At 40.9% G+C, this 115343-nt stretch carries 107 protein-coding genes and 1 other annotated feature (2 of these 108 running past the window's edge); of the genes, 86 read left to right on the top strand and 21 right to left on the bottom strand.

Features of this window, described 5'->3' with window-relative positions; genetic code table 11:
* The 6 genes from NST65_RS16605 to NST65_RS16580 all read left to right on the top strand — a co-directional run.
* Positions 1-276 carry the end of a response regulator gene (locus tag NST65_RS16605; protein ID WP_041115557.1) on the top strand. Its footprint begins 1143 nt before the window's first position, so only the last 276 of its 1419 coding nucleotides appear in the window; its start codon lies beyond the left edge, outside the window; its stop codon occupies positions 274-276.
* 103 nt (positions 277-379) lie between these two features.
* Positions 380-1645 (top strand): ABC transporter substrate-binding protein, encoded by a 1266-nt coding sequence (locus NST65_RS16600; protein ID WP_065214845.1) that lies wholly within the window; start codon positions 380-382, stop codon positions 1643-1645.
* Between the two features lie 56 nt (positions 1646-1701).
* Positions 1702-2673 (top strand): sugar ABC transporter permease, encoded by a 972-nt coding sequence (locus NST65_RS16595; protein WP_065214844.1) that lies wholly within the window; start codon positions 1702-1704, stop codon positions 2671-2673.
* On the top strand, positions 2670-3491 hold the full coding sequence (locus tag NST65_RS16590; RefSeq protein ID WP_065214843.1) for a carbohydrate ABC transporter permease: 822 nt from the start codon (positions 2670-2672) through the stop codon (positions 3489-3491). Before NST65_RS16595 ends, NST65_RS16590 begins: the two co-directional genes overlap by 4 nt.
* Before the next feature lie 147 nt (positions 3492-3638).
* Complete coding sequence (gene manA / locus NST65_RS16585) at positions 3639-4589, top strand: mannose-6-phosphate isomerase, class I (RefSeq protein ID WP_024426280.1); 951 nt, start codon at positions 3639-3641, stop codon at positions 4587-4589.
* Between the two features lie 124 nt (positions 4590-4713).
* On the top strand, positions 4714-7344 hold the full coding sequence (locus NST65_RS16580) for an N-acetylglucosaminidase (RefSeq protein WP_111926836.1): 2631 nt from the start codon (positions 4714-4716) through the stop codon (positions 7342-7344).
* Between the two features lie 17 nt (positions 7345-7361).
* Here NST65_RS16580 and NST65_RS16575 read toward each other — a convergent pair whose 3' ends face one another.
* Entirely contained in the window at positions 7362-8552 is a 1191-nt protein-coding gene (locus NST65_RS16575) for a CDP-glycerol glycerophosphotransferase family protein (protein ID WP_081338885.1), read from the bottom strand.
* Between the two features lie 11 nt (positions 8553-8563).
* Entirely contained in the window at positions 8564-9334 is a 771-nt protein-coding gene (locus NST65_RS16570) for a WecB/TagA/CpsF family glycosyltransferase (RefSeq protein WP_111926834.1), read from the bottom strand.
* Between the two features lie 365 nt (positions 9335-9699).
* Between NST65_RS16570 and tagD the strand changes: the two genes are divergently transcribed.
* The 3 genes from tagD to NST65_RS16555 all read left to right on the top strand — a co-directional run bounded on the left by tagD (position 9700) and on the right by NST65_RS16555 (position 13976).
* Complete coding sequence (gene tagD / locus NST65_RS16565; protein ID WP_034281137.1) at positions 9700-10089, top strand: glycerol-3-phosphate cytidylyltransferase; 390 nt, start codon at positions 9700-9702, stop codon at positions 10087-10089.
* Between the two features lie 95 nt (positions 10090-10184).
* Positions 10185-11651 (top strand): alpha-glucosyltransferase N-terminal domain-containing protein, encoded by a 1467-nt coding sequence (locus NST65_RS16560; protein ID WP_111926832.1) that lies wholly within the window; start codon positions 10185-10187, stop codon positions 11649-11651.
* A gap of 48 nt (positions 11652-11699) precedes the next feature.
* A complete protein-coding gene (locus NST65_RS16555; RefSeq protein ID WP_111926830.1) occupies positions 11700-13976 on the top strand; it encodes a CDP-glycerol glycerophosphotransferase family protein in 2277 nt (758 codons plus the stop codon).
* 109 nt (positions 13977-14085) lie between these two features.
* On the opposite strand, the gene NST65_RS16550 is transcribed toward NST65_RS16555, so the two are convergent.
* The gene (locus NST65_RS16550) at positions 14086-16623 is read right to left on the bottom strand and encodes a glycosyltransferase (RefSeq protein WP_034281132.1); all 2538 of its coding nucleotides are present in this window, start codon (positions 16621-16623) and stop codon (positions 14086-14088) included.
* A 292-nt stretch (positions 16624-16915) separates the two neighbouring features.
* On the opposite strand from NST65_RS16550, the gene NST65_RS16545 reads away from it, so the two are divergent.
* Together NST65_RS16545 and tagH are read left to right on the top strand one after the other, a co-directional pair.
* Entirely contained in the window at positions 16916-17743 is an 828-nt protein-coding gene (locus tag NST65_RS16545; protein ID WP_034281130.1) for an ABC transporter permease, read from the top strand.
* A 19-nt stretch (positions 17744-17762) separates the two neighbouring features.
* Positions 17763-19364 (top strand): teichoic acids export ABC transporter ATP-binding subunit TagH, encoded by a 1602-nt coding sequence (tagH, locus tag NST65_RS16540; protein WP_111926828.1) that lies wholly within the window; start codon positions 17763-17765, stop codon positions 19362-19364.
* Positions 19365-19391: 27 nt separating this feature from the next.
* Here the strand turns inward: tagH and galU are convergent, their stop codons facing one another.
* The gene (gene galU / locus NST65_RS16535; RefSeq protein WP_008343198.1) at positions 19392-20273 is read right to left on the bottom strand and encodes a UTP--glucose-1-phosphate uridylyltransferase GalU; all 882 of its coding nucleotides are present in this window, start codon (positions 20271-20273) and stop codon (positions 19392-19394) included.
* Between the two features lie 269 nt (positions 20274-20542).
* On the opposite strand from galU, the gene wecB reads away from it, so the two are divergent.
* A complete protein-coding gene (wecB, locus tag NST65_RS16530) occupies positions 20543-21682 on the top strand; it encodes a UDP-N-acetylglucosamine 2-epimerase (non-hydrolyzing) (protein ID WP_024423642.1) in 1140 nt (379 codons plus the stop codon).
* 33 nt (positions 21683-21715) lie between these two features.
* Here the strand turns inward: wecB and NST65_RS16525 are convergent, their stop codons facing one another.
* Positions 21716-22636, bottom strand: coding sequence for a LytR family transcriptional regulator (locus NST65_RS16525; RefSeq protein ID WP_070326081.1), 921 nt, complete (start codon positions 22634-22636; stop codon positions 21716-21718).
* A 182-nt stretch (positions 22637-22818) separates the two neighbouring features.
* On the opposite strand from NST65_RS16525, the gene NST65_RS16520 reads away from it, so the two are divergent.
* The 15 genes from NST65_RS16520 (at position 22819) to NST65_RS16450 (ending at position 40443) form a co-directional block, all read left to right on the top strand.
* Entirely contained in the window at positions 22819-23142 is a 324-nt protein-coding gene (locus tag NST65_RS16520; RefSeq protein WP_024423640.1) for a hypothetical protein, read from the top strand.
* 24 nt (positions 23143-23166) lie between these two features.
* On the top strand, positions 23167-25275 hold the full coding sequence (locus tag NST65_RS16515; protein ID WP_034281125.1) for a SpoIID/LytB domain-containing protein: 2109 nt from the start codon (positions 23167-23169) through the stop codon (positions 25273-25275).
* A gap of 23 nt (positions 25276-25298) precedes the next feature.
* Positions 25299-26789 carry an N-acetylmuramoyl-L-alanine amidase gene (locus tag NST65_RS16510; RefSeq protein ID WP_111926826.1) on the top strand — a complete coding sequence of 497 codons (1491 nt, stop codon included), beginning with the start codon at positions 25299-25301 and terminating at the stop codon, positions 26787-26789.
* Positions 26790-26916: 127 nt separating this feature from the next.
* Positions 26917-28413 (top strand): cell wall-binding repeat-containing protein, encoded by a 1497-nt coding sequence (locus tag NST65_RS16505; protein WP_111926824.1) that lies wholly within the window; start codon positions 26917-26919, stop codon positions 28411-28413.
* A gap of 128 nt (positions 28414-28541) precedes the next feature.
* Positions 28542-29135, top strand: a complete 594-nt coding sequence (locus NST65_RS16500) for a hypothetical protein (RefSeq protein WP_342489109.1) — start codon at positions 28542-28544, stop codon at positions 29133-29135.
* Between the two features lie 199 nt (positions 29136-29334).
* Positions 29335-29994, top strand: a complete 660-nt coding sequence (locus tag NST65_RS16495; RefSeq protein WP_024423636.1) for an exopolysaccharide biosynthesis polyprenyl glycosylphosphotransferase — start codon at positions 29335-29337, stop codon at positions 29992-29994.
* Between the two features lie 18 nt (positions 29995-30012).
* Positions 30013-31464, top strand: coding sequence for an MOP flippase family protein (locus NST65_RS16490; RefSeq protein WP_340890764.1), 1452 nt, complete (start codon positions 30013-30015; stop codon positions 31462-31464).
* A complete protein-coding gene (locus NST65_RS16485) occupies positions 31461-32645 on the top strand; it encodes a glycosyltransferase (RefSeq protein ID WP_061110146.1) in 1185 nt (394 codons plus the stop codon). The genes NST65_RS16490 and NST65_RS16485 overlap by 4 nt, the downstream gene beginning before the upstream one ends.
* 79 nt (positions 32646-32724) lie before the next feature.
* A complete protein-coding gene (locus NST65_RS16480) occupies positions 32725-34062 on the top strand; it encodes a UDP-glucose/GDP-mannose dehydrogenase family protein (RefSeq protein WP_034281112.1) in 1338 nt (445 codons plus the stop codon).
* A 14-nt stretch (positions 34063-34076) separates the two neighbouring features.
* Positions 34077-35006: an NAD-dependent epimerase/dehydratase family protein gene (locus NST65_RS16475; protein WP_070326078.1), complete on the top strand. Its 930-nt coding sequence runs from the start codon at positions 34077-34079 to the stop codon at positions 35004-35006.
* A gap of 39 nt (positions 35007-35045) precedes the next feature.
* A complete protein-coding gene (locus tag NST65_RS16470; protein ID WP_342489108.1) occupies positions 35046-36506 on the top strand; it encodes an O-antigen ligase family protein in 1461 nt (486 codons plus the stop codon).
* 61 nt (positions 36507-36567) lie between these two features.
* Entirely contained in the window at positions 36568-37245 is a 678-nt protein-coding gene (locus tag NST65_RS16465) for a hypothetical protein (protein WP_041115570.1), read from the top strand.
* 24 nt (positions 37246-37269) lie between these two features.
* Positions 37270-38025 (top strand): glycosyltransferase family 2 protein, encoded by a 756-nt coding sequence (locus NST65_RS16460; RefSeq protein ID WP_041115571.1) that lies wholly within the window; start codon positions 37270-37272, stop codon positions 38023-38025.
* A gap of 19 nt (positions 38026-38044) precedes the next feature.
* Positions 38045-39241, top strand: a complete 1197-nt coding sequence (locus NST65_RS16455; protein ID WP_034281445.1) for a glycosyltransferase — start codon at positions 38045-38047, stop codon at positions 39239-39241.
* A gap of 134 nt (positions 39242-39375) precedes the next feature.
* The gene (locus NST65_RS16450) at positions 39376-40443 is read left to right on the top strand and encodes an MraY family glycosyltransferase (protein WP_024423627.1); all 1068 of its coding nucleotides are present in this window, start codon (positions 39376-39378) and stop codon (positions 40441-40443) included.
* A gap of 35 nt (positions 40444-40478) precedes the next feature.
* Here NST65_RS16450 and NST65_RS16445 read toward each other — a convergent pair whose 3' ends face one another.
* Both NST65_RS16445 and NST65_RS16440 read right to left on the bottom strand, forming a co-directional pair.
* The gene (locus NST65_RS16445; protein WP_111926812.1) at positions 40479-41570 is read right to left on the bottom strand and encodes an LCP family protein; all 1092 of its coding nucleotides are present in this window, start codon (positions 41568-41570) and stop codon (positions 40479-40481) included.
* Positions 41567-42223, bottom strand: coding sequence for a YigZ family protein (locus NST65_RS16440; protein ID WP_111926810.1), 657 nt, complete (start codon positions 42221-42223; stop codon positions 41567-41569). The genes NST65_RS16445 and NST65_RS16440 overlap by 4 nt, the downstream gene beginning before the upstream one ends.
* Positions 42224-42443: 220 nt before the next feature.
* On the opposite strand from NST65_RS16440, the gene NST65_RS16435 reads away from it, so the two are divergent.
* The 24 genes from NST65_RS16435 (at position 42444) to NST65_RS16320 (ending at position 64543) form a co-directional block, all read left to right on the top strand.
* The gene (locus NST65_RS16435) at positions 42444-43619 is read left to right on the top strand and encodes a sensor histidine kinase (protein WP_003213166.1); all 1176 of its coding nucleotides are present in this window, start codon (positions 42444-42446) and stop codon (positions 43617-43619) included.
* A gap of 64 nt (positions 43620-43683) precedes the next feature.
* Positions 43684-44373: a two-component system response regulator DegU gene (gene degU, locus NST65_RS16430; protein ID WP_008348273.1), complete on the top strand. Its 690-nt coding sequence runs from the start codon at positions 43684-43686 to the stop codon at positions 44371-44373.
* Positions 44374-44588: 215 nt separating this feature from the next.
* Positions 44589-45431 (top strand): DegV family protein, encoded by an 843-nt coding sequence (locus NST65_RS16425; RefSeq protein WP_024423625.1) that lies wholly within the window; start codon positions 44589-44591, stop codon positions 45429-45431.
* A gap of 117 nt (positions 45432-45548) precedes the next feature.
* On the top strand, positions 45549-46949 hold the full coding sequence (locus tag NST65_RS16420; RefSeq protein WP_309300290.1) for a DEAD/DEAH box helicase: 1401 nt from the start codon (positions 45549-45551) through the stop codon (positions 46947-46949).
* A 48-nt stretch (positions 46950-46997) separates the two neighbouring features.
* Positions 46998-47291 carry a competence protein ComFB gene (locus NST65_RS16415; RefSeq protein WP_024423623.1) on the top strand — a complete coding sequence of 98 codons (294 nt, stop codon included), beginning with the start codon at positions 46998-47000 and terminating at the stop codon, positions 47289-47291.
* 26 nt (positions 47292-47317) lie between these two features.
* Positions 47318-47974 (top strand): ComF family protein, encoded by a 657-nt coding sequence (locus NST65_RS16410; protein WP_258521759.1) that lies wholly within the window; start codon positions 47318-47320, stop codon positions 47972-47974.
* A 56-nt stretch (positions 47975-48030) separates the two neighbouring features.
* On the top strand, positions 48031-48450 hold the full coding sequence (locus tag NST65_RS16405; protein ID WP_034281098.1) for a TIGR03826 family flagellar region protein: 420 nt from the start codon (positions 48031-48033) through the stop codon (positions 48448-48450).
* A 79-nt stretch (positions 48451-48529) separates the two neighbouring features.
* A complete protein-coding gene (gene flgM, locus NST65_RS16400; RefSeq protein WP_024423620.1) occupies positions 48530-48793 on the top strand; it encodes a flagellar biosynthesis anti-sigma factor FlgM in 264 nt (87 codons plus the stop codon).
* Positions 48794-48811: 18 nt separating this feature from the next.
* Positions 48812-49294: a flagellar protein FlgN gene (locus NST65_RS16395; protein WP_024423619.1), complete on the top strand. Its 483-nt coding sequence runs from the start codon at positions 48812-48814 to the stop codon at positions 49292-49294.
* Positions 49295-49309: 15 nt separating this feature from the next.
* A complete protein-coding gene (gene flgK, locus NST65_RS16390) occupies positions 49310-50830 on the top strand; it encodes a flagellar hook-associated protein FlgK (RefSeq protein WP_024423618.1) in 1521 nt (506 codons plus the stop codon).
* A gap of 9 nt (positions 50831-50839) precedes the next feature.
* On the top strand, positions 50840-51748 hold the full coding sequence (flgL, locus tag NST65_RS16385; protein ID WP_081124903.1) for a flagellar hook-associated protein FlgL: 909 nt from the start codon (positions 50840-50842) through the stop codon (positions 51746-51748).
* Positions 51749-51794: 46 nt separating this feature from the next.
* Positions 51795-52373, top strand: coding sequence for a DUF6470 family protein (locus NST65_RS16380; RefSeq protein ID WP_081124902.1), 579 nt, complete (start codon positions 51795-51797; stop codon positions 52371-52373).
* A gap of 28 nt (positions 52374-52401) precedes the next feature.
* The gene (fliW, locus tag NST65_RS16375; RefSeq protein ID WP_024423615.1) at positions 52402-52836 is read left to right on the top strand and encodes a flagellar assembly protein FliW; all 435 of its coding nucleotides are present in this window, start codon (positions 52402-52404) and stop codon (positions 52834-52836) included.
* Positions 52830-53054, top strand: coding sequence for a carbon storage regulator CsrA (gene csrA / locus NST65_RS16370; RefSeq protein WP_008360181.1), 225 nt, complete (start codon positions 52830-52832; stop codon positions 53052-53054). Before fliW ends, csrA begins: the two co-directional genes overlap by 7 nt.
* Positions 53055-53215: 161 nt before the next feature.
* On the top strand, positions 53216-53557 hold the full coding sequence (gene flaG, locus NST65_RS16365) for a flagellar protein FlaG (RefSeq protein WP_034281093.1): 342 nt from the start codon (positions 53216-53218) through the stop codon (positions 53555-53557).
* Positions 53558-53577: 20 nt separating this feature from the next.
* Positions 53578-55107 carry a flagellar hook-associated protein 2 gene (locus tag NST65_RS16360; protein WP_111926808.1) on the top strand — a complete coding sequence of 510 codons (1530 nt, stop codon included), beginning with the start codon at positions 53578-53580 and terminating at the stop codon, positions 55105-55107.
* 17 nt (positions 55108-55124) lie between these two features.
* Complete coding sequence (gene fliS, locus NST65_RS16355; RefSeq protein ID WP_024423612.1) at positions 55125-55529, top strand: flagellar export chaperone FliS; 405 nt, start codon at positions 55125-55127, stop codon at positions 55527-55529.
* Positions 55526-55867 carry a flagella biosynthesis regulatory protein FliT gene (gene fliT / locus NST65_RS16350; RefSeq protein ID WP_041115575.1) on the top strand — a complete coding sequence of 114 codons (342 nt, stop codon included), beginning with the start codon at positions 55526-55528 and terminating at the stop codon, positions 55865-55867. Before fliS ends, fliT begins: the two co-directional genes overlap by 4 nt.
* A 13-nt stretch (positions 55868-55880) precedes the next feature.
* Complete coding sequence (locus tag NST65_RS16345; protein ID WP_041115576.1) at positions 55881-56261, top strand: hypothetical protein; 381 nt, start codon at positions 55881-55883, stop codon at positions 56259-56261.
* A 33-nt stretch (positions 56262-56294) separates the two neighbouring features.
* Positions 56295-57980, top strand: coding sequence for a methyl-accepting chemotaxis protein (locus NST65_RS16340; protein ID WP_046313069.1), 1686 nt, complete (start codon positions 56295-56297; stop codon positions 57978-57980).
* 188 nt (positions 57981-58168) lie between these two features.
* Positions 58169-58732, top strand: a complete 564-nt coding sequence (raiA, locus tag NST65_RS16335) for a ribosome-associated translation inhibitor RaiA (protein ID WP_024423608.1) — start codon at positions 58169-58171, stop codon at positions 58730-58732.
* A 198-nt stretch (positions 58733-58930) separates the two neighbouring features.
* Positions 58931-61456: a preprotein translocase subunit SecA gene (secA, locus tag NST65_RS16330; RefSeq protein WP_024423607.1), complete on the top strand. Its 2526-nt coding sequence runs from the start codon at positions 58931-58933 to the stop codon at positions 61454-61456.
* 67 nt (positions 61457-61523) lie between these two features.
* Positions 61524-62625 (top strand): peptide chain release factor 2 gene (gene prfB, locus NST65_RS16325; protein ID WP_111926806.1). Its coding sequence is split into 2 segments (ribosomal slippage): positions 61524-61595 and positions 61597-62625, totalling 1101 coding nucleotides; the frame shifts between segments, so codons are not numbered across the junction.
* Positions 62626-62749: 124 nt separating this feature from the next.
* Complete coding sequence (locus tag NST65_RS16320) at positions 62750-64543, top strand: M3 family oligoendopeptidase (RefSeq protein ID WP_111926804.1); 1794 nt, start codon at positions 62750-62752, stop codon at positions 64541-64543.
* 17 nt (positions 64544-64560) lie between these two features.
* On the opposite strand, the gene NST65_RS16315 is transcribed toward NST65_RS16320, so the two are convergent.
* Positions 64561-65295, bottom strand: coding sequence for an alpha/beta fold hydrolase (locus NST65_RS16315; protein WP_111926802.1), 735 nt, complete (start codon positions 65293-65295; stop codon positions 64561-64563).
* Positions 65296-65484: 189 nt separating this feature from the next.
* Here NST65_RS16315 and NST65_RS16310 point away from each other — a divergent pair, with 189 nt between their 5' ends.
* From NST65_RS16310 to NST65_RS16290, 5 genes are all read left to right on the top strand, one after another.
* On the top strand, positions 65485-66333 hold the full coding sequence (locus NST65_RS16310; RefSeq protein ID WP_041115580.1) for a YitT family protein: 849 nt from the start codon (positions 65485-65487) through the stop codon (positions 66331-66333).
* Between the two features lie 48 nt (positions 66334-66381).
* Positions 66382-66711 (top strand): cytochrome c551, encoded by a 330-nt coding sequence (cccB, locus tag NST65_RS16305; protein WP_024423602.1) that lies wholly within the window; start codon positions 66382-66384, stop codon positions 66709-66711.
* A 383-nt stretch (positions 66712-67094) separates the two neighbouring features.
* The gene (gene ftsE / locus NST65_RS16300) at positions 67095-67781 is read left to right on the top strand and encodes a cell division ATP-binding protein FtsE (protein ID WP_024423601.1); all 687 of its coding nucleotides are present in this window, start codon (positions 67095-67097) and stop codon (positions 67779-67781) included.
* Complete coding sequence (gene ftsX, locus NST65_RS16295; protein ID WP_034281079.1) at positions 67774-68664, top strand: permease-like cell division protein FtsX; 891 nt, start codon at positions 67774-67776, stop codon at positions 68662-68664. Before ftsE ends, ftsX begins: the two co-directional genes overlap by 8 nt.
* Positions 68665-68774: 110 nt before the next feature.
* Positions 68775-70037, top strand: a complete 1263-nt coding sequence (locus tag NST65_RS16290; protein WP_111926800.1) for a M23 family metallopeptidase — start codon at positions 68775-68777, stop codon at positions 70035-70037.
* Positions 70038-70086: 49 nt separating this feature from the next.
* Here NST65_RS16290 and NST65_RS16285 read toward each other — a convergent pair whose 3' ends face one another.
* Positions 70087-70827 (bottom strand): sulfite exporter TauE/SafE family protein, encoded by a 741-nt coding sequence (locus NST65_RS16285; RefSeq protein ID WP_024423598.1) that lies wholly within the window; start codon positions 70825-70827, stop codon positions 70087-70089.
* Positions 70828-70980: 153 nt separating this feature from the next.
* On the opposite strand from NST65_RS16285, the gene NST65_RS16280 reads away from it, so the two are divergent.
* From NST65_RS16280 to NST65_RS16270, 3 genes are all read left to right on the top strand, one after another.
* Positions 70981-72429: a S41 family peptidase gene (locus NST65_RS16280; protein WP_039181746.1), complete on the top strand. Its 1449-nt coding sequence runs from the start codon at positions 70981-70983 to the stop codon at positions 72427-72429.
* A gap of 344 nt (positions 72430-72773) precedes the next feature.
* Positions 72774-73127 carry a swarming motility protein SwrAA gene (locus NST65_RS16275; protein ID WP_007500014.1) on the top strand — a complete coding sequence of 118 codons (354 nt, stop codon included), beginning with the start codon at positions 72774-72776 and terminating at the stop codon, positions 73125-73127.
* Positions 73128-73195: 68 nt separating this feature from the next.
* Positions 73196-74383, top strand: coding sequence for a PDZ domain-containing protein (locus tag NST65_RS16270; protein WP_024426241.1), 1188 nt, complete (start codon positions 73196-73198; stop codon positions 74381-74383).
* 9 nt (positions 74384-74392) lie between these two features.
* On the opposite strand, the gene NST65_RS16265 is transcribed toward NST65_RS16270, so the two are convergent.
* The gene (locus NST65_RS16265; protein WP_046313076.1) at positions 74393-74758 is read right to left on the bottom strand and encodes a winged helix-turn-helix transcriptional regulator; all 366 of its coding nucleotides are present in this window, start codon (positions 74756-74758) and stop codon (positions 74393-74395) included.
* 227 nt (positions 74759-74985) lie between these two features.
* On the opposite strand from NST65_RS16265, the gene NST65_RS16260 reads away from it, so the two are divergent.
* Together NST65_RS16260 and NST65_RS16255 are read left to right on the top strand one after the other, a co-directional pair.
* Positions 74986-75660, top strand: a complete 675-nt coding sequence (locus tag NST65_RS16260) for an NAD(P)H-dependent oxidoreductase (protein ID WP_034281073.1) — start codon at positions 74986-74988, stop codon at positions 75658-75660.
* 89 nt (positions 75661-75749) lie between these two features.
* Positions 75750-75975 (top strand) — a binding site (T-box leader).
* 75 nt (positions 75976-76050) lie between these two features.
* Positions 76051-77400 (top strand): amino acid permease, encoded by a 1350-nt coding sequence (locus tag NST65_RS16255; protein WP_034281072.1) that lies wholly within the window; start codon positions 76051-76053, stop codon positions 77398-77400.
* A gap of 193 nt (positions 77401-77593) precedes the next feature.
* Here NST65_RS16255 and NST65_RS16250 read toward each other — a convergent pair whose 3' ends face one another.
* The 6 genes from NST65_RS16250 to NST65_RS16225 all read right to left on the bottom strand — a co-directional run bounded on the left by NST65_RS16250 (position 77594) and on the right by NST65_RS16225 (position 85515).
* Positions 77594-79009 (bottom strand): HAMP domain-containing sensor histidine kinase, encoded by a 1416-nt coding sequence (locus NST65_RS16250; protein ID WP_034281071.1) that lies wholly within the window; start codon positions 79007-79009, stop codon positions 77594-77596.
* Positions 79006-79692, bottom strand: a complete 687-nt coding sequence (locus NST65_RS16245; RefSeq protein ID WP_034281069.1) for a response regulator transcription factor — start codon at positions 79690-79692, stop codon at positions 79006-79008. The genes NST65_RS16250 and NST65_RS16245 overlap by 4 nt, the downstream gene beginning before the upstream one ends.
* The gene (locus NST65_RS16240; protein WP_144496408.1) at positions 79689-80672 is read right to left on the bottom strand and encodes a YncE family protein; all 984 of its coding nucleotides are present in this window, start codon (positions 80670-80672) and stop codon (positions 79689-79691) included. The genes NST65_RS16245 and NST65_RS16240 overlap by 4 nt, the downstream gene beginning before the upstream one ends.
* 273 nt (positions 80673-80945) lie before the next feature.
* Complete coding sequence (locus tag NST65_RS16235) at positions 80946-82280, bottom strand: MFS transporter (RefSeq protein WP_251232417.1); 1335 nt, start codon at positions 82278-82280, stop codon at positions 80946-80948.
* A 40-nt stretch (positions 82281-82320) separates the two neighbouring features.
* Entirely contained in the window at positions 82321-82893 is a 573-nt protein-coding gene (locus tag NST65_RS16230) for a TetR/AcrR family transcriptional regulator (protein ID WP_046313085.1), read from the bottom strand.
* A 90-nt stretch (positions 82894-82983) separates the two neighbouring features.
* On the bottom strand, positions 82984-85515 hold the full coding sequence (locus tag NST65_RS16225) for a PEP/pyruvate-binding domain-containing protein (protein WP_251232418.1): 2532 nt from the start codon (positions 85513-85515) through the stop codon (positions 82984-82986).
* A gap of 281 nt (positions 85516-85796) precedes the next feature.
* On the opposite strand from NST65_RS16225, the gene NST65_RS16220 reads away from it, so the two are divergent.
* The 3 genes from NST65_RS16220 to uvrA all read left to right on the top strand — a co-directional run bounded on the left by NST65_RS16220 (position 85797) and on the right by uvrA (position 91205).
* Positions 85797-86042: a CsbA family protein gene (locus tag NST65_RS16220; RefSeq protein WP_034281059.1), complete on the top strand. Its 246-nt coding sequence runs from the start codon at positions 85797-85799 to the stop codon at positions 86040-86042.
* A gap of 293 nt (positions 86043-86335) precedes the next feature.
* The gene (uvrB, locus tag NST65_RS16215; RefSeq protein WP_024423583.1) at positions 86336-88321 is read left to right on the top strand and encodes an excinuclease ABC subunit UvrB; all 1986 of its coding nucleotides are present in this window, start codon (positions 86336-86338) and stop codon (positions 88319-88321) included.
* Between the two features lie 7 nt (positions 88322-88328).
* Positions 88329-91205: an excinuclease ABC subunit UvrA gene (gene uvrA, locus NST65_RS16210; RefSeq protein ID WP_025093988.1), complete on the top strand. Its 2877-nt coding sequence runs from the start codon at positions 88329-88331 to the stop codon at positions 91203-91205.
* Positions 91206-91235: 30 nt separating this feature from the next.
* Here uvrA and NST65_RS16205 read toward each other — a convergent pair whose 3' ends face one another.
* The gene (locus tag NST65_RS16205) at positions 91236-91466 is read right to left on the bottom strand and encodes a hypothetical protein (RefSeq protein ID WP_034281058.1); all 231 of its coding nucleotides are present in this window, start codon (positions 91464-91466) and stop codon (positions 91236-91238) included.
* Between the two features lie 197 nt (positions 91467-91663).
* Between NST65_RS16205 and NST65_RS16200 the strand changes: the two genes are divergently transcribed.
* The 5 genes from NST65_RS16200 (at position 91664) to NST65_RS16180 (ending at position 97639) form a co-directional block, all read left to right on the top strand.
* Positions 91664-91999, top strand: coding sequence for a hypothetical protein (locus tag NST65_RS16200; RefSeq protein WP_024427655.1), 336 nt, complete (start codon positions 91664-91666; stop codon positions 91997-91999).
* 11 nt (positions 92000-92010) lie between these two features.
* Positions 92011-93102, top strand: coding sequence for a DUF4097 domain-containing protein (locus NST65_RS16195; RefSeq protein ID WP_034281057.1), 1092 nt, complete (start codon positions 92011-92013; stop codon positions 93100-93102).
* Positions 93103-93108: 6 nt separating this feature from the next.
* Positions 93109-93303, top strand: a complete 195-nt coding sequence (locus tag NST65_RS16190) for a PspC domain-containing protein (RefSeq protein WP_024423578.1) — start codon at positions 93109-93111, stop codon at positions 93301-93303.
* Complete coding sequence (locus NST65_RS16185) at positions 93304-93690, top strand: phage holin family protein (protein WP_024423577.1); 387 nt, start codon at positions 93304-93306, stop codon at positions 93688-93690.
* Positions 93691-93784: 94 nt separating this feature from the next.
* Positions 93785-97639, top strand: coding sequence for a metallophosphoesterase (locus NST65_RS16180; RefSeq protein ID WP_111926794.1), 3855 nt, complete (start codon positions 93785-93787; stop codon positions 97637-97639).
* A gap of 29 nt (positions 97640-97668) precedes the next feature.
* Here NST65_RS16180 and NST65_RS16175 read toward each other — a convergent pair whose 3' ends face one another.
* From NST65_RS16175 to nagA, 3 genes are read right to left on the bottom strand one after another with little or no spacing between them, the layout of a single operon-like run.
* Positions 97669-98394: a GntR family transcriptional regulator gene (locus tag NST65_RS16175; protein ID WP_111926792.1), complete on the bottom strand. Its 726-nt coding sequence runs from the start codon at positions 98392-98394 to the stop codon at positions 97669-97671.
* A gap of 18 nt (positions 98395-98412) precedes the next feature.
* Positions 98413-99138, bottom strand: a complete 726-nt coding sequence (nagB, locus tag NST65_RS16170; RefSeq protein ID WP_034281053.1) for a glucosamine-6-phosphate deaminase — start codon at positions 99136-99138, stop codon at positions 98413-98415.
* A complete protein-coding gene (gene nagA / locus NST65_RS16165) occupies positions 99135-100328 on the bottom strand; it encodes an N-acetylglucosamine-6-phosphate deacetylase (protein ID WP_111926790.1) in 1194 nt (397 codons plus the stop codon). Before nagA ends, nagB begins: the two co-directional genes overlap by 4 nt.
* 177 nt (positions 100329-100505) lie before the next feature.
* On the opposite strand from nagA, the gene hprK reads away from it, so the two are divergent.
* The 8 genes from hprK to NST65_RS16125 all read left to right on the top strand — a co-directional run bounded on the left by hprK (position 100506) and on the right by NST65_RS16125 (position 106310).
* Complete coding sequence (gene hprK, locus NST65_RS16160) at positions 100506-101438, top strand: HPr(Ser) kinase/phosphatase (protein ID WP_024423572.1); 933 nt, start codon at positions 100506-100508, stop codon at positions 101436-101438.
* Between the two features lie 11 nt (positions 101439-101449).
* Positions 101450-102274, top strand: a complete 825-nt coding sequence (gene lgt, locus NST65_RS16155) for a prolipoprotein diacylglyceryl transferase (RefSeq protein ID WP_101676511.1) — start codon at positions 101450-101452, stop codon at positions 102272-102274.
* A gap of 19 nt (positions 102275-102293) precedes the next feature.
* Positions 102294-103238, top strand: a complete 945-nt coding sequence (locus NST65_RS16150; RefSeq protein ID WP_070326061.1) for a nucleoside recognition domain-containing protein — start codon at positions 102294-102296, stop codon at positions 103236-103238.
* Positions 103235-103885 carry a pyrophosphatase PpaX gene (gene ppaX / locus NST65_RS16145; protein WP_101676510.1) on the top strand — a complete coding sequence of 217 codons (651 nt, stop codon included), beginning with the start codon at positions 103235-103237 and terminating at the stop codon, positions 103883-103885. The genes NST65_RS16150 and ppaX overlap by 4 nt, the downstream gene beginning before the upstream one ends.
* Before the next feature lies 1 nt (position 103886).
* Positions 103887-104405 (top strand): acyltransferase, encoded by a 519-nt coding sequence (locus NST65_RS16140; RefSeq protein WP_024423568.1) that lies wholly within the window; start codon positions 103887-103889, stop codon positions 104403-104405.
* 69 nt (positions 104406-104474) lie between these two features.
* A complete protein-coding gene (locus NST65_RS16135) occupies positions 104475-104903 on the top strand; it encodes an Rrf2 family transcriptional regulator (protein WP_024423567.1) in 429 nt (142 codons plus the stop codon).
* Between the two features lie 87 nt (positions 104904-104990).
* Complete coding sequence (locus tag NST65_RS16130) at positions 104991-105632, top strand: NAD(P)-dependent oxidoreductase (protein WP_061110127.1); 642 nt, start codon at positions 104991-104993, stop codon at positions 105630-105632.
* A 45-nt stretch (positions 105633-105677) separates the two neighbouring features.
* Positions 105678-106310 carry a DsbA family protein gene (locus NST65_RS16125; protein WP_061110126.1) on the top strand — a complete coding sequence of 211 codons (633 nt, stop codon included), beginning with the start codon at positions 105678-105680 and terminating at the stop codon, positions 106308-106310.
* A gap of 41 nt (positions 106311-106351) precedes the next feature.
* Here NST65_RS16125 and NST65_RS16120 read toward each other — a convergent pair whose 3' ends face one another.
* Positions 106352-107140 (bottom strand): C39 family peptidase, encoded by a 789-nt coding sequence (locus NST65_RS16120; RefSeq protein WP_111926788.1) that lies wholly within the window; start codon positions 107138-107140, stop codon positions 106352-106354.
* 234 nt (positions 107141-107374) lie between these two features.
* Here NST65_RS16120 and NST65_RS16115 point away from each other — a divergent pair, with 234 nt between their 5' ends.
* From NST65_RS16115 to NST65_RS16075, 9 genes are all read left to right on the top strand, one after another.
* A complete protein-coding gene (locus NST65_RS16115) occupies positions 107375-108550 on the top strand; it encodes an ATP phosphoribosyltransferase regulatory subunit (protein ID WP_024423563.1) in 1176 nt (391 codons plus the stop codon).
* Positions 108543-109187, top strand: coding sequence for an ATP phosphoribosyltransferase (gene hisG, locus NST65_RS16110; protein ID WP_024423562.1), 645 nt, complete (start codon positions 108543-108545; stop codon positions 109185-109187). Before NST65_RS16115 ends, hisG begins: the two co-directional genes overlap by 8 nt.
* 2 nt (positions 109188-109189) lie before the next feature.
* Positions 109190-110470, top strand: a complete 1281-nt coding sequence (hisD, locus tag NST65_RS16105) for a histidinol dehydrogenase (protein WP_029706315.1) — start codon at positions 109190-109192, stop codon at positions 110468-110470.
* Positions 110470-111054: an imidazoleglycerol-phosphate dehydratase HisB gene (gene hisB, locus NST65_RS16100; protein ID WP_034623804.1), complete on the top strand. Its 585-nt coding sequence runs from the start codon at positions 110470-110472 to the stop codon at positions 111052-111054. Before hisD ends, hisB begins: the two co-directional genes overlap by 1 nt.
* Positions 111054-111692 carry an imidazole glycerol phosphate synthase subunit HisH gene (gene hisH, locus NST65_RS16095; RefSeq protein WP_111926786.1) on the top strand — a complete coding sequence of 213 codons (639 nt, stop codon included), beginning with the start codon at positions 111054-111056 and terminating at the stop codon, positions 111690-111692. The genes hisB and hisH overlap by 1 nt, the downstream gene beginning before the upstream one ends.
* Positions 111689-112426: a 1-(5-phosphoribosyl)-5-[(5-phosphoribosylamino)methylideneamino]imidazole-4-carboxamide isomerase gene (hisA, locus tag NST65_RS16090; RefSeq protein WP_111926784.1), complete on the top strand. Its 738-nt coding sequence runs from the start codon at positions 111689-111691 to the stop codon at positions 112424-112426. Before hisH ends, hisA begins: the two co-directional genes overlap by 4 nt.
* Positions 112423-113181 (top strand): imidazole glycerol phosphate synthase subunit HisF, encoded by a 759-nt coding sequence (gene hisF, locus NST65_RS16085; RefSeq protein WP_034281034.1) that lies wholly within the window; start codon positions 112423-112425, stop codon positions 113179-113181. Before hisA ends, hisF begins: the two co-directional genes overlap by 4 nt.
* Complete coding sequence (gene hisIE, locus NST65_RS16080) at positions 113178-113807, top strand: bifunctional phosphoribosyl-AMP cyclohydrolase/phosphoribosyl-ATP diphosphatase HisIE (protein WP_024423556.1); 630 nt, start codon at positions 113178-113180, stop codon at positions 113805-113807. The genes hisF and hisIE overlap by 4 nt, the downstream gene beginning before the upstream one ends.
* Before the next feature lie 131 nt (positions 113808-113938).
* Positions 113939-115343: the 5' portion of a tetratricopeptide repeat protein gene (locus NST65_RS16075; RefSeq protein WP_024423555.1), read on the top strand. Its footprint extends 53 nt past the window's final position; only the first 1405 of its 1458 coding nucleotides appear in the window; the start codon lies at positions 113939-113941; its stop codon lies beyond the right edge, outside the window.

The raw sequence follows: 115343 nt of genomic DNA, 5'->3' as shown, positions 1-115343 counted from the left end.
GAACAAATCACACTTGAGCAAACGGCCGCTTATGTTGATTTAAGTCCAACCTATTTCACAAAACGATTTAAAGACGAGACGGGTCTGACATTTAAAGAGTATGTGACAGCCTGCCGGCTGGATAAAATCAAAAAGCTCCTCAAAGACAGTACGCTTAGCTTAAAAGAAATTACCTTTCAGGCAGGATATACAGATCCTAATTACGTCAGCCGTGTGTTTAAGAAGATGGTCGGCTGTTCACCGAAGGAATATCGAAAACAGGCCGTAAAAAAATGAAGAATTTCATAAAAAAGTGAAGAAGTTTGCCTGAAAAAAAGCAAGGATCTGCCATTATACTTATTTTGATAACGCTTACAAAATGGGGATAGGGGGATCAATTATGAAGTTCAAATTAGGCTTTACACTGCTGGCACTCTGTATGCTTATCGTCACTGCCTGCAGCTCATCGACGAATTCAGAGGCAAAAAAAGAAGGCGGAGCGGAAAAGCTCGAAATTTTCTCTTGGTGGACAGGAGCAGGTGAGGAAGACGGGCTGAAGGCACTCATTCAATTGTTTGAAGAGGAGAATAAAGACATTCCAATTGAAAATGCAGCCGTCGCAGGTGGTGCTGGTACAAATGCAAAGGCTGTCCTGACTAGCCGGATGCAGGGAAATGATCCGCCTGCTACGTTTCAAGTGCATGGCGGGGCGGAGCTGAATGAGAGCTGGGTCGCGGCAGGCAAAATGGAGCCGCTGGATGATTTATATGAAAAAGAAGGCTGGAAAGACAAATTTCCAAAATCACTGATTGATCTTGTCAGCAAAGATGGGAAAATCTATTCCGTGCCAGTGAACATTCACAGGGGCAATGTGCTTTGGTATAACAAGAAAGTATTTGATGATGCAGGCTTAGAGCCGCCAACGACATTTGATGAATTTTTCAAAACAGCAGATGCATTAAAGAAAAAAGGAATCACACCACTTGCACTTGGAGATAAGGAGCCTTGGGCAGCGACTCATTTGTTTGAAAGTGTTTTGCTGGGTGTATTAGGTGCAGATGATTATCAAAAACTTTGGGCTGGCGATATGAAAATGGATGACGCAAAAGTGAAGGAAGCGGCAGACATCTTTGGACGTATGCTCGAATACGTCAATGACGATCACAGTTCACGTAACTGGCAGGATGCCTCACAGCTCGTGGCAAAAGGAGAAGCGGCAATGAATGTCATGGGCGACTGGGCGAAGGGGTACTTTGTGAATGATCTTGATTTGAAGGTGAATCAAGACTTTGGATACGCGGCGACTCCTGGAACGGAAGGAAGCTTTATGGTGATCACCGATACATTTGGACTGCCAAAGGGTGTGAAACAGCCAGAAAACGTGAAGAAATTCTTATCCGTTTTAGGATCTGTGGAAGGACAGGATGCGTTTAATCCGTTAAAAGGATCGATTCCAGCACGTGTGGATGCAGATGTATCAAAATATGATGAATACGGAAAATCGGCGATGAAGGCATTTAAAGAGTCAAAACTGGCGCCGTCTCTTGCTCATGGCTCAGCTGCTGAAGAAGGGTTTGTGACAAAAGCGAATCAAGCCGTCAATATCTTCGTGACACAAAAAGACAGCAGTCAGTTTGTTTCATCTTTAAAAGATGCAATGAAATAAAGACGAAGGAGGCGGCGGCTAGGCACCGCCTCTTTTTTAAAAAGGAGTGTAGTTTCATGAGCATAGACACATCGCCGATGACAAAAACACCTGTGCCCAAAGTTAAACGTATGCGGAAAAAATGGAATGGAGACCAGCTGCTGGCGCTGCTCTTTTTAGCCCCGTCAGCAGTTTTATTATTCATCTTTGTTTACGGTTTTATCGGCTGGACAGGATATGTGTCATTATCAAACTGGACCACGCTTGTTCCTGATTTCTCTTTCGCAGGTCTTCGCAATTATGTCATGCTGTTTCAAGATTTCCGCTTTCAATCAGATCTTCGAAACACGGTCTTTTTCACTTTATTTTTTATTGGGGCTGTCATTATCTCTGGTCTTGCACTTGCGATTTTACTAGATCAGAAGATCAAGGGGGAATCTCTTTTTCGGAATTTATTCTTCTTTCCGATGGCCCTTTCCTTCGTTGTCACAGGAGTCGTCTGGCAATGGATTTTAAACCCGTCAACTGGGGTAAATTTATTTTTGAAAACGCTTGGTATCCAGCCTAAGTGGTATACGGATACGAATATATTGACCGGATTTGTCTGGGGGAAAATTGAGTTTGGTGTACCTGCGGCCATGATTGCTGTTGTGATTGCAGCTGTTTGGCAAATGACAGGCTTCTCTCTGGCGATGTATTTGGCGGGTCTGCGAGGAATTCCAGAGGAAGTAAGAGAGGCTGCTAGAATGGATGGTGCAACGGAGTGGCAGATTTACTGGAAAATCATTTTCCCTCTTTTAAAACCGATTACTGCAAGTGTTGTCATCATCATGGCTCACATTTCTTTAAAGATCTTCGATTTGATTTACTCGATGACAGGGCCGGGTGCGAACTTTGTCACGGATGTTCCGGGCGTGTATATGTTTGAAATGACCTTTAGAGGAAACCATTATGCAGGCGGTGCCGCCATTGCGGTTGTCATGCTGATCTCTGTTGCGGTCTTTATCGTGCCATATCTCCTGTCGAGCCGGAAGGGGGCTTCATCATGACAGCCAGATGGTTTGTCCGTCCAGTTCTTTATGCTTTATTGATTTTGTGCAGTCTCTTTTTTCTGATGCCTGTTTATGTCATGCTCGTCACAAGCTTGAAGCCATTAGGTGAAGTCACCCTTGAGCGAATGTGGTCGCTGCCATCTACTTTTGATTTTTCAAGCTATCAAATCGCGTTTGAAAAGCTGGCGCCCAATTTAATGAATTCTCTTTATCTTGTCATTCCTGCTACTTTATTGTCAGCTGTATTAGGTGCAATGAATGGCTATGTATTATCAAAATGGCGTTTCAAAGGATCAGAAGTCGTCTTTACGCTGATGCTGTTTGGGATGTTTATTCCATATCAAAGTATTCTGATCCCGCTCATTCAATTTTTGCGTGAAGTCGGATTGTATAATTCAATTCCAGGGCTTGTGCTTGTCCATGTCGTATATGGGCTTCCGATCACAACACTCATGTTCCGAAATTTCTATGTGAGCATCCCAGATGAAATGATTGAATCGGCGAAAATGGATGGCGCAGGGTTTATCGGGATTTTCAGACATATGATTCTTCCGCTTTCGATCACAGGATTTGTTGTGGTGGCCATTTGGCAGTTCACAAATGTGTGGAATGAATTCTTATTTGCAGTCACGATGACCACTGCGGAGCATCAGCCGGTGATGGTTGCCTTGCAAAACCTATCAGGCAGTCAAATTGTGCAATGGAACGTCCAAATGGCAGGGGCGATATTGGCCGCGCTGCCGACCCTGCTCGTCTATATTCTTCTTGGAAAATACTTTGTCAAAGGGCTTCTCGCAGGCTCTGTCAAAGGGTAAAATATTTTTTGTGTTATCGTTTTCATTCGGTGTACTGAAAGGATTGACTTCTCTTTAGATAGCGTCATAATAAAAGTTGAGACTTACTAGTTTTCATCAAGCTAGGTAAGGATTATCAAAGGGTAGCAAAGGGAGGAGTCATCCTGAATGAAGCAGTCACCAATTTTTTTACTGCCTGAATTGAAGGAGAGAATATGGGGAGGTACAGCCTTAAGGGATCAATTTGGCTATGATATTCCTTCTGATCAAACGGGAGAATGCTGGGCAATTTCTGCTCATCCAAACGGGCCAAGTGTCGTGCAAGACGGTCCATATAAAGGGAAAACGCTGATCGAACTCTGGGACAATCATAGAGAATTGTTCGGGGGGATAGAAGGCGACCGCTTCCCGCTGTTAACCAAAATTTTAGATGCAAACCAAGACTTGTCCGTGCAAGTACATCCAGATGATGATTATGCGGAAAGACATGAAAATGGCGAGCTTGGAAAAACAGAGTGCTGGTATATCATTGACTGCAAAGAAGGAGCAGAAATGATCTATGGGCACAATGCAAGAACAAGAACTGAGCTTGTCACCATGATGAATAGTGGAGATTGGGAAGGTCTTTTGCGGCGGGTGAAGATTAAGCCTGGTGATTTTTATTATGTGCCAAGCGGTACCATTCATGCGCTTTGCGAAGGAACGCTTGTCCTTGAAACGCAGCAAAGCTCAGATACAACTTATCGCGTATATGATTATGAACGAAAAGATCAGGATGGCAATGAACGTGAACTTCATTTTGCGCAAGCGATTGATGTCACAACGGTTCCTCATGTAGACGGGTATGCAGATGAATCAGTTGAAACACGCCGGGGAGTGACCATTCGTACATTTGTCGAAGCAGAATATTTCTCTGTGTATAAATGGGAAATTGATCAAAAAGTAGAGCTTTCGCAGGATTATCCGTTTTTGCTATGCAGTGTGATTCATGGAGAAGGGTCTTTAGAGCATGACGGACACACATATCCACTGCCAAAGGGCGCTCATTTTATTCTGCCGGCTGAAACAGGAAGCTTCTCAATTGAAGGATCTTGTGAACTGATTGTGTCGCATATATAAGGAAAAGAGGACTTCGAGGGGGTCCTCTATTTTTCTATTGCATAAATGACTTGAAAGAGTACTTGTTTTTGTCGATAAAGAGATTAGTAGACTATTATGCAAAGTTAAGAGAGGGACAGGGAACGTGAAAAAAACCATCAAGATTATGTTACTCGCAGCTGCCTTTGGTATGACATTACACACGGGTAAAGAAGCGCAAGCAGCCTCCTATGTCGATCAATCCATTTATACGATGAACACCTCAAAAGTATTTACAACAGAAGCAGAAGTGAAAAAAGCAGTGGAAACACTGAAGAAAGACAAAAAGTGGACAGCCACTTATCAAACCTCAGGAAATACGTCGACCTATCAGCTCACTGCTTCAGGATATGATTCGCAAGCAGCAGCGAATGCAAGTGCAGCTGCATTAAAAAAAGAAGTAGGCATGAGCGGTACGGTGTCTCCAGTAGGTGACCGCCTTCCTTTACAAAAGGTCGTATCTGATCCAGTTAATGATGAAAGTCAGGCGAAAAAGCTTTCACTCGAACTAACGAAAACATCAGGGCTCAATAGCTCCTATGAAGTCATCAATCAAAGCAAACCTTCTTATCAGGTCATATCAGGAGCCATTGATTCTGAAACGAAAGTGAAAAATATTCAAACCGAGCTGCAAAAGCAGGCAGGCGTCACCAGTACATACCAAACCGAAACGAAAGCTGGCACTGTGTATCAGCTGATTTCAAGCGGTATTGTTGGACAAAGTAAGGCGAATACCATTCTGCAAGGCTTTCAAAAGGCATCCGGCTTAACAGCAGTGCTTCAAACGGTGACAGCAGGTAAGCCGTATTACATCGTCACATCCGCTGCACAAGCGAACCAGTCGAAAGCACAGACGCTTCTTACTCAACTGCAAAAGGAAGCAAAGATCAGCGGGAAGATTCAAAAGACAGGTGCTTTAAAAAATGTCTACAGCTTGGAATCAGGCTATTTTAAAGACAACAAACAAGCAGCTTCAGCTTCAGCTCAGATTAAGAAACAAACCGGTGCTGCAGGTACTGTGCAGCGCGTGGGAAAAACAAAAAATTATATCGTGAAGCTCAATCAACTGAACGATACAGCTTACGCCAAAACGGTAGCCTTTTTCAAGAAAAAGAAATGGCGCTACACGTCCAAAAAGATTTCTTCTACACAGCCATATCAAGTCGTGACGGGAAACCTTTTAGGAGATGACCAAGTCAAAAAAGCAGCGGCTTTCTTCCAAAAGAAAAAAGTATCTGCGACAACGAAAAAAACTGGCAAGGTATCAGACAGCACGTATCGACTCGTCGTCAATCAAGCAGTGGACCAAGCGAAAGTGAATAAAGGGGCCGCCTACTTAAAAACGCAGCAGCTGACAAGCAGCATAACCACAAGTAAGGGACAGGCTGTCAGCAAAACGTATAGTCTCAAGACAACACCTGTATATGAACAAAGTAAAGTGAAGCAGGCTCAAGAGATTATCAAGAAAAATGGCGTTGCCAGCAGTACAAAAACGCTGACAGAAGCGGTCAAGCAATACCGTATCACGACAGAGCCGACAGTGAATCAGACAAAACTGAATCAAGCACTCAGCTATTTGACGAAACAAAAAATGAAGGCCGCTGCACAAAAAACAGGCGCAGCCGATTATGCTCAATATCAGATCAAAACAGGTGCCATCTCAACCGCTGCACTGCGTGATCAAGGTATGGCATTTTTCAAAAAACGGAATGAAACCGCTGCGTATACAACCACAACGAAACCAGCTTACAAAATCAACATTACGCAGCAATTTACAGGATTACCAACTGTAAATGAAGCCATTGCTTTTGTGAAAAGCCAATATGGCTGGACCGCCACAGCCGTAAAAATTAAAAATGGCCCAATGGTTATGCAAACGAACTACAACCTTACTGTCAATGAGATGGTCAACAAACAAATGAAGGTGTCGCCACAGACAGATGGTGCGGCCTATGTCTATGCAGCATATGTAGACGAAGCAACATCGACAGTGAATACGGATGGCTTAAATGTCCGTTCTACACCTGATTCGAGCTCTGCAAGCAACATTGTGGCACAGCTCAATAAAGGAGCAAAAGTAAAACAGCTTGGGAAAGAAGGGAACTGGATCAGGATCAACCTCGGCTGGAGAAATGCAAGTGCAGCAGAGGTGCAAAAATATGTAGATCCAGCTAATATTGCAGAAGGCACGCAATCTTATTTTCAATTTCTGAAACTCTCTGAAGCTGCGAATCTCAATCCAGCAGAGGTCAATTCAAAGATTTTAGCAGGAAAAGGGATTCTTGCGGGTAAAGGACAGGCCTTTATTACAGCAGCAAAAACGTATCATATCAACGAAATTTATCTTATTTCTCATGCGTTGCTTGAAACGGGTAACGGAAGTTCCATTTTAGCGAATGGTACAATGTATAATGGAAAGAAAGTTTATAACATGTATGGCATTGGCGCATATGACAGCAATCCGAATTATCTTGGTGCAAAGTATGCGTATGAACAGCAATGGTTCACGCCAGAGGCTGCCATTATTGGCGGAGCAAAATTCATTGGCAACAGCTATATCAATAATGCCACATACAAGCAAGATACAATTTATAAAATGCGCTGGTCGGCTGCAGCGACTCATCAATATGCAACAGATATTGGCTGGGCTTCTAAGCAAGTCACTCGCATGTATAGTTTGTATAACCTGCTTGATGACTATACGCTGTATTACGATATCCCGGTGTATAACAAATAAAAAAACGTCCGTGCTTTCTAATGAGAAGCCGGACGTTTTTTGTGTAGGAGCAGCTGCTGTTCAATGAATGAGAGGAGCTGCTGACTTGATTGTCCCTTTGAATATTGGTTCCATTCCTCAGCAAAGGTTTTGATTCGTTCTTTATTGTTTAATGCGTTTAGGTGCAAAAGCTCCTGCAAGAGCATGTCTTGAGTGACGCAAGCCTTACCAGGAATGATGTCTTCATACCGGTCGACTAAGCCGCGTTTCTCCCGATAAGTGTCTAAGTCATAAGTGAAGAACAAGACAGGCTTTTCGAGCAGTGCATACTCAAACACAATGGACGAATAATCTGTCACCAGGACATCACAAGCACAAAGCAATGGATAGAGCGGCTGATCGGACACATCAAATATCCATTCACCGTCTGTTTCTGCTTTCGCTAAATGTTTAACCGCAGGATGAAGCTTGACGAGCAGAATGTAATCGCCATTCAGCTCAGTTTGCAGCTGCTCTTTTGAAAAAGGCAGCACAAGACCGTCCATTGCAAAGTCTCGATAGGTCGGTGCATAGAGCAGGATCTTTTTCCCTTTTGGAACATCATTCAGCTTCAAGGAAGGCTGGTGCTGTTCATAGTACACATCCGTCAGTGGTACACCAGTTGGTAAAAAGCGTTCATCTTTGACCCCAAAGGAGGTCTTGAAAATCTCACGCATGTGATCTGAGCCTGTCACGATGTAATCGAAAGACGCATAGACCCGTTTGAAGCGTTTGATATCACGTGGACTCCGGTCAGAATTTGAAGCATCTTCAAGCCCGAACTTTTTCAAAGCTCCATTGGCATGCCAAACTTGAATACAAGTTGTAGAAGGCCGTTTTCTGAGCACACTCGTCATGAGAAAGTAATTGTCCGTCACGACAACCTTGCTTTTAAACATCGTATATATACATTGAATGAGATGGAGAGGATTTTTTTCATGAAAATAGCGAAATGACAGATGAGGCCCATCCTTTTCTATCGCAGAAGCATGCTTCGTATAGAGGATAGTGAGCTTCATTGTCATGTTCGCCTGTTGTTGATAAGTATGAATGAGAGCAGCCGCATTCTCTTGGAATGAAACAAGCAGCGTTACCTGGTTTTCACGAGGTTTCACGCCGCTCATCAGCCATCCAATGAAAGAAATAAAAGCTGCGTAACATGAAATCATCATTGAGCGTATATTCATCATTTATCAGTCTCTCACAGCTGCTTCGTCTGATCCTTTACCTGCTCAGGATAGTAACGTTTTTTTCCTTTGCTTTCTTTCAATACGGCAAAAGCGTACTTAGGAATATTGAGCATTCGTTTCCATCTCCATGGATTCACAATCAATCTGTACAGCCATTCTGTATTTGTCTTAATCATCCAGCGTGGTGCACGCTTCACCGTTCCGCTAAATACATCAAAGCTTCCGCCTAAACCGATGCAAACAGCCTGCGGGAATAAATGGCGGTATTCGTAAATAAAGTTCTCTTGGTTTGGATAACCTAATGCAACGAACACCATATCAGGTTTCGAGCGCGCGATTTGCTTCGCTACGAAACGTTTATCGGCTTGATAGCCGTCACAGCTTCCAGCGAGGACCACATTTGGATATTCCGTATCAATTCGCTGTTTCACAGCCTCAAGCACTTCTTTTTTTGCACCATATAAAAAGATTCTTTTAGACTGCTTGTTTGCTAGGTCAAGCATAGACATGAAGACATCAAAGCCGGCAATTCTTGACTTAAGCGGACTTTGGGTCATGCGGGACATCAATACGACGCCTACGCCATCCGGCAGTACATAATCCGCAGATGAGACGACTTGATGGTACGCATGATCCTTCATGACGGCATAGCCTATCTCTGGATTGACAGTCGCAATCATGGCGCCTCTTCTCTGAGAAATATGATGCTGGTTCATATAGCTGATAAATCCATCTAAGTCGCCGTTTACATAAGAAAGGTTAGAGACCACTTCTGTTTGCATTGTTTAGACCTCCTTTTTAACTTGTTATCTATGAACGTTCATTGTAAATTCATTCTTCGCCTACTCATCATTTTATCACAGATGCTCCACGAAATATTAACAATAACTTTACAAACCTTTAAATTTCATGACATTTTCATCATTTCATCGGGACGATCCTTTGTGAAACATTGATTCCTCGGACTTTTCCTCCTGCGCCCAGTAAATTGGAAATAGTTTGTCTTTACATTTTCTTAACCTTTCATAGGCGTTGTGATATAATGAAATTCCGAAGAGCGAAAAATGATCGATGATAATAAGATTACGGATAACATTACTGCTTGAAGCAGACGAATAAGGATGAAAGAAAGGAGTTTATGTTTGCAATGAAGAAAGTTATTACTTACGGTACATTTGATTTATTACACTGGGGGCACATTAAGCTGCTAGAACGTGCAAAGCAGCTCGGAGATTACTTAGTGGTGGCCATCTCTACAGACGAGTTTAACTTACAAAAATCTAAAAAAGCTTATCACAGTTACGAACATAGAAAGCTGATTCTTGAAACCATTCGTTATGTTGACGAAGTCATTCCAGAAAACAGCTGGGATCAAAAAGTCCATGATGTGCAAGAGCATGATATCGATGTGTTTGTTATGGGAGATGACTGGGAAGGCAAATTCGATTTTTTAAAAGAACATTGCGAAGTCGTATACTTGAAAAGAACAGAAGGTATCTCGACAACACAAATTAAAGAAGAAATTGCTGGACTTTAATAGATCAAAAAAGTACTTCTTATCTTTTGGTAAGAAGTACTTTTTCATGTAAAATACAATGAGTAAGCAATCAATATTATGAAGGAGAGCTTCCTTTGTTTCAAAATTGGATGAAGAAAAAAGTTGAAGACACATTGGATCAATCTGAACAACATGAAACAATGGCATCAATGGACGTGCCTGATATGGACTATTACTTTATTATGGGTGATGTGCCAAAACAGGATGAGAGCTTAACAAAATCTTTAAAGACAAAAATTAAGCCTTTGGCTGATCAACATAAACGTACTGCAATTTTAACTTTAAATTACGATGCAAATGTGAAAGAACGTATTCACCGCATGGAAGAGATCTTTTCTTCTGAGATTGACATCTTGAATGTGTATGAACACTATATTCTACCGGAAAGCGGTAGTAAGAGACGTTACTCGGAATTTATTGTCGGTGAATCATCGCATTCAATCAATGAAGCAGTGATTCTGGCAGATGAATCCACGATTCAGGTGACGAGATATGAACGATCTTCTTCTCCCATTTGTTATATTGAACAATATAATGAAGAGCAGCAATTGGTGAAAAGGGAAGAATATAATTGGCAGGGCGTTTTATGCAGAGTACAAAGCTTTGTTCCCCATACAGGTGCACTATACTTAGAGGAATTGATCAATGACGATGGCAGTATTTATATGGAGTTCATCTACCATGGTGATGCAAAAAAGAATCCAGTTCGGCATATTAATTGGTATAAAAAAACAGGAATTCACACATTTACAAAGAAGACGGATATTAAACAATTATGGCTATCCAGCATTCAATCACAAAATGACCGTTTGAAACTGATGATCACAGAGGACCGTGATCAAGACCGCCACCTGTTTAAAATCGAGCAGCCTGAAACAACTTATTACGCTGCATTTGTGCATCACGCACATTATGAAGAAGATCTGCATCAAGTCAATTCTCAATATGGAGAATTATTTAAACAAATAAGAAAGCAGCAAGTGGACGCTGTCTTTTTTGGGGATACTAAACATAAAGAAGATGTCGAAAAACTATTGGGAGAACAAGCCTATTTTTATCTTGTTCCTTCTGACGAAGAGACTGTTTGGAATACGGCGATTCATCATATGCTCGAAAATCGTGAGCATAAAGATGAACTGAGAGGGATCGTTGACAGCATGAAATGGGTCTTGCGTGATCTAAGCTCTGAGCATCATGTTCTTCACCTTCAACTTGAGTTAAAAGATGAAATGAGTCATGCGGATCATGTGCAAATTGATTTCGCAGGATATGATCGAGTGAATGGAGCTGAAATCATCTCTCAAACAATCGATGAGAACCATCAAGTCAGCTTCCCAATTGGCCATTTTCAAACAAAGAAAAACATTGAAATCAACCAAACGAAATTTGTGGATTTTTACATTCGTTTTAAAACAGAAGAACTTCAAGAGGTTTTGCAGCGTCTAGAAATAGAAGATGAGCTGCTTACGAATAAACCATCATCGATCGATGGATGGTCATATCAAACGAAACAAGGCAACTATTCTTGGAAAGTAAAATAGTGATATAACACAACGGTAAGATTTCTGAACAGAGGAGATTAACGATTAATGATTGAAGAGGGAATTCATAAGAAGAGTGTCGTTGAAGGGTTAAAAAATCACCATGAGAAACTAGAAATGCTGATTCGCATCAACGATGACATGCCATTAACAGATAGAGAATTTTATTTGTTTATGAGGGAGAGAGTTTCGAAACAAGAACTTTACCTTCCGCTTGTTCATCAAGAAGAGAATCTATTCAAATTGGTATTGAATGAAGCATCGCTGCCGCTTGCGTTAGAGCAAGGCCAGACATATAACTTGTATGTCACGGACTATTTGAGCACAAACAAAGAAGAGGATGAGGACGAGCTTGAGGACTCGGCTTATGATTCTGATTCCGAAGAAGAGGAAGAAGAAGTAAAAGAAGCGGATATCAAGACAGATATTGAATCTGAAGAGAAAACGTCAAACTATAAACGCCGCTTAAAAATGGAAATAGAAAAGCCTGAGCTGACTTTTTTAGAAAATAAAGACGCCATGCTGTGTATCATTCCATACCGTACAGACAAAGGGAATGCTTCTTTGAAAATCAAGCGTGAGCTAAAGGTTGTGAAATTCAATCATATCGAGCTCAACAAAGGGTGTATGTTATCTTTATCCGGGTATGCAGGTGTACTAAGTGCAGAACATCCGTATGAGATCAAAGAAGCAAAGCTTCTATTGAAGAAAAATGGTGAAGAACCAATTGAACATCGTTTTCCGGTCAATATCACCCATATAAAAGACGAAGTGATCGAATACCGTGATGATCAACATGTACCACAGCTTTATCAATTTTTAGCAGAAGTCCCTTTAGAGGAATTGACCTATTCATTAAACAAACGCTTTGTATATCGCTTCTATCTTGAATTTATCTGTGATGTAAACGGAGCAGAGGAAACATTAACAACCACTTCTTTAGTGCTTGGAGACCGCTCGAACAAACTCAAAGGACTTGTTCAAATTCATAAACGAAACGATGTACCGATTCGATATGAAGTGTACCGAAAGAAAAAAAGACAAACGCTTGGCATCCGTATTAATGATTACACAATGAAAACACGTGCCAAGTATTACGTCAAAAGCAAGTGGAAGAAATTCAAAAAGAAGATCAGTAAAATCAAAAAAGTCCGTAACCGCCTTGTGACAAGAACGTTTAAAACGACCTTTAAACTGGCGAGTAAGCTGTCTGTGAAAAAGAAAACGGTTGTTTTTGAAAGCTTTAATGGAAAACAATTTAGTTGTAACCCGCGTGGGATTTATGAGTATATGAAAGAACATCATCCTGAATATACGCTGATCTGGAGCGTTAAAAAGGGTCATGAAGCACCGTTTAAGGAAAAAGGCATCTACTATATCAATCGTCTGTCATTGAAATGGATCTTTGCGATGGCAAGAGCTGAGTATTGGGTCGTAAACAGCCGTTTGCCGCTATGGGTTCCAAAGCCAGATCACACAACATACTTGCAGACTTGGCATGGTACGCCGTTAAAACGGCTGGCAATGGACATGGACGAGGTGCATATGCCTGGAACAAACACGAAGAAATACAAAAAGAATTTCACAAAAGAAGCATCGAATTGGGATTATCTCATTTCTCCAAATGCCTACTCGACTGAAATCTTTACACGTGCGTTCCAATTCCAAAAGACCATGATTGAGTCAGGATATCCGAGAAATGACTTTCTTCACAATCAAAACAATGAAGAAACGATGAGAGCACTGAAACAAAAAATGAACCTGCCGCTCGATAAAAAATTGATCTTATATGCACCGACATGGAGAGACGATCAATTTTATAAAAAAGGGCAGTACAAATTTGATTTAGACCTTGACCTGCATGAGATGAGAGCTGCTATCGGAGATGAGTATATTATCATTCTGCGTATGCACTATCTAGTTGCTGAAAACTTTGATTTAGGGCCTTATGAAGGCTTTGCCTATGACTTCTCTCATTACGAAGACATTAGAGACCTTTATATGATTTCAGATCTGCTCATCACAGATTACTCATCTGTGTTCTTTGATTATGCAAACCTCAAACGTCCGATGCTGTTCTATGTGCCAGACATTGAAACATATCGTGACAAGCTCAGAGGCTTCTACTTCGACTTTGAACAAGAAGCACCTGGACCACTTGTGAAAGAGACAGCAAGTGTCATTGACTGGGTGAGAGAAACAGAACAGCCAGACTTTACACTACCAGAATCATTTGCACCGTTTTATGAGAAATTCTGTTACTTAGAGAGCGGGGCGTCATCGAAGCGGGTGGTTGAAGTAGTTTTTAATTCGCAACGCTTTTGATTGTTTTCTTATAGATGGAAAAACACCTTTGGAAGGTATCAAGTTCAATACTTGACCATTATCCAAAGGTGTTTTTTAATACATATAATTTTATTCTATATATAAGTGGTTAATTAGTTTTTGTACAGACATTTTTGTAGAAGAGGTCTAGCGCCTCGCTATTATACTTTTCGTAATCAAAGGATTTTTGTTCCATACTATTCTGGATAAAATCAGACATACCATTAAATAGCGCAGTTTCATTATTATCAACTAATAATCCATATCCACCCTCTAAGACGGAATGTACTCCAGTTACATCGGTAGCTATAATTGGTTTCTTTAAAATCATTGCTTCCATGAGAACCAAGCCTTGCCCTTCATAATCTGAAGATAAGACAAAACAATCACATTCATCTAGTAAAGAAAATGGATTTTCGAGTTGTCCAACAAAAAACACGCAATGTTCTAGATGTAACTTTTTTGTGTGATCCTTTAATTCTCTTTTTAAAGGCCCTTCACCCACAATATACAATACAGCTTTTGGGTATTGCTTGTGTAATTGTGAGAAAGCAGAAATTAATTTCTTTTGCCCTTTTTCAGGAGATAATCTTCCTACAGTAATAAAGTTGATGTACTCCTTATTTGGAAGTGGAATCGCAGATAGATTAAGACCGATGGATTCGTTTTTATCATTTTGATAAGTAATTAAATATCTCTCATTATTAAATTCTATAATCTCTTTATTTTCTTTCATTTGAAGGACTTTGTTAGGCGAGATTACATTATTAACAAAAACCATTTTCTCTAAAGCATTAGGAATATAAGGGCTTAAGTTCAAGTGATTTTCTATGTTAGTCGATTCGGCAACTGAAACAATTCTATCGAAGAACTTGTACAGTGAGAAAATTACTTTTAGGTTACCACGATGTTTATATTTGTGGTTCACTTTCTTGTTATACTCTTTCATCATGTCGGCATGCAGGAAAATACTTTTGACTTTAAAATCTCCGAATGCGAAAAGAAGAGTCCAAAATTTGTTATACCCTCCAAAATCTATTCCTACATCAAACTTCGTATTACCAATAATTCTCTTTAATTCTCTCTTGTATGAGTTTACTGGAGTGTATTTTAACATTTTGTTATTGTATAAACCACGGCGGAAAATTAGATTCTGTTTATATGTTTCTTTTAATGTTCTATTAACAAAACCTGGTCTATAAATAATATGAACATTAGGATGAAGCTTTTGTATGTTCATCCATTTATCTTTATGATAATTTGAGTTATCAATGACGACAACTTCATATTTGTTGTAATCAATCTGATCAAATAAATTAGTCGCTGAAACGGTTATACCATTATTGTAGAAGCCCCCACAATAAAAAAGTAATTTTTGTTTATTGCTTTCAACCTTGATTAATTCATCTTGATTTTTCCCTTTAAATATTATGTCAATGAGTCGATTAGTAGCATTTCCGTCATCATAAGAGCAGTATTCATCTAAAAACTCTTTGTATTGACTTTCAAACTGTTTATTGAAGTTATTTAAACTGTTTAGTTGGCCTAAGCTGTCAATTAAATCAACTATATTTTCACAGATAGGTCCTGGAAGTTTTGTTATATCTAAATAAAAACCTCTTTCTGATTCATATTCACGTAAGTCAGGCATATAGAAAAAGACAGGTCTTTTTAAAGGTAGGAAATCGAAAAAGATACTTGAATAATCTGTAATCAAAATGTCTATAGCTGATAAAAGTTCATTTGTATCAATCCAGTTTGGAACACAAAGATGTTCAAGACCACTCTGTTTAAAAAATTTATAAGAAAAGTAATGAGATTTTAAAAGTACTAAGTAATCATCACCAAGCGCCTGCTGAATTTTCACCACTTCACTATGCAATGTATAGCAAGTATCCTCTTCGGCCCCTATTGTTCCTCTCCATGTTGGAGCATAAAGTACAATTTTTTTATTAAAAGGTAAGTCTAATCTTTCTTTAACACTTTCACTGTTAGTGTTTAATGTTAAATCTACTCTAGGATAACCGATATTTGCAATTTCCCCGGCAAATATCCCAAATACATCATTTGATTTTAGTAATTTTTCATACGTAAAAGTATTCGGGCTAATAAGGTAATCACAATGAAGCAAATTTCTTTGGATATTTTTATGACCAGACATTGATCTTTTATTAATATCCTTCCCTAAAGTTTTTAAAGGAGTTCCATGCCATGTATTGATATAAACTTGCTCTTCTCTTTTAATAAAGTAAAAAGGAAATGACGTATCATTAACTAAATATTTTGAAGTTGCTAAATATTTTAGATATTCGTTGCTATCAACTTTAACAAAGGAAATATTAGAAGTTTTCTGCTTTAATTCTGCAATCATTGGATCATTGAAATCATTAATGACCCAAACATGATGTAAATCTTTAAAAGTACTATCTTTCATCAAGCCTAGAAAAATTGCGTAACAATTTCCAGAAATACTTTTGCCATGATAAGCTTCATATAGAATATAATTACTTCTAACCGGATTTTTCTCTAAATAGGAGGTGTATTTACTTCTAATACGAAGTCGTGAATCTCTGGAAAACTCAATTAGTGGATTTAAAATAAATTTAATCTTTCTTGTAACGATTTTTTTGAATTGCTTGATTCTCATTAATGTTAAGCCCCTTCATGTAATATATATAATAGGAAAATGATATTTATTTTGGAAATGCAATTATCCTGATAATTATATTCTAATGACAATTATAAAGCAATGATATAATAAGGTAATTAGTAACCTAGAATAGCTGAATATACCAGTGTTTATTTTGATCAAAATTCCCTACTATTTAATATACTTATTCGATTTGAAAAGTGAAATATTTCTCAACATCTGTTACAATTATGAGCGGTGATTTTTTTAAAGAGGCAATCCCAAAAACTTATATCTAAGGAAGATTAGAATGAACGCATTGTTTACAATATTAAGAGAGCAAATCAGCTCACTTCCGCTGATTATGCGACTTGCTGTTTATGAAACAAAATCAAAATATCAGATGAATTATTTGGGTGTTTTGTGGCAGTTTTTAAATCCATTAATGCAGATGCTCGCTTACTGGTTTGTTTTTGGTATGGGCATTCGCGGAGGGCAGCCAATTGCCATTGGAGACATGGAGGTTCCATTTATCATCTGGATGCTTGCCGGTTTAATCCCTTGGTTCTTCATTAGTCCGACCATTCTTGATGGATCAAACAGTGTGTTTAAACGCATTAATATGGTATCGAAGATGAATTTTCCGATTAGTGCGCTGCCGTCTGTGGTGATTATGTCCAACTTGTTCAGCTACTTTGTTATGATGGGTGTCTATCTGATTGTGCTGATTTCCTATGGCATCTACCCTGACGCGCATTGGCTGCAATATATATACTATCTTATTTGTATGATCGCGTTTATGTTTTCGTTTAGTTTGTTTAATTCCACGATTAGTGTACTCGTGAGAGACTATCAATTTCTTTTACAATCTGTGACACGATTACTTTTCTTTTTGCTGCCGATTTTTTGGAATATCTCAGAGAAGCTCACTGGAGACAAAGCGTGGATTGGGGACATATTAAGACTGAATCCTCTTTTCTACATTATTGATGGTTTCAGAAATAGCTTATTAAAGGGAGAATGGTTCTTCCATGATGTCAAATACACACTTTATTTTTGGCTGATCACGCTTCTTCTTTTAACAGTCGGTTCATTGCTTCATATGAAATTTAGGGATAAATTTGTCGATTTTCTTTAAAAAGTAAGGAGATTATACGATGAAACTAAAGGTTTCGTTTCGAAACGTATCCAAGCAATACGTCCTATATAAAAAACAGTCGGATAAGATTAAAGGGCTGTTTTTACCTAATAAAAATGAAAAAGGTTTCTTTGCTGTTCGTGATGTGTCCTTTGATGTCTATGAAGGCGAGACAATTGGTTTTGTAGGGATTAACGGATCTGGGAAATCGACAATGTCGAACCTTCTAGCGAAAATCATTCCACCGACAAGTGGCGAAATTGATATGGACGGCCAGCCTTCGTTAATTGCCATTGCTGCCGGGCTGAACAACCAATTAAGCGGGAAAGACAACATTCGTTTAAAGTGCTTAATGATGGGGCTGACGAATAAAGAGATAGACGAGCTTTATGAAAAAATCGTAGAGTTTGCGGATATTGGTGACTTTATTGACCAGCCGGTTAAGAGCTATTCAAGCGGAATGAAATCACGCCTTGGCTTTGCCATTTCAGCGCATATCGATCCAGATATCCTGATTATTGATGAAGCACTGTCTGTTGGAGACCAAACCTTCTATCAAAAATGTGTGGACCGCATTACAGAATTCAAGGAACAAGGAAAGACGATCTTTTTTGTCAGTCACTCCATTAGCCAAATCCAAAAAATCTGTGATCGGGTGGCTTGGATGCATTATGGTGAACTTCGTATGTTTGATGATACGAAAAAGGTCGTGAAGGAATATAAGGAGTTTGTTGAGTGGTTTAACAAGCTTTCCAAGAAAGAGAAACAAAAATACCAAATGGAACATAAAGAAGGTAGAAAAGGCGTACAAAAGACAGAGAAGGTGTCTCGTTATCAAGAGAACGGAAACCGCCGCTCATTGTTAGGACCCGCATTTCAAGTGACAGTTTTAGCGGTCTTAACGCTATTGCTAGCCTTATCGATGTTTTCAGATCGCCCGCTTCGTACATTGGCGACATTTGGTGCAATCCCATCAGATAAGACAGAAGCGCCTCAGTCGAAGAACCCGCAGACCAAAGGATCGCCTGATATGAAAAAGGTGGATCAACAGGCGATTGTCACGGCTGATCCACTCAAGGTTTACAAAGACCAAGCCATGAAAAAAAAGGCCGATGTCACTTTGCCATTTGGACAAGAAGTACAGGCTGTGGCTGAAAATAAACAAACCGTTCAAATTAAAACAGCGTCAGAAACGTATTTTGTCAAACCCGATGCGCTTCAAAATGCAGAGGATTTAAAGTCATTATCCATTGGACCAGGACAGTTTAATTCCTATGTATCGCCTGCATCGGCAGGTTCGTATGAGTATTTACTTTCTTTCCTTGGAAAAGAAGAATCTGTGCTGAAACAGAGAATGCAGACGCTGAGTTCAGTGAAAAATGACCAAGGAGATACGATTGAGCGATTGACCACAGAGAAAACCGACTATGTCATTCAAAATGGTCAGGCAAACACGATTATGTTTCGCGGCATTATGCCAATCTCTCCTTCCACACTTGGGCTGACGGAACAAAATGTCTGGATGAATGAGAAACGAACAAAGTTCGCAGTGAAGGGCGAAAACAACCTGTTTGTCATTGATAATGAACAGCATACACTGACTATTTCAGTCATTAAATAAAAAAGCTGCCGATGCCGGCAGCTTTTTTTAATTCACTTCCTCTTTTTCGAGAAGCTGTTTCATAAATGGAATGAGTTTCTTTTTCAATTCTTCATCCTGAAGAGCAAACTCAAGCGTCGTTTCGATGAAGCCTTGCTTCTCGCCGACATCGTATCGTTTCCCTTCGAAATCATAGGCGAATACGCGCTGGATGTCATTTAGCTTTTGAATGGCATCTGTCAGCTGAATTTCTCCGCCTGCACCAATCTCTTGTTGATCTAGGTACATAAAAATCTCTGGTGTGAAAATGTAGCGCCCTAAGATGGCTAGGTTTGATGGTGCTGTTCCTTGCGGCGGCTTTTCAACAAAGTTTTTGACTTGGTAGCGGCGTCCTTCTTGTGTAAGAGGGTCGATGATCCCATAGCGATGTGTATCGCTGTCAGCTACTTGCTGAACACCGATGACAGATGAAAGGGTTTTTTCGTATTCATCCATCAGCTGGCGAAGCCCAGGCGTTTCGGCTTGCACAATGTCATCACCTAATAAAACAGCAAAAGGCTCATCGCCGATAAAGTTGCGTGCGCACCAAACGGCGTGTCCGAGTCCTTTAGGCTCTTTTTGACGTATGTAATGAATGTCAGCAATGTTAGAGGATTTTCTCACTTTTTCTAAAAGCTCGCTCTTTCCTTTTTCCTCAAGGTTGCGCTCTAACTCTGGTGCAAAATCAAAATGATCCTCAATGGCTCTTTTTCCTTTTCCGGTGACGATAATAATATCTTCAATTCCTGATTCAACAGCTTCTTCAATAATATATTGAATGGTTGGTTTATCAACGATTGGGAGCATTTCTTTAGGCATTGCTTTTGTTGCAGGGAGGAAACGTGTCCCAAGACCTGCAGCTGGTATTATGGCTTTACGTACTTTTTTCAATGAACTTTGCACCTTCCTTACATATAGAAAAAATGATTTGGCTTCATTTTTCATCTTTCATAAAGTGTAACTTACAAATGATAGAAATGACAAATGATTTACGATAAATGCATGATTTGATTCATTATCTATTCTAAAGAGTTTGTGTAAATTTTTATGTTGAAAAGAGTAAAGGCGATGTAAAAATTGAAAATAGAATGATTAGGATTCGTTCCTATTCTTTTGTATAATACACTTATGATAAATGAGAAGGAAAGAGGCATCGACTATTGAAAACATTACATGTAATGACTGTATTCGGGACGAGGCCTGAAGCGATTAAAATGGCACCCCTTGTCCTTGAGTTGAAAAAACATCCGCAAATCAAATCCTCAGTCACTGTGACTGCACAGCATCGGCAAATGCTTGATCAAGTGTTGAAAGCCTTTAACATTCGTCCGGATCATGATTTAAATATTATGAAAGAACGTCAGACATTATCTGAAATCACATCAAATGCACTCTTGAAACTAGATCAACTATTTCAAGAGGAAAAACCTGATATTGTCCTTGTTCATGGAGACACAACAACAACCTTTGCAGGAAGCTTGGCCGCATTCTACCACCAAATTTCAGTCGGTCACGTTGAAGCGGGTTTAAGAACACACAATAAATACTCGCCGTTCCCTGAGGAATTGAACCGACAAATGACAGGCACGATTGCCGATATTCATTTTGCTCCTACAAATGAGGCAAAGCAGAATCTTTTAATTGAAAATAAAAAAGAAGAGACGATTTGTGTGACGGGGAATACTGCAATTGATGCATTGCAAACAACGGTTACCGAGCAGTATCAACACCCTATTTTAGAGAAAATAGGCACAGATAAAATGATCTTGTTAACGGCTCATCGCAGAGAAAATCTCGGCCAGCCGATGAAAAACATGTTTAGAGCGATTAGACGTATTGTAGAAGAGTTTGAAGATGTTCAGGTTGTATATCCTGTACATTTAAATCCTGCCGTTCGTGATGCGGCTCAAACAGAATTCAGTGATCTTGATCGTGTGCACTTAATTGAGCCGCTTGAAGTCGTTGATTTCCATAACTTCGCTGCTGCCTCACACTTTATATTAACGGATTCTGGGGGTGTCCAAGAGGAGGCGCCTTCTCTAGGGAAGCCAGTATTAGTTCTGCGCGATACAACAGAACGCCCTGAAGGTGTGAAAGCTGGCACGCTGAAGCTCGCTGGTACAGATGAAGAGACCATTTACAACATGGCAAAACAGCTGTTAGTCGATCAGAAAGAGTACGACAACATGTCGAAGGCGTCTAATCCATATGGTGATGGACAAGCGTCAAAACGAATTGTCGAAGAGCTTCTCCATCGTTTTGGATTAAGTGAAGAAAAACCAGTTCCATTTCAATCATAAAAAAAGAAGACTACATTTCTGTAGTCTTCTTTTTTACTGCTCCAAACTTTCCTTCAATTCCTTCTTCACATTCGCAAGACTGTTGTCATCAAGCTGGTAGTAATAAATGTTATTGATACGTGTGCCTGATCCTTTCAGCTCGTGCTGCTCCACATGCTGTCTTGCATCACGATAATCATTCATCATCATCCACATATCGTCAAATGACATGTTTGTCTTCATATTATTTTCCACGACTTTGAACATATCGCCGAATTTCGTAATAGATGAAATGTTGGCACCTTTTGCAATGATGCCTTCAATGACCTGGCGCTGTCTTTGCTGACGTCCGAAGTCACCCTTTGGATCTTGCTTTCTCATTCTTGTGTAGGCAAGGGCTTGATCGCCATTCAGGTTAATTTCTCCTGTACCAAATGAATGGCCGTCATAGCTAAATGCAAACGTGCTATTTACTGTAATACCGCCAAGTGTATCAACAATATCCTTGAAGCTTTCCATATTGACTTTAACGAAGTAATCAACAGGTACATCAAGCAGTTCCTCTACAGTATCTGCTGCCATTTGTGTACCGCCAAATGCATAGGAGTGGTTGATTTTATCCATTGTGCCTTTTCCGACAATCTTCGTATACGTATCACGCGGGATGCTCACCATCTCGGTCGTTTTTGTTTTCGGATTTACTGTCATGTATATTAATGTATCTGCACGGCCTCGGTCATTTTTTCGTTCATCGACACCCATGACTAAAATAGAAATCGGGTCTTTCTTACTTAAATCGACATCTTTGTCACGCTTATCTGACTTCTTTAAATTTTCTTGAATGCCTGCGACGGTCGATGCTGCTGTGTTCCAAAGATGATATGCGTATCCGCCAGTTGCTAATACGAATAAGCCAATAATCGATAAAACAATCCAAAGAACCTTTTTCTTCTTTCTTTTTCTTTCAGCTCTCATAATGTCCCTCACCTTTTCTATGATTCTTCCATGATTATAGGTTTACGAATCTTGATAAACAAGTTATTTTTTTACTCTGAACCTAGATATAGACGTTGTAACAAAAAAAAGGTTTCAAAAAACCTTAAATTTACCTTAAAATAATAACTTATAAGACGATACAAAGACATGAGGTGAAAAAAATGAAGAAAATCGTCGTTTTACCGTTCTTAATACTGCTACTAGGTATCGTGCTCACAGCATGTGGAACGGCCGAGCAGTCCTCAGGAGAAAACAAGACAAGCAGTTCAACTCCTCAGGTACTGGAAGAGAAAGCTGAATTTATTGGAATGGCTGATGCACATACAGTCGAAGTGAAAAAAGTGAATACGACCCTAAGCTATGAATTTACGGATAATTTTAAAGATGTGTTAAATGAATTTAAGCCAGGAGACACAGTAGAAATCTCTTACTTTATTAATGACAGTGGTCAAAAGGAAATCCAGAAGATTGAAAAACAGAAGTAAAAAAGATGGGCGGGATGAACAAAATTGAAGAAAACAGGCGTTACACTAATCGTTCTCATGATACTGACTCTACTAGTTGCACCCTTTCAGTCTGCCATGGCAAGCTCGGCAATTTCAGTGAAATTGTCTAATTATATCGGAAACAAAACAAGTATGGATATCTCAACAACTGGGGAATACAAGCTATCAGGATCAAATGTTGCTGTGACAAAAAGATATGACGGCAAAAATAGATACGAAGTAGCCAACAGCATCGCTTCTGCTGGCTGGAAAAACCCATCAACTGTTGTCATTGTCAGTCGTGATGCATTTGATCATGCAATTTCTGTATCGCCGTTAGCATACAAACTGGGCGCACCTATTTTGTATACGAATATTGAAAAACTGACGAAAACAACAGAAAACCAGCTGAAGAAAATGAAGCCGGATAACATTCTGATTGTCGGAAATACGAAAAGCATTTCAACAGCTGCTGAGAAGTCTATTAAAAAGTATGGCAAAGTCAGACGTATTAGTGGAAAAGATAAGTTTGAAATCTCCCAAAAAATCGCAAAAGAAATGGGTAACTATAAGCAAGCTGTCGTTGTCGGCGGGAACTCATTTATGAATGGGATTGCCATTGCATCCTACGCATCGAGAAAGGGATACCCTATCCTGTTAACAAAAAAAGATTCCATTCCGTCTTATAGAATGCCAAGTAAAGTGATCATCATCGGCAGTACGAAAAGTACTGGACAAAAAGTTGAAAATCAAATCAAAAAAACCTCACAGGTGACAAGAATCAGCGGGGCCAATCGCTATGAATTATCTGTGAATATTATAAAGAAATTAAATATTAATGCAGATAAAGTTTATTTGGCAAAAGCCTCTAGCTATATTTATGCGATGCCGCTGTCGCAATTGGCTGCAAAATCTAACAGTACGGTTGTGTATGTGAAACCCGATTCTGTCACAGCGTCTTTAAAAGCACTGCTGAAGGAAAAAGGTACATATGCTTATCATCTTGCTGGCAGCACAAGTGCAATTAAAGATAGCTTGAAAAATTCATTAGCCAAACAAGTCTATCTGAAAAAAAATCAAAACTACCAATTGAATATTTCTAACGGAAAAATTTCATTAAAAGGCATAAAGACGTATAACACAGTAAGAGTTGTTCCTGAGAAATATTCAACAAAAAATGTCCTTCAAATTGCAGGAAAGCCGTATTTAGGCAGCGTAAACTTTGCAATTGAATCAGGGTATATCAGGCCGACTCTCGAAAATATTCCATTTGAAGACTATTTAAAAGGTGTAGTGCCAAATGAAATGCCTGCAAGCTGGAATGTTGAAGCGTTAAAAGCACAGGCGGTTGCCGCTAGAACGTATTCGGTGAAAAGTATTGGAAAAGTCGTCCCTGATACAACAGCCTTCCAAGTATATGGAGGATATAACTGGTACACAAATTCGACAAAAGCTGTCGATGCCACAAAAGGAAAGGTTCTGAAATACAACAATCAGCTTATTTCAGCAACCTATTACTCTAGCAATGGCGGTTATACAGAGGCGAGTGAAGAAGTATGGGGAAATGCACTGCCATACTTAGTGGCCAAAAAGGATCCAAAAGATCCAGTCAATCCATGGACACTGAAACTCTCTAAGAAACAGCTGGGCACGACATTGACTGCCAGCACAGCAGCATCTGAGTGGTCTAAAGCAAAAGAGACAAATGCAGCTGACCTTGCCGGCCTGAAATCATGGCTGCTCAAAAACAAAGAAACCGCTGCATCTGATATGAAAATCGCATCGATCTCAAGCCTGACGTTCTCAGGGAAAACAAAAGGCCAGCGTGCGAAGACGGTATCGATCAAACTGACATACCATTTGAAAAATAAAACAGGCACATATTCGGTAAACAAAAGCACAACGGCAAGTATGAAGATGACCGAGTTTCGATCAGTCATGGGCGCAACAAAGGTGAAAAGCACGTTTGCGTCAGTCAAAAACAATACAAATGACTTCACGATTTCAGGAAAAGGATATGGCCACGGCATTGGTATGAGCCAATACGGAGCCAAAGCGAGAGCGGAATCTGGAAACTCGTATTCTTCCATACTCTCGTTCTACTATCCAGGTACAAAACTAACAAACTATTAAAAGGTAAAAGGAGGACATAGAAGATGCGCTCATTGATGAAAACAGCCATCCTCAGCCTCATCGCCATTTTCGTTATCGTTCCAACAGCATTGGCAGACAATTCAGTCTCACGAATTGATGGCGGGAGCAGATATGCTGTAGCGGCAAACGTAGCGAAAAAAGGATGGGGAACTGCAAGTACAGTCGTTTTAGTAGGGAAAACTGCGTATGCAGATGCAACAGCAGGAATTCCACTTGCATACCAAAAAAATGGACCAGTTCTTTACACAAACAGTAAAAGCCTTTCGGGTGATACAAAAAAAGCCTTAACTTCATTAAAAACAAAGACGGTAATCGTTTTAGGCAGCACATCAAGTGTGTCAAACAACGTGGTCAACCAAGTGAAGAAAATGGGCATCTCCACACAGCGTATTTCAGGAAAAAACCGATATGAGCTATCTGCCAATATCGCGAAAAAAATGAAAAAGCCAGCAGGCGTCGTTGTCGTTGAGGGTTCTTTCTATGCACATGGGATTGCGATTGCACCTGTAGCAGCTCAAAAAGGATTCCCAATTCTATACACAGATAAAAAGGGACTTCGTTCTGAAATCGCTTCTGTTGCAAAAGCAAGCAATGTGAAACAAACCATTGTAGTCGGCGGAGAGAATTACGTCACAAAAGCAGCTTATAACCAATTGAAATCACCAACGCGGATCAAAGGCTCGACTCGTTATGATGTCGCGGCAAATATTGTGAAAAAGTACAATATGAGTGTCAATAATACCTATGTAGGAAGAGGATTTGGTTACGCCACTTCATCTTCTGCTGCAGGCATTGCAGCGAAGCAAAACAAAGCATTGCTTCTAACGAATGAAAAGACGCTGCCAAAAGTAACGAGAGCAACAGTGAGCAGTAAGAAAATCACCAAATTTACTGTCGTAGGCAGTACAAATACAGTGACACCAACTGTTGTGAACCAGCTGAAAAACCCGGCTGTTGGTAAAAAAGTATTCATTGATCCAGGTCATGGTGCGCATGATTCAGGAGCTGTAGGATACGGATTATATGAAAAGAATTTGAATTTAGATGTAGCAAAGCGTTTAAATACGAAATTAAACAACGCTGGTGCACTTGTGGCCATGTCAAGAACATCAGACACATTTGATAGTCTTCAAACACGAGTGAGCAAAGGTGCGTCAGCAAATGCAGATATCTTTATCAGTGTCCATGCGAACTCAAATGATAACAGTAGTGCAAATGGAACAGAAACGTATTATGACAAAACCTATGCGGCTGCAAACAGCCTGAAGCTGGCGCAAAACATCCAGCCTAAAATGGTCAGCGCACTAGGTACAAGAGACCGTGGTGTGAAAACAGCTGGCTTCTACGTCATTAAATATTCTAAGATGCCGAGCGTTCTTTTAGAAACTGGTTTTGTTTCCAGTCCAGTTGATTCAAACATCTTGAAATCTGCTACGTATAAAGATCGATTAGCGTCAGGCATTTCAAGCGGTGTGTCAGGTTATTTTAGATAAGAAAACACAAACCTGAGGGGTGCCTCAGATACTCCTCTTAGGCTGCTCGAGAACGTACTCGGCAGCCTTTTTTCAAAAGTCCATGAAGCATCCTGGGTGAAGGGTTCAAACCAAGGAGGTTGACTTCATGCGTTTTGATATCAAATGTATGTTACTGATTGCTGTTTCACTATGTTTATATACACCATCCGTTTTTGCCCAGCACGCTGTATCGAGGATAGAAGGAAGCAATCGATATGAAGTGGCTGTAAATACCGCGAAAAGGGGCTGGCAGGAAGCGCCTGCCGTTGTGCTTGTGGGCGGTGATGCTTATGCAGATGCCCTGAGTGCTGTGCCTTATGCTTACCAGCAAGGGGCCCCAGTCCTGTTAACGAATGCTGGCAGTCTTTCAGGTGCAGCAAAGACAGGGTTGCAGCAGCTGAAGACGAAGCGTGTAACGATTCTTGGCGGGACTGCAAGTATTTCTGAAAACATCGTGAAGCAGCTAAAAGCGATGAATCTATCCGTTTCCCGTATTCAAGGAAAGAACCGCTATGAATTGGCGGCAAATGTGGCTAAGCACATGAAGAGTGCTAGTGCGGCTGTCGTCGTGAATGGTTCTGCTTATGGTGATGCTGTCGCGATTGCTCCGTACGCTGCCAAACAAGGCTATCCCATTTTATTAACAGATGCGAAAGGACTGCGCGAGGAAACAGCCAATCTATTAAAAAACAAAGCAGTCAAGCGGACCATTGTGATCGGCGGAGAAGCAAGTATCAATAAAACTGCTTTTCAAAAGCTTCCCTCACCAGTCAGAATAAGCGGAGCCAATCGGTATGAGGTGGCTGCCCAAATTGCTAAAACGTATCCAATGAAGACAAGCCACACATTTATGAGTCATGGGTATGCCTATGCAGATGCAGCCGCTGCAGCAAGTATAGCAGCGAAACAGGGACAAACCCTTCTTCTTACAGACACTCAAACGGTGCCGGATGCTATCAGAAAAGTCATTGGAGCCAAACGGATGTCAGCTTTTTCTGTTGTAGGCGGAACATCAGCCGTTCAAACGAATGTCATCACGCAGTTGAAAAATGCGGTGTTAGGTGAAACGATTTTTATTGATCCAGGTCATGGTGCGCAGGATGCTGGAGCGGTAGGGAATGGGCTGCTTGAAAAGAACATCAATTTAGAAGTAGCATTAAAGCTGCGGTCAAGGCTTCACCAGGCGGGTGCCCTTATTGTCATGTCGAGAACATCTGATACATTTGACTCCTTGCAGACACGTGTCAGTAAAGGAGCGCAGGCCAGTGCTGATATATTCATCAGTATCCATGCCAACGCAAATGATAACAGCGGTGCAAATGGAACAGAGACGTATTATGATACAACATATGCGGCTGCTCATAGTGTCAAGCTGGCACAACAGGTGCAGCCCCGAATGGTCAGTGCCCTTGGAACAAAAGATCGCGGAGTGAAAACAGCAGGGTTCTACGTCATCAAATATTCTAGAATGCCGAGTATTTTGCTAGAAACCGGCTTTGTAACAAGTCCAATCGATGCGAGTATTTTAAAATCTACCGCTGCAAAGGATCGGCTGGCTTCTGGAATTGCAACGGGTGTGTCCAACTACTTTGACGTAAAATGAATCATGAATGATGTGTCAAGTTAAAAATACATTTCATTTTTGGTTATGTTTGTTATAATTGAAACATAGAAGGTGAATGGTTTACACATAAATCTTCAAACGACAGCAAACCGACAAATCATGAAGAGGTGACGATCTTGAAAAAATTAATCACAATGCCGTTTCTAGTATTGCTTCTAGGAGTATTGCTCACAGCGTGCGGCACAACAAATCAATCAAGCGATAACAAAAAGGATGACAGCAAAAAAGAAACAACTGAAGCAGCCGATCAAAACAAAGATAAGGCTGTGGACGAAAAATCAGAAGATCAATCATCAAATGAAAAAGCAGATGATCAAAGTAAAGAAACAGCTGCTCAAAAAGAAGAGCCGGCAAGTCAATCTGATGAAGAGGCAAAAGACAGCTCAAGCAAAGAAATTACAAAAGAAGAACCTGCTAAAGACCAATCAAAAGCTGACTCAAAAGGTGACTCTAAAACAAAGAAAGAATCAACGACTAGTAAGAAAAATGAAATCACCAAAGAAGGCACATATGTCGGTTTGGCTGATGGACATACAATTGCTGTCAACATTGATGGAAAAGAAGTAGCTATTCAATTCGGAAATACATTTTCTAAACAAGTGAACAGCTTAAAAGAAGAATCAAAAGTAAAAGTAACCTATACAAAAGATGCAAACGGAACACTTCGATTGAAAACGATCGAAACTGTAAAAGCAAAATAAAGAAAAGACCCGGAGACCCGCAGAATTGCGGGTCTTTTTTACGTTCAAAAGGGCATAACTTGATATAAGTGCATATTCTTAACACAGTTTTACAAGACTTAACAGCGCATTTACATTTGCTTAATGTTGCTCTGCTAAACTGACTTTCATAGAACATCTCTTTACACAACAACTACTTTGAATGGTGAGGTGCAGGTCAGTGAGTGCAGAGAAAGCGATGAATCTTTACAGAGAATATGAAGTGAGACGAAATCACTCTTTTGCCTTAACAGAACATATGGTTCGTTATTTATTTGCAAAACGTTTCATAGATTTAATGTTCTCGTTCATCGGATTGATGTTGAGTACGCCAATCATTTTGCTGTTTGCTCTTTTGATTAAGCTGGAAACACCAGGGCCAGCCTTTTATATGCAGGAAAGGGTCGGGAAAGACGGTGTTTACTTTAAATTATGGAAGCTCAGATCGATGAGAATTGACGCAGAAAGCGGAGGAGCGAAATGGGCGCAAAAAAATGACCCGCGTATCACCAAAGTGGGGGCATTCATCCGTAAAACAAGAATTGATGAACTTCCGCAATTTATCAACGTGTTAAAAGGAGAAATGAGTATCGTAGGTCCTCGTCCAGAAAGACCGATGTTTACCGCAGAATTTAATCGGACGATTCCAGGCTTCACAAAAAGATTGGCTGTAAAGCCGGGGCTGACAGGTCTTGCTCAAGTAAATGGCGGATATGAAATGAGTCCAAGTGAAAAATTAACACACGACTTACAGTATATTCAAAACTTGACATTTTCTCTCGACACGAAGATTATGGTAAAAACGTTAAAAGTCATCATGACTGGTGACGGAGCCAGATAAGTAAAGTAGGGAAGAGAAATGGCAAGTATGAAAAAACGCATGCTAGGCGGGGCAAAATGGACAAGCTTGTCCGCATTGATCATCACCATTATCCAAATCGCACAGTTCGCCTTTTTAGGGAACGTGATGTCACTCAAGGAGTTTGGACTTGTTGGCATGATCACAACTGTCACAATATTTACGCAGATTTTGCTTGATCTAGGAATTGGGGCAGCAATCATTCAAAAGGAACAAACGACAGAACGTCAATTATCTACATTATATTGGATTAACCTGCTCACAGGGATTATCTTGTTTTGTCTGCTCATTCTGCTAAGCCCAATGATAGCCGCTTTTTATAACCGGCCAGAGCTAGAAGGTCTGCTCAAGCTATTATCGATCATGTTTCTGATCGCACCGATTGGCCAGCAGTACCAGTATATGATGCAAAAAGACTTAGCCTTTAAAACATTAAGCACCATTGAAACCATTGCAACCATCATATCGCTGCTCGTTTTACTCGTTTTCGCCTTCTTCATGAATCCGATTATCGCCTATGTCATTTCTCAAGTGCTGCTGCAATCAGGAAAAGGTCTCATGTATGCAGCGGCTTATTGGAAGAAGTGGCGTCCAGCACCTGTTTTTGCATTAGGAGAGGTGAAGGAATTTTTCTCATTCGGTGCATTCCAGCTCGCATCCAGACTGGTCAACCGAGCAGGTTCGAACATCGACCTGATTTTAATCGGCCGGTTTCTTGGAGCGGAAGCGTTAGGTATTTACAGCTTGGCGTATCAAATTGTAACAATACCCGTGTTGAAGATAAATCCGATTGTGACGAGAGTGGCTTTCCCAGTTTTCGCAAAAAGTCAGCGGGATCACTCCATGCTGCGAGAGGGCTTCCTAAGTATGACGAATATGCTCGCATTGGTTAGTTTTCCATTATTAATCGGCCTTGCTGCCGTATCAGACAGTTTTATAGAAGTCGTGTTTGGAGAGAAATGGCTAGTAGCGGTCCCGGTTTTAAATATATTGTGTATTGTCGGCCTGCTGCGTGTGCTGATGAATCCAAACGGTTCAATACTTCTTGCAAAAGGGAGAGCGGACTTAGCCTTTTATTGGGATACGGGGATGCTCATCGTGTATGGCTGCGCATTATATGCAGGTGTGACTACAGGCAGTCTGCTCACAGTAGCTTGGATCTACTCAGGTGTCAGCCTGCTCAACTTTATTGTCGGCAGATGGCTCATGGCATATGTCATTCAGCTTGATATGAAGGTGTATTTAAAATCACTTGGAAAACCTGCTGTCATGACGCTGCTCATGGCTGTCTGTGCGGTAGCTTTACATCAAGGGATGAAGCTGACGACAGCAGATATTTCACTTCAATTACTACTGACTGTTTGTGTCAGTGCTGCATTGTATGGCTTGCTGCTCATCAAAATGTATCCGCAGGCTGCAGGCAAATTATTGAGAAGAGGTCGTTCGTCATGAAGGTGCTATGGCTGACAAGTGTATATCCTAGTGAAAAACATCCGAGTGAGGGCGTGTTTCATGAAACGCAAGTGCAGGAGCTGCTCAAACAAGGAATAGAAGTGACTGTCATTTGCCCAAATCCAGTGAATCCGCCGGTTTTACGGATGCTGAAGGCATCCTATCGGCAGAAAAGGGATCTGCCTGAACAGGAAGTGAGAAGCGGAGTGACGGTTTACAGACCGCCTTATCCAGCGCTCCCAGGACAGCTGAAATGGGCGCAGCCGAGTAAACGAATAGCGGCTTCCGTTCTCAGAGCAATGCAGCGTCATCAGCTGTCACCAGATTTTATCCATGCGCACTTTGCCATGCCGTCTGGCGGAGCGGCGGCTGTTATTCAGAAAGAAACGAAAATCCCTTATCTTCTGACCTTGCACGGCAGTGATGTGAACGTATATCCGAACTATAGCAAAGGGGCGAAGGCAGCCTTTGAAACGGCTGTGAGGCAGGCATCTGCTGTTCTGACAGTGAGTGAGGAGCTGGCTAAAAAGACAAATGAGATGACGAAGGTAGAAGCAAAATGTCTTCCGCTTGGTATTCCGCTCCGATCATTTTCCAGAACGGAAGAAGGTCAAGAAGGCATCAGAAAGCACTTAGGTTTACCGCTTCAAGATAAGCTCGTTGTTTTCGTCGGGCGTTTAGTGAAAGAGAAGGGCTTGCTTGAATTAGCTGATGCTGTCAGCAGCATGGATGGGGTGAAAGCAGTCTTTGTTGGAAAAGGCCCCCTTGCAATGGAGCTCACAGAACGGGCGGGAGCATCTATTATACTCCCAGGCCAGGTGCCGAATGAGCAGGTGAGAGACTACTTAATGGCAGCTGATCTGTTTGCACTCCCTTCCTACAGTGAAGGAATGCCAACCGTCGTTCTAGAAGCGCTCGCTTTAAAGGTACCTGTCATTGCAACAAGGGTTGGTGGTCTCCCATCCTTATTTTCAACCTATCAACACCTGCTCGTTGAACCGCGTTCGACGCGTCAGCTGAAAGAGGCGATTCACGCCTGCCTTTATGAAAACAGCTGGAATGAAGAAGTGAAGAACGTTCTTCATGAAATAGTTCATACAGAATATTCATCAGAACATAATGCGAAGCATCTCATTCAGCAATATGAGAAGGTGCTCAATCAATCAACATCTATCGTTTAAATAAGATGAAATGTGCAAAGAATGATAGATAGATAAACAGCTTGGAACGGACAATATGCTTTTACTGAGAGGATGAAAAATGTTGAAGAAAATTGCTGTGATTGGAACAGGTTATGTCGGGTTAGTATCGGGTACTTGTTTTGCTGATATCGGAAATCGTGTCATCTGCTGTGACATTGATGAATCAAAAATCAACAGCTTAAAAAGTGGTGTCGTTCCCATTTATGAACCAGGTTTAAAGGAATTGATTGAAAAGAATACAGAAGAAGGAAGACTGTTTTTTACAACGAATATTCCTGCAGCTATTAGGGAATCAGAGATTATCTATATTGCCGTAGGGACACCGATGACACCACAGGGGGAAGCAGATTTAACGTATGTGAAGGCTGTCGCTCAAACGATCGGTGAACACATGAATGGCTATAAAATCATCGTCAATAAAAGCACAGTTCCCGTTGGAACAGGCCGTCTCGTTCAAGCCATTGTGGAAAAGGCATCGCGCAGCAAATATCCTTTTGACGTCGTATCCAATCCAGAGTTTCTCCGAGAAGGCTCTGCGATTCAAGACACGATGAACATGGAGCGGGCAGTCATTGGTTCGACCAGCACTCATGCCTCTACCATCATCAAAAGGCTGCATGATCCGTTTCAAACAGAAGTTGTGGAGACCAACTTAGAAAGTGCTGAAATGATTAAGTATGCTGCAAATGCCATGCTTGCCACAAAAATCTCATTTATTAATGACATTGCAAATATTTGCGAAAGGGTAGGCGCTGACGTTGAAAAAGTCAGTGAAGGAGTTGGATTAGACAGCCGCATCGGGCATAAATTTTTAAAAGCAGGCATTGGATTTGGGGGTTCTTGTTTCCCGAAAGACACGATGGCTCTACTCAAAATTGCCGAAACATCCGGGTATCGTTTTAAGCTGATCGAATCTGTCATTGAAACGAACAACAACCAAAGAGCCCACCTTGTCAGCAAATTGATGAGTGTGTTCGGTGATATTAAAGGAAAAACCATTTCTGTCTTAGGCCTCGCCTTTAAACCGAATACGAATGATATGCGTTCAGCGCCTGCACTAGATATTATCCCAATGCTGAGAGAGCTGGGGGCTTTTGTGAAAGCCTATGATCCGATTGCTTATGTAGAAGCTGAACGTGAGCTTGGCCCGCAGGCGATCTTCAGCAATGATCTGTATGAAACAGTAAAAGATACGGATGCCTGTCTCATCCTAACAGAATGGGATGACGTACAGAAGATGGATAAAGACCAGATCAAGCAGCTGCTTCGTTCACCGATTGTAATTGATGGAAGGAATTTGTTTGATCCAGCAGAAATGAAAGAGAGAGGATTTATTTACCAGTCTATCGGCCGCCCGAGTGTATGGGAAGCAGAATTGGTATCGAAGGCACAATAACAGGGGGAGCTTGGATGAAGAAAGTATTGGTTACTGGGGGAAGCGGATTTATTGGATCACATACGGTAGAGGCTTTACTAGAAAAAGGCTATGAGCCCATCGTTCTTGATAACTTTTCAACTGGATCTCGAGAAAATATTGCCCATCTTTCCGTGCAATGCATCGAGGCAGATGTTACAAAGCCAGCGACGATTGATTTGATCAAACAAATCGCACCGGATTATATCATTCACCTTGCAGCACAAGTAAGTGTAGCCGTTTCCGTTCAGGATTTCGTATATGACGAAGAAGTTAATATAAAAGGATCTCTGCACGTCATAAAAGCCGCGGCTGAAGCAGGAGTGGAGAAAGTGATCTTTGCCTCATCAGCAGCTGTCTATGGAGACCCGGTGTATCTGCCAGTGGACACCGCTCACCGGCTGAAGCCTGGTTCACCATATGGCTTAGCAAAACTGACAGTAGAGCGCTATTTAGAAATGGCAAAATCACTCTATGATGTGGACTATTGTATTCTCAGATACAGCAATGTATATGGTCCGCGCCAAGACGCACTTGGAGAAGGCGGTGTTGTCTCTATTTTCTCTGATAAGTTTGCAAAGGATGAGGCCCCTTTTATCTTTGGAGATGGGGAACAAACAAGAGACTTCATCTATGTGGGTGATCTAGCGGCAGCGAATGTTGCGGCTTTAACAGCCCAATCAAACGTTTGTTTAAATATCTCGTGTGGTGATTCCATCACTGTAAATGAACTGTTTCAAACGATGAAACGGGTAACGAGATCACAGCTTGAACCGATTTACAAGCCGCAGCGTGCAGGAGATATCGTGCATAGTACATTGGCAAATGAGGAAACGAAACAAGTCTTAGCATGGGAGCCTGTTGTGAGTTTACAGGAAGGTTTGGCTCGTACCATTTCCTACTATAAACAGGAAGTCAAGGCTTAATCCCTCAAATCGGATGGGTTGCTTAGGAGGAAAATGGGTATGAGTGTGAAACAAACAGCATGGCAAATCATGATCGGTTGTATATTATTTGCAGCAGGGCTAGGACTTGTACAAATGGCGTCTGCGCAGCCCGCCGGGTTAAAAAAGATCGTCGCCATTCCGGTCCTGCTTTTGGTTCTGACAGCTTTTCTCGTGTTGATGAAGCTATACATGAACGGTGAGCAAGTGTTCATGTCAGCCATATATCTTTTAATTGCATTGACCTTTCTCAACAACGCTTTCTTTTCAATTAGTGCCGGGTTCTTTAGTCTTTTTCTCTACCGTATCATGCTCATTGCCGCCTTTGCTTTATTTATATGGCGGATGAGAGATAAGGGAACGTACATATCGCAGTGGCAGCAGATTCGTGTAAAAGGAATTCTTGGTTTTTTTGCTGCATGGTTTCTTTACGGGCTCATCTCACTGCTGTGGGCCCACTCGGTGACAGACGGTCTCAAATATATGTCCCTGCTTGCTATGGGGATGGGTTTTGTCTTTCTTGTGGTCATGTACATTCAGCGAATGGATCAAGTGGTCACCTTTTATAGCATTTGGCTCGTCATGACTGTATTTGTCATGGGGATAGGGTTTTATAATCACTTTACTTTGAACCATTTACCGAATACTTCACTGTATCTTGGGCCGGCGTATAAACAGCACTATCCTACAGCTGTCTTTTTTAATCAAAATGACTTTGCGACGTTTTTATCGATTAGCTTTTTCTTGTATTTAGCGTGTATGCGGCAAATGAAAAATGGTTATATCAAAGCATTTGGATTATTTGGCGCCATCGCAGCACTGTATCTCATTTTGTTAACAGAATCCCGCGCGAGCCTGCTTGGCATATTTGCAGGAGCGGCCATCTATGTGTGGCTGCTCATGCCGCGCTTTCTCAAAAAGTGGTCACTCATCGCAGCAGGCGGACTTGGTGTCATCTGTATCGCTGTTTTTTCAGCCAAGATTTATTCAGTCTTTTATGACTTGTTTCTCGCTTCTCAGGTCGCGCATTCTTTTAGTGAACCACTCCCATCCAACATTGCGAGAGCGAATTTGATCAAAAATGCATGGCATTTCTTTACGGATTCATACGGGTTTGGTGTCGGAGCGGGTAATGTGTCTTACTACTTAGCCCACTTTTCGATCTTTGATACAGATCAAGTCGTTGAAGTGCACAATTGGCTGCTGGAAGTGATGACGAACTTTGGATTTGCGGTCATGCTGGGCTATATTTCAGTCTACGCTTATCTCATGTTCACGCTGTATAAACAATACCAATGGGCGGACACAAGATCAGCAAAAATGATCATTGAAGGTTTGTTTGCTGCCATGCTGAGCTTTCTCGTTTCAAGTATCAGTCCTAGTTCGGTCTCGAATTTATATTTCCACTGGGTCTTTTTAGGGCTCGTAATCGCAGCGGTGAATATGTTGAAAAACAAACAGCTCTTGGTAAACCGTGTGTGATGCTGCGCTGGTATGGCTACACTAATGAAAAAGCAAATACGTCAATGTTGGGAGAATGAACATGTCTGGTTTCATATCTAGAATAGGGAAGCGAATCAAAAAGTATATCGTATGGCTCGTGCTGCTGCCTGTCGTATTAGGCGCTTTTGGATTCTTTTTTGCCAAAGGAACAGCGCAGCAGTCTAGTTACACAGCTGCCGTTACCCTCACACTTGGTAAATATGATGACGGAGTGTATAACAATATCGCAGAAGTGACATCTCTATTAAGAAGCGATGCATTTTTGAATGAAGCACTCAGTGATGTTAAAGAAGAAGAAAAGCAGGATGTGAAAAGCCGCCTCATCCTCACCAATCAATCAGATACACAATTACAGCTGTCTTTCACAGATGCTGATAAGGATCATGCTTTAGCTGTCGTGAAGCAGGTGTCGGATACATTTCTGAAGCAAGACAAAGCATTATTTACAAAAAGGCAGCAGGTGATTGAAAGTAGATTATCTGCTCTAGAAGACGAATCTGTCAGCAACGATTCCAAAGTAGATAAAGAACGATTTTTATATGAATTGGAGTCTACAAAGCTTGGAATGAAGCAGGCGAAGATTGTTGATCCTGCCCAAGTTCTTGATGAAGGCAATAAAGGCATGTCAGCGAAAAAGCGGGCACTGCTTGGACTTGTCATTGGCTTTAGCATCTCGCTCATGTTTGTGGTCTTACCCGAAGTGTTCAAAGAATCTTAATGATGAACTGGAGATGAGTCTTAGGTGAACAATCAACCGTTAGTATCAATCATTACACCGGCCTATAATGCGGAACGTTATTTAACGGATACAGTTCATTCCGTCCTTGCCCAAACCTATTCTAATTGGGAACTGATCATCGCAGATGATTGTTCAACAGATGGAACAAGGAAGCTGCTTGGGGACTTAAGTGAAGCAGACGACAGAATCAACGTCATTTATTTAGAGCAAAATGGGGGAGCTGCCATCGCCAGAAACGCAGCCATCAAACAGGCAAAAGGCCGCTTTATCGCTTTTTTAGACAGTGATGATAAGTGGAAAGAGACGAAACTCGAAAAGCAGGTAGACTTCATGCTGACAAACGATTATGCCTTTACATTCACGGCATATGACATCATTGCAGAAAATGGAGAACCGTTAGAAAAAACCGTCACTGCACCAGCAAGATTAACTTATGATGAAGCTTTGAAAAATACCATTATCGGCTGTTTAACGGTGATGCTTGATGTACAGAAGATAGGACATATAGAAATGCCGAACATCCGCACAAGACAGGATTTAGCTACATGGCTGTCCATATTAAAAAGAGGATTTACAGCCTATGGAATGAGTGAACCGCTCAGTGAATACCGCATCGTTGGAAACTCGATCTCTAGTAACAAGTGGAAAGCAGCGAAAAAAACGTGGTTCGTCTACAGAGAAATTGAGCAGCTTCATTTTGTCAAAGCATCTTGGTGTTTTATGCACTATGCGACAAATGCTGTGAAGAAGCGCTTATAAACAGAAGGGAAAAAAGGTGATAAAGGTGAAAGCAGACTCGATCATACATGTTATCGTAGCGACGGGAGAATGGGGACAGGACGGCCTGAGGTACAGACGGCATCGACTGGCGGAATTTCTAGCATCTGATCCAGAAACGAAAGAGGTCATCTGGGTATGTCCATCTGCATCCCGTCACACAGCTCCCTTTCAGCCCATAACCGATCGAATGAAGCAATTGACCATTCCTGATGTGCTCAAGAGCAAATTTTTTCGCTTTGGCCGATATCAAGACATGTTCTATATTCATAAATTGTCCCCTCTTCTTGAGCATTTGCGGCAGGAGGAAAAGAAGGGAATCGCTGTTTGCTTATGGTATACGTTTCCGGGTTTTCCGCTCTTATCTTCTTTATTTGAATGGAAACATATTGTCTATGATTGCAGTGACCTGTGGGGAGAGCCGATAAGCGGCAAAAATAATTTGCTTTCTTATATGAGGCAGCGTGTCATTGTGAAAGCAGAAAATCGAATCATCAAATACGCACACAGCATTACATGTTCTTCTCAATACTTACACGATCAAATCAAAAGGCGTCTCATGGGTGAACCGAAAGATGTCTTTACAGTTGAAAATGGCGTCGAGTACGATGTGTTTGCAAAAAGCAATCTTCCATGTAAGGAGGATGTGCTGCAAGGTAGAGAAGGAACTGTTCTTGGTTTTATTGGAGGCATCAAGCCGAAGCTGGATTTTGACATGATAGCAGAAGCTGCCCGCATGCAGCCTGATTGGACATTTTTATTTGTCGGTCCGGATGGAACAAATGGAGACCCATCTTTTCAGCATGCACTTAAACTGCCGAATGTGATTTGGACAGGTGCTGTTGCACCAGAAGAAGTGCCTGCGTATATGAAGCTGATTGATGTAGGCATGATGCCATACAAACAATCTCCTTACAATCAAGCTGTGTTTCCGCTCAAGCTATATGAATTTTTAGCCGCAGGAATACCGGTTGTTGGTTTAAATCTTCCGTCAACGGAAAGGCTAAAAGAGAATGATGTGTATGAATATTTAGAAGGCGAGGATCCTGCGCTCTTCGTAGAAGCCTGCCAAAAAGTGATCAGCAAAAAAGACGACATGACCTATAGACATCTAAGACAAAGCCGTGCGAAGAAAAAAGATTGGCACGCGCTGTTCACAAACATGGTGGAACTAACGAATATTAAAGAAAACGCATAATTCATCAGGGATTGTGCGTTTTTATTTGTTTCTTCTTCACAGGGGGAGCTTGTGATCATCCTCTATTCAATTGTATAATGGAAAGAGCGGCCAATATACAAAATACAGATTTCAATTTAGAAGGAGACTGACCTATGGATTACGAACGCGCCTTATTAGCGTTTTTTGTCTCTCTGGCTACAGTTTTAATTGTGACACCAATCGTCAAAAAGTTTGCAATTAAGATTGGTGCAGTGGACCAGCCGAATAAACGAAAAGTTCATGATAAAGTAATGCCTCGAATGGGCGGTTTGGCAATTTTTATTGGGGTAGCGGCTGGAGCATTAGCAGGCGGGCTGTTTCTACATAATAAAATTACAGCAATTTCAGTTGGTGCCGTACTTATCGTCATTCTAGGTATATTTGATGATAAATATAATTTAAGTGCAAGATTTAAATTTCTCGTACAAGTTCTTGTTGCTTGTCTGATTGTAAGCACAGGCTTAAAAATGGACTTTTTCTCTGTTCCTTTCTTAACAGATCGAATTGAGTTAGGCTGGATGGCATATCCCCTAACCGTGTTATGGATTGTCGGAATCACAAATGCCATTAATTTAATTGACGGCCTTGATGGACTGGCTGCCGGTATTTCTGTCATCGGTTTGTCAACCATTGCCGTGATGGCATTTTCAGCTGATAAAATTTTGATTCTTTCATTATCCCTTGTTGTCATTGGCAGTACCATCGGCTTTCTCTTTTACAACTTTCATCCAGCGAAGATTTTTATGGGTGACACCGGTTCGCTTTTTTTAGGCTATATGATTTCGGTACTGTCACTATTAGGGCTGTACAAAAGTGTCACTTTGTTTAGTGTTGTTGTCCCAGTGATCATCTTAGGTGTCCCTATTTTCGATACCACTTTTGCCATCATTAGACGAATATTAAACAAACAGCCGATTTCAGCACCTGACAAATCTCATATTCATCATAGACTGATGGCCTTTGGCTTGTCCCATCGCATGGCTGTCATCGTGATTTATATGATTGGCTTAGTCTTTAGCTTAAGTGCCATTTTGCTGACAAGTGCCACCATATGGTTATCACTGATTATTATCTTTTTACTGGTCATGTTCATGCAAGTGATTGCGGAAGTTACAGGATTGGTGAATGAAGAGTTTAAACCATTTACGAAATTTTATAAACGAATGGTCAAAAGACAATAAAAAACAGCCCGTTCCTAGGAACTGGGCTGTTTTTATTATTGTCCAGGTGTGCTGGTCGATGAGTTAGGTGTATCACTTGTCCCCGTTTCACCAGAGGACGGATTGGTTTGTGAATCTGTTTCAGTTGAAGATTCAGCAGGCAGCTTTAAATGCGTCCGTAATTCATTTTGGACGTTAGCTAAATTGGTCGGATCTGGCTCAAAGTAATACGTGCGATTTGGCCCTAAATAAAGGTCTGATCCCTTAATTGAAAGAGTTTCTGTGTCGTCTCCTTTAAATCCGCTGTAGATTTGCTGAAGGGCAAGACCTTCTGTGATACGGAAATTGGTCGTAATGTGATCACTGACTTCTTTCGCAATGTTATCGACGTTCGCAATGTTATTTGGCTTCGCCATTTGATCAATCATTGCACGTAAAATTTGTTTCTGACGATCGTTACGTCCGAAATCACCGCGTGGATCTTGTTTTCTCATCCGTGCGTAAGCAAGTGCTTCTTCCCCGTTTAAATGCATATTGCCTTTTTTGAAGTAAATCTTTTTCGATTTTTTAACATCACTTTTTTCATTGAAGTCAAATGGAACATCGATATCAATTCCGCCGACTTCATCAATGACATCCTTGAATCCGTCAAAATCAACGGTTGCATACTTATCAATCGGAATATGCAAGAATTGTTCGACAGTTTCGATCGTTTCGTCTTTACCACCTTTAGCAAATGCTGCATTGATCTTTTCTTTACTTCCTGTTGTATCACTTGCAAGCTGTACGCGTGTGTCACGAGGGATACTAACCATTTTCATCGTTTTGTCTTGGGGGTTAATCGTTGCAACAATGAGTGAATCTGAACGGCCATGATCACCCTTTGTGGCATAATCCTCAATTCCGACAAATAGTACAGAGAAAGGTTTTTTCTTAATATCAATGACAGCATCACGAAGATTCGATTTCTCTCCACGGTTTAGTTCATCATATGTTTTGTCAGCAGCTTGAAGAGTATTGACGATTTTATATACTGCAAATCCGCCCATGCAGATGATAAGAAGCAAAAATAAGACCAGAATACGTTTGATAATTCTCTTCTTCTTACTCTTTTTCTTTCGTACACGCACTTTTACTCGTTGTGTCATTCATCTGTCTCCTTTATCGGACCAATGTCCTTTTCTAAATAAATAAGTTCGCCTTCTTTTGTAACACTCTTTCCATTTGTCAGCTCAGTCATCCACTCAATGAACTGCTCTGTTTGTGTTTCTTCGACATATGTCTCAAAAATAACATCTTCTGCATAATGGATTTCTTTTAGCTGAAAAGATGAGGCTCTAAGCTCATTCTCTACCTTTCCAAGCCATGTATAATCTATTGTTGTGTGCATTGTACGCATTAAACAGCGCTCTACCATTCCAACATGGTTGATAGCTTCTGATACAGATTTTCCGTAGGCACGAATCAATCCACCGGCACCAAGCTTGATACCGCCGAAATAACGAGTGACCACAACGACTGTATCTTTCAGCTTCCGTTTTTTTAGCACTTCAAGCATTGGCACACCTGCTGTACCGCTTGGTTCACCATCATCATTTGCCTTTTGAATCAGGTCATGTTCACCAATGAGATAGGCTGAACAATTATGTGTGGCATTCCAATGTTGTTTTTTAATGGATTGTATAAATGCTTGTGCTTCTTCTTCTGAGACAGCACGCTGTATATGACAAATAAAACGTGATTTTTCAATGACGATCTCATGCTCGCCACGACTTTTTACTGTAAGATAGCGATTCAGCAAAAGACATACCCTCCTGACAAGCAAATTGTAAGACTAGTGAAAATTTGCATTGGTTTTAGAATTTTACAGCGTATTTTGTTATGATGATAGGAGCGGAAAAAGGGTCGTCATAAAAACTTCATGATTATACGCATTCTTTCATTATAATTCGACATAAAATGCAGATCAATGACATTTATAATAAAAAAAGATGACATCACTGTTACGGGAGGGAAAAGCCATGACAACACCCAAAATGGATCCGAAATTATTGGATTCAATCATCATGAAAATGCTAAGTACAGTTGATGGCAGCAAGGACGAAGTATTTAGAATAGGCGAACAGTCCCGTCAACAATATGAAAGCCTAGTAGAAGAGCTGAAGCAAATCAAACAGCAAGTAAACGAAGTAATTGATTTTGGGGATAAGCTGGAAGTCCATACAAGACATGCTAGAAACCGCTTATCTGAGGTCAGCAGAAACTTCAACAAATTCAGCGAAGAAGAAATACGTGAGGCCTACGAAAAAGCACATAACTTGCAAGTGGAACTCACCATGATCCAGCAGCGCGAGAAGCAGCTGAGAGAAAGAAGAGACGATCTGGAAAGACGATTATTAAGCTTACAAGACGTCATTGAACGTTCTGAAACGCTTGTGAGTCAGATTACAGTGGTTCTCAACTATCTCAACCAGGATTTACGCCAGGTCGGCGTTTTACTTGAAGATGCTCAGGCAAAACAAGATTTTGGTCTCAGAATTATTGAAGCCCAAGAAGAAGAACGCAAAAGAGTGTCTCGGGAAATTCATGACGGCCCTGCTCAAATGCTGGCAAACGTGATGATGCGTTCCGAATTAATTGAACGGATTTTTAGAGACCGCGGTACAGAAGAAGGTTTTAAAGAAATTAGAAGTCTCAGACAGAATGTGCGAAATGCACTGTACGAAGTGAGAAGAATCATTTATGATTTAAGACCGATGGCTTTAGATGATTTGGGACTGATTCCGACACTGAGAAAATACTTAAACACAATTGAAGAATATGATGGAAAAACCAAAATTACGTTCCAATGCCTAGGTGATACAGAAAGCGAAAGAATTGCTTCTCAATTTGAAGTAGCACTGTTTAGACTAGCCCAAGAAGCTGTCACAAATTCATTAAAGCATTCTGAAGCTGAAGAAATCTCTGTCAAAGTAGAAGTAACGAAAGACTTTGTGACCTTAATTATTAAAGACGATGGAAAAGGCTTTGATATGAAAGATGTAAAAACAAACAAAAACAAATCCTTCGGTTTACTTGGCATGAAAGAACGCGTAGACTTACTGGAAGGTAAAATGACCATAGACTCAAAAATAGGTCTAGGGACATTCATCATGATTCGCGTGCCATTAACATTGCAAAATAAAATTGTAAAATAGAGTCAAAAGACATATTGACCATAAAGTTCAGGTGTAGAACAATAAACATGGGGAGGCGTAGCTTGTGACTAAAGTAAATATTGTAATTATTGATGACCACCAATTATTCCGTGAAGGTGTCAAACGGATTTTAGATTTTGAACCTACTTTTGAAGTTGTTGCAGAAGGAGACGACGGTGACGAAGCTGCACGTATCGTAGAACACTATCATCCGGATGTTGTCATTATGGACATTAATATGCCGAATGTAAATGGTGTTGAGGCTACAAAGCAGCTTGTTGAGCTTTATCCCGAATCAAAAGTCATTATTCTATCTATTCATGACGATGAAAACTATGTAACACATGCATTGAAAACAGGGGCGAGAGGCTACCTGTTAAAAGAAATGGATGCAGACACACTCATCGAAGCAGTGAAAGTTGTAGCTGACGGAGGCTCTTATTTACACCCGAAAGTCACTCATAACTTAGTAAATGAATTCCGACGCCTAGCGACTAGCGGCGTTTCAGCACATCCACAGCACGAGGTATATCCTGAAATTCGCAGACCACTTCATATCTTAACTAGACGTGAATGTGAAGTTCTTCAAATGTTAGCTGACGGAAAGAGCAACAGAGGAATCGGTGAATCGCTCTTTATTAGTGAGAAAACAGTCAAAAACCACGTGAGTAACATTTTGCAAAAAATGAATGTAAACGACCGTACACAAGCTGTTGTTGTAGCTATTAAAAATGGCTGGGTAGAAATGAGATAGTGTTCCGGACAAGTACTCCTTTTTCGCCTGTTTTTATTCTCTCACATTTTAGGTGAAGGGAAATGATATACAGGGTAAGGATTCTTTTTCGGATATAGAGGGCTTGCCTATTGATTAGGCAGGCTTTTTTGATTACTATTATAAATCTAATGAAAAAATGATCATTCTTTTAAAATAAAAAAGAGTAACTTAACGAATAAGGAAGGTATTTAAGAATGAAAATAGCCGTTGTAACAGACAGTACTGCTTATCTACCACAAGAGCTGCGTGATAAACATAATATTCATATGATCCCCCTTAACGTCATCTTCGGCAGTGAATCATACCGTGAAGAAATAGAAATGGACTGGAAGACATATTATGAAGAAATCAAAAAACACAAAGATCTTCCAACAACCTCTCAGCCTGCTTTCGGTGAATTAATAGCCTTATATGAAAAACTAAGTGAAACATACGACGCCGTGATTAGTATCCACCTTTCAAGTGGAATTAGTGGAACGTATAATAGTGCGGTCTCAGCGAATGATCTAGTTGACGGGATTGATATTTACCCGTTTGATACAGAAACAAGCTGTATGGCACAAGGTTTTTATGTGTTAGAAGCTGCTGAAAAAATCCAAGAAGGTGCTTCTTTAGAAGAAGTGTTAGCGCATCTAAATTACCTGAAAGAAAGTCAGCGGGCGTATTTTATGGTAGACGATTTAACTCATTTGCAAAGAGGCGGCAGATTAAATGGTGCTCAGGCTTTTATTGGAAGCCTCTTAAAGGTAAAGCCTATTTTGCATTTTGACAACAAGCTAATTGTTCCTTTTGAGAAGATTCGCACACGTAAAAAAGCCATTTCACGTATTTTTGAATTATTTGATGAAGATGCATCACGTGGTGTTCCGATGAGAGCAACACTGATACATGGTAATAGAGAAGAAGAAGCAGAAGAATTAATTGCGCACTTATCAGAAAAATATCCTCATGTTGAATTTTATAAAAGCTACTTTGGTGCCGTAATCGGCACCCATCTAGGTGAAGGCTCTTTAGCCCTTGGTTGGGTGATTAGATAATTCCTAAAAAACCTCTTTTCGTATGGAAAAGAGGTTTTGTTTTTTGATTTTACCTGTTGGACGAAAGGTCCTGTCTTTGCGCATAATGGCCAAACATCAATTGAAAGGTGTTTGGTAATGTTGAATATGGACAAAGCAATGGAACTAATGGGGCAGCTGCATTCACGCCATCTGCTCACCGTTGAAACAAAGTGCCCACAGTCCAATTTAGATTGGCTGGAGGAGAAGGGCTTAGTCAATCGGTCTCCAGCCATTGAGAGGAAAGCAAATGGTTTTACATGCTGCCGGTGCGGTGTATCACACAAGCGGTATTTCGCTCATTCTCCATGTGAAGTGTGTCAAAAGGATTGTGTGTACTGTAGATCATGCATCATGATGGGAAAAGCAGCAGAATGTGGGTTTCTTTATGAATGGACAGGTCCACAAATGGTAGAAACAGGTCGAGCCGAATTAACATGGCAGGGAGAGCTGTCTAAAGGACAAAAAAGAGCGTCAGAAAGAATGATTGAAGCTATTAAAAACAAATTTGATCTACTTGTTTGGGCGGTTTGCGGAGCAGGGAAAACGGAAGTGCTTTTTCATGGAATCGAATATGCATTAAATCAAGGAATGAGTGTCTGTATTGCGACTCCTAGAACAGATGTTGTGCTTGAACTCGAACCGCGGCTTAGAAAAGCATTTCAAGGGGTGATAATTACCGTACTTTATGGAGGCAGTTCTCAAAGGTTTCAAATAGCACCGCTTGTGATCACCACAACCCACCAGCTGATGAGATACAAAAATGCTTTTGATGTGCTTATTGTAGATGAAGTCGATGCCTTCCCTTATTCAATGGATGAGCGACTCCAATTTGCTGTTCTAAAGGCGATGAGAAAGAACGGAGGGGTTAGGATTTATTTAAGTGCGACACCCTCTAAAAAAATGACGAGAGAGGTTTCTCGCGGAAAACTGGAAGCGATAAAAATTCCTTTGCGTTTTCACAAGCACCCATTACCCGTACCGACCTTTCATTGGATCGGACATTGGAAAAAGAAATTAAAAAAGAACCAGCTGCCCCCTAAAGTGATGAATTGGATGCAGAGACATATTGCAAATAAGAGAAGAATATTACTTTTTGTTCCTTCAATTGCTGTCATGAAGAAGGTAACGAAGATTCTACGAGAACAATCCTTAAACGTGGAGGGAGTATCTGCCGATGATCCGGATAGGAAACAAAAGGTTCAGCACTTTAGAGATTACGTATACGATGTACTAGTTACAACCACTATTCTAGAAAGAGGCGTAACCATTCCAAATGTTCAAGTGGGGGTACTAGGTTCGGAATCTACTATTTTTACAGAGAGTGCACTTGTTCAGATTTCTGGACGGGTAGGCAGACATCCGGATTATTGTACAGGAGATGTTTTCCTTTTTCATTTTGGTTTAACGAGAAGTATGAAACAAGCAAAGAAGCATATCGTAAAAATGAATGATACGGCTGCAAAAGAGTTTTCTGAAAAACAGTGTGGGTTCAACTAAATCATGGTACATTATATTCACAATACACAAATGGCAGGAGAGACAAATATGCTACTCAATGCAAAAGAAATACTACTCAAGGAAATTCTCAATCAATATCTCAACCAATTAAACATGATTTGTCATTGTGAAAAGTGTATGGAAGATGTATTAGCGATTTCACTGAATCAAGTGAAACCACAATATATAACAGATATCGATAAAATATCCTACAGTAAATCTGAGATGGTGGATAAACAGAAGAATACTGCGATGCTGGTCATTCTGACAGAAGCAGCTTCCAAGGTTTCCGCATTTCCAAGGTGTGAAAATCGTCTGCTGCTGAACAAGGAAACCAATTGATTTGTCAAATTTGCGAGGGACATTTTGTGCCTGCTTTTACATGGAAATCATTCCTACTATTAAATGATGATCGTCTTTGTGTAGCATGTAAGAATCACTTAGTAAAGATTGAGCGTCCTATTTGTCCAACGTGCGGAAGGGCGCAGTCAAATGACCAATTATGCCAGGACTGTAATAGATGGAATGAACGCTCTGATTCTACTAAAGTCCTTGTAAAAAATAGGTCAGTTTATACTTACAGCGAGTTGATGAAAGATGTCCTTGCCCGCTTTAAATTTCGGGGTGATACGGCTTTAGTTGAGCTGTTTAAAAGAGATGTGCAAGCAGCATTTAAACATTCCTTCTGCATAAAAGACCCATTGCTGATACCAATCCCTTTAAGTCATGAAAGACTAAAAGAAAGAGGATTTAATCAGTCCGTGATAATCGCTTCTTTGCTAGATAAGCCAATATTGCAGCCACTCGTGAAAATACATCAAAGTAAGCAGTCTAAAAAAAAGAAAAATGAACGCCTAGATCAAAAAGGATTGTTTCAAATCAAGCAAACAGATGCGATTGTTCAAAGGGATATTATATTAGTTGATGATATCTATACAACGGGAGCAACCATCTATGATGCGGCAAGAATTTTGAAAGACGCAGGTGCTAAAAGTGTTTCTTCTTTTACGTTGATACGTAGTTAAAAATCATGATAATTAACCGATAATAAGAAAAGAAAATAACGTAAGGGGTTTTGGTTATGAATCAATTGGCAAACTGTCCACAATGTAATCAGCTATTTTTAAAAACCACCATCCAAACGGTTTGTAACAAATGCTTTGAAGAAGAAGAACGTTCTTTTGATATCGTATATAAATTCTTGAGAAAACAAAGTAATAGACAATCAACGATCGCTGAAATAGTAGAAGCAACAGACGTTGATGAAGAATTAATCTTGAAATTTATTCGTTTGAAAAGACTGCAAATTAGTCAATTTCCAAATATTAATTATCCTTGTGAAAGATGTGGCAAAGCGATCAGGAAAAACAAGCTATGCAGCCAATGTGAACAGGATATTCATTCGCAAATCAGCCAAATGAACCAAGAAGAGGAGCGTAAAAGGGAGATTGAATCTAGGAAAAAAGACACCTATTATGCCATTAATCCTAAAAACGACTGATTCCCTAAACTAAGTTGCAGTTTGGTCGATAAAATGGATAGAATCAAGACAGACTGTAACGGAAAGCGAGAGGAATCCCGTGAAAATTAATCGATATGGAACACAACCAGTAAATCCTTACAAGAAAACATATGAGAAACAAACGTTGCAATCGAATCAAGCTAAATCAACTGATAAAGTCGAAATTTCTAAAAAGGCAATCGAAATGCAAAAGGTGCCGAATATTATGAGAGAACGTCAAGATAAAATTGACCAAATTAAAAAAAGCATTGAAGCCGGAACATATCAAGTAGATACAAAAGGCATTGCAGATAAAATGCTGAATTTTTATAAACAACAATAACAAAAGGGAGCAGCGTGAATGTCAGTTAAAATAATTATTGAAGAACTGCATCGTCTCTATGGATTGCATGAACAGCTTTTAAAGTTGTCTAAGGATAAAACAGAAATGCTGAAAAGCAATGAGATTGATGCTCTTTCAGAGGTCCTGAATTTAGAGCAAAAGTATATTCAGGCCATTTCTCAATTAGAAGAAAAACGAATTGAAGCGACCGTTCAATTTTTACAAAGTGATCAATCACCAACCATCACTGCATGTATCGAAAAGGCTGAAGGTACAGATCAAGAAGAGCTCATTTCATTATATGAGAAACTAAATGACATCATGGTGGAACTAAAAGATGTAAATGAACTGAACAAGCAGCTTATTCAGCAGTCACTTCAATTTATTTCACTGACATTCGATCTCGTTAACCCTAATAAAGAAAATATGAATTACGGACAAAATGGTCTTGAGAGTTCAAAGCCTAAACAGCAAAGGGCTTTGTTTGATTCAAAGGCGTAAACAAGGAGGATACCAATGGGTTCTACATTCATGGGGCTAGAAACGGCAAAAAGAGGCATCACAGCCCAGCGTGCAGGGCTTTATGTCACATCAAACAACGTCTCCAATGCAAATACGGAGGGCTACTCAAGACAAAGAGTGACCTTTAAAGCAGAAAATCCTTATCCAGTCATTTCTGTTTATGACGGCAAAACGTATGGCCAAATGGGGACAGGTGTACAAGTTGGAACCGTTGAAAGAATTCGAGACAGCTTTTTAGATCTACAATACAGAGATCATAATAATAACTTATCTTACTACTCAACGAAGTCAGATGCCCTTTCACAGATGGAAGGGGTTATGAATGATTTGACGGATGAGGGCTTGAACAGAGCTTTTGATAATCTATGGAAATCATTACAGGTCTTATCGGAATCAAAAAATGCTGATACGGCTTCTGCACGTACAGTTGTTAAAACAAGTGCACAGGCTTTAGTTGACCAATTCCGTCTGCTCAATTCTTCTTTAACAACGATACAAAAGAATTTAAAAACGGAACTCGATTCAACAGCCAAAGATGTAAACACTCTTTTATCTCAAATAGATGAAGTGAACAAACAGATTGCAGCAGTTGAGCCAAATGGATATCTTCCAAATGATCTTTATGATACACGTGATACTTTGGTCGATCAATTATCCTCACTTGTCGATATTAAGGTCAGCTACAATCCACCTGGCGGTAATGCACTCAAAATTGCTGAAGGAACTGTCAACATCGACATTATCGGTGCAAATGGACAATCTGCTGGAAACATTTTGAATGGTATTACGAACGAAAAGTCTGAACTGCAAATCTCTTACGATAATACAACGGGACTTGTTAACTCACTTCAATTCGGAACAACAACAATTGCAGCGGATCAATTACAAGTGAACGGTAAAGTAAAAGCACTTGTTGAAGCTTATGGCTACATGTCAAACGGTGCTGAAAAAGGCATGTATCCAGATATGCTTGCAGAGCTGGATGAAGTAGCAAAAGTATTCATGGATACATTTAACGATGTACATAAGCAGGGGTACACGTTAAATGGTGCAAGTGGACAAGACTTTTTTGATATCGAAAATAACAATGAGTTGAATAAAGGTTTGGCAGCTCGTATTAAAGTGAGCGATGTCATTTTAGCATCAACAGATAATATTGCTGCATCTCTCAATCAAACACAAGGTGACGGTTCGAATGCTACGAAATTAGCTAATATACAAGACTTAAAGTTACCAATCGGTGGAAATACAACGACAATTCAGGATTATTACCAAAATGTGATTGCTGAGATGGGGGTACAAGGGAAAAAGAACATGACGCTTGAAAGCAGTTCAGCTGCTCTTGTCAATTCAGCCAATGAACGTAGAATGTCGACTAGCGCTGTCTCCATTGATGAAGAAATGACGAATATGATCCAATTTCAGCATGCATATAACGCGGCTGCGAGAATTATGACATTACAAGATGAAGTATTGGATAAGGTCATAAACGGCATGGGTGTCGTAGGAAGGTAGGGATAACAGATGCGAGTCACACAAGGAATGATTTCACAAAACTCACTGCGTAATATTAGTAAAAGTTATGAAAAACTATCTAAAATTAATGAACAGGCACAAACAGGCAAACGTTTTACGAAAACGTCTGATGATCCTGTTGCAGCAGTAAAAAGCCTTCAATATAGTACTGCCTTGTTCCGAAATGAACAATATAAAAATAACTTAAATGAAGCACAAAACTGGATTGATACATCGGAAACAAGTGTCACTGAAATCATTGATATTATGTCAAATATACGAGATAAAGTGCTTGATGCGGCAAATGGAACAAAGCAGCCCGAAGATTTAGCAGCTATCGGAGTGGAAATTGGCCAGATGAAGAATCAAATCATTGATGCAATGAACACTCAAATGCTAGGTAAGTTCGTATTTAATGGGACAAATACAAATGTTAAACCAGTTGTTGAGAATGCAGACGGAACGTATACATTTAACTTCGAAAATTATACAGATGCGAATGCTGTTCAAGCGAATATTTCTGATGGTATCACTTTAAATGTAAACTCAAATCCAATCTCAGCGTTTGGCGGACAGGCTAACGGTCAAAATGTCATTGAAATGCTGACTGATTTAGAAAACTCATTGAAAAATGGAACGTTCGCGAATTCTGATGATGCATTAGCAAGTATCGATCAGTTTAAAGAAGTGATGAGTGCTGAGCGATCTGACTTAGGAGCGCGTTCGAATCGTGTTGACTTAGTAGGAAGTCGTTTGACTTCACAATTTCAAGTACTGAAAAATGCTAAATCAGATAATGAAGATGTTGAAAGTGAAAAGGCAATTCTTGATCTTCTTCAACAAGAGACGGTGAATAGAGCTGCTTTAGCGACAACAGCTAAAGTCATTCAGCCATCCCTTGTTGATTTCTTAAGATAATAAAAAGCATCCGATGGGTGCTTTTTTGCATCATGGAGGTGAACATATGCAAATCCCTAGATTGTTAATGCAGCAAACCTATGCAAAACTTCAAATGTCGACAACTCCTTCCCAGCAAGAAGTAGAGCAGCCACGAGCTGATCTTGAGATTCAGCAGCCACGAGCTGTCATGAATATCAAAAGGACACCGTCGAAATTAACCATTGATCAAACCGAGGCATTTGCCGATATGGACATCAAGTCAATTTTTAGACGTTCTGAGGAATGGGCAGCTGAGGGGAAGCGTGCTGTTGGAGAAGGAATGGGTCGAAGAGCGGAAGAAGGAAGTGAACTCATCAAGATCGAGAATGGTGGGAATGCGATTGCTGAGTTTGCCAAAATCAATGGCAGTCCCCCAGCAAAACAATTCACCATTGGTGTGATACCTTCATTCTTTAGTGTGAAAATTCACTATCAGCCTTCTGAGCTTCAAATTGATGTGGAGCCGCAAAAAGCTATCATAGAGGCCACACCTCATAAACCAATCGTTAACTACCAGCCAGGTAAGGTCAATATTGATATGTTACAATACCCAGAATTAAAAATAGAAGTTGACGAAACGGGCCAAAATGGTGATAAGGTATAGTTAAGAAAAATGAAAAAGGTCGTGAATTATGATCATTCAAACAAAATACCATGGTGAAGTGACAATCAAAGAGGAGCAAATCATTCACTTCTCTAACGGGATACCAGGATTTCTGGATCAAAAACAGTTTGTCATTTTGCCTTTATCAGAAGAGTCTCCATTTTTAGTTCTTCAATCATTAAATAACTCGGCATTAGGTTTTATCGTCAGCAGCCCGTTTTTATTCTTCAATCAATACGAATTTGATTTAGACGAAACGGTTGTAGACATTCTGGAAGTAGAAGATGCCAATGATGTGGAAGTAATGGTTATTTTAACAATGGAATCATCTATTGAAAAAACAACAGCCAATTTAAGAGCGCCTATTATTGTGAACCGGAAAAACATGAAAGCCAAGCAGGTGATTTTGCATGATTCAGCCTATCATACAAAACATTTGTTAGAGGTGGCATCCTCATGTTAGTGCTGTCTCGTAAATTAAACCAGTCGATTCAAATAGGCGATGATATTGAAGTCAAGATTATTTCAATCGAAGGCGATCAAGTGAAAGTCGGGATTGAGGCTCCTAAGCACATCGATATTCACAGGAAAGAAGTGTACCTGTCAATTCAAGAAGAGAACAATCGTGCTGCTAGTTTATCCTTAGATCTCCTCTCTCAATTATCCTCACAAAAAAAGTGAGGATTTTTTTATCGCATTCAGCTGTCCTTCTCCGTGTGAAAGCGTTTCGATACAGATGTTCATGATCTATAGGAAACTTTAACAAATCGGTCCATCTATATTTAATTTGCAAATTCAAAGCCGATATAAAAGATAGATTAAAGCACAGGAGCTGAATAACTATGTCTGTTGGTAAGTTGACATCGCTAGAGCCAATTATCGATGCATTTCAAACCCGTGTTTCTAATAACCAGAATGACAATGTAAACTCTGACTCACAAGCAAATGGCAGGGCTGTTTCAAAAGAAGAAATTGAAAAAACGCTTCAAGGGGCAAACAAGCTGATTGAACCTACTCAATTTCATCTTCAATTTGAATTACATGAAAAACTCAACGAATATTATGTCAAAGTCGTAGATAACCAAACAGATGAAGTCATTAGAGAAATTCCTTCCAAGGAATGGCTTGATTTCTATGCAGCAATGACAGAAATTGTCGGTTTATTTGTAGATAAAAGAATGTAAATGAAGGGAGAACATAAATAATGGTCAATCGTATTACTGGATTTTCAAATGTGTTCGATATTGATGAAATCGTATCAAAGCTGATGAAAACGGAGCAAGCACCACTTGATACAATGACGCGTCAGAAACAAACGCTTGAATGGCAAAGAGACAGCTATCGCGAGGTTAACTCGAAAATTAAAGAATTAGATGATTTGATTAACAGTTTAAACTTAACGCGTCCAAGTACATATGGCGCCAAAAAGGTGACAAGCTCTAATGAATCTGCTGTCACAGCAACTGGATCAACAAATGCGACCTCTGGCTCTATTCATGTCACTCAGCTAGCGACAGCTTCCGTCTTCAAATCCTCTGGTACATCTGGATTTACACCAACAAACGGAACGTTTACGTTTGAAGTGGCGACACCAGATTCGACAAAACCAAAAACGGTGACAATCAATACTTCTGATACCGATACAATTGATGACATCGTGAAAAAGCTGAACAGCGCGCAATTAGGTGTGACGGCTTACAAAGGCCAAATCTCTGATGGCACTAACTACGTGGATACCATCGCTCTTACTTCTCGAACAACGGGTGAAGGCGTCAGTATTAAAGCAGCTGATGGCAATTCGGCTTCATTTTTAACGCAATTAGGCTTCCAAGTAGATGGAGATAACAAATTAGTTGCGACCACTCAAGGACAGAAGGCGCAATACGAGATTAATGGTCTGAAAATGGAAAATAACAACAATACATTCACACAGGCTGATATTACGTACGAGCTTAAAGCAACCACAGATAAGCCCGTCAGCTTAAACGTTTCAACAGATGTGGATGCAATATATGATAAAATTAAACAATTTGTTGATAAATATAATGAACTCGTTGAGCAGATTAATGGAAAAGTCAATGAAAAGAAAAACAGAGACTATCATCCATTAACGGCTGAAGAGAAAAAAGCGATGTCTGAAAAAGAAATAGAGCTATGGGAAACGACCGCGAAGTCTGGCTTGCTGAGAAGTGATTCCATTTTACGATCTGGTGCCTCTAAAATAAGAAGTGATTTGTATGCTAATATTACGACAAGTGATGCGAATAAAATCCAACTCACACAAATCGGTATTTCGACATCATCCAGCTATAAAGATGGTGGGAAGCTTGAATTTATTAAGGATAGTGATGGAGTAGAGAAATTAAAAAAAGCCATTGAAGAAGACCCGGAGAAGGTCAGACAAATGTTCATCTCGGGTAGTTTAAATGTGGATTCAAAGGATAAAGACAAAGCGCAGCAGCAATATCAAGAACAAGGAATCATCTATCGTATCAAAAATTCCTTATCAGACTTTTCGAAGAGCATTCAAAAAAAGGCTGGCAGCATAACAATGGAATCAAAGGAATACGGACTTGGTAAGGACCTTGATTCTTTGACAAAACGAATGAGTACATTCCAAGATCGTTTAAAAATGGTTGAAGCCCGTTACTACAAAAAGTTTAACGCCATGGATAGTGCAATTCAAAAGCTAAACAACCAATCTGGCTACCTTTCTCAACTGCTTGGACAATAATTGGAGGTTTATAACATATGGCAATACAGAACCCTTATGCCGCCTATCAAAAAAATTCTATTGAGACCGCAACACCTGCCGAGTTGACGCTTATGCTTTATGAAGGCTGCTTAAAGTTCATCAGAATAGCGAAGCATGCCATTCAAAAAGAGGATGCAGAAACGAGAAACTTGAACCTGAAAAAGGCTCAAAACATCATTCAAGAATTAAATGTCACCTTAAATCGTTCCTATGACGTATCAAAGAGTATGGCAAGTATGTATGATTACATTTATCGCAGACTGATAGAAGCCAATCTTCAAAATGACGAAGAGATATTGAATGAAGTAGAAGAGTACGTAACTGATTTTCGTGATGCATGGAAGGAAGTCATTCAAACCGATCGAAAAGGCCGTCACCACTCTATCGGGGGCTCTCTATGAGTATTGTGGACCAGCTGCATGATCAAACATTAAAAATGGCAGCCGAAATAGCGGAAAATCCGCAAAGTGAGACACTTGTTGAAGACTTTGATGCCTTTTTAATTGAGAGAGACGAATTAATGAGAGATATACAGCATGAATTGACGGATCAAGAAAAAGAGAAAATCCGCGAAATCATCCAAACAGATCAACAGATGGCGAAGCAATTAACGGTTATCCAAAATGGAATAAAGGCAGATATTCAAGCCATACAAAAAAAGAAAACAAAACAGCTGAATTATCAAAATCCATACCAGCCCATAACAAGTGACGGCGTATACTACGATAAACGGAAATAAATAGGTGAGACCTGTGGCGTATCGTTCAAATGACTATATTTTATTAACCACATATTATGAGCTTCTATACACGATAGAAGAGAGTCTAAACTATTTAGATGAAATTGAGAAGGATTTTGACAAAACAGAAGGGGATCGGATCTTTAATGATCTGATCCATGCCTTCTTTCATTTAGACACAACACATCCTCTTCTTCTTTCAATTATTGAAAATGAACACTTTGCCAAAACGATTCGTTCGTTTGATCAAATATTTTTAAGTTTTGATGTACTAGCTTTCTATACATTCCCTTCAAATCACTTCCAATCATTCCTGAAAACATACTTTATACCTGAATATAGAAAGTGGATGGATGAAATACATGCCTGTATGAGGCCGTATGTCATTCATTAATTTTTGTCCAATTCAGACCATTCGGAGGAAATTATGAGACTAAAAAATCAATTTTTATTCGGGCTTATTGTCATATGTGTATTGTTTGTCAGTATGTTAGGATTCTCAAGCTTTCTCTATTACAAAACAGATCAATCCTATAAAGCGCTATTAAGCAAGGAAGTGAAGCTTTATCAGACATCGCTGGAATTAGAAACTCTTCTGCAAAAGCAGGAAGCACAGATTAAAACATATGTCGTCGTGCAAGATGCTGAAAATTTGCAGAAAATTGAGCAAACATATGAAGATATTAATAAGAAAACAGCAGAAGCTTCTAAAATGAGTACGGTCAAACAAGCAAAAAATCTATTAGATCAAATCTCAGAAAAAAATTATCTCTACTACACCTCAACAAATCGATTATTTAATTCATTAAATATGCAAAATCAAAAAGAATTCAACACCCGCCTCAGTCAAGAATTACAACCTATCGAACAAGAAATACATACCTTTACAAAAGAATTCGCTCAAAATCAGCTAAAACAACGTGATCAAAAAATCAATCAGCTCAATCAAGATAGTAATCAATTATTGCTTACACTCATTTTGGTCAGTGCAGCGATTATTGTTGGCCTTTTGGTGATTGGGATCAGATTTGTTCATCGCATGACAAAACCAATTGTTTCTGTCACAAATGCCGCAAAAAGGATGGCAGATGGTGATCTTACCCTTGAAGAGATTGAAGTGACCTCTAAAAATGAGATTGGTCAACTCGGCACAGCCTTTAATCAAATGACGGCTCATTTGCGTCAGCTTATTTTGCAAGTGCAAAGCGGATCAAGACAGCTTGCTGATTCTGCTGCTCAATTTGAGGAAACCATCAGTCAAACGATATCGGCTAGTGAGCAGACATCTAGCTCGATTGAACAGGTCAGTGAAGCTTCACGTGAACAATCAGATGCGGTCGGAAAAGTGGCATCCGCCATTCAGGAAGTGTCGACTGGCATGCAAAATGCAGCTGTACACACGTCCGATGTTTCGGGTCACTCAATTTCAGTGACTGAAAAGGCTGAAGAGGGTGCCGCCCTTATTCAACAATTTGTGCAACAAATGAGTTCTATTAAAGAGTCTGTGAATGAACACCATTCCACAATGGCCCATGTGCAAGCGCAGTTTACAGGCATTCAAGATCTGTTAGGTCATATCCATGCCATTGCTGACCAGACGAATTTGCTTGCTTTAAACGCAGCTATAGAAGCAGCAAGAGCGGGAGAACATGGAAGAGGCTTTGCAGTTGTAGCAGATGAAGTGAGGAAACTGGCAGAAGAATCTAGTCAGTTGACAGATCAAATTAGTCAATTACTCGAGAACGTGAACAAAGATACAGAAAGGTCATCACAATCGATGACGAAGGTTGAGCGGGATGTAGCAGAGGGTGTAAAAGTATCACAATTATCTGAACAAAGCTTCCATGAAATATTGGAATCTATTCGTGATATTTCAATGAAAGCAGAAGAGCTGTCAGCCACTGCAGAACAAATTTCTGCTAGTACAGAGGAAATTTCTCAAACGGTTGGTTTCATTGAAGAAGGTGCGAAACGAAACTCAGAAGAAACAGAGTACATGTCTGCTGCTGTTGAAGAATCATTAGCGGCCAATGAAGAGATGAAAGCGGCTGCGGAGGATCTAAAATCCTTATCTCAATCGCTGAAAACATCGATTTCATCTTTTACCATTTAATGTACGCTGGTCTTTTTCAAGAATCAGCCGAATATATATTCATCACCTATCAAGCAACAGTTGAAGCACCGCAAAATTCGACAAATTTCAATAAATATTCACATTTTTTTTACGTTTGAGCAGGAGAAAAGGAGGGAAAAGTAGAAATAGGTTTACATATCCTTAATTTTAAAGGAGGCGTTCTTTACATGAATTACAATGTCAGAGGAGAAAACATCGACGTAACACCTGCACTAAGAGATCATGTCGAGAAAAAAATTGGAAAGCTGGAGCGTTATTTTGAGACAGATGTAGATGCTTCAGTCAACGTGAACTTGAAGTTTTACAACGATCAAGAATCTAAAGTTGAGGTTACCATTCCAATGACTGATCTAGCACTTCGAGCTGAGGTGCATAATGAGGATATGTACAATGCAGTAGACCTAGCAGCCAGTAAATTAGAACGTCAAATTAGAAAGCACAAAACAAAAGTAAACCGTAAATTCCGCGAGCAAGGTGCCAAAAAGCACTTATTTGCTGGAGGAAATGGTACGGCTGAAGTAGCAGTTCAAGATGACGAAGAGATTGATGAAACAGAAATCGTCAGACAAAAACGTTTCAACTTAAAGCCGATGGATAGTGAAGAGGCCATTCTCCAAATGAACATGTTAGGTCATAGTTTCTTCGTTTTCACAAATGCTGAGACAAATTTGACCAATGTGGTTTATCGCCGAAATGACGGTAAATATGGACTCATTGAGCCAAACGCTTAAATATCAGTTGATGCTGATTCAAAAACAACCTAAATAAAGTAAACCCGTTCCCTTCATAAGGGGCGGGTTTTTTGTGCGAAATTATGGCAAATTCTTTGGAAATGAAAGAAGGTATGGTATGATAAATGCAGGTAAATATGGACCTGTCAAACTTTTGGACATGCCGAAAAATTGCATGAAATAGAGGAGCGTTATTATATGCTTGGAATCTTAAACAAAGTGTTTGATCCTACGAAACGTACGATCAGCCGATATGAAAAAAAGGCAAATGAAATCGAAGCTCTCGCTCAAGATTTTGAAAAATTATCTGACGAGGCTTTACGAAATAAAACGATTGAATTTAAAGAAAAACTTGAAAAAGGACAATCCGTGGATGACCTGCTGGTTGAAGCATTTGCAACGGTTCGCGAGGCATCCCGCCGCGTAACAGGAATGTTCCCGTTTAAGGTGCAGCTCATGGGGGGCATCGCGCTTCATGAAGGTAACATCGCTGAAATGAAAACAGGTGAAGGTAAAACATTGACTTCAACAATGCCTGTTTATTTAAATGCTCTTTCTGGAAAAGGCGTCCACATCGTGACAGTCAACGAATACTTGGCAAGCCGTGATGCGCAGGAAATGGGCAAAATTTTTGAGTTTCTTGGTTTAACAGTCGGCTTAAACTTAAACAGCTTAGACAAAGATGAAAAAAGAGAAGCGTACGCCGCTGATATCACGTATTCAACAAACAATGAACTCGGCTTTGACTATTTACGAGATAACATGGTGCTTTACAAAGAGCAAATGGTTCAGAGACCGCTTCATTATGCCGTGATCGATGAGGTTGACTCCATTTTAATTGATGAAGCGAGAACACCTCTTATTATTTCAGGACAAGCTGCGAAATCAACAAAGCTTTATGTACAAGCCAATGCATTTGTCCGCACATTAAAAATCGAAGATGATTTCACGTATGATATTAAAACAAAAAGTGTGCAGCTGACTGAAAGCGGAATGACGAAGGCGGAAAAAGCATTCGGCATTGAAAACCTGTTTGATGTCAAACATGTCGCGCTGAACCATCACATCGCTCAGGCGCTGAAGGCACATGTTGCGATGCAAAAAGACGTGGATTATGTGGTAGAAGAAGGCCAAGTAGTCATCGTTGACTCCTTTACAGGACGTTTAATGAAAGGACGCCGTTATAGTGAAGGTCTGCATCAAGCCATCGAGGCAAAAGAAGGTCTTGAAGTGCAGAACGAAAGCATGACACTAGCAACAATTACGTTCCAGAACTACTTCCGTATGTATGAAAAATTATCTGGTATGACTGGTACAGCAAAAACGGAAGAAGAAGAATTCCGTAACATTTACAACATGCAGGTTGTGTCAATCCCGACCAACCAACCAGTGGTTCGTGATGACAGACCTGATTTAATTTACCGCACAATGGATGGTAAATTTAAAGCAGTGGCTGAGGATGTTGCGCAGCGCTATATGACAGGGCAGCCAGTTCTTGTCGGAACAGTAGCAGTTGAGACATCTGAGCTTATTTCTAAGCTGCTTAAAAATAAAGGCATTCCTCATCAAGTGTTAAACGCAAAAAACCATGAGCGTGAAGCACAAATTATTGAAGAGGCTGGTCAAAAAGGTGCTGTGACCATTGCAACAAACATGGCAGGACGTGGTACAGACATCAAGCTTGGAGAAGGTGTAAAAGAACTTGGAGGTCTGGCTGTTATCGGGACAGAGCGTCATGAATCCCGTCGTATTGATAACCAGCTTCGCGGACGTTCTGGACGTCAAGGAGACCCAGGGATTACCCAATTCTATCTCTCCATGGAAGATGAATTGATGCGCCGATTTGGTGCAGAGCGGACGATGGCGATGCTTGACCGCTTTGGTATGGATGACTCTACACCAATCCAAAGTAAAATGGTGTCTAAAGCCGTTGAATCATCTCAAAAACGTGTAGAGGGGAACAACTTTGATTCCCGTAAGCAGCTTCTGCAATACGACGATGTGCTTCGTCAACAGCGTGAAGTAATCTACAAACAACGTTTTGAAGTCATCGATTCTGACAACTTAAAATCAATTGTCATTAATATGATCCAATCTTCAATTGAGCGTGCTGTGGGATCTTATACGCCAAAAGAAGAGCTGCCTGAAGAATGGAAACTAGATGGTCTTGTTGAATTAATCAACACGAACTATTTAGACGAAGGTGCCATTACGGTCAAAGATATCTTCGGTAAAGAAGCAGATGAAATCACAAGCTTCATCATGGATCGTATTAAAGAAAAATACGATGCAAAAGAAGAAACATTTGGCGAAGAACAAATGCGTGAATTTGAAAAAGTCATCGTTCTTCGTGCGGTGGATTCGAAGTGGATGGACCATATCGATGCAATGGATCAGCTGCGCCAAGGTATTCATTTACGTGCGTACGCACAAACGAATCCGCTTCGTGAATACCAAATGGAAGGATTTGCGATGTTTGAGCATATGGTTGCTTCAATTGAAGATGACGTGGCCAAGTATGTCTTGAAATCAGAAATCCAAAACAACCTAGAACGTGAAGAAGTGGTTCAAGGTCAAACAACGGCTCATCAGCCGCAAGAGGGCGATGAGGAGAAGACAGTGAAGAAGAAGCCGGTACGTAAAGTCGTAGACATTGGACGAAACTCCCCATGTCACTGCGGAAGCGGCAAGAAATATAAAAATTGTCATGGGAAGACAGAATAAGTAATGGAAAGAGGTGAAAACCTCTTTCTATTCATGTCAGCCCCCATACATCTATGAGGTGAAGGATATGGAATTAGTAGAAATTAGACAAGAGCTTGAAAATATGGCTAGCAGGCTAGCTGATTTTAGGGGGTCTCTTTGACTTAGAAACAAAAGAGGCCAAAATCGCAGAGCTTGAAGCGACGATGTCAGAGGCTGATTTTTGGAATGATCAGCAAAAAGCTCAAGGCGTTATTAATGAAGCCAATGCACTGAAGGATTCTGTGAATTCCTATCATGAGCTCAGTGAATCGCATGAAGAGCTGCAAATGACGCATGACTTATTAAAGGAAGATTATGACGATGAGCTTCATGCAGAGCTTGAAAAAGAGCTGAGGAACTTAACGAAGCAGTTTAACGAATTTGAGCTACAGCTTCTTTTAAGCGAACCTTATGATAAAAACAATGCCATTCTGGAGCTTCACCCAGGTGCAGGCGGTACTGAATCACAGGACTGGGGTTCTATGCTTCTGCGAATGTACACTCGCTGGGCAGAGCGCAGAGGCTTTAAGGTCGAAACGCTTGATTACCTTCCAGGTGATGAAGCAGGAATTAAGTCTGTGACTTTGCTCATCAAAGGGCATAACGCATACGGTTACTTAAAAGCTGAAAAAGGTGTCCATCGTTTGGTTCGTATTTCTCCTTTTGATTCTTCTGGCCGCAGACATACATCCTTCGTTTCCTGTGATGTCATGCCGGAATTCAATGAAGAAATTGATATTGATATTCGGACAGAGGATATCAAGGTGGATACGTATCGTGCAAGTGGAGCTGGCGGGCAGCACGTCAATACGACGGACTCTGCCGTTCGTATCACACATATTCCAACGAATGTCGTCGTGACATGCCAAACAGAAAGATCACAAATTAAAAACAGAGAACGTGCGATGAAAATGCTGAAATCGAAACTTTATCAAAAACGGATCGAAGAACAGCAGGCAGAATTGGACGAAATCAGAGGAGAGCAGAAAGAAATTGGCTGGGGTAGCCAAATCCGTTCTTATGTATTCCACCCTTATTCTCTTGTGAAAGACCATCGAACCAATACGGAGATGGGAAATGTTCAAGCAGTGATGGATGGAGATTTAGATTCATTTATCGATGCGTACCTGCGTTCGAAATTATCATAAAAACTCGGCTTCTTGCCGGGTTTTTTTAATTGTGAGAAAATATAATGAATATAAAGGAATACATACGACATACTGATTCTATATCCTTTGTATGATGAAATTAGCAAATAAAGGGGGAAATATTTTGGGATTAACACCATTGCAAGAAACGTGGGATTTAGATGCCTTTTTTAAAGGAGGCAGTTCTTCACCAGAATTTAAGACATACCTGCAAAATATTCAGCAGCTATTAGATGAATTACGACAAAAGGTGAATGCCTTTTCAAAAGAAGATACACACGTTGAAAGCAAATTAACGTCTGTCCTTGACACGTATGAAACTACATATAAAAAATTATCTCAAGCAGGTTCATTTGTAACCTGCCTCCAAGCTCAAAATACGAAGGATATGAAAGCAGGCAGCCTTCGAGGTACGATTGCCAAGCTGGAAGCTGATTTAGGAACCATCCTTGCACTGTTTGATCAAGCGCTTGCTGCTATCCCAGCAAACAAGTGGGAAGAACTGATGAATTCAACCGCCTTTTCAGATGTCCGCTACATATTAAATGAGCGGAGAGACCGTGTGAAGGATCAATTACCTGTTGAACAAGAAACGCTGATTCAAAAGCTGGCTGTAGATGGGTACCATGCGTGGGATGAGCTTTATTCCAGCTTAGTGAATAAAATTACCATTCCGTTTGAACAGCATGGAGAAACACAGATGATCTCTGTAGGCCAAGCGGAAAATGCGATGGATGATTCAGATCGTGAAGTCAGAAAGGCTGTTTACCACAACCTAGAGCATGCATGGACGCAGGATGAACATTTATTTGCTAGTACGCTCAATCACCTTGCTGGCTTTCGTTTGCAAGTGTATGAAGCAAGAGGCTGGGAGCACATTTTAAAAGAGCCGCTTGAAATTTGCCGTATGAAACAAGAAACCCTTGATGCAATGTGGTCTGTGATTGATGAACATAAGCAGCCATTCATTGATTATTTACACCGAAAAGCTGACATGCTTGGAGTGGATAAGCTGAGCTGGTTCGATGTTGGGGCTCCTATCGGGAGTGAGACCAAAATCTATCCTTATCAAGAAGCAGCTGCTTTTATTGTGAAACATTTCGGAGGATTTGGAGAAGAGCTCGCTGCTTTTACAGAAAAAGCCTTTAATGAACGCTGGGTAGAAGCTGAGGACCGTCCAAACAAACGGGTAGGCGGCTTTTGTACAAATTTCCCTGACAGCGGAGAATCACGTATTTTTATGACTTTCTCAGGAAGTCCATCCAATGTGGCGACACTAGCGCATGAGCTTGGTCATTCGTTTCATCAGGAAGTGATGCAGGATGTTCGCATACTGAATCGCAAATACGCAATGAATGTAGCTGAAACAGCGTCGACATTCGCAGAAATGATTGTAGCTGATGCCTCATTAAAAGAAGCGGCAAATGAAGAGGAGCGGCTCAGCCTGTTAGAGGATAAGCTGCAGCGCAGTGTAGCTTTCTTCATGAACATTCAATCTCGTTTCTTATTTGAACAGCGCTTTTATGAAGAGCGTAAACAAGGAGAAGTGCCGGCTGACAGATTGAATGAATTGATGGTCGAAGCGCAGAAGGAAGCGTTCGGTGACTCATTAGATGAATACCATCCGCATTTCTGGGCTTCTAAGCTGCATTTCCATATCACGAATGTTCCATTTTATAATTTTCCATACACCTTTGGATACATGTTCTCGTTAGGAATTTACGCAAAAGCATTGCAGGCTGGTACATCGTTTGAAGAGAAATACATTGCATTATTAAAGGATACTGCTTCAATGACAGTAGAAGATTTAGCCAAAAAGCATCTAGGCGTTGACCTTACCCAAAAAGCATTTTGGGAAGAAGCCATTCGTTTGGCTGTAGCAGATGCTGAAGAATTTTTAGAGGTGACAAAAAAATAAAAAATGAAAAGCTCCTATTATGGGAGCTTTTTTGCTGGCTTCAGCCAGTCAACCATTGTCTGGATGAGATCATTTTGCTGCGACAGGGCTGGAATGTCCGCTGGCTGATCCCCTTTTTGTTTGCCATACATGCCAAACTGCGCATGATTTCCGCCTTTTATTTCATGAAAAACGGTTTGAGACGGCAGATTTGCTTTCGATTTTTCGATTTTTTCTTGTGTTGCCAGCCCATCCTTTTCACCTGAAATAGAGAGGATTTTTAGTGACGATTGTTTCAGGTCATCTGATGCTGGATAAGATGCTAGGAAAAAGAGTCCATCAAGCTTGCTCTGATTTTTTTCTGCAAACATAGCGGCAGCTGCCCCGCCAAGTGAATGTCCGCCAATATACCAGTGTTTGATCGATTGGTGATCTTTGATGATGTCCTGCGCTTTGTTTGGATTGAAGATCGCAAAGGAAAATGGCATGTCAGGGATAAAGACAGAGTAGCCTTTTTTCATCAGCGTATCCCCGATATAGGCATACGCAAGTGGTTCCACCTTTGCCCCAGGATAGAGAATGATGCCAGTATCACTTTTTGATGCTTCAAATGTATAAACATTGTTTTTATGTTCCACTTGCTCCATGTTTACTTGTTTTTTTAATGCTTCTGATGGTCCATATGTAAAGCGGCTCCATGTATAGAAAGCACCAAAAGCTAAGATGATCAGTGCAAGTAATGTCATACCTGTTATCTTCAGGATTTTCTTCATCGCATGCCCCTTCTTTCTCATGTACATATTAAATATACCATCAATTCATCCTATGCCAACCGGCAAGTACGCTATTCCGTCTGTGTGATAAAGTATTAATCCATTAGCACTGCATTTGGCTGTTATTTACAATCGTTTTAAGAGGGATTAAAATAGGTGTGCATTCAGAAGTAACGGAGGAAGAAAGACATGAAGCAGGGACATCCACAATTTTGGATCGAAGTGAAAAATTATTTGTTCATTTTAATCGGATCTGCCATCGTGGCGATTGGTTTTAATACGTTATTATTACCGAATCAGATTGCAGCAGGCGGTGTGAGCGGCATTAGTACCATTATGCAGTCATTCGGCTTTGAAGCGGCGTATGTGCAATGGGGGCTTAATATTCCCCTGTTTATCGCTGGCTTTTATTTATTAGGCGGTACATTTGGAGTGAAAACACTCGTTGGCTCGATTTTTTTACCTTTCATGGTGTTTGTCACAAGACATATTGCACCTGTCACACATGAAGCACTGCTGGCGGCTATATTTGGCGGTGTGGTCATTGGGATCGGAATAGGGCTCGTGTTCCTTGGGAATGGATCAACGGGTGGAACAGCACTCGCTGCCAAAATCATCAATAAGTACACAGGACTCACGCTAGGCACCTGTTTAGCGATGATGGATGGCTTGATTGTTCTGGCTGCGATGACGGTCTTTGGAATTGAAGAGGGGCTGTACGCGGTCATTGGTGTGTTTATTTCTAGTAAAACGATTGATGTGGTACAGGCTGGCTTCAGTCATTCAAAAATGGCAATGATCATTACAGGGCATGAAGATGAGGTCAGACAGGCGGTTTTTGATCAAATTGACCGCGGTGTGACGAAGATCTCAGCAGTCGGAGGATATACCGATCATGACCGCCCAATTTTGATGTGTGTCGTTGGGCAGTCACAATTCACAAAGTTGAAACAAGTGGTGAAAGCAATCGATGCATCAGCATTTGTCATCGTGATGGATGCAAAAGAGGTGCTTGGTGAGGGTTTTAAAAGGGCATAAACAAGGATATAATAGCGTTGACCAAATGATTGTAAGGGAGGGAAATAGATGAAAAAAAGCGGATTAACGATGCTATTTGCAGCGATGCTTCTTGTTCTCGCGGCTTGTGGAGGAAATTCAAGCAGCAGCGACAAAGAAGGCAGCAAAAGTGCATCATCTGTGAGCAGTGGTGAGGAGATCTATCAGCAAAACTGTATTGGCTGTCATGGGAAAGACCTATCTGGCGGAGGCGGTCCAAGCCTGAAGGAAGTAGGGAAGAAATATAATGAAAGCCAAATCGCAGATATTGCGCAAAACGGTAAAGGCTCTATGCCAAGCGGTATGGTAGATGAGAAGCAGGCAAAAGAAGTAGCAAAATGGCTTGCAGAGAAAAAATAAAACCTTTGTCTAATCGACAAGGTTTTTTTGTTTTTTTATATGTAGAAAAAGACTTTTGGATAGTATGAAAACGCATTATATTAAATTTTATTTAAAAAATAAGGGTATAAAGGCATGTTTTTCGGTTTTGATTGTTCTATTTACCTTTTATTTATAAGTTTTGAAATATAAATGTAATACCATTGCGTCGATTCATGACGTATAATTGGAGTTGTTGAAATTTAGACGATTCAATTTTTTCATCTTTTTGGATGAAAAGGACATAAATTGTTAGTAAGTATCGAAGGGTATGTGCGTGACCATACATAACGTTTTTTGACGAGAAGTGTCAAAACATCATGATAAGCTGTTAGTCAGCGAATAAGAAAAGATTAGGTGATTACATGATTCAAATGAAGGAAGTCTACAAGATCTATCCTAATGGCGTAAAGGCGATCAATGGAATCAATGTCTCTATCCATCCAGGAGAGTTTGTGTATGTTGTTGGTCCCAGCGGTGCTGGTAAATCTACTTTCATCAAAATGATGTATCGTGAAGAGAAGCCAACCAAAGGGCAAATCTTAATTAATAACAAAGATTTAGGCTCAATGAAGGAAAAAGAAATTCCTTACGTAAGAAGAGAAATTGGCGTAGTATTCCAAGATTTCAAGCTGCTCCCAACTCTTACTGTGTTTGAGAACGTAGCATTTGCTCTTGAAGTGATTGGTGAACAGCCTCATATCATTAAGAAAAAAGTGCTTGATGTTCTCGATCTGGTTCAGCTAAAGCACAGAGCGCGTCAATTTCCTGACCAGCTGTCCGGCGGTGAACAGCAGCGTGTGTCTATCGCCCGCTCGATTGTTAATAGCCCTGAGGTCGTCATTGCAGATGAGCCGACAGGAAACCTTGATCCAGACACTTCTTGGGAAATCATGAAGACGCTCGAAGAGATTAATAACCGCGGAACAACAGTGGTTATGGCGACACACAACAAAGAAATTGTAAACACCATGAAGAAACGCGTCATCGCAATCGAAGATGGAATGATTGTGCGTGACGAAGCAAGAGGGGAGTACGGAATTTATGATTAAAACTCTCTCGCGGCATTTACGTGAGAGCTTCCGTTCACTTGGAAGAAACACGTGGATGACATTTGCATCAATTAGTGCGGTTACTGTCACATTGATTTTAGTTGGGGTTTTCCTTGTGATTATGCTCAACTTGAATAACATGGCATCGAACGCTGAAAAAGAAGTAGAAGTAAAAGTATTAATCGAATTAACGGCGAATCAAAAGCAGCAGGATGAATTAAAAGCAGAAATTGAAAAGATTCCTGAAATCAGTAATGTGAAGTACTCATCTAAGGATGACGAACTGAAAGCACTGATTAAAAGCTTTGGAGAAAATGGACAATCCATGGGACTTGTTGATCAAGAAAATCCATTAAACGATGCGTTTATTGTGAAAACAACAGATCCTCACGATACACCAAAAGTAGCAAAGAAATTAGAAAACCTAAAGGGTACATATAAAGTAACCTATGGAAAAGAAGAGGTCAGCCGACTCTTTAATGTAGTCGGAGTAGCGCGTAATGTCGGTATTGTGCTCATTATTGGGCTGTTATTTACAGCTATGTTCTTAATCTCCAATACGATCAAAATTACGATTTTTGCTAGACGTAAAGAAATTGAGATTATGAAGCTGGTAGGTGCAACGAACTGGTTTATCCGCTGGCCATTCTTCATTGAAGGATTATTGCTTGGTGTATTTGGTTCCATTATACCAATTGCCCTATTGCTTGGCACGTATCAATATGCAGTTGGCTGGGTCGCACCGAGAGTACAAGGCTCATTTATTTCAATGCTTCCATACAATCCGTTTGTCTATCAAGTATCACTGGTCCTGCTAGTGATCGGTGCAATCATTGGTGTATGGGGAAGCTTAACGTCTATCCGTAAATTCTTAAAAGTATAAATATATTTTGATGGCAGCATTCGAGGATTCTATAGAAGATGTGACCGGTTGATCCAATTCATCCGGTCGGCTCTTCATGTCGACAGTTGTCATGGGAGGGGAATATCGTTTTGAAAAGAAAGCTGATGATGGCTGGAATGGCAGCGTTTATTGGAACAACGTGGCTATACATTCCAGGGAACGAGAATCGTGCATTCGCATACGAAGACCTAGATCAAAAACGTCAACAAATCGAAGAGAAAACATCGAAGACAGAATCAAGCTTGAAGAAGAAGCAGTCAGAGCTGGCAAAGCTTGAAAAGAAAGAATCAAAGCTCAAGAAAGAAATTGAACAAATTGACCAAAAGGTAAGTACTGCAACTGAAAAAGTCGCTGAAAAAGAGAAAGAAGTTAAAAAAACGAAGCAAGAAATCAAGAAGCTAAAAAAAGACATTCAAGTCATCAATGAGCGAATTGAAAAAAGAAAAGCCATTTTCAAAGACCGAATTCGTTCAATGCAAAAAAGCGGCGGTACGATCAACTATTTAGATGTGCTGCTAGGTGCTCGCAGCTTTAGTGATTTTGTCGGTCGTGTTGGGGCTGTCACAACGATTGTCGAAGCAGACAAAGACATGATTACAGAACATGAAAATGATTTAAAGCTGGTGGAGCAAAAAGAAGCAGAGCTAAATAATCAGCTAAGCGGACTTGAAACATCTCTGAAAGAGCTAGAAGCACTGAAAAAAGATTTATCTAAGAAGCACAAAGAAAAAGAACACATTTTAGGTGATGTGACAGATAAAAAAAATCATGCGCATGATGAACTAGGCAAGCTTGAGAATGAACAAGAAATCCTAGCGAATCAAAAAGCGGCTGTGAAATCTGAGGAAGCACGCCGACAAAAGGAAGAAGCGAAGAAAGCAAAACAAGCAGCTGAAAAAAATGCACCTGCATCTCACAGCGGCGGCTCAGATCAAGTATCTGATACACCAGCAAGCAGCTCAGGCTTTATTAAACCAGCGGCAGGGCGTTTCTCATCTGGCTTTGGCGGACGTTCTGGCGGAAACCACTTCGGATTAGATATTGCAGCAAAAGGTACAGTTCCTGTCTATGCAGCAGCATCTGGAACAGTCACGAACTCCAGCTACTCATCGAGCTACGGAAATGTTGTGTTCATTACGCACAATATCAATGGACAGACATATCAAACTGTATACGCCCACCTGTCTACAAGAAGTGTGTCAACAGGACAGAGAGTCGAACAAGGACAATTCCTTGGATATATGGGAAATACCGGCCAATCGCATGGTCAGCATCTTCACTTTGAAATTCATAAAGGATTATGGAATGGCGCAAAATCAAATGCAGTCAATCCAGCGCAATATATCCGCTAATCAAAAAGCCGATAACATGATGTTATCGGCTTTTTTGACCTAGATAGAATTAAAATAACAGCAGTAATCCGGCAATAATAGGTGTTAACAGAACAGCTGATTTCAATAAGAGCTTCGGTGCAAGGCGTGTGAATTTCGCGCCGATAAATGCGCCTAATACGGTGCCAATTAATATTTGGATCAGCAGGATAAAATCAACATAGCCCTCTGAAATATATCCAATTCCACCGCCGATGGAAATCGGAATAATGACAAGCATGGTCGTGCCAACGGCTTGCCTTATCGACAGCTTCAGTAAAATCAAAAGTCCTACTTGAATGAATGGTGCAGACCCGATACCAAACATGCCTGACAGCATCCCAGACACAAGGCCTAAAATAATGCCTCTTGTCATCAGCTGACGAGAAGAAAGCGGCTGCTGCTCAGCCTCTTCATTAAGAACAAATAGTTTGATCATCATAAAAACAGCGGATAAAAAAAGCATCCCTGCTGTTAAATAGTGCAGACTCTCTTCTGGAATAAAAGGAGCAACCTTAGCCCCGGCAAAAGAAGCGATACAAGCAAGTGCCCCGACAATCAAACCAGATTTCAGCTGAATGTTCCCTTCCCGGTAGTGGCTGTATGCACCTGATAGGGTCGTAAATGCCATGGCGGCTAATGACGTCCCGAGTGCGGTATGAATAGGGATATCAAAAATTAACGTAAGCAATGCGATGACAAATCCTGCCCCGCCTGCTCCTACAAAACCTAATAAAATTCCTAATAAAAGCATCGTCAAGATAATATACATAGCGAAGACTCCTTCTCAATCATAACAAAATAAAAATTACACCTAATAAAATGATTCGTCAAGCCTCCACGGGAGAATGTCTTTACATGAAATCCCTTCTTCTGGCATATAATAACTCAGGTCATCAGGAAGAGTTGAAGAAGGAGGCCAAATATGAAAAAACAAATCGCATCTATTATGGCAAGTGTCGTTCTCTTAATAAGTGCAGGTGTGATGACGCATAAAGAGGGAACTCATGCGGAGTCACCGCAAGCAGCAGCTGCAATGGCTGGACAAGCTCAATCAAGTGATAAGGCGAAAGAGAATGGGATGGAAAAGATCGAGAAAGCCTATGACCTTATTTCAAATGAATATGTAGAGGAAGTGGATCGGCAAAAGCTGCTTGAAGGCGCGATCCAAGGAATGCTTTCGACGTTAAACGATCCGTATTCAGTATACATGGACAAGCAAACCGCAAAGCAATTTTCTGATTCGCTTGATTCTTCCTTTGAGGGAATTGGGGCAGAAGTGGGGATGGATGAAGGGAAGATCATTATCGTCTCCGCCTTTAAAAAATCCCCTGCGGCAAAAGCAGGTCTAAAGCCGAAAGATGAAGTCATCAGCATAGACGGTGAGCCGATGAAAGAAAAAAGCTTAAACGATGCTGTACTGAAAATAAGAGGAAAAAAAGGAACGTCTGTCGCCTTAACAATCAAACGAAACGGGATTGAAAAAGAGCTAACGTTCCATATCAAACGAGAAGAAATTCCGCTTGAAACAGTGACTTCCTCTGTAAAAGAGGTAAATGGTCATAAAACAGGCTATATTGCGATCTCCAGCTTCTCTGAAGATACGGCGAAGGATTTCACTTCAAGCTTGAAACAGCTCGAGAAAAAGGGCATAGAAGGCCTTGTACTGGATGTGAGAGGAAACCCTGGCGGCTATCTGCAAAGTGTGGAAGATATTTTGAAGCATTTTATTACGAAGGACCAGCCTTATATTCAAATCGCAGAACGGAATGGCGACCGGAAACGGTATTTTTCAAAACTGAAAGAACAAAAGCCTTATCCAGTCAATGTCTTAATTGATAAAGGCAGTGCTTCCGCTTCGGAAATACTTGCTGGGGCCATGAAAGAAGCTGGAAAGTATGAAGTCGTCGGTGATGTCTCCTTTGGAAAAGGAACTGTGCAGCAGGCGGTTCCGATGGGCGATGGAAGTAATATTAAATTAACGCTGTATAAATGGCTCACGCCAAAAGGCAATTGGATTCACAAAAAAGGGGTCGTACCGACAATTGCGATTCATCAGCCGGATTACTTTACCGCAGGTCCGCTTCAGCTAAAAGAACCGCTTCAGCTTGATATGAACAATGAAGAAGTGAGACAAGCGCAGACGCTGTTAAAGGGATTGTCATTTGATCCTGGCAGAGTAGATGGATACTTTGATGAAGAAACGAAAAAGGCCGTACTTGCCTTCCAAAGCACATACAATCTCGATAAATCAGGTGTCATTGATTTGAAAACAGCGGAAATGATGAACAAAATGGTGGATGAAGTGAAATCATACGAAAAAAATGACCTTCAATTACAGACTGCACTAAAAGCACTATATCTTAAAAAATAAAGAGGCGAATAATAGCCTCTTTTTTTTGGTTCATAAGTGTCATGAACATGTAATAATTTATGATTAAAAATAAATTATATCGAGAAATATATTCATTTATTTTACAAAAAACATAACATTCCTTCAATTTTACCCGATAACATATGTATATAAGAGACTTTCTGTTGATTTAAACATGTCATGAAAATGAAACTTTTGAAAGTTGTATGTTACATAAATAATTCTTACAATAAAAAGTAGCACTCATTTTAAATATTTTATTTTTTGCGGATATTCAGCTTGAGCATGAAGCTGTACCGAGGTTTGCGCTTTTCTTAAAAGAACTAGTAAATGGGGGTACACAATTGAAAAGGGCAAGTATTGTGAGAGAGAAAAAATATTACGAGTTGGTAGAGGAACTTAAGAGTCGTACGAAAGATGTGACGTTTTCCGCTACAAAGGCATTAAGTCTGCTCATGCTGTTAAGCAGGTACTTGGTCAATTACACAACGGTAGAATCAGTCGACGAAATCGATGAAGACTGTGCTGAGATATACTTCAATTATTTAATGGATAATCATAAGAGACTTGGTATAAACTTAACCGACATCAAGAGGTCGATGCAGCTGCTCGGCGGCATACTAGATGTAGATGTCAATCACTACTTAAAAGATTTTTCACTGTCGAATGTCACACTTTGGATGAATCAGGAGAAATAAACCTGATGTCAAGCATCGATTTATTTGATAGAATAAGAGAAAATGCTTGACTTGGGCGGTGAACGATAATGAGCTCGGAGTGGATGGGAGCTGGATTAAAAGCGGTCGGTCTGTTTTTAATCCATCCTCTTTTTTATTTCATGATATTAATCAGCCTATTGCATGGCTACATCCGCGTAAAGCGGGAGAGAAAAGCGTTTCAAACAAGAATAGAAGATGTATACGATGAACTTAAATTTACATATTCAAAGGGATGGATTCTAGGGATTTGCCTATCCGTTATTTCAGTAGGCTTAGGGATTGCCCTCCCCCCTGGATTCATCGTGCTGATTGCAGCGATGACCATCGTTTTCTCTTTATTCTTTAAGGCGAGTGCGCTTTCGTCTGCATACACACTCGGTTTCAGTTTTATTGCGGCACTTGGACTGATGCATTTCCAAGTGAGTCATTCTTGGCTGCCGCAGCTCTCAATGATGAATGCATCAGCCGTTGTCATTCTGCTAGGACTTCTATTAATGACGGAGGGGATTCTAGCCTATCGAACGGCGCATTTACGTACATCGCCTGCTATGGTGATGAGTGCGAGAGGACTTTTAATTGGTCAGCAGCGGGCAAACCGTCTGTGGCTTTTACCGCTTGTTTTGCTGATGCCGGCAGGTGAATTCACTTCTTCTCTGCCATGGTGGCCGGTGCTTCAAGTACATGATCAAAGCTTTTCATTTATTTTGATTCCATATATCATCGGATTCGGTCAGAGAATTCAAGGCTCACTGCCAATTGTTAGTATTCAAATTACAGCGCGGCGTATTCTCATGCTCGGACTCGCTGTCGCCTTATTAGGTGCTGCAAGTATTTGGTTTGAACCGATTGCTTGGGGAGCTGTATTGATTGCGGTGATAGGAAGAGCCTTTCTCTCATGGAAACAGAGGGTCAATGACAATGCTGCTCCGTTCTACTTCTCTAAGCGTAATCAAGGGCTGATGGTGCTGGGGATTATTCCAAATACACCAGCGGCTGATTTAAAGCTTGAGATCGGAGAAGTCATCACAAAAGTGAATGGAATTGAAGTCAAAACCGTTTCGGAATTTTATGAAGCCCTTCAAACCAATCGTGCTCTAACAAAGCTCGAGATCATTGGCTTAAATGGTCAGACAAGATTTGAGAAACGTGCTTCTTACGAAGGGGAGCATCATCAGCTTGGCATCCTGTTTGTAAAGGATGATCCACAGCAAGAGCCAACGGCAATTTCATCTTAAAAAAAGCTGCTAGAGATGGCAGCTTTTTTCTTTTGGGCGCGCTTCTCTCCCATAGGATTCGCCCCATTCACGCATGGCGAAGATGATAGGCTTTAATGTATTTCCGAGAGAAGTGAGTGAATATTCGACACGAGGGGGGACCTCCTCATAGACTTCTCTATGAACAATGCCGTCTTGTTCAAGCTCACGCAATTGCAGTGTGAGGACACGCTGAGAAATTCTTGGCAGCAGCCGGCGCAATTCATTGTAGCGTTTTGGTCCGCAAGTCAAATGATAAAGGATGACTCCTTTCCATTTCCCTCCGATGACACTTGTCGTCACTGAAACGGGACAGCCATGATTGACAATACTGACTGGATTGGATGGTGCACTCATCTTAACACTCCTTTCTAAGACAAATTTGGTGATACACGAACAAGATGGTACCTAACGAACAAAAATGTGCGTACTTGAATCACTCGAAGCTTTTCTTATACCATAGGGATATCACATCACACATTCGGGCTGTTGTTTTTTTATCATAACAATTTCTATATGGGAATGGAAAGAAATTGGATTGATGAAACTAACGCCCTAATTGGTTAATAGAAAGGATGAATACAATGCAAGACAAAGAGCAATTAAAAAAAGAAATCATTGAGGCGTATGAGTTCCGCCATGCGACAAAAGAGTTTGATCCAACGAAAAAAATATCAGAGGATGATTTTGCATTTATTTTAGAAACAGGAAGACTTTCCCCAAGCTCTGTAGGATTTGAGCCTTGGAAGTTCCTCGTTGTTCAAAATGAAGCATTTAGAGAAAAATTAAAAGAGTATACATGGGGGGCGCAAAAGCAGCTTCCTACTGCCAGCCATTTTGTGATCATCTTGGCAAGAACAGACGCCCGTTATGATTCAGCATATGCAGAGTATATCAACAAGCAAATCAAAGGAATGTCAGACGAAACGTTCGAGATGGTGAAGGGACGCTACCAAGAATTCCAAGAGAATGATCTTCATTTGTTAGAAAATGAACGTACGCTCTTTGACTGGGCTTCAAAACAAACGTATATTGCCCTTGGAAACATGATGACAGCTGCTGCACAAATTGGCATTGATTCATGCCCAGTCGAGGGATTCAGCTACGATGAGATTCATCGCATTCTAGATGAAGAAGGGCTGCTTGAGGATGGTCAGTATGATATTTCTGTCATGGCAGCCTTTGGTTATCGTGTCACCGAGCCAAAGCGCGGCAAAACGCGCCGTCCGATGGATGAAGTCGCTGTTTGGATTCGTTAAAAGAGAATGTCTGAAAAAGGATGTTGACAATTGCGTGGTTAGTCAGTATATTTAAAAAATAAAATCTTTGATGAATATACAAATTGACTATAAACGCTTTGACTTGAGAATAGTAGATGAACATCCGTTTTTTTAAGAGAGCTGCGGGTTGGTGCAACGCAGTAAAACGAATCATTGAACTCGCTCAAAGAGCGGTAAGACTGAATGAATAGTAAGTCTTTACGTGTGACCTCCGTTAACGGGTTTTAAGTTGGATTCAGCTATGGCTGAATCAATTAGAGTGGTAACGCGGTTGCAAGGTCAGTCGTCTCTTCAAGGAGATGACTGGCCTTTTTATATGTTTTTATCCTATATTTATCTGAAGATTCAAATTTAAAGGAGCTATAGAAAATGGAAAAGGAACATGTGCAGTTAAAACGAACAATGACGTCAAGGCATATTATGATGCTCGCACTTGGTGGTGCAATTGGTGCTGGTCTGTTTAAAGGAAGCAGCTCTGCTATTGATATCGCAGGTCCTGCTGTCATTTTGGCATATATGATTGGTGGTCTTATTTTATTATTTATTATGCAAGGACTTGCCGAAATGACAGTTGCACGACCTGGCGCAAGAACATTCCGTGATTTAATTGAACCGGTGTTAGGGAAATATCCGGCTTATTTCTTAGACTGGATATACTGGAAAATGTGGGTGCTGAACATTGCAGCAGAAGCAATCGTATCTGCGATCTTTATTCAGTACTGGTTCCCACAGGTGCCGATTTGGATACTTGTGTTAATCATTTCACTTGTTGTGACATTGATCAATGTTTGTTCTGTTAAAATGTTTGCTGAGACGGAGTACTGGTTAGCTTCTATTAAAATTGCTGTCATTATTTTATTTATTATCATTGGGTTAACCATGCTGTTTGTCTCATTTGGTCAGCATGCTGCACCGGGATTATCCAATTTAACCGACCACGGAGGATTTTTCCCGAATGGAACAGGCGGCTTAATTGCGGCCATGCTTGTGGTGGTGTATTCATATGGCGGGACTGAAATGATTGGGGTCACATTAGCAGAAACAAAAAACCCTGAAAAAGTCATCCCAAAGGCCATTCAAAGTACATTTGTACGAATCATCGGTTTCTATGTACTGCCGTTCTTCATCATCGTCAGCTTGATTCCCTGGAATCAAGTAAACAATGAGCAAGTGAGTCCATTCGTCACCGTGTTTGCAACGATTGGCGTGCCATACGCAAGTGACATCATGAACGGTATCATTTTATTAGCGATCTTGTCTTCTATGAACTCTGGGCTGTACGCATCCTCAAGGGTACTTTATACGCAAGCGATGGATGGGCGTGTATGGAAGGGCTTCTCAAAGCTATCAAAACAGCAGGTGCCTGTCAGAGCGATCCTAGTGTGTACATCTACATTGTATGCTGCTGTATTGATTTCTCTTTTTGTAGGAAGTCAAACCTTTAATTATTTAATGGGATCTTTAAGCTATACGGTCTTATTCATTTGGTTTATTATTGCTGTCGGTCATTTAAAATCTCGAAGTGTAGCAGAACCAGGAGGATATCGCGTGAAGCTGTATCCTTTCACAACATGGTTTTCTGTGATTGCGATCATTGCCATTTTCATCGGCGTTGTGTCAACAACTCCAATTGTCCAAACGATGGTCACGATGGGCATTTATCTGATTATTACTCTTTCTTTCTTCATCAACAGAAAGCGGTTTGAAACAGCTGTTTGATTTAAAAGCGTGCAGGACGTTCTCAAGAAGGTCTTGCACGCTTTTTTTGTGATAGTATTTCGTGAATGAAGCATTCAGCTCTCCCTTTTGAAAAATAGAATATGTGATGAAAAAGGGATTAAAAATAGTAGTTGTTAAGAAGACTGTTCAAATGTAGACAGCTGATTCTCATAGGTAGTCTTCATCTCATTTGTTATTTGGTTGGCACGTCTTCAGTGAAAGGAGTATTTGGCAGCTGAATGATGGCTGTCGTACCAATGCCAGGCTCAGATTGAATGTCGAATGTTCCATGATGTTTTTTGATGATTTGATAGACAACGGCTAGTCCAAGGCCAGAGCCGCCATCCTTTCTTGTTCGTGCTTTATTTACACGATAAAATCGCTCAGAAACATGTGGAAGATCTTCTTTTGGAATACCGCTGCCTTCGTCGGTCACTTTCAATTCAGCAACACCTTGGTGAACTTGTAATTCAATCGATATTGATTTCCCAGATGGCGTGTAATGAATGGCATTGTCCAGTAAATTACGTATCACTTGTTGGAGACGGTCGCTATCACCATAAACAATACAATCCTCTTCTAGCGTTCGTTTGAAAATAATGCTTTTTTTGTCAGCGATGAATGCCATTTGATCAAGAACATCGTGGATGAGCTGTGCAAAGACGACTGGCTCCATCGTAAGTGGATAAGAGTCACCTTCTAACTGTGCAAGATCTAAAAGGTCGTGCACAAGCCGGCTTAAACGTGTGGCCTCATCTTGGATGATTTGCATCCCCTTTTTTTGATCAATGACCCCTTCTTCAATTCCTTCTGCATAGCCTTTCATATAACTTAAAGGCGTTCTAAGTTCGTGAGAGACATTCGCAAGAAATTCCCTGCGGTGCTGCTCAACTTTTTCGAGGGTTGAAGACAGTTTATTAAAGGAGCGGCTAAGCTGGTTTAACTCGTCTCCTTTTTTGGTTACGGCCATTCGTTTTGAGAAATCACCAGATTCCATTTCCATTGCAATTTCTTTCATTTTATTTATTGTCTGTACAATGTGATTGGAGCTCTTATATCCGATTAAAAATATCAGGAGCAGAATCAATGAGATGGATATACCCAGCGTCAATCTAATTTGGACAAAGGGTTCATATACATCTGATAATGGCATGGAGAGGAAAATAGTTCCCGATAGATCATCATTGCTTGAGAAAACAGGGATGGCGATGCCAAGAATATCTTGGTGAAACTGTGGGTGTTCTCTAATTAACACGACGGTTTCACCTTGAAGGAGCTTTTGGCGTTCCTTGAACGTAATGAGATTATCATTTGTGTTCGTATCAAAAGGAAGACCGCTTGAAAGCTCCATTGGATCATCTGTAAAAATAACGTTCGCCTGACTTGAGTCATTTGCCCATTTCATTCTGTCGGTAAAATACTTGTCTTTCCCGTGTGTGTGATAGATTTCTGCAAGCTTCTTACCTTGCAAACTTAAGGAATCAATCTGTTTATCAATATATAAGTGCTGGTATAAGTAAAAGGTAAGGGCAAGCGCTGAGGCTGCAACGATTCCGATCACTGCAAGAATTAAGAAGAGTACTTTCTTTTTAATCGATAATGGCTTCATTCTTCCTCCTCAAACTTATAGCCGACACCCCAAACGGTTTTAATATATCGTTCTGCTTCCTTTAACTTTAGTCGCAGCGTTTTGATATGTGTATCGACTGTTCTTAAAGAGCCGCTCATTGAATGTGATTCCCACAATTTTTGATAAAGGTGTTCTCGTGAAAACACTTGTCCTTGGTTGAGCAAAAGAAACATGAGTAAATCAAATTCTCTTCTTGTTAAATTAACGGGCTGTTGATGGAGGTAAACTTGTCTGCCATCTTGATCAATCTCCATGTCACCAATCTGTATTCGGCTGCGCTTTAGCGAAAGACCTCTAATTCGTCTCAGGGTTGTTTCAATTCTTGCTGCAAGCTCACGCAGACTGAAAGGCTTCATGATGTAGTCATCCGCTCCAATTTCAAGTCCTCTAATTCGGTCCTCTTCATAACTCCTTGCTGTTAAAAATAAAATCGGTATTTGAGATGTTTGTCGAATACGCTGACAGACTTCAAATCCATCCATGTCAGGCATCATGATATCTAATACAACAAGATCAACAGATTCCTTTTCAAGCTGATGCAAGGCATCTTTTCCATTATTCGCAGTGATAATGTGAAAGCCATGTCTCTTTAAAAAAGATCCGATTAACTCAAGCATATCAAGCTCATCATCTACGATTAAAATACGCATTTGTTCCTTCATTTCTTTTCCTCCAACACGATAGCGTAAGGTCCTGATGGGACATTCAGTTGATTTTTCATGATAAATGAGTGTTTATCGATGATGGATACTGAATTGTCATCCAAGTTACTCACATAAATTGATGACGTATCAGCAGTGATATAATTCGGATTTTGACCAGTTTCAACAGAAGCAAGCTGTTTATTTGTTTTGGTATCTACTTTGTATAGCGTATGATCTCCATGACATAGTACATATAAAGTAGAAGAATTTTTCTCTGGAAAAAATGCAACAGGCATAACGCCTAGCTTTATTTCTCGCTGTTTCTTGCCTGTTTTAGGGTCATAAGCAAAAATACTCTTATTTAAGGTGCCTTGTTTACCATGACCGCCGATCCAAATGGACTGTCCATCAAAATGAATCCCAGAAGGCCGTTCAAGTACAGAAAACGTACGTATATTTTTTTCCTTTTCAATATCTATGACGGAGACAGTATGACTTTCTGCATTTAAAACAAATAAAATACCTGACGAAGAAAGAGTCATAGAAGAAGGTGATTTTCCAGTTTTTACAGTCGATTTTATTTTTTTGCGCTCCGTATCAATAAAATAAACGACATTTTTCTGTGAGTTGGCAGCGATTAATGTATGAGAAGCTGCATCATATGTAAGGGAAGTCAGTCCTTTATCCACATTCATATAATCTGCTGCTGTCCCGTGTTTTAGATTAATTTCGATAAGGGATTCTCCCTCTTTACTAGTAGCGATGATGACGTCTTTATTGATTTGAATAAGATCAGTGAGTGGGTGTTTTAAATCCACAGAAGAGAGCATTTTATTTTTTTGTATATCAACTATTGAAAAGGAGGCTTTTTTTAATTGAGAGATGACAGCGATGGATTGAGAGCTGCCTGGCGGCGTAAATTGCTGTTCTTTTCCACAGCCTGTAACGAATAAAAGTAGAGCTGATAAACAGATCAAAACATATTTCACACGTTCCATTCTTCCGCTCCTTTGCTTTCTCTATTTTCAAAATCATACCACAAAAATTGTGAAAAAAAATTGAAGTTATCTATGCTGAAAGAATGAAAAAAAGCTTTTAGGTAAGTGAGGGAGACCATTTGTACCTGAAGTTCCTTTTTTGTCTGGATCATATGCCATTTTTTCTTTCTTAAAAGATGATTTTCAGGATTTGATGGATGCACTCGCTATAGTTTACAGTGATACAAATGACGAAAACTCCCCGCTCTAAAGAAACATAGAGCAAGGGAGTCATTAGGCGGAATGTTCGGATGATGGGGAGGTGGATTTGGTTCTTACACGTTGAGATAAAAAGAAACCAAGAATGCCTGCACCCATTAATACAATAAATAAAGATTGAAAACCACTCATGATCCCAATCAATGTAGACGAAATGATACTGCCAAAATATCGAAAGGTAGAGAAAATGCCAGATGCTGAACCAGATAAGCTTTGATCAACAGACGTTAAAGAAGCCATCTGCATACTGGTCATCCCAATACCTGATGAAATTCCACCTGCGACAAGTGTCACGATAAGCAGTGGTAAGGTAGGGAACTGACTGAGTGTGATTAACATGATGCCTGATAAAGTGAGACAGAGAAATGAAAAGCCAATCATTTTTTTCGCGCCTTTTTTCGGATGGAGCCTTGCCCCTAACAAGCCGCTAATACACATGCAAAGAGAAAATACTGATAGAATAATACCGCTTTGTGTATGAGAAAGTGCAAGTTGTTGTTCCATAAACAGCGGCATGATTAGAAGAATGGCATACATCACAAAATTACTCAGCATGATCGACAGGTTTGCATTTGTAAATGAACTGTTTTTAAAAAGCGACAAATCGATGATCGGATTCTTTACTTTTCGTACATGTTTAAAGAATAAAGGAATGACGATCAACGCTAGAATTCCATAGATCAAGTATTCATTTAGCAATTGGCTTTTAGTGCATAGAATGAGTGTGGCAATCCCGATGGTTAAGTATATTGAACCAGTGATGTCTACATTTGCTTGTAAGCGTGTATGCTTTGTTTTCGGAATGAGTAATACGCCGGTAACAAGTGTAAGGAACAAGAATGGGATATTGACAAAGAATATAGAGTGCCAATCAAAACTCTGAATAAGAATCGAACCAATAAAAGGTCCAAGTGCGGCACCAATACCGGCTCCAAATCCAAAATACCCCATTGTTTTAGACAGTTTTTCGGGGGATACTGTTGCACGAATCAATGCAATGCTATTCGGTGTTAAAATAGCACCGCCAGCTGCTTGAATGGAACGAAAAGTGATGAGAAAAGCTAGATTAGGAGCTAAAGCACATCCAATTGAGCCAATTAAAAAGAGCATGACCCCAATTAAATACATTCGCCTGTGTCCGTATATATCTCCCAACTTACCAGCGATAGGTTGAGTGACTGCCATGACAATAAGATAAATTGTGACAACCCAAGTGATGTTTGCAAGAGATTGATCATAATAAGTTGATATGGATGATAGAGCGACAGCGATCATCGTTGAATTGACGGGAACTAGTATAGCTCCAAGCAACAAAGAAAAGATGACGAAACTCTCTTTTTTTAACCTCAATGTGTATACCACCTTTTGTAAAAAAGAAGAATTCCACCCTTTAAGCGGGAGAAATTCCTCTCATGAAAATGTGTGTGCATGTTTCAATAAAATCTTCTTTTTGTGTGAGAACGAGTTGAAAATCTTGCTCTAGCTGCTGAATGAAAAATCCGAAATACGTACTAATGAAAATGTCTGCATAAATGTCTTCATTTCCTTTTAATACATGATGCTGGGCACCCATCTTTTTAAAATATTGTATAAGCATTTCTCTCAGTTCTTGAGGGTAAATCTTTTCATGACTGGTTAAATCCTTAAACATAGCCGGTTCTCGCATGCTGATATAAATAAATTCTTTTTTGGAAGTCAAATCTTCAAGGAAATAGGTACCGAGAAACTTCAAATCGGTGTATAAATCGCCTTTGAATTCTGCTTCTAGGGTTTTTGTCGGTGTTGATTTCATTTTCATAATGGCAGCAATGACGCCGCGTTTGTTTTTAAAGTTGCGAAAAATAGTTGCTTCACTCACATTCGCTTTTGTCGCTATTTCTTTGGTTGTTGTTTTTTGATAGCCCTTTTCAGTTAATAAATCCATTGTTGCGCGAATGATTCGTTGATTTGTAGATTTTAACAAGCATACTCACCTCAGGTTATGAATGTGTTTGCAACAAAGTAAGTATACCGATAAAACCTATGACCGCCAATATCATCCAAAATGATAAGTTTATACACGCGAATGCTGCTTTAAAATCTGAATGCGTCCATTGCTGCCATCTACTGTCACAAGGTCACCGGATTGAAGTGTTTCAGTTGCTATTCTTGTACCTAAGACAGCTGGCATCATATACTCTCTTGCGATAATAGCTGAATGAGATAAAATGCCTCCAGCATCGGTGATGACTGCTTTTGCATCTCTAAATAAGCTCGTCCATAAAGGTGTGGTCGTTTTACAAACTAAAATATCATCCTTTTGAAATTGTGAGAATTCGTCAGCACATGTAATGACTTTTACTCTTCCAGAAACAATACCGCTGGATGCGCCAATTCCATGGATCACATCGTGTGTGTTGTTTTCATTTTCTCTTAATGAACCAAGCATTCTTTCTACTTGCTGCAGTTCAGCTTCAGTTGGTGTGCCAATGTAAGCCGGTGGTTGAATGTCTTCATTTTCCTTCATTTCTATCTTTCTTTGCTGGATAACCGAATTAAATGAGATAGACGTTGTGAGCGCTTTTTGTACCTCTTCATCGTAGAGATACCAAAGATCTTCTTGATGAGGAATGGCTCCTTTTTGTACAAGAAGTTCACCAATTTTTAATAGATATACCCGGGCCTTTGCATCTAACATGGCATCAATGTAGAAGTGGTGGTCATCTCGGATATTCGCTGCTTGAAGGGCAAATTGATACAGCGTCTCAAATTTTGTTTTAAACGATTCATCCTTCACTTGATTCATAAAATGTTTATACGTCTCTTGTCTTTTGATAACTGCTTTTGCAAATTCTTCATCAAAATCACAATGGCAATGGATATTATTTCTGATGATATCTAATATAAACTCTGGGTTTTCTGCCCAAGTCTCATCTGTAAGGTCATGACTTTTAATAGATCGCCAGCCGTAAACTTGGAGAAAACCCTCCAATTTCGAAATGAAATGCCTTCCTTTTTCCGAGTGATTGAGCGCATGTAACAGCTCCGAGTTCTTTTCATGATGAATAAATGCTTGGTGAAGTTCTGGATCTTGAAGGACATCCTTTGCGATATCAGATAGCACCTTGTCTGTTTCAAGAGATTTGTTCATCACACCTATCATCATTTCATGAAGCAAGACGACTTGGGTTTGGTCACCAGTATACGTGACAAGCATGTCTTCAATGATGGCTGATAGAATGACTTGTGGTATGACGATATCAAAATGATCATCATATGCTTGGATATAAAAATCCTTTAATTCTTCAAAGCCAATGATGGCTTTTTCAATGGTCATAGGTTCATTCATTTGGCGATCGAGTTTTTCGTAAAATGGAAAGAAATTTTTCTCTAGAATCTCATACATCCGTTCACTTAAATGTGGAAATAACTCAAATATACTTTCATCAAAAACGGGAGCAGCTCCCTCTTCCGCTTGTGGCAGATCCGGTGCTGAGTATAGGTGGCCTCTGTAAAGCTTAATATCTTTGATGTTCATATCAGGTACTTGATACTTTTCTCCATTTTTCTTCATCCCGCTTTTTAAGGCTGGTATGATCAGACTTGAGAAAAGAGGGCTCGTTGGACCAGGCATATGATCATCCATTGAAATCCAGAAATCCTGAAGCTCTTCTGGTTTCATTTGAAAAGAAGCACCTGCTGTTTCATTTACTGCTTTTGGAAGAGCTGTAGTAATCGGCCTTGCTTGAAGTAAATAAAACGACCCACCTGCAATTCCGAATTCGATATCGACTCCATGTCCGTAAAGTTCTTCTACTTGTTTCGTGATTTGTGTGATTTCTTTCAATTGATCATCGTTCAGGCAAAACTGGCCAGCCATTTCCTCCGATACCGGCTCCTCGATGACACCCTCTTGGAAAGGAACAATTTGCAGCTCTTTCGCCCCAAGTGTTTTTTCAATCGAAAAGTTCTCTTTATCTACAATAAACGTGTCTGGTGTCACAAGACCGGAGACAATTGCTTCTCCCAATCCGTAGCTTGCGGTCAGCATCATTTCATTTGTTTTCCCCGATACGGGATTCTCACTAAAGATGACACCGGAGACGTCAGAATGGATCAACCCTTGAACGACAACGGCCATGAGCGGCATCTCTTCCTCGTTTTCATTCATCTCTTCCTTATATTCTGTGACCCTCGCTGCAAAATAAGAAGACCAGCATTCTTTGACTGCCTGTAAAAACTCTTCATTTGTTTTGATATTTAAATAGGTCTCGTACTGTCCTGCAAATGAGGCGCCTTCGAGATCTTCAGCAACAGAAGAGGATCTGACTGCAACTGAGGGGTAAGTCTTCCGCAAGGATTGAAAGGACGAAAGCAGCTCTGCTTCCATTTGTAAAGGAAACGATGCTTCTTTGATTTTTTGAGAAAGGTTTTGTTCTGCTGGCTGCAGATTGTGATATGAAAGAAAGCTTGCAAAGCTGTTGGTTTTGATAATAAATCCATCTGGGACTGGCAGGCCGTGATTGTTTAATTTGATTAAATTCAGGCCTTTTGCCCCTGCGAGTGATGCGGATTCTTCAGCCGCATGAAATAAAACTGAATACATGGGAATGCCCCCTTATCCAAATAGCCAATGGTTTGTATGTCTCTCTATTTTTCAAAATGATAGTGCGCACTATCATTTTAATCATAGAATTGATTGGATGTTATTGTCAAAGACGGAAAGACCTATCTTTACAAAGGGGACAATCTCACTAATTTCCTTCTTCTTCTACAACAAAAGTCTCCGAACATGAAGAAAAAAGGCGAAATTGAAAACTGTGAATTGTTCATTATGCCAATCTTTACTATAATCAAGGAAGTAGACCATGAAGAGGGAGGGTTTTTGTGATTACAAAAGCCATATTTGCACTAGTTTTTCCTTTCCTGCTCGTTATTTTATTTTCAAAGGTTACTTACAATCATTACGTGGGCATTGCGTTAACAGCAGCGCTTTTATTTGCTTCGTACATGAAGGGATATACAGAAACCTACTTTATTGTGGGATTAGATATTATTTCTTTAGTAGCTGGGGCTTTGTTTATGGCTAAGAAAGAAATCGAAAAAAGAGAGAAAGCTGAAAAAAATCAATGATGTCATCGCCATCAAGAGCATGATGGCTGAAAATTGACATGTTTTAAACAAGAGCTGTGCTTACGATTTCTAGTAAGCGCAGCTTTCTTTTTCTGCCCATCGAATATCTCACTCCAAAATGTTCCATACTGAAAGGAAGGTTTTCTTAAGAGGGTTATTTGCCATGGGAGAGAGGGTATGACTGTATTGGAAATAAAAATCAAGTAAGAGCCGAACTTTAGTTCGTATTTTTGTGTTCTTTTATGATAATATATTCATTAGATAGATTTCGTAAACGAAACGGAGGCTTTGATGTGAGTGACCGCTTTGAATTAGTTTCTAACTATCAGCCCCAAGGAGATCAGCCAAAGGCGATTGAAAAGCTTGTTGAGGGGATCCATCAGGGGAAACAGCATCAAACGCTGTTAGGTGCTACAGGTACGGGAAAGACCTTTACTGTCTCCAACCTGATTAAAGAAGTGAACAAACCGACACTTGTCATTGCGCATAATAAGACACTTGCCGGTCAGTTATACAGCGAATTCAAGGAATTTTTTCCGAATAACGCTGTTGAATATTTTGTGAGTTACTATGATTATTATCAGCCAGAGGCATATGTGCCTCAGACCGATACATTTATTGAGAAGGATGCCAGCATCAATGATGAGATTGATAAGCTGAGACACTCGGCTACGTCCTCGTTATTTGAGAGAAGAGATGTCATCATCATTGCCAGTGTGTCCTGTATTTATGGCTTAGGTTCGCCAGAGGAATACAGAGAGCTTGTGCTGTCTTTGCGTACTGAAATGGAGATTGAACGCAATCAGCTTCTTCGTAAGCTGGTGGATATTCAGTATTCTCGTAATGATATAGATTTTCAGCGCGGAACCTTCCGAGTCCGAGGAGACGTCGTTGAGATTTTTCCTGCTTCACGAGATGAGCATTGTATCAGAGTGGAGTTTTTCGGTGATGAAATTGAACGTATTCGTGAAGTGGATGCGCTGACTGGAGAAATACTTGGTGATCGTGATCATGTGGCGATTTTCCCAGCATCTCACTTCGTCACAAGAGAAGAAAAAATGGAAAAAGCCATTATTAATATTGAACAAGAGCTAGAAGAACAGCTTGAAAAGCTTCGTGAAAATGGAAAATTGCTTGAAGCGCAGCGCCTTGAGCAGCGGACAAGATATGACCTTGAGATGATGAGAGAGATGGGCTTTTGTTCAGGAATTGAGAACTATTCAAGACATCTGACCTTGCGTCCTCCTGGTTCAACACCTTACACACTGCTTGATTATTTCCCAGATGATTTTATGATTGTTGTCGATGAGTCGCATGTGACGATTCCGCAAATCCGCGCCATGTACAACGGGGACCAAGCTAGAAAGCAAGTGTTGGTTGATCACGGATTCCGCCTGCCATCAGCACTTGATAACAGACCGCTCACCTTTGATGAGTTTGAAAAGCATATCAATCATATTGTCCATGTGTCAGCAACGCCTGGTCCGTATGAGCTTGAGAAAACACCAGAGGTTGTGGAACAAATTATCCGTCCAACAGGATTACTTGATCCAATTATTGAAGTTCGTCCGATTGAAGGACAAATTGATGACTTAATTGGAGAAATTCATGCACGAGTTGAGAAAAATGAGCGTGTGCTCGTGACAACACTGACGAAGAAAATGTCTGAGGATCTCACAGATTACTTAAAAGAAATCGGAATCAAGGTGAATTACCTGCATTCAGAGATTAAGACCCTTGAGCGGATTGAGATTATCCGTGATCTGCGTCTCGGTAAATATGATGTGCTTGTTGGAATCAACCTTCTTCGTGAAGGACTGGATATTCCAGAAGTGTCGCTCGTGGCCATTTTAGATGCGGATAAAGAAGGCTTTTTACGCTCTGAAAGATCCCTCATCCAGACGATTGGCCGTGCAGCGAGAAATGCAGAAGGCCGGGTCATTATGTATGCAGACAATATGACGAAATCGATGGACATTGCGATTCAAGAAACGAAGCGAAGACGAGAACAGCAAGAAGCATATAACGAGAAATTCGGGATTACACCGCAAACGATCCATAAGAAAATTCGAGATGTCATTAAGGCGACAAAGATACATGAGGATTCAGAAGAATATGAAACAAAAGCAGCACCAAAACTTTCGAAAATGAGCAAAAAAGAACGAGAAAAAGTGATCGAAAAAGTCGAGATGGAAATGAAAGATGCAGCAAAAGCGCTTGATTTTGAAAAAGCAGCAGAATTAAGAGATCTACTGCTAGAGCTAAAAGCGGAAGGATGATTGCCTGATGGCTATGGAACGAATAGAGGTGAAAGGTGCTAGAGCCCACAACCTTAAAAATATTGATGTAAATATCCCGCGTGACCAGCTAGTGGTCATTACGGGATTATCTGGTTCAGGAAAATCGTCGCTTGCCTTTGATACGATTTATGCAGAAGGTCAGCGCAGGTACGTTGAATCTCTTTCAGCGTATGCACGCCAATTTCTTGGGCAGATGGATAAACCGGATGTAGATGCCATTGAAGGTCTTTCTCCGGCGATTAGTATTGACCAGAAAACGACGAGTCGAAACCCTAGATCAACAGTTGGTACTGTTACTGAAATTTATGATTACTTGCGTCTTTTGTATGCTCGAGTCGGAAAACCTATTTGTCCTATACATGGGATTGAAATTACGTCACAAACGATTGAGCAGATGACAGATCGTATTTTAGAGTATCCTGAAAGAACGAAATTACAAGTGCTTGCGCCAGTTGTATCCGGCCGCAAAGGAACACATGTGAAAGTGCTTGATCAAATTCGGAAGCAGGGCTATGTACGAGTGAGAGTCGATGGAGAGATGGAAGACCTTTCAGAAGATATCGAGCTTGAAAAGAACAAGAAGCATTCCATTGAAGTAGTCATTGATCGAATTGTCGTGAAGGAAGGCGTTGCTGCTCGGCTGTCTGACTCCCTTGAAACGGCGCTGCGGTTAGGCGAAGGCCGAGTAATGATTGATGTGATTGGACAAGAAGAGCTGTTATTCAGCGAACATCATGCTTGTCCGCATTGCGGGTTCTCTATTGGTGAACTTGAGCCTAGAATGTTTTCATTTAATAGTCCTTTTGGTGCCTGCCCGAGCTGTGATGGGCTCGGTTCAAAACTGGAAGTCGACCCTGAGCTTGTCATTCCTAATAAGGATCTGACTTTACGGCAGCATGCCATTGCACCATGGGAGCCGCAAAGCTCGCAATACTATCCGCAGCTTCTTGAGGCTGTTTGTACACATTATGGCATCGACATGGACATTCCAGTGAAAGATATCCCATCGCATTTATTTGATAAAATTTTATATGGAAGCGGATCTGAACGGATTTATTTTAAATATGAAAATGATTTTGGTCAGGTACGTGAAAATGAAATTGAGTTTGAAGGCGTTCTTCGTAATATTGAACGGCGTTATAAGGAAACCAGCTCTGATTATATTCGTGAACAAATGGAAAAATATATGGCCAATCAGCCATGTCCGACATGTAAAGGATATCGTCTGAAAAAAGAAACGCTGGCGGTTCTCATCAATGGCAAGCATATCGGAGAAATCACCGATTTGTCTGTCTCTGATGCCCTTGATTTCTATGAAAAAATTGAGTTGTCTGAGAAAGATTTGCAGATTGCCCAGCTCATTTTACGTGAAATCAAAGAGCGTTTGTCCTTCTTAAATAATGTGGGATTAGATTATCTGAATTTGAGCCGGTCCGCTGGCACACTATCAGGCGGAGAGGCGCAGCGGATTCGCCTGGCGACTCAAATCGGGTCAAGGCTGACAGGTGTTCTTTATATATTAGATGAACCATCCATTGGTCTGCATCAACGCGATAATGACCGGTTGATCGGGACGTTGAAAAACATGCGCGACATCGGGAACACACTAATTGTCGTGGAGCATGATGAAGATACTATGCTAGCCGCTGATTATTTAATAGATATTGGACCTGGAGCAGGAGTTCATGGGGGAGAAGTGATTTCAGCTGGAACGCCAGAAGAAGTCATGAAGGACCCGAAATCCTTAACAGGACAATATTTATCTGGTGAGAAATTTATCCCGCTGCCAATTGAGAGAAGAAAGCCTGACGGCCGCTATATTGAGATAAAAGGTGCAAAAGAAAACAACCTGAAAAACGTGAATGCGAAGTTTCCTCTTGGCGTTTTTACAGCTGTGACCGGAGTATCCGGCTCAGGGAAAAGTACGCTTGTGAATGAAATTCTATTAAAATCACTTTCGCAAAAATTGCACAGAGCGAAAGCGAAGCCAGGGCAGCACAAAGAAATCAAAGGAATGGATCATTTAGATAAGGTCATTGATATTGATCAATCTCCAATTGGCCGTACACCAAGATCCAACCCTGCCACGTATACAGGTGTCTTTGATGATGTGCGGGATGTGTTTGCACAAACCAACGAAGCAAAGGTACGAGGCTATAAAAAAGGCAGATTCAGCTTTAACGTCAAAGGCGGGCGCTGTGAGGCGTGCCGCGGGGATGGCATCATTAAAATTGAAATGCACTTTTTGCCAGATGTGTATGTGCCTTGTGAAGTGTGTCACGGGAAACGTTATAACCGCGAAACACTCGAGGTCACATATAAAGGGAAAAACATTGCTGATGTGCTTGAAATGACTGTGGAGGACGCACTCCAATTTTTCGAGAATATCCCGAAAATAAAGCGGAAGCTTCAAACGATTTATGACGTGGGGCTAGGATACATTACACTTGGACAGCCTGCAACGACATTGTCCGGAGGAGAGGCGCAGCGCGTGAAATTGGCATCTGAGCTTCACCGCCGTTCAAACGGAAGGTCCCTTTATATTTTGGACGAGCCGACAACAGGTTTGCATGTGGATGATATTGCCCGTTTATTAAAAGTGCTTCAGCGTTTGGTTGAAAATGGAGATACGGTGTTGGTCATTGAGCACAACCTTGATATTATCAAGGCTGCTGATTACCTTGTTGATCTCGGACCAGAAGGCGGTGCAGGCGGCGGAACGATCATTGCCTCTGGCACTCCTGAGCACATTGCAAAAGAAGAAGCATCTTACACAGGAAAATACTTGAAGCCTATTTTAGAGCGTGACCGTAAACGCATGAAACAACTGGTTAAAGAAACGGAAAGTGTGACTTCTTCATAAAGAAAACCCCTCGATAAGAGGGGTTTTCTTTTATTGCACATCTTCCTTCGGCATTAAATTACTGAGGTGCGTTAAATCCTTTAAAATATGGGTGCTGCTGCTGTCGAGCAGTACCTTTAAATAACGGATATCACCATACTTTGGATGAGACGGATGAATGGTCTCAAGCTCCTTGATCATATCGCTGTTCATGCTTTTTTGTTTCTGTATAAGGTCTAAAAGCGTTTGAGCCGTGTGGTTTGAATTATGATGATCTGTCAAAATAATTACCCCCTATAATGATAATCACCATCTTTTCAACATATTTTAAAGGGTAATCTGTGAAGAATCTACTCTTAGGTGCAAAAAGAAATAATTTGTGTCTAAGGTCATATGTAAATCGAATGATTTTGAAACTTTTTATACGCAATAAACGTATGAGTTAGAAAGGAATTTTCGTTATGAAGGAGCGAATATATATGAATAGAGATCAGTCGATTATTGCTTCTATTTGTTATTTTAGTGTATTGTTTATGCCGTTTATCGTACCGATCGTGGCGTTTTTTGTAGTAGATCAAAAGGAAACGAAGCGGCACGCATTGCGGGCATTATGGTCACATCTTTTGCCGGTCGCAGCGTGCATTCTGTTGATTTTTGGGTCTATCCCATTTTTATTGACGACACAGGCAGGTGACTCGCTCATTCCAGTCATGACGGTGTTCATCTTGTCTTTTTTAGTAGTCATTGGCTTTTTGATCTCTGTCATTTGGAATATCATTCAAGGGATTAAAGTACTTCAATCCATCAAATCTTAGGAGGGCTTTGTATGAATGAAAAAGAACGAATTTTAAAATTAGTAGAAGACGGAGTATTATCAGCAAAAGAAGCAATTACGCTGCTGGAAAAACTAGAAGAAGGTCAGTCAGTCTCATTAGAAAAGTCTACGGCTGATCACAGCTTTCATGAAGAAAAAGCTGGAGCAGAGAGCAAAGGAAATGGTACCGAAAATCTTGGTGCAAAGCTGTTTGGCTGGTTAGATTCTGCGGTGAAAAAGGTAAAAGACGTGGATCTTGATTTGAACTTTGGACAGTCAGTTGATGTTGAGCACATTTTTCAGTTCAAAGATGCATCGCTTTCTCATTTAGATATTCAATTGGCGAACGGCAGTCTCAACGTGATGCCTTGGGACGATCGAGATATTCGAGCTGAGTGCCATGCGAAAATCTACCGTGCAGAGGATGGAGAGCAGGCAAGACAGCAATTTCTCAATCAATTGGACTGCGGGCTTGAAGGAGATAAATTTTTTATTCGAACCGAAAAGAAGACGATGAAAGTCAATGTTACATTATACGTACCTCGTATCCAATACGATAAGATTAAGGTCAAGCTGTTTAATGGACCGATTCGCGGGGAAAAGCTAAAGACAAAAGAACTTGCCGCGAAAACGACAAATGGGGTTGTCTCTTTTGCTTCGTTACAAGCAGAAAAAGTCGGAATTGAAACAGCAAACGGACAAATCAAACTGGCAGATCATGAGTGTGGTATGATTGAAGTAGAAACCATCAATGGGCTCATAGACCTGCGTGGGAAAAGTGAATCAATTGATGCCCAAAGCTTTAATGGAAATATTGCTGTTCAGCTGTCAGATGAAAAGTGCCGTTCCATCTATGCGAAAACGACAACAGGCAGTGTGGACGTTCAAATCCCGCGTGCTTGTGCAGTGACCGCTGAGCTGAAAAGCAATCTCGGGTCTATCTCTCACGATTTACTTGATGCAGAGATGATTAAAGAGAAAAATGAAACATTACAAAAAGAGAAAATGATCAAAGCCAATCAACAAGCGGTGCACAGTATATCCATTTTTGCAGAAACAAAAACAGGCTCAATACAAGTAAAGCACCAATCAGACAAGGAGTGATTCTACATGAAGAAGCTTTATCGTTCAGCAACAGATAAAAAAATAGCGGGTGTTGTTGGTGGACTTGCGGAATATTTAAGTGTGGATGCATCCCTGCTTCGCATTTTAACCGTCATCATCGGATTTTTGACAGCATTTATGCCGATCTTCCTGATCTACTTCATCTGGTATTTTGTTGTTCCGGAAGAAGGCACTAAATAAATGCTTAGATGGATCGTCAGTATTTTAGTAAATGCATTACTTTTAATCGTCATTGCTGGATATTTTGATTCGGGCATTCTGCCTGGACTCGGGAGCGTGTATATTGAAGGTTTTGGCGCAGCCATTGTGGCAAGTATCATTTTGTCCTTGCTCAATATTTTAGTGAAGCCGTTTTTGATCATTTTAACGCTTCCAGTGACCGTTCTTTCACTAGGATTGTTCTTATTTGTCATCAATGCGATTACACTCATGATGACATCGAGCTTTATGGGAGATAGCTTTAACATTGATGGATTCGGAACGGCCATTTGGATGGCTGTCATTTTATCCATTTTCCATCTGTTGATACAAAAAGGAATTGTAGAGCCGTTAGCGAAAAAAAGCTAACGGTTTTTTTGTGCAAATTTGCATCGTTTCTCCGTTCCATCTGACATAAAAACGACCTTCAGGAGACACAATATCCGAAGGGAGGCGGTGCAAGATGGTGAACGTGAGCAGACAAATCATGCTTTTATGTTTTTTTATCATTCTTTTTTGTTTCAGTCAGCCTGCTTCAGCAGGACCTTTTCTTCAAGCAGAAGTGAATGTACCGGACAAGCCTTTTTCGCCTTTTATCTTTGACCAATTTCATGTGGACGTCCGCCCGGTTCTAGGAAAAAGCCATGATCTACAGTTTCGTGCGTCCATTAGTGACCAAGAACAGATTTTGTCTGCGAACTTGTATTATAAACAAAGTGATGAACTGGGGTACCGCTTGATTCCAATGGAACGGCTGCCAGGGATGAAGCCAGAATTTACAGCGAAAATTCCGCCAGATCAATTATGGAATCCAACCGTTCGTTACTATACAGAGTTCCTTACGCAAAAATCAGTCATCAAAACGGCTGAGAAATCGGTTCATTTAAATGGATTTGAAGAGGATCTTTCTCATATTCCAGACTTATTCATCACAGAAATTGTCGTCAATTCAAAAAACCGAAAAGGCAAAGATGCTTTTGAGTTTATCGAAGTGTATAACACGACACATGCGCCTATCTCTCTTAAACATTATCAGCTCCGCTACCGCAATCCTGCACAGGGCATTGAAATGGATGATGTATATTCCTTTCACACAAATCCAGTCACCATTTCACCTGGAAAACCTTATGTATTCTGGCTGAGAAAAAAAGGGCAGGAGCATTTAACGGCAGCGGACTTTAATGCCATGTACAAAAGCCAATTAAAAGAGGGCGAGCATCTATCCATTATCGAGAGCAAAGGGCTGTCCAACTCAAAATCTCGTCTTGTTTCGATCACAACAAATATAGGTGAAGAGATTTCTTCTGCCGCATTTCGTTTGAAGCCATCATGGTTTAGCGAGCATAAATCCTTGCTGTTTAAGTATCCAATGGATGGTACTACGCAGACGAAGCTGATTTCGAAAATTGAGGAAGAACCCACTCCAGGTAAAGTGCTAAAAGCACAAATTCCAACTGAAAAAAAGGAAATTTCTCAAGATATCCATAAACCTGTGATTGAAGATATGACGGTAAGGAAACCGGTGAAACCCACTGAAAGTGTAGAGATTAAAGCAGATGTCCAAGATGATCAGGCTGTAAAAACCGTCAAGCTGCGCTATCGAACGAATCGAAAAGATCCGTTTAAGGAAATACTGCTGCAAAAAGACCATAATGACCGGTTATTTCATCATATTATTTATTCACCTGAGTTGATTGGGAAAGAACAATTGGAATATCAGCTTGAAGCGTCAGACGGCGAAAATGAAGCCAAGACGTTGAAAAAAACGATTGATGTGGAGCAGGTCAGTAAAGCCCACGGTCTGCGATTCAATGTAGAAGAGGGAGATACGGTATCAGGTTTATTTTCATTAAAGGCAACGTCTGATCAGAAAAAAAGCATCGAATTACGGATAGATGGAAAACGGAATCAGCAAGTATCCTCTGCCCTTGAAGCAGATCCATATATCGCATTTGATGTCAAAGGAACAAATTTATATTTTAAAAATGGTGTGTCTATAGGTAGGCGTTTACTTTCTATTTTTGATGATTCGACAAAAGTGTACCGTACCTATACAATGCCAATACCCGAAGAAGAGATAAAAAAGGCAGGTCTCCAAACGATCTCTTTTCACGCTGGTACAAAGTCTTCTCCGGTGGACCGGCTGCCTGGAGAGAATCATGATGATTTTGAATTGAAAAACGTCAGGATGATCTTATCAAATGGAACACAAATTCCGCCAATCAATGCGAAGCCGCTAAAAGAATGGAGAATGGGAGACAGCGGGAACGCAAAAAAGGTGAGAACGTTTCAATTTGAGATTCCGAAAGAGGCGTATGTTTCAACCTATATAAAGTGGGACACAAAAAGGCTGAAAGAAGGGCCGCACCTGATTGAGGCCAAAACCTCAGACGAGCACGCTTCAGTACGTGTGAAAGTTGATAACACTGGGCCGAGAATTAAGACCAACGTACAAGCAAAGGATCAATATAAAGGCGCCTTTACATTAAAAGCAAAAGTAACGGATCGCTGGAGTGACATAGAGGAGTTGAAGGCATATGTAGATGGCAAACCAGTTTCTTTGCCATATCAGACGTCCTCTAGTGAATTAAAGCCTGGAAAGCACACGTTTACAATTAAAGCAAAAGACGCTGCCGGGAACATGTCGACGTTGAAAAAAGAGTTCAAGACGGTACATGAGCATCCTGAAACACCAGAGCGGGTGGCAGATAAGACGAAAATGAAATCATCAAAACAAACTGTGCTAACCAAGGATCCAACGAATGATAAGTTAGATTACTCTTTTTATCGTGCCTATCAATATACATCGCTGCATCCTTCAATGAAGATTTTTAAGTATGCAGCAGAGACAGAACCGCCTAAGAGTTATCTCCAAAAAGGAGAAATGATTTTTTCTGATCAAGAAAGGAACCGTATTGCATTTGTTGATGGGAAGTCAGTTGAAACGAAGGATTTACAGCGCTTTCCTTATCATCGTTTTCAAATTAAGGTTCATCATGATGTACGTGAAAAGGATGTCGTCGAAGCTGTATGGAAAGGGAGTTCCTTGTCAGGGAGAAAGGTGACAATGTACGCGTGGAATCACCAGCAGGAAAAGTGGGATAAAATCACTCATCACTTTGCCAAGGATCAAAAGGAATTTTACCTGAAAGGGCTGCTGTCAGTGAGACAGTACATGAAGAATCAAACGTTTGATTTGCTAGTACAGGATGAAATCAGCAAATCGCAAAAGCCATATAAGATGATATGGATGTCTGATACTCAATATTATGCAAAGAGCTATCCTCATATCTTTAAACAAATGGTCGAATGGATCAGAGATCAAAGGGAAAAATTAAACATTCAATATGTGTTCCATACAGGCGATATTGTGGATGATTCAAAGGATAAGCAATGGCACCGTGCTGATACGTTTATGCGTGTATTAGATGAGAATCACATTCCCTATGGTGTTTTAGCAGGAAATCATGATGTTAGACACAAGGATGGTTTATATGCGGAATACGGAAAATATTTCGGGGAAAAACGCTTTGCGGATAAGCCTTACTATGGTGAATCCTATCGAAACAATAAAGGTCATTATGATCTCATCTCTGCCGGCGGCAATGATTATATGATGGTGTACATGGGCTGGGGGATTAAGCAAGATGAAATTGATTGGTTAAACCGTGTCATTTCTGAGCATCCAGATCGTATCGTCATTTTAAATTTCCATGAGTATTTGTTAGTGAGCGGCAACCGAAGCCCGATTGGCGACCTCATCTTCCACCAAGTGGTGAAACGCCATCCTAATATTGTGGCCGTATTTAGCGGCCATTATCATGGAGCAAGCAGGAAAGTAGATGAGCTTGATGATGACCATGATGGAAAAGTAGACAGGAAAGTATATCAAATACTCGCCGATTATCAGTCAGGACCTGAAGGTGGTCAAGGGTTTATGAGGGTGATAACAGCCGATCAAGAAAAAAATCAGCTTCACTTTACGACATACTCTCCTTACTTGAATCAAGAGCATTTTTATGATCCTAAAACGTATGGAGATCAGGATGAATTTTCAATCGATGTGGATTTGACACCGAAAATGAAATCTGTCAAAACCAATTATTTTGAACTCAATGTGTATACGAATGTTCTTCTAGGAGAGGCTCGAGGCATAAAAAGCGGCAAAAAAGCAAGCTTTGAGTGGAAGGGCTTAAAGCCAAATGAAGATTATTATTGGTACACTGTAGCAAAAGATCGTTTTCAAGGAAAAGCCATTTCTCCAATATGGAAAATTCATACAAAAGATGATGACGAAATAAAATTTCTTAGGAAATAAAAAACAGTGCTCCGTGTCAGGGGCACTGTTTATCTTTCCATTGTATGAATGAGCTTGTAACGATCCCCTCTATAAACGGAAACAACATACTCAAATGGAATGTCTTTTTGAAAAAAAGTCGTTCTTGTTATGGACAGTACAGGGTCTCCTGCTAGAATAGACAGCAAGTGTGCTTCTTCCTTTGAGGCAACATTGGCTTCAAGCTCCTGTTTGGCATGAGCAATGACATGACCAGTGTGAGTTTCAATATATTCATATAAAGAGCCAGTTAAATGTTCCTTTGTTAAATCTCCTGCAAATCTTTCAGGTATATAGCTCGTTTCAATCGCCATCGGTTCATCATTTGCAAGGCGTATCCGTTTTAGTTCAAATACAGTATCACTATTAGTCAGCTGTAAGACGGGCAGCAAGTGCTCTGGACATGCGGTTTTTTTAAAGTCAATCAGCTGGCTTGATGCTTTGAGCCCACGCTGGCGCATATCCTCTGAAAAGCTTGTTAAGCCTTGAAGCGGCTGTTCAAATTTTTTCCGGCTAACAAAGGTGCCTTTTCCTTTTTGACGATACAAATATCCTTCGTTCACAAGATTCGATAAGGCTTGTCTGACAGTCATTCGACTAATACCAAAGCGTTCGGCATATTCTCTTTCAGAAGGAATGAGTGTATCAGGTGCTAATGTTCCATCCTCAATCTGCTTTTTCAAGTTCTCCATAATCTGATGGTACATCGGAATAGGTGACTGCTTATCAATAAACATGTGAAAATCCTCTCGTTTTTAGCGTAGTGATCCAGCTTCTCGATCAATCATAACCGTTACATCTTCATGAAGTTTCAGTGCAGACGCTGGGAAGTCCGGATGAATCTCTGCCCGTTCTAAATATTGTATCACTTTCGCTTTTGATTTTCCCGAAGCAAGAAGGAGAATCTTTTTACTTGAAAGAATGCTCGCGATTCCCATTGTGATGGCATGTGTAGGTACCTCATCAATAGAAGAAAAGTATCTTGCGTTAGCCTGTCTCGTGTTTTCATCTAACTGCACGACATGAGTCTTTGAGTTGAAAGGGGTACCTGGTTCGTTAAAACCGATATGCCCATTTTGACCGATTCCAAGGAGCTGAAGATCGATGCCGCCTACATCCTCAATGAGCTGGTCATATCTTAAGCATTCCTTTTCTAAATGAGCTGCTTTGCCATTTGGAAGAAAATACTGATCCTGAGGGAGATCAATATGGTCAAATAAATGACGTTTCATGTAGGTCATATAACTATTTTCGTGTTCTGGATTGAGTCCTGCATATTCATCTAAATTGATTGTTTTTGTTTGCTTGAAAGACAGTTGATTCGCTTGATGAAGTTGAATTAACTCTTTGTAAGTTTCAATAGGTGTACCTCCCGTCGCTAGGCCGAGTACGGCATCGGGTTTAGCAGCTATTGTTCTTGCAATAATGGCAGCTGCTTCTTTTCCTAATTGATCTTTGCTTTCAAATTCGATGATGTTCATGAGTGGTTGGCCTCCTTTTTTTCAAAGACGATTTGTCCACGGCAGATCGTCATCATCAGTTCACCAGATTCATCCCAAATCACCAAATCTGCTATTTTTCCAATTTCGATGGAACCGAGCTGTTGGTCAAGACCCAGTTGAGCGGCTGCATTCGTTGAGGTCATCTTCGCAATCTCTGTCCATTCACAATTTGTGAGCTGTTTCATCCGTTTGACGCCATCTTTCATTCGCAAAATTGATCCTGCAAGTGTCCCATCGTCCAGCAATGCTTTTTCGCCGCTGACTGTGACCGTCTGACCGCCAAATTCGTATGTTCCATTCCCAAGACCTTTTGCACGCATTGAGTCTGTGATCATGATCAAACGATCACTTCCTTTTGCCAAATACGCAAGCTTGATGGAAAGAGGGTGGGAGTGAATCCCATCTGTGATCAGCTCGGTATAAAGGTTCTCATTCGTAAGAGCAGCACCTACAGCATTCGGTTCACGATGCTGAAACGAACTCAGTGCATTATAAAGGTGTGTTACATGGCGTGCACCATGCTTAGCTGCTAAATTCATCATGTCATGATGGGCATTCGTATGTCCAATAGAAGGGATCATGTTCATTTCCTGTAACATGGAAAGGAAAGCAAAATCTGTGTCTTCCTCAGGCGCAAACGTGACAATTCGAATGAGCTGTTCAGAAGCATCCAGCCATTTTTTAAAAAGCGGAATATCGGGCTGTTTAATCCATTGAACAGGCTGTGCCCCTGCCTTATCTTTAGAAATAAATGGACCTTCTAGGTGGATTCCTATACATTGTGCCTGACTTCCTGCTTGTTCTTCATTACTTTGTTTCCACTGAGCGACATTTTTAAGTGCCTGCTCAATCTCATGATGGTTTTGTGTGATGGTTGTCGCTAAAAAACTTGTCGTTCCTTCGGACGGAAGGTTGTCAGCGAGTGTATTCATTGCTTCTGCTGTCGCATCCATCATGTCTGCACCATATCCGCCATGGATGTGAATATCAATCATTCCAGGGAGTAAATAAAAGTTTTCCCGGGAAATATATACTTTTTTATAATTTCCTGTCGGTGGAGATGTTGAAATATAGTCAATCTTGCCATCGCGTAAACCGACAAAACCGTTTTCAATGATCTTTGTCTTTGTCACAATATGAATATTGGAGAGCAATAAAGAACCGCTCATGTTTGAGCCCCCTTATTCGTAATCTTTACTTTAAGTTTACTCTTTTTAAGTATAGTTGTCTATACCAGTTGGGGCGGTGAAACAGGAACAGGATAAAATACTATTTTGGGTTCATCATTGAAAGTGATAAAATAGAGCTGTATTTCTGAATCGCCTGTGATAAAAGGAGGAAGAAGCGTGCCGAAAGTTCGTACGAAGGACATAATGGAACAATTTCATCTTGAACTGGTAAGTGGGGAAGAAGGGATTAATCGTCCCATTACAATCAGTGATCTTTCCAGACCAGGTATTGAAATGGCTGGTTATTTTACATATTACCCAAAAGAAAGAGTTCAACTTTTAGGGAAAACAGAGCTTTCTTTTTTTGAACAGCTCCCAGAACGCGAACGAAAGCAGAGAATGATGTCTCTTTGTACAGATATTACCCCTGCGATTATTTTGTCACGAGATCGTGATGTCCCGAAGGAATTAATCGAAGCATCAAATGAAAATGGCGTGCCCGTTTTACGATCTAGCCTAAAAACGACAAGACTTTCGAGTCGATTGACCAACTTTTTAGAAAGTAAGCTTGCACCAACGACTGCTATTCATGGTGTGCTCGTAGATGTATATGGTGTAGGTGTATTATTAATTGGGAAAAGCGGAGTAGGAAAAAGTGAAACAGCCTTAGAATTAGTGAAGAGAGGACATCGGCTGGTCGCAGACGATTGCGTGGAAATCCGTCAAGAGGATCAGGATACATTAGTCGGGAGCGCACCAGAGCTGATTGAACATCTTTTAGAAATCCGCGGGTTAGGTATTATTAATGTGATGACCTTATTTGGAGCAGGCGCTGTTAGAAGCTATAAGAGAATTACGATTGTAATGAACCTTGAGCTTTGGGAACAAGGCAAACAGTATGATCGTTTAGGACTTGAAGAAGAGAAAATGCGCATCATCGATACAGATGTGCCGAAGCTGACGATCCCTGTACGGCCAGGTCGAAACTTAGCTGTCATCATTGAGGTGGCTGCGATGAACTTCAGGCTGAAACGTATGGGACATAATGCAGCAGAACAATTTACAAGTAAACTTGCCGATGTCATTGAAGACAATGGCCAGGATGAATAGGAGTTGACTATATGAACGAAGCAATTCAGCCAATTGATCCGATCGCTTTTCAGCTTGGACCTATTTCGGTTCATTGGTATGGTGTGATTATTGGGATCGGGGCCTTGCTTGGACTCTGGCTCGCACTGAGAGAATGTGAAAAAAGAGGAATCAATAAAGATATGTTTATTGACTTAATCTTATTTGCCATTCCAATAGCGATTATTTGTGCACGAATTTATTATGTATCTTTCGAATGGGATTACTATCAGCAGCACCCAAACGAAATCATTAAAATTTGGAATGGTGGAATTGCGATTCACGGCGGGCTGATCGGTGCCGTGCTGACAGCCATCGTTTTTACAAAAGTGAGAAAGGTATCCTTTTGGAAAATAGCTGACGTCGCAGCACCTAGTATTTTACTAGCGCAGGCAATTGGGCGCTGGGGGAACTTTATTAACCAAGAAGCGCACGGTGAGGCGGTTTCAAGAACCTTTTTAGAAAATTTGCATCTGCCTGAGTTTATCATTAATCAAATGTATATTGATGGGACCTATTATCACCCGACGTTCTTATACGAATCATTATGGAATCTTGCCGGTGTTGTCATATTGATTTTATTACGCAGAACATCGCTGAGAAGAGGCGAAATCTTCTTGTCTTATTTAATTTGGTATTCAATCGGCCGTTTCTTCATAGAAGGGATGAGAACAGACAGTTTAATGCTGACAGAGCATCTTCGAATCGCACAGATGATTTCGATTGCGATATTCGCAGTGGCTGTTCTACTGATTTTCTTTAGAAGAATGAAAGGATACGCATCGATTCCGTATAAAGAGAACAACTCATCGAATTAAGCAGGGGGGATCATAAGAGATGGGAGAGACATGGAAAAACGGCTTGAAGGCAGGGCTATCGACAACTTGGACACTTGGCAAAGTCATCTTTCCAGTTACCATTCTCGTCAGTATCTTGCAGCATACGCCTGTAATGGGTTGGATCATACAATTCATTCGGCCATTTATGGGGGTGTTTGGTCTTTCGGGAGAAGCGGCTATTCCGCTTGTATTAGGAAACATGCTGAACTTGTATGCGGGGATTGCGGCCATTTTGACATTAGAGCTTCCTGTGAAGGAAGTGTTTATTTTGGCAGTGATGCTGTCCTTTTGCCATAACCTGATCATCGAATCGACCGTGGCAGCAAAGGTTGGACTGAGAGTGTCTGTGATTTTGTTGGTCAGAATCAGTCTTGCTGTTATTTCGGCTATTGTCATTCATCTCGTTTGGCAGGGAGGCGAGGAGCCGGCGCAATATGGACTACTGACGGCAGCTCAGGCGGCTGATGTGCCTTCCAGCTGGTACATGATCGTCCTGCTTGCTTTACAAAAAGCTGTACTCGGTGTGCTCCAGCTCGCCTGTATCGTCATCCCTCTCATGATCATCATTCAATTCATGAGAGATTTAGGGTGGCTTCATACACTGTCTAAGTGGCTGTCACCTTTTACTAGAATGCTTGGAATGAAAGAAAATACATCTATGACGATGGTGGCTGGATTAACGATTGGTCTGGCGTACGGAGCCGGCGTGATGATGAAGGCAGTGGAAGAGGACGGTGTGAGTAAAAAGGACTTAACTCTTGCCTTTATTTTCCTCGTTGCCTGCCATGCGGTGGTCGAAGATACGCTGATTTTTATACCACTTGGTATTCCAGTATGGCCGCTTCTTGTCATCCGCCTGATTTCTGCAATTTTATTGACAGCTGCTATTAGCTATATTTGGCGGAAGCGGGAACTTGCAGCTGTTAGAAAGGAAGCCATATGAACGAATCGACGATCAACACAGTGCTATTTGATTTAGATGGCACATTAATCAATACAAATGAATTAATTATTGCTTCATTTCAGCATACGCTGGATCATTATTACCCTGGTCAGTACAGCCGTGAGGATATTCTTCATTTCATTGGTCCGTCCTTGTTTGATACATTCTCTGCGATGGACCCTGATTTGACGGATGATATGATTCAGATGTACCGCAAGTTTAATCATAAGCAGCATGATCTGCTTGTGACTGAATATGAGACCGTTATAGACACATTGAAAGTCCTGCAGGATCGAGGATTTAAGCTCGGTATTGTCACAACGAAGATACGGGATACGGTTTTAATGGGATTGAAGCTGACCGGTTTAGAGCCGTTCTTTGAGGTCATTGTGACGCTCGATGATGTGCAAAATGAGAAGCCGCATCCGGAGCCTGTTCAGCTGGCATTATCAAAGCTTGGCAGTGATCCGCATGAAGCGGTGATGGTCGGTGATAATTATCACGATATTTTGTCTGGTCAAGCGGCAGGGACAAAAACGGCAGGTGTTGCTTGGTCTATTAAGGGAGAAGAGGCGCTTTTAAAGCATCGCCCTGATTTCATGCTGAAGAAAATGAGTGATCTCCTGGCGATTGTTGGAGCTGATTAAGTTGAGAAAAACAGATCGTTATCCTGTAAAAGGGGTCAATTCACTGCGGCAAGTCTATCGGACAGTTCCCTTTTTCAAAGTGGTGAAAAACTTCATTTTTATTCAAATGGCAAGGTACACGCCTTTTATGGGAATGAAAAATTGGATATACCGAACCTTTCTTCGTATGAAGGTCGGCGAGGATACGGCGTTCGCCTTAATGGTGATGGTTGATCTGATGTTTCCTGAGAAAATCACTGTCGGTCGAAATAGTGTGATCGGCTATAACACGACCATCTTGTCCCATGAGTATTTGATTAAAGAGTACAGACTTGGGGAAGTCTATATTGGTGATGAAGTTTTAATTGGAGCTAATTCAACTATTTTACCTGGTGTGACCATTGGGGATGGTGCGATCGTATCGGCTGGTACACTTGTTCATAAGGATGTGCCAGCAGGCTCATTTGTTGGAGGAAATCCAATGCGCATGATTTATACGAAAGAAGAAATGGAAGCACGTCAATCTACGTCTGCTGAGTAGCTCGGCAGACTTTTTTGTTGACAATGTGACATGGTGTAACTATAATGATTACAACAGAGGTGAGAAAACATGAAAATCAGCAGCAGATTTACTGTCGCTGTCCATATTCTGGCCTTGCTATCACTTGAAAAAGGATCATTACAGACATCGGAGGATATCGCAGGAAGTGTGAATACAAACCCAGTGGTCATCCGCCGCATTATGAGTAAATTAAAAAAAGCAGGCCTAATCTCAACGAGTCTTGGCAAAGGCGGTTCTCAGCTGAACCGCAGTGAAGACGACATTACACTGCTCGATGTGTATAAAGCGGTTGAAGTCGTGGATGAGGGAGAATTGTTTCAAATTCATGAAAGCCCAAATCCTGACTGTCCGATCGGTGCAAATATTCAAGCGGTGCTTGAATTAATTTTATGCCGCGCTCAAAGTGCGATGGAGCAAGTACTTGCTGAGATCAAATTAAGTGAACTAACGCATGTGCTAATCAAAAAAATTGGATGATCTATTCAATTTTTTTTACCTCTGTTGTAACCGTATTAGTTACACCTTTCTTTATCGACATAAAACCATATTGCAGGAGGAGTTAACATGAAAATTGGAATTATTGGCGCAACAGGTAAAGCAGGACAAGAAATTGTGAAAGAGGCTCAATCAAGAGGACATGAAGTAACGGCGATCGTCCGAGATGCACAAAAGGTGACAGATTCATCACTAGCTGTTCTTGAGAAGGATGTGTTTCACTTGCAAGCAGAAGACATCAAAGGCTTTGATGTGATTGTAAATGCATTTGGCGCACCTGCTGGAAAAGAGCACCTTCACGTAGAAGCTGGGAAAAAGCTGATCGATATTTTAAAAGAGGCACCTGAGACTCGTTTGATCGTTGTGGGCGGAGCAGGAAGTCTATTTGTAGATGAGGCGAAAACAACAAGACTAGTGGACACACCAGAGTTTCCTAAAGAATATGCTGCTACGGCTTCACAGCAAGGAGAAAACCTAAAAGATCTTCAACAGACAGAGGGATTAAAATGGACCTTCCTCAGTCCAGCTGCATTCTTTAATCCAGCTGGCAAACGTACAGGTTCTTACGTGAAAGGGAAAGACCATCTGATTGTCAATTCTAAAGGTGACAGCTATGTGAGCTATGCTGACTACGCCATTGCGCTGGTTGATGAGGTGGAGCAGGCAGCCCATGTTGGAGAACGTTTTACCGTTGTATCTGAAGCTGAATAAGCAGTTTCATGACCGCCTAAAAATGATAAATGGGGAGTCTAACGTATGAATGAGCAAGAATTGTCTTTCATCTATGTATGGGATGCGTATTGTGGCTGGTGTTATGGATTTTCAAACAGTATCCGCACTTTGCATGAAAATCATCCGGAGATATCATTAACACTTGTGTCGGGTGGTTTATTTGTAGGGGAAAGAAGTCTTCCAATAAAGGATTATCCACACATTTCAGAAGCAAATCAGCGTATTAGTCAGCTGACTGGTGTCGAGTTTGGTGAACGTTATCAGGAGCTGTTAGCAAACGGAACGTTTCTTTTAGACTCTGAGGCTGCGGCCATTGGTTTTTCTGCATTAAGATCCATCGCACCTGAGCGCGCATTGCACTTGGCTTCATCGATGCAAAAGGCTTTTTATCAAGACGGAAAAAGCCTGAGTGATGAAGAAACGTATCGGGAGATCGCTTTGGCGCATCATCTTGATCCTGACGCAGTCATTGAACGCATGAAAACAAAAGAAGCGATGAATGATGCGTATGCCGACTTTGCGAAGGTTCATCAACTTCATGTGAACGGCTATCCTACACTTTTATTAAAAAGAGGGGATGAATACTTCAGCCTGGGTGGAGGTGCGATGACAGCTGAAAAGCTTGAAGACCGCCTGAAGGAATTATTAGAAAAATAAATCATTCAAAAACAACCTCTATGCGGATAGAGGTTGTTTTTTTACGCTTTAATGATAATCGCCTGACTGCCCATCTGTTCCCAAGAATCTTCAAACTGATCACGGTCGACTTTTTGATTCTTTTCTCCATAGGGGTTATTCAAGTAGACATGCTCCTTGTCATAGCCTGTGATGACCACGCTATGCATATTAAAGCTTACATTTATTTTGCCATTCGGTGTATTCCAAGTTTCGATGTTATCTGTTTTGTCAAAGGTGGATGTCGTAATCACCCAGACAGGATAGCCCTTTTCAAGTGATTGATAGATGGCCTTTTTAACAGGCTTTCCGGTTAAGTCGACTACTTGATCGCCCGCGTATTTTTTCGCAAGCTGATAAATCGGTTCGTGGTAAACCCCAAGACCCGGTCCATTCTCCATATCGCCTACAAACCCGTCATGAGGGTCTCCTTTTAAGCCATTTTCATAATTGAGCGGAACGCGTTTGATTTCATTTGCCAATGTGTTTTTCGTTACTTGCTCATAGCCGCTGTAATGAAGCAGCATCGCTAAGCTCGTGACTTCGCATCCGTTATAAAGCCTTGGCGCATCCATTTGATTGTAGAGAATGACGTCCATGGCTTTTTTGCTTCCTTTTAATGAATGATGTGTGGTTTCTGCTTTTTTCGTTGAACGAGTTTCTTCAGCCGCAAGTTCTGTATCGTTTTCTTTTGCTGCTTTTTGCGGCGAAGCTGTTTTCTTGACTTGATCGATTTGTGAAACGTATATAAAGCCGAAATAAACAAGACATGCGCACAACAAAGTTAAGATGAATGTCTGGATGAACTTCACTGTTAATCTCCTGTGTTATTCAATATTTTTAAGTATTATAGCACGTTCCTTCATCGAACATACAGAAAAGGCACAGGTGTCACTTGAATGTAATAATTCCAGAATATGTTGATGAAAATAGGGAGAAATAAAAATGATTGATTTAATCACTTTATTTTGTTAGCATATTATCATATTAGCGAACTAAAGGATTCGGAATTTTTTGTTTTAATGTGTTGGAGGTGCGGAAGAAACATGTTTATGTTTGAGAAACCATATGGAATGCGGGATTCATTACCTGGATTGTATGAGACGAAAAAAAAAGTGAGGCATTCCTTAACAGAGGTCATGACTGGTTGGGGTTTCCGTTTGATGGAGACACCAACGCTTGAATTTTACGATACAGTCGGTGTTCAATCGGCGATTACTGATACACAGCTTTTTAAGCTTCTTGATCAAAACGGGCAAACTCTAGTGCTGAGACCTGATATGACAGGTCCGATTGCAAGGGTGGCGGCTTCTAAGCTTCATGAACAGGCGTATCCGCTTCGTGTTGGGTATGCAGCCAATGTGTTCCGCGCCCAGGAAAGAGAAGGCGGAAGGCCGTCAGAATTTGAGCAGGTCGGAATTGAATTGATTGGTGATGGTTCGATTAGTGCAGATGCTGAAGTCATCGCGCTTGCCGTATTTGCCTTAAAAAATGCCGGGCTAAGGTCCTTCAAAATTGCGATCGGGCATGTCGCTTTAGCAGAAACGTTATTTGTTGATGTACTTGGAAATACAGAGCGTGCAAACGTCCTTCGTCGCTTCTTATATGAAAAGAATTATGTGGGATACCGTCAGCATGTGAAACAATTACCGCTTTCCTCCATCGATAAAACGAGGCTGTTACAGCTTTTAGAGTTAAGAGGCGGCCAAGAGGTTATAGAGCGGGCAGAGGAAATCGTCGTTTCACAAGATGGAAAAGAGGTGCTCGCACAGTTAAAGTCGCTTTGGGAGACACTTGAAGATTACGGCTGTACAGAATATATCCGTTTAGATTTAAGCATGGTGAGTCATATGAGCTATTATACGGGTATTTTGTTTGAAGTATTTGCAGATCATGTTGGGTCGGTCATCGGAAGCGGCGGGAGATATGATCAATTGCTTGCTCACTTTGATGCACCTGCACCAGCTACAGGGTTCGGACTTCGACTAGACCGTCTTCTTGAAGCGCTCGATGCAAAAGAAATCATTGAGCCGCAGGAGGCTGTGATTTTTAGTAAAGAACAAAGACTGGAAGCCTTTGCTTTTGCAGAAAAGGAGCGGTCAAAAGGGAAAAAGATCGTCCTGCAAGACTTAGCGGGGATTGAAAATATTGACGCGATGACCAAGGCATTTGAACAGGTGACTTATTTTATCGGCGCTAGAAAGGAAGAGCGGAATGGGTAAAGTGTTGACGATGGCGATGCCAAAGGGCCGGATATTTGAAGAAGCAGCAGGGCTGTTAAGACAGGCGGGGTACCAGCTGCCAGAGGAATTCGAGGATTCAAGAAAATTAATCATTGATGTACCAGAAGAAAATCTCCGCTTTATTTTAGCCAAGCCAATGGATGTGACCACCTACGTAGAGCACGGCGTGGCGGATGTTGGCATTGCAGGGAAGGATGTCATGCTTGAAGAAGCTCGTGATGTGTACGAAGTGCTCGATTTAAACATCAGTAAATGTCATTTAGCTGTTGCTGGATTGCCAGGAGCGAGCTGGGGTGGTGTCGCACCGCGTGTGGCAACAAAGTACCCAAATGTCGCATCATCCTATTTTAGAGAGCAAGGGGAGCAGGTGGAGATCATTAAGCTGAATGGTTCCATAGAATTAGCACCGCTCATTGGGCTTGCCGATCGCATTGTAGACATTGTCTCTACAGGTCAAACATTAAAAGAAAATGGACTTGTGGAAACGGAACATATTTGTGATATCACGTCACGTTTTATTGTCAATCCTGTGAGCTATAGGATGAAGGATACGGTGATTGATGAAATGGCGCAGCGTCTTGCAAGAATTATTGGAGAAGGGGAGGAAACATCGTGAACATCACCTATCTACAAGAAGGTGAGACAGATACTCTCTCACTCAAACGGTCTTTAGATACAGGAACAGAAGAGCAGCGTCAGGCTGTTCAGCGCATTATACAAGAAGTGAGAACAAATGGTGATGAAGCTGTACAGTCTTTTACAAAGCAATTTGACGGGGTGTTGATTGAAGATCCACTTGTCACAGAGGATGAAATGGCAAAAGCCTGTGACCGCTTGGATAAAGAGATGGTTCAGATTATTCAAACGGCTATCAAGCATATTCGCACATACCACGAGCGCCAGCTGACATCCTCTTGGTTTTATCACCAAAAGGACGGCTCAATGCTTGGACAAAAGGTAACACCGCTTGATGCAGTAGGTGTGTATGTCCCTGGTGGAACAGCTGCTTATCCATCATCTGTATTAATGAATGTGATTCCTGCGCTAGTCGCTGGCGTTGAACGAATCGTTCTTGTGACACCCCCTGGGAAAGATGGTCGTCTTTCTGACGCTGTACTGGCTGCGGCGAAGGAGCTTGGTATTTCTGAAATGTATAAAATGGGCGGAGCGCAGGCGGTTGCGGCACTTGCCTATGGAACGGAAAGCATCAAGCCTGTTGATAAAATCACAGGTCCAGGCAACATTTATGTCGCGCTGGCAAAGCGGGAAGTATTTGGTCAGGTAGACATTGATATGATTGCAGGTCCAAGTGAAATTGCAGTTCTAGCAGACGAAACAGCAGTCGCGCATGAGGTAGCGGCGGATTTACTTTCACAGGCAGAGCATGATGCGCTGGCATCTAGTATTTTGGTAACACCGTCTAAGACACTTGCTGAAAGTGTGCAGGCTGAAGTTCGAAAGCAGCTGGATACTTTGCCGAGAAAATCAATCGCAGCAAAATCTATACAAGATCATGGCCGTATTTACGTGACAGAATCAATCGAACGTGCAGTAGACGTCATCAATCAATTAGCACCAGAGCACTTAGAGGTGCTGACAGCATACCCAGAATCACTTCTTGGTCAAATCAAGCATGCTGGCGCAATTTTCTTGGGACGCTATAGTCCAGAGCCGGTGGGCGATTATTTTGCAGGGCCGAATCATGTGCTGCCAACAAACGGAACAGCTCGATTCTCCAGCCCGCTTGGGGTGACTGATTTTCAAAAGAAAACGAGCATTATTTCATATAGTCAAGAAGCCTTTGAAACACACCGGGAAAGCATTGCGGCTTTTGCCAGATTAGAAGGGCTTGAAGCACATGCAAGGTCGATTGAAGCGAGAAAGCGGGAGGAATCGTAATGAGACAGGCGAAAACAGCGAGAAAAACAAATGAAACGAACATTTCATTAGCGCTAGAAATTGATGGAGAAGGAAAAGCGGATATTCAAACAGATGTCCCTTTCATGACGCACATGCTTGATTTATTTACGAAGCATGGACACTTTAATTTGACCGTCGATGCGAAAGGAGATACGGATGTTGATGATCACCACACAACAGAAGATATCGGCATTGTACTTGGGCAAATGTTTAAGGAAGCGTTAGGCGATAAAAAAGGGATTAAGCGGTATGGCTCCAGCTTTGTTCCGATGGATGAAACACTTGCCCAGGTCGTGGTCGACTTAAGCAACCGTCCTCATTTGGAAATGAGAGCGGCTTTTCCGAGTCAAAAGGTTGGTACCTTTGATACAGAGCTAGTGCATGAGTTTCTGTGGAAATTTGCACTTGAAGCCCGGATCAACCTTCATGTCATTGTTCACTACGGAACCAATACACATCATATAATTGAAGCCATTTTTAAAGCGATGGCACGTGCCTTAGATGAAGCAACAACCATTGATCCGCGAGTGAAAGGGATACCGTCAACAAAGGGGATGCTCTAATGATTGGAGTCATTGATTACGGAATGGGAAATTTGTTCAGCGTATCAAAAGCACTGGAACGAGCAGGTGCCCGCTATATCGTCTCCTCTGATGTGGAGGAGCTGAAAAAAGCAGATGCTTATATATTGCCCGGAGTAGGTTCGTTTCGTGATGCAATGCAGCTGTTAAAAGAGACTGGACTTGAGGCGTTTATTCACCAAGTTGTGCAGGAAGAAAAGCTGTTATTCGGCATTTGCCTTGGCATGCAGCTGTTATTTGAAGAAAGTGAAGAGGCAGGACACACAAAAGGATTGGGGCTGTTAAAAGGGCGTGTCGTTCTTTTAAAGGACCGTGATCAGGACGGGCAAAGGCTGAAGGTACCTCATATGGGCTGGAATGAGCTCACATTTCATCAGCCCTCCCCATTGTTTGACGGTGTACCAGAAGGATTTGCGTACTTTGTTCACTCTTATTATGTGAGCGATATGAATCCAGATGAGCAATTAGCAAGCGCGGACTATGGTGTTCAAGTACCAGCTGTTGTTGGCAAGGGAAATGTGCTTGGAGCACAGTTTCACCCTGAAAAAAGCAGTACAACGGGAATGGCGCTACTCAAACAATTTATTCAATTAGCAAACGAACAGAGGGTGAGCAAATGAGTGAGTTTATATTATATCCAGCGATTGATATGAGAAATGGCAAATGTGTACGTCTTGTGCAAGGAGATTATGATCAAGAAACCATTTATGGAGATTCACCGCTCGACATGGCCGCGCAATTTGCGAAGGATGGAGCAGCATGGATTCATCTTGTGGATCTAGATGGTGCAAAAGCAGGGAAACGTGTCAATCATGAGCATGTGCTGGCGATTGCTTCTTCCTTAGATGTGAAGGTACAAATCGGCGGCGGTATTCGGACAGAAGAAGACGTTGCCTTTTATTTAAAGAACGGCGTAGATAGAGTGATTCTCGGCAGCTCAGCTGTTTCGAACCCAGCCTTTGTGAAAAAAATGCTGGCGCAATATGGAGAGAAAATCGCAATTGGGATTGATGCGCGAAATGGCTTTGTATCGACTGAAGGATGGCTTGAAACGTCTAAAGTGAAGGCAGAGGAACTCGGCAGGGAATTGGCAAAGGAAGGCGCAGAGGTCTTTATTTTCACCGATATTCAAATGGATGGCATGCTTTCTGGTCCCAATGTAGAAAGCACGGTTCGCTTAGCAGAAGCAACCGGCAAACAAGTGATTGCTTCAGGTGGTGTCAGCGCAGTAGCTGATCTTCAAAAGCTGTCAGCGCAAAAACAGTCTGGTGTGTCTGGTGCGATCGTTGGAAAGGCACTTTACACAAAGCAGTTTACTTTAGCAGAAGCATTTGAAGGGCTTGACCGCATATGATGACAAAACGAATCATTCCATGTCTTGATGTGAAGGAAGGGCGTGTTGTCAAAGGGGTGCAATTCCTTGGCTTAAAAGATGCTGGTGATCCGGTTGAATTGGCGCAGATCTATGATGAGGAAGGGGCGGATGAACTCGTCTTTCTTGATATTTCTGCTTCTCATGAAGGCCGGAAAACGATGGTGGATGTGGTCAAACAAGTCGCGTCTACGCTTGCGATACCATTTACGGTGGGTGGCGGGATTAACCACCTTGATGACATGAAGCGTATATTAAGAGCGGGTGCAGACAAAGTATCTGTCAACACAGCAGCTGTGTTAAGACCGGAACTGATTTCAGAAGGTGCTGACTTTTTTGGTTCCCAGTGTATCGTTGTTGCGATTGATGCAAAATACGATGAAGAGAAAAAAGCATACATGGTCTATACACACGGAGGACGCCGTCAAACAGATTTAGAGGTCAGCGACTGGGCGAAGGAAGCTGTGCAGAGAGGGGCAGGAGAGATTTTGCTGACAAGTATGGATGCTGATGGTGAAAAGACAGGCTTTGATCATCGATTGACAAAGCTTGTATCAGAGGCGGTCAATGTGCCAGTGATCGCTTCTGGCGGCGCTGGCAATGCTCAGCATATGCTCGAGGCCTTTACAAAAGGAGAAGCTGATGCAGCATTAGCAGCCTCCATTTTCCATTATAAAGAAACCTCCATTCATGAGGTGAAGACATATTTGAGAGAACACGGGGTGAAGGTCAGATGAAACAGGCAAATGAATTAACCTTTAATGAAGCGGGCCTGATTCCTGCGATTGTACAGGATGCTCAAAGTAAGGAAGTATTGACGCTTGCATATATGAATCAAGAATCCTATGAAAAAACGCTGGAGACAGGTGAAACATGGTTTTATAGCCGGTCGAGAAACGAGCTTTGGCACAAAGGCGCCACCTCTGGACATACCCAGCAAGTGATTTCTATTCGATATGACTGTGACAAGGACGCTCTGCTTGTCCTTGTCGCGCCAAGCGGCCCAGCCTGCCATACTGGCAGCTATAGCTGTTTTTCGGAAGAAGGCGTGAAACGCCTGAGCGAAGAGCAGGAACGTTTTGCAATATTAAATGAACTTGAACAGGTCATTGCAAAGCGTCAGGCGGAAATGCCAGAAGGGGCTTATACAACCTATCTATTTGAAAAAGGGGTCGATAAAATCCTGAAAAAGGTAGGGGAAGAAGCGTCTGAGGTGATCATTGCAGCGAAAAACCGGGATCAAGAAGAATTGAAATGGGAAACTGCTGACCTCCTCTATCATCTTCTTGTATTATTACGTGAACAGCAATTGCCGCTTGATGATGTATTAAAGGTATTAAAAAAACGTCATCAAGGTGAATGAAAAGCCTGGGGATATCCCAGGCTTTTTATTTTTAAATGAAAAACAAATCCTTCCTTTCCTTTTGTTCTATGTGACGACTGGTGAAGTATGTTATACTACACACGGTACACTGTTCGAAATGGAGGGTATCGGTGAGTAAATACACTTCTCAAAATAATCACACACAAGTCGTCCAGCTATTTCAAGATGGGCATTACTTTTTTCATAAAGGTCTTAAAGCATATAGAGAAAGAAATCTGTCTAGGGCAAGTAAGCTGATACAGCGGGCCATCGTACTTGAGCCTGAAAATGTAGAAATGCTGTCACAGCTTGCCATTATTTATACTGAAATGGGTCATTACCAGCAATCAAACGAACTGCTTGATTTCATCCTTGAACACATCGATGAAAACATGTCTGAGTGCCACTATTTTAAAGCCAATAATTATGCGAATCTCGGACTGTTTCAAGAGGCATATAAATCAGCTACTGCTTATGCCGCGCTGGAAGAGAACGGGGAATTTGCGGATGAAAATGACGACCTTCTTGACCTGCTCGACATGAGCGACGAAGAGGACGAAGATTTTCCTTATGATCAGGATGACCTGATTGTGAAGCAGGATCAAGCAAACCATTTGTTAGAAAGCGGCAGACTCGATGAAGCCATTGAGATGCTGGAACAGATGATTGTTGAGTATCCAGAATTTTGGTCGGCGTATAATAATCTCGCTTTGGCCTATTTTTATTCTGGCCGAATCCATCAGGCGAAAGAAATGTTGAACCGGGTCCTTCATGAAAATCCCGGTAATCTGCATGCCCTTTGCAATCAGCTAGTCTTCTACCATTATGAAAAAGAAGAAGAAAAGGTCAATGTGTTAGCAAAGCAATTAACGCACGTGTATCCAATACTAAGTGAACAGCGTTATAAGCTAGGTGCAACATTTGCCCTTGTGGGAGAATTTGAATGGGCCTTTAAATGGCTTTATTCTTTGTACAAAACAGGTTTTCAAGGAGATAGTACATTTTTATACTGGCTTGCAAGCGCAGCCTATCATACAGGCCACAAGACGCTCGCCCAAACGGTTTGGGATAAGATGGTCGAAGAAGATATCGATGCAGATGAAATCAAGCCGTGGCAGGATAAACCTGAGGTGACTGAGCCAATGGTCTCGATTGAGGAACGGCTGACTGCGTACTATGTCAGTAAACAAAAAGGGGAACGTGACGTTCTGCAGTCTGTCCTTGATGCACGCGCAGCGAAAACGGCTTTTGAACAGCAATTCATAGAACTGCTTTTATATGAAGATGAAATGAAAGAAAAGTCTTTTTCAGAAGATGCAGTTTTTGCAAAACAGGCTGCATCCAGTCTGGAGGAAGCCGTTCAGCCTGACAGCCATATGCCTTATTTTTGGTTATTCCATATTATTCAGCAGGCACGTGCTTCTGGAATTGATAAGAAAAATGCACCTGCCTGGGCAGCAGCATCTTATTATCTATGGATGAATGAACAAGAAGCAGCTGTCAGCAAAAAAGATGTTGCATCCGCTTTTCAGATCA

It is taken from the genome of Bacillus sp. FSL P4-0248, from assembly GCF_038593305.1.
Taxonomy (GTDB): domain Bacteria; phylum Bacillota; class Bacilli; order Bacillales; family Bacillaceae; genus Bacillus; species Bacillus safensis.
The sequence above is the reverse complement of the archived record's forward strand: the minus strand, read 5'-3'. Positions and strand labels throughout refer to the sequence as shown.

Bases quoted from the DNA above. Each gene is read 5' to 3' on its own strand.
- NST65_RS16600 (WP_065214845.1), top strand. From the start codon at position 380: ATGAAGTTCAAATTAGGCTTTACACTGCTGGCACTCTGTATGCTTATC.
- NST65_RS16595 (WP_065214844.1), top strand. From the start codon at position 1,702: ATGAGCATAGACACATCGCCGATGACAAAAACACCTGTGCCCAAAGTT.
- NST65_RS16590 (WP_065214843.1), top strand. From the start codon at position 2,670: ATGACAGCCAGATGGTTTGTCCGTCCAGTTCTTTATGCTTTATTGATT.
- manA (WP_024426280.1), top strand. From the start codon at position 3,639: ATGAAGCAGTCACCAATTTTTTTACTGCCTGAATTGAAGGAGAGAATA.
- NST65_RS16575 (WP_081338885.1), bottom strand. From the start codon at position 8,552: ATGATGAATATACGCTCAATGATGATTTCATGTTACGCAGCTTTTATT.
- NST65_RS16570 (WP_111926834.1), bottom strand. From the start codon at position 9,334: ATGCAAACAGAAGTGGTCTCTAACCTTTCTTATGTAAACGGCGACTTA.
- tagD (WP_034281137.1), top strand. From the start codon at position 9,700: ATGAAGAAAGTTATTACTTACGGTACATTTGATTTATTACACTGGGGG.
- NST65_RS16555 (WP_111926830.1), top strand. From the start codon at position 11,700: ATGATTGAAGAGGGAATTCATAAGAAGAGTGTCGTTGAAGGGTTAAAA.
- NST65_RS16550 (WP_034281132.1), bottom strand. From the start codon at position 16,623: ATGAGAATCAAGCAATTCAAAAAAATCGTTACAAGAAAGATTAAATTT.
- NST65_RS16545 (WP_034281130.1), top strand. From the start codon at position 16,916: ATGAACGCATTGTTTACAATATTAAGAGAGCAAATCAGCTCACTTCCG.
- tagH (WP_111926828.1), top strand. From the start codon at position 17,763: ATGAAACTAAAGGTTTCGTTTCGAAACGTATCCAAGCAATACGTCCTA.
- NST65_RS16525 (WP_070326081.1), bottom strand. From the start codon at position 22,636: ATGAGAGCTGAAAGAAAAAGAAAGAAGAAAAAGGTTCTTTGGATTGTT.
- NST65_RS16520 (WP_024423640.1), top strand. From the start codon at position 22,819: ATGAAGAAAATCGTCGTTTTACCGTTCTTAATACTGCTACTAGGTATC.
- NST65_RS16510 (WP_111926826.1), top strand. From the start codon at position 25,299: ATGCGCTCATTGATGAAAACAGCCATCCTCAGCCTCATCGCCATTTTC.
- NST65_RS16505 (WP_111926824.1), top strand. From the start codon at position 26,917: ATGCGTTTTGATATCAAATGTATGTTACTGATTGCTGTTTCACTATGT.
- NST65_RS16490 (WP_340890764.1), top strand. From the start codon at position 30,013: ATGGCAAGTATGAAAAAACGCATGCTAGGCGGGGCAAAATGGACAAGC.
- NST65_RS16485 (WP_061110146.1), top strand. From the start codon at position 31,461: ATGAAGGTGCTATGGCTGACAAGTGTATATCCTAGTGAAAAACATCCG.
- NST65_RS16480 (WP_034281112.1), top strand. From the start codon at position 32,725: ATGTTGAAGAAAATTGCTGTGATTGGAACAGGTTATGTCGGGTTAGTA.
- NST65_RS16475 (WP_070326078.1), top strand. From the start codon at position 34,077: ATGAAGAAAGTATTGGTTACTGGGGGAAGCGGATTTATTGGATCACAT.
- NST65_RS16470 (WP_342489108.1), top strand. From the start codon at position 35,046: ATGAGTGTGAAACAAACAGCATGGCAAATCATGATCGGTTGTATATTA.
- NST65_RS16465 (WP_041115570.1), top strand. From the start codon at position 36,568: ATGTCTGGTTTCATATCTAGAATAGGGAAGCGAATCAAAAAGTATATC.
- NST65_RS16450 (WP_024423627.1), top strand. From the start codon at position 39,376: ATGGATTACGAACGCGCCTTATTAGCGTTTTTTGTCTCTCTGGCTACA.
- NST65_RS16445 (WP_111926812.1), bottom strand. From the start codon at position 41,570: ATGACACAACGAGTAAAAGTGCGTGTACGAAAGAAAAAGAGTAAGAAG.
- NST65_RS16435 (WP_003213166.1), top strand. From the start codon at position 42,444: ATGACAACACCCAAAATGGATCCGAAATTATTGGATTCAATCATCATG.
- NST65_RS16425 (WP_024423625.1), top strand. From the start codon at position 44,589: ATGAAAATAGCCGTTGTAACAGACAGTACTGCTTATCTACCACAAGAG.
- NST65_RS16420 (WP_309300290.1), top strand. From the start codon at position 45,549: ATGTTGAATATGGACAAAGCAATGGAACTAATGGGGCAGCTGCATTCA.
- NST65_RS16415 (WP_024423623.1), top strand. From the start codon at position 46,998: ATGCTACTCAATGCAAAAGAAATACTACTCAAGGAAATTCTCAATCAA.
- NST65_RS16405 (WP_034281098.1), top strand. From the start codon at position 48,031: ATGAATCAATTGGCAAACTGTCCACAATGTAATCAGCTATTTTTAAAA.
- NST65_RS16395 (WP_024423619.1), top strand. From the start codon at position 48,812: ATGTCAGTTAAAATAATTATTGAAGAACTGCATCGTCTCTATGGATTG.
- flgK (WP_024423618.1), top strand. From the start codon at position 49,310: ATGGGTTCTACATTCATGGGGCTAGAAACGGCAAAAAGAGGCATCACA.
- flgL (WP_081124903.1), top strand. From the start codon at position 50,840: ATGCGAGTCACACAAGGAATGATTTCACAAAACTCACTGCGTAATATT.
- NST65_RS16380 (WP_081124902.1), top strand. From the start codon at position 51,795: ATGCAAATCCCTAGATTGTTAATGCAGCAAACCTATGCAAAACTTCAA.
- fliW (WP_024423615.1), top strand. From the start codon at position 52,402: ATGATCATTCAAACAAAATACCATGGTGAAGTGACAATCAAAGAGGAG.
- csrA (WP_008360181.1), top strand. From the start codon at position 52,830: ATGTTAGTGCTGTCTCGTAAATTAAACCAGTCGATTCAAATAGGCGAT.
- flaG (WP_034281093.1), top strand. From the start codon at position 53,216: ATGTCTGTTGGTAAGTTGACATCGCTAGAGCCAATTATCGATGCATTT.
- NST65_RS16360 (WP_111926808.1), top strand. From the start codon at position 53,578: ATGGTCAATCGTATTACTGGATTTTCAAATGTGTTCGATATTGATGAA.
- fliS (WP_024423612.1), top strand. From the start codon at position 55,125: ATGGCAATACAGAACCCTTATGCCGCCTATCAAAAAAATTCTATTGAG.
- fliT (WP_041115575.1), top strand. From the start codon at position 55,526: ATGAGTATTGTGGACCAGCTGCATGATCAAACATTAAAAATGGCAGCC.
- NST65_RS16340 (WP_046313069.1), top strand. From the start codon at position 56,295: ATGAGACTAAAAAATCAATTTTTATTCGGGCTTATTGTCATATGTGTA.
- raiA (WP_024423608.1), top strand. From the start codon at position 58,169: ATGAATTACAATGTCAGAGGAGAAAACATCGACGTAACACCTGCACTA.
- secA (WP_024423607.1), top strand. From the start codon at position 58,931: ATGCTTGGAATCTTAAACAAAGTGTTTGATCCTACGAAACGTACGATC.
- NST65_RS16315 (WP_111926802.1), bottom strand. From the start codon at position 65,295: ATGAAGAAAATCCTGAAGATAACAGGTATGACATTACTTGCACTGATC.
- NST65_RS16310 (WP_041115580.1), top strand. From the start codon at position 65,485: ATGAAGCAGGGACATCCACAATTTTGGATCGAAGTGAAAAATTATTTG.
- cccB (WP_024423602.1), top strand. From the start codon at position 66,382: ATGAAAAAAAGCGGATTAACGATGCTATTTGCAGCGATGCTTCTTGTT.
- ftsE (WP_024423601.1), top strand. From the start codon at position 67,095: ATGATTCAAATGAAGGAAGTCTACAAGATCTATCCTAATGGCGTAAAG.
- ftsX (WP_034281079.1), top strand. From the start codon at position 67,774: ATGATTAAAACTCTCTCGCGGCATTTACGTGAGAGCTTCCGTTCACTT.
- NST65_RS16285 (WP_024423598.1), bottom strand. From the start codon at position 70,827: ATGTATATTATCTTGACGATGCTTTTATTAGGAATTTTATTAGGTTTT.
- NST65_RS16280 (WP_039181746.1), top strand. From the start codon at position 70,981: ATGAAAAAACAAATCGCATCTATTATGGCAAGTGTCGTTCTCTTAATA.
- NST65_RS16270 (WP_024426241.1), top strand. From the start codon at position 73,196: ATGAGCTCGGAGTGGATGGGAGCTGGATTAAAAGCGGTCGGTCTGTTT.
- NST65_RS16265 (WP_046313076.1), bottom strand. From the start codon at position 74,758: ATGAGTGCACCATCCAATCCAGTCAGTATTGTCAATCATGGCTGTCCC.
- NST65_RS16260 (WP_034281073.1), top strand. From the start codon at position 74,986: ATGCAAGACAAAGAGCAATTAAAAAAAGAAATCATTGAGGCGTATGAG.
- NST65_RS16255 (WP_034281072.1), top strand. From the start codon at position 76,051: ATGGAAAAGGAACATGTGCAGTTAAAACGAACAATGACGTCAAGGCAT.
- NST65_RS16250 (WP_034281071.1), bottom strand. From the start codon at position 79,009: ATGAAGCCATTATCGATTAAAAAGAAAGTACTCTTCTTAATTCTTGCA.
- NST65_RS16245 (WP_034281069.1), bottom strand. From the start codon at position 79,692: ATGAAGGAACAAATGCGTATTTTAATCGTAGATGATGAGCTTGATATG.
- NST65_RS16240 (WP_144496408.1), bottom strand. From the start codon at position 80,672: ATGGAACGTGTGAAATATGTTTTGATCTGTTTATCAGCTCTACTTTTA.
- NST65_RS16225 (WP_251232418.1), bottom strand. From the start codon at position 85,515: ATGTATTCAGTTTTATTTCATGCGGCTGAAGAATCCGCATCACTCGCA.
- uvrA (WP_025093988.1), top strand. From the start codon at position 88,329: ATGGCTATGGAACGAATAGAGGTGAAAGGTGCTAGAGCCCACAACCTT.
- NST65_RS16200 (WP_024427655.1), top strand. From the start codon at position 91,664: ATGAATAGAGATCAGTCGATTATTGCTTCTATTTGTTATTTTAGTGTA.
- NST65_RS16195 (WP_034281057.1), top strand. From the start codon at position 92,011: ATGAATGAAAAAGAACGAATTTTAAAATTAGTAGAAGACGGAGTATTA.
- NST65_RS16190 (WP_024423578.1), top strand. From the start codon at position 93,109: ATGAAGAAGCTTTATCGTTCAGCAACAGATAAAAAAATAGCGGGTGTT.
- NST65_RS16185 (WP_024423577.1), top strand. From the start codon at position 93,304: ATGCTTAGATGGATCGTCAGTATTTTAGTAAATGCATTACTTTTAATC.
- NST65_RS16180 (WP_111926794.1), top strand. From the start codon at position 93,785: ATGGTGAACGTGAGCAGACAAATCATGCTTTTATGTTTTTTTATCATT.
- NST65_RS16175 (WP_111926792.1), bottom strand. From the start codon at position 98,394: ATGTTTATTGATAAGCAGTCACCTATTCCGATGTACCATCAGATTATG.
- nagB (WP_034281053.1), bottom strand. From the start codon at position 99,138: ATGAACATCATCGAATTTGAAAGCAAAGATCAATTAGGAAAAGAAGCA.
- nagA (WP_111926790.1), bottom strand. From the start codon at position 100,328: ATGAGCGGTTCTTTATTGCTCTCCAATATTCATATTGTGACAAAGACA.
- lgt (WP_101676511.1), top strand. From the start codon at position 101,450: ATGAACGAAGCAATTCAGCCAATTGATCCGATCGCTTTTCAGCTTGGA.
- NST65_RS16150 (WP_070326061.1), top strand. From the start codon at position 102,294: ATGGGAGAGACATGGAAAAACGGCTTGAAGGCAGGGCTATCGACAACT.
- ppaX (WP_101676510.1), top strand. From the start codon at position 103,235: ATGAACGAATCGACGATCAACACAGTGCTATTTGATTTAGATGGCACA.
- NST65_RS16135 (WP_024423567.1), top strand. From the start codon at position 104,475: ATGAAAATCAGCAGCAGATTTACTGTCGCTGTCCATATTCTGGCCTTG.
- NST65_RS16130 (WP_061110127.1), top strand. From the start codon at position 104,991: ATGAAAATTGGAATTATTGGCGCAACAGGTAAAGCAGGACAAGAAATT.
- NST65_RS16125 (WP_061110126.1), top strand. From the start codon at position 105,678: ATGAATGAGCAAGAATTGTCTTTCATCTATGTATGGGATGCGTATTGT.
- NST65_RS16115 (WP_024423563.1), top strand. From the start codon at position 107,375: ATGTTTATGTTTGAGAAACCATATGGAATGCGGGATTCATTACCTGGA.
- hisG (WP_024423562.1), top strand. From the start codon at position 108,543: ATGGGTAAAGTGTTGACGATGGCGATGCCAAAGGGCCGGATATTTGAA.
- hisB (WP_034623804.1), top strand. From the start codon at position 110,470: ATGAGACAGGCGAAAACAGCGAGAAAAACAAATGAAACGAACATTTCA.
- hisH (WP_111926786.1), top strand. From the start codon at position 111,054: ATGATTGGAGTCATTGATTACGGAATGGGAAATTTGTTCAGCGTATCA.
- hisA (WP_111926784.1), top strand. From the start codon at position 111,689: ATGAGTGAGTTTATATTATATCCAGCGATTGATATGAGAAATGGCAAA.
- hisF (WP_034281034.1), top strand. From the start codon at position 112,423: ATGATGACAAAACGAATCATTCCATGTCTTGATGTGAAGGAAGGGCGT.
- hisIE (WP_024423556.1), top strand. From the start codon at position 113,178: ATGAAACAGGCAAATGAATTAACCTTTAATGAAGCGGGCCTGATTCCT.